This window comes from Alistipes senegalensis JC50, from assembly GCF_025145645.1.
Classification (GTDB): Bacteria; Bacteroidota; Bacteroidia; order Bacteroidales; family Rikenellaceae; genus Alistipes; species Alistipes senegalensis.
The window spans coordinates 1,095,331-1,210,673 of record NZ_CP102252.1; the positions used below are offsets into that span (position 1 = coordinate 1,095,331).

Genomic DNA, 115,343 nt, shown 5'->3' on the forward strand with positions numbered 1-115,343 from the left:
CCCAGAAAACCCCACTCCTCGCCCACGGTGCAGAAGATGAAGTCGGTGTGCCGCTCGGGCACGAATCCGTATTTGATCTGGGTGCCCTCCAGGAAGCCCTTGCCCCAGAAGTTGCCCGAACCGATGGCGATCTTGGCCTGGTTGACGTTGTAGTCGGAGCCCAGCGGATCGCTGATGATGCCCAGGAAACTCAGAATGCGGTCCCGCTGGTGCTGTTTGAGGATCGAATTGAAGATGTAGTCGGTGGTGGGCAGGAAGATCATCGAACCGATGAACAGCCCCAGCGTGATGTAGATGTTGCGCAGGTTCGACCGGTAGGCGTAGACCGCCACGAAGACCAGCGAGAGGAGCGTCACGATCAGCAGCGAGTGGTAGATGTCCAGCCTCCCCGGGGCGACGAGCGCCGCCGTCAGGCAGAGCAGGATCGCCGCCAGCGCCAGCGCCGCCAGAAAGACGATCCGCGAACGCCACATTCCGTTCATCATCGCCTCCGAGAAGGTGCAGACCAGAATCAGCGTGACGAGCAGGGTCATCGGCGAAAGCAGGAACGAGAAGATGAACAGCGCGGCGATCAGCAGGACCGGGATGCAGAGCCACTTGTTCAGCCCCTCGCGGTAGAGCACGAAGAGGAACGACCCCAGCACGATGCCCGAGCCGGTATCGTTTTGCAGGATGATGATGAACAGCGGGATGCAGATCACCATGCCCACGCGGAACAGGTCCCCGGCGCGGTTGATCGAGAAAGAGTATTCGCTCATCACGCGGGCCAGGGCCAGGGCCGTGGCGATCTTGACGAACTCCGCGGGCTGCACGCGGAACGAACCGAACTCGAACCACGCCTTGGCGCCGTTGACCTCGCGGCCGAACAGCAGCGCAGCCAACAGCAACACGATACCCATCAGGTAGGCCGGGTAGGCGAACATGTGGTAGAAGCGTTCGTCGAGCAGCAGCACGACGAGCGCCGTGATCCACGCCATGCCGATCCACAGCAGCTGCTTCATATAGAAGTGCGAAAACGAGAAGAGTTCGGCCGATCCCTCGTCGAACGACGCCGAAGTGATCGAGAGCCACCCCGCCAGCACGATCAGCACGTACAGCAGGACGGTCCAGAGGTCCACTCCGTAGAAGATGCCGCTATGCCGGTTACTTGTCATAGGCCGGGTAATAGATGTTCAGGTTCTTGACATATTCGAGCATGGCCGGCCGACGGATCGTGTCCGTCAGGTAATACTCCTCCAGCAGGCTGGCGATCGGCAGGGCCGCGGAGGCGCCGAAACCACCGTTCTCGACGTAGACCGAGATGGCGATCTTCGGGTTGTCCTTCGGGGCGAACGACAGGAAAGTCGAATGGTCGCGGCCGCGCGGATTCTCGGCCGTGCCGGTCTTGCCGCAGACATCCCATCCGTCGAGCCGCGCGAGCGTCGAGGTGCCCCCGACGTTCACGCCCCGCCACATGCCCTCGACGATCGGTTCGAAGTGCTTCGGATCGACCTTCGTATAGTGGCGCTCGTAGAACCGGGCGTCGAGCGAATCGCGCCCCTCGATCTTCTTCACGATGTGCGGAATGTAGTAGTAACCGCGGTTGGCGACGATGGCCGCGAGGTTGGCCAGCTGCAACGGCGTGCAGCCCAGCGCGTCCTGCCCGATCGAGAGCGACAGCACCGTGAGCGAGTTCCACGAACCCCGGTACTGGCGGTCGTAGAAAGCCCGGTCGGGAACGTAGCCGTTGCGCTCGTCGAGGAAGTCCGAACCCAGCTTGCGGCCGAATCCGAAGCTCTCGACATAGGATTTCCAAACGTCGTACCCCTCCTTCACGCTCTCGTATCTGGGATTGTCGAGGATGTCGCGGAAGACGTAGCAGAAGTAGGCGTTGCACGAGGTGGCCACCGCGAAGCGCAGGTCCAGCGGCGAGGCGTGGGAGTGGCAGGCCATTTTCAGACGCCCGGCCTGATAGCCCATGTGGCAGGAGTGGAGGTCCGAAGGGCGCAGCACCCCTTCCTGCAAACCGATCAGCCCCTGCACCAGCTTGAAGGTCGATCCCGGCGGATAAGCCGCCCGCACCGCCCGGTTGAACAGCGGCTGACGCTTGTTGCGGAGCATCTCCATATAGTTGTTGCCGCGGTCGCGCCCCACCAGTTGGTCGGGATCGTAGGTCGGCGAGGAGACCATCATCAGAATTTCGCCCGTCGAAGGCTCGATGGCCACCGCGGCCCCCACCTTGCCGCGCATCAGCTCCTCGCCCAACAGTTGCAGGCGCGCGTCGATGGTGCTCACGAGGTAGCGGCCCGGATCGGGCAGCGAGTCGTAGCGGCCGTTCATGTAGGAGCCCTTGATGGCCCCGTGGGTGTCGATCTCCTGGATCTTGACGCCCTTGCGGCCCCGAAGCTCCGGCTCGTAGGCCGACTCCACGCCGCCCATGCCCACGTAATCGCCGATCTTGTAATCCGGATGGCGTTTCAGGTAGTCGGCGTTCACCTCGCTGACGTACCCCAGCAAGTTGCCGCCCACCTCGCGGGGATACTGCCGCACGGTGCGGTAGACGGCGTAGAATCCCCGGAAGTTGCACTCGTCGAAGCGCAGTTTGTCTTCCTTGGAGATGTAGCTCATCACGAGGCGCGGTGCCCGCGGCCGCATCCGCGCATTGGCCAGCTCCCGTTCGAGCTTCACCCGCGGGAGGTTCAGCACCTCGCACAGGCGGGCCGTGTCGAAGCCCCGTTTGTCGATCTCGCTGGAAATGACCATCAGGTCGTAGCACTCGCGGCTCTGGACCAGGTATTCGCCGTTGCGGTCGAAGACCTCGCCCCGCGGCGGGTATTGCACCACATGCCGCAGCACGTTGGCCCGGGCGAGGTCGCCGTAGCGCGAGTCGATCAGCTGGATGTAGGCCAGCCGTCCGATGATCAGCGCGAAAACCAACAGCACGACGACCTGCAAGGTCCTCATCCGTCCGAATCCGTCCGAATCTCTCATACGCGCAGCGGAAGTTTGGCCGTGAAGATGCGGGCGATGATCCAGATGAAGCCCACCGACACCGCCGAACTGACGGCGATGCGCAGCAGCGTGTGCGGCAGATGAATCCACGAAAGGGCCTCCAGCGAAAAGAACACGGCGTGGTGGATGAGCGTCAGCGCCACGAGGTAACCGACGAAAATCCGCTCGCCGAAGCGTGCCGAGGAGGGAACGCCTCCCTCGCGGGCGTTCTCGCGGCCGTAGAGCATCCCGATCAGCGTCGGGCGCAGAAAGGCGATCAGCAGCGTGGCGATGGTATTGATCCCGGCGGCGCCCATGACGCAATCCATCGTGACGCCCAGCGCGAGGCCGGCGCCGAGCACCGCCACGGGCAGCGTCTCGAGCGGCAGCAGGGCGATGAAGACGATATAGACCAGCGGATTGAAATAAACGCTGATCGACAGGTTGTCGAACAGGAAAATTTGCAGCAGGACCGCCGCCGCGAAAAGTCCGAAGTATGGAAGTGTGCGATACATTTGTCAGAATCGGGTGTATTGTTCGACTTGCTCGCTCTGCTGGAGGTCGCGGATCTCGAAGAGATCGCGGTTGCCGACCAGCACCACATCGCCCAGACGCGACATTCCGGCTGCGAGCCGCACCCGGGCCGTATAGGCCGTGCGGGTCTCGTTGAGCGACGCGCTCTCGACCCATCCGATCAGCACGTCGGCCGGGAAATACTGCGAGAATCCCGTCGTCACGACCTCCTGCCCGGGCTGCGGGTCGGCGTATTTCGAAAGCTCGCCGAGGACCACGACATCCGGGTCGAGGCCGTCCCAGTAGATCGAACCGTAATACTCGGAGTCCGCGAGTTTGCCGCTGGCGCGGAACGAGGTGTTGAGCACCGACATCGCCACCGAATAACGCTCCGAACAGGCGACGACGTAACCCGCCATCGCGCCGTCGGGCGACAGCACGGCCATCTCCTCCACGATCCCGTCGCGGTGTCCGCGGTTGAGCGTGATGAGGTTCCGGGCCCGGTTGACCGTGTTGGCCACGACCGAGGCGGTGGCGAAGCGGTATTTCGACTCGCCGATATCCTGCATATAGCTGTCCAGCCGCTCGGCGGTCTCGGCCTCTTCGTATTGGGCCAGCCGCTCTTCGAGCTGCGCGACGCGCGCGAGCAGCATCCGGTTTTCACGCCCCAGCGTGAAATAGTGCCCGATGCCCGCGAAGAATCCGTGCACGCCGCCGACCACCTGGTTGGAGCGTGAGAGCAGCCGCGCCTGGGTGTAGTAGGAGGAACGGGCGTAGCAGCTGACGGCCACGGCCTCCAGCACCACGAACAGCACCACGACGTAAACGCTGCGGATGAACTCGAACAGTTTGCGCAAAGTTTCTTCCTTAATTTAAGATTGCGGACCAAGGCCCGCAATCGTTTTATTCAAAATCCATCAACTTTCTACCCGGCAATTGCAGGTTTCGGCTTTAGGGGAGCAGATTTTGCATCGACCGAAATCGGACGGGGGGGGGCAGGAGCATACGGACATATGTGACTGTCCCCGGCCGATGAGAAGATGTGAAATATGCCCCATAAAACGAAAGCTATTTCATCAAGAAGGAGAACCGGTTGATATTCTTCAACGCGATGCCCGTTCCGCGCGCGATGGCCCGCAGCGGGTCTTCGGCGATGTGGAACGGAATGCCGGTCTTTTCGTTCAGACGCCGGTCGAGCCCCTTGATCAGCGCGCCGCCGCCGGCCAGATAAATGCCGTTCTTCACGATGTCGGCGTACAGCTCGGGCGGCATGGACTCCAGCACCTTCATCAGCGCCGCGTCGATCTTCGTGAGCGACTTCTCCAGCGCGTAGGCGATCTCGCTGTACGACAGCGACACGGTCTGCGGCAGGGCCGTCAGCATGTTGGGACCCGTCACCACGAAATCCTCGGGCTCCTGCTCCAGGTCCGAAACGGCGGCGCCGATCGAACACTTGATCGCCTCGGCCGTGCGTTCGCCGATGCGGATGTTATGCTGCTGGCGGACGTAGCTCTGGATGTCGTTGGTGAAGACGTCGCCCGCCGTGTTGATCGACTCCGAGCAGACGATGCCGCCCAGCGAGATGCAGGCGATCTCCGACGTGCCGCCGCCGATGTCGATGACCATGTTGCCTTCGGGCGCCTCGACGTCCAGTCCGGCGCCGAGCGCCGCAGCCATCGGTTCGTAGATCATGTAGACCTCGCGGCCCCCGGCGTGCTCGGCCGAGTCGCGCACGGCGCGGATCTCCACGTTGGTCGAGCCCGAAGGGATGCAGATCACCATCCGCAGCGACGGCGCGAAGAGGCTGCCCGAGGTCTTGACTTTCTTGATCATGCCCCGGAGCATCAGCTCCGTGGCGTTGAAGTCGGCGATCACGCCGTCCTTGAGCGGCCGGATCGTCTTGATGTTCGGATTGGTCTTCTCGTGCATCTGCCGGGCCTGCTGGCCGATGGCGACCAGTTTTCCCGTATGAACGTCCAGCGCGACGATCGAAGGTTCGTCCACGACGACCTTTCCGTTATAAATTATCAGCGTGTTGGCCGTACCGAGGTCGATGGCCAGCTCCTGTGTCAGTGAAAAAATTCCCATAGCGCTACACCCAAAGTCTTCTATTTCGTAAAATACCTAACTATCAGCTAAATAAACATCGCCGCCCCGGTCTGCGGACCGGAGGGCGGCAGATTTGGACAAAGGTAGCAAAAAGCCCCGAGAATTTTTGTATTTTATTCTAATTTTTTTTATTTACATTTGTAGTCGAAAAACTGAGACTCCGCATGGAATACAAAATCGGAACCGACGCCCGCTGCGCGGTCATCGGCTATGGCAGCTGGGCGACGGCCCTCGTCGGACTGCTCGCCGCCAACGGCCAGCGCGTCGGATGGTACGTCCGCAATCCCGAGGTGCTCGAATCGCTGCGCGCCGAAGGCCGCAATCCCCGCTACCTGAGCGATTTGGAGTTCGATCGCGACCGCATAGCCCCTTCGGACGACCTCGACGCCGTCGTGCGCGGCGCCGACATCGTGATACTGGCCGCCCCTTCGGCCTACCTCAAGGATTTCCTCGCCCCGCTGACCGTGTCGCTCCGCGACAAATTCATCGTATCGGCCATCAAGGGCATCGTCCCGGGCGACTACCAGACCGTCGTGGAGTACGTTCACGACCGTTACGGGCTGTCGTACAAGCAGATCGGGCTCTTCACCGGGCCCTCGCACGCCGAAGAGGTGTCGCGCGGGAAGCTCTCCTACCTGACGGTCGTCTGCACCGACCCCGAAAACGCGCAGCGTATCGGCGAGAAATTCTCCGGCGGGAACATCCGCCTCAGCTACTCCACGGATCTCTACGGCATCGAATATGCCGCCATCCTGAAAAACATCTACGCCCTGGCCGTCGGGCTGGCCGTCGGACTGGGCTACGGCGACAACTTCCTGGCGGTGCTGATCGCCAACTCGGCGGGCGAGATGACGCGCTTCCTCGAAGAGAGCTACCCCGACAGGCGCGACACGCAGGTCTCGGCCTATCTGGGCGACCTGCTGGTGACCTGCTACTCGGTCTACAGCCGCAACCGGCGGCTGGGACTGCTGATCGGCCACGGCTGCACGGTGAAGAGCGCCCTGAACGAGATGACGATGGTGGCCGAAGGCTACTTCGCCGCCGACTGCATCCGCCACGTCAACGCCCGCCACCAAATCGACATGCCCATCGCCGGGATGGTTTACCGGGTGCTCTACGAGGGCGCTTCGGCCCGCAGGAGCATGCAGGAACTGACTACCAAATTAATCTGACAAGATATGGAAACTCTGAAATTAGACATCGCCAAAGCGGGTGTCGCCCTCACGGCCGACATCGAGGCCAAGGCACAGGCCGCCAACGCCCTGCTGCACTCGGGCAAAGGCGCCGGAAACGATTTTCTGGGCTGGGTCCGCCTCCCCTCGTCGATCTCCGACGCCGACATCGCCGCCATCGAAAAAGAGGCCGCCAAACTCCGCGCCAAGGCCGACGTGGTGATCTGCATCGGCATCGGCGGTTCGTACCTCGGCGCCAAGGCCGTGCTCGAGGCCATGAGCGACCCGTTCAAGCTCCTGCACAAGGAGCAGAAGCATCCCACCGTCCTCTTCGCCGGGCAGAACATCTCGGAGGATTACACCGCCGAACTGCTCGATGCCGTGAAAGAGCACTCGATCGCCGCCATCGTGATCTCCAAGTCGGGCACGACGACCGAACCGGCCATCGCATTCCGCCTGATCAAGGCCGAGATCGAGAAGCGCTACGGCAAGAAAGAGGCCGCCGAGCGCATCGTGGCCATCACCGACAAGGCCCGCGGAGCGTTGAAGACGCTCGCCACGCAGGAGGGCTATCCGACGTTCGTCATTCCCGACGACGTGGGCGGACGTTTCTCGGTGCTGACCCCCGTGGGACTGCTGCCGCTGGCCGTCGCCGGCGTGGACATCGCGGCGCTCGTGCATGGTGCGCAGGAGATGGAGAAGGCCACGGCCGAAGGCGTGCCTTTCAACGAGAACCCCTCGGCCGTCTACGCCGCCGTGCGCAACCTGCTCTACGAGGGCGGCAAGAAGATCGAGATCCTGGGATCGTACGAGCCCAAGTTGCAGTATGTCAACGAGTGGTGGAAGCAGCTTTACGGCGAGAGCGAAGGCAAGCAGGGCAAGGGCATCTTCCCGGCGAGCGTCACGCTGACGGCCGACCTGCACTCGATGGGACAGTACATTCAGGAGGGCGAGCGCACGCTCTTCGAGACGATCATCTCGGTGGCCAAACCCGCCGCCAAGGTCGTTATAGAAGCCGACAAGGAAAACCTCGACGGACTGAACTTCCTGGCCGGAAAGCGCATTTCGGAGGTCAACCGCATGGCCGAACTGGGCGTGCAGCTGGCGCACATCGACGGCGGCGTGCCGAACATCCGCATCGAGATTCCCGAAATCTCGGCCCGGACGATCGGCGGCCTGCTCTACTTCTTCGAGAAAGCCTGCGGCATCAGCGGTTACATTCTGGGCGTGAACCCCTTCGACCAGCCCGGCGTCGAGGCGTACAAGAAGAACATGTTCGCCCTGCTGGACAAGCCCGGCTACGAGGAGGCTTCGAAAGCCATCAAAGCCCGGTTGTAAAACGCTGCGACGCTACGCAAAAAGCGGATTCTCCGATGGAGAATCCGCTTTTTCATTGTCCCGGCGGCGCGTCAGAGGAACGGCTTCGCCGCTTCCGGAGCATGCGCGCTGCGGCCCACAACGCCGTCCTTCGCATAGGCGGGAATCTCCACGGCGGTATAGAGCGACACGACATCATCCGTCTCCGAACGCAGTTGCAATTCGGTCTCCGTCTGCTTTTCGATCGCATAGCTGCTCTCCCACGGCGTACCGTCGGAATAGTGTCCCGAAAGAATTTGCCCCTCCTTGACATAGGTTCCGGTCAGTTTCCGGTAACCGGGCGTGTCGATGCACTGGTAAAGCGCGAAGGTCATGTCCTCGTTGAGTTGCAGAAAGACCTTGCCGGAAAGCTCCGTACCGCCGTTCCAGCGGGTGAGCATCCAGCCGTCGTAACGGGGCGCCTCCTCCTTCTTCTTATCGCTTCCGCCGCAGCCGGCCATCAGGAGGGCCAGCGCTGCAACGATACCGATTCTAAATCCTCGTTTCATGCGTTTCGTCCGCGCCGCATCTGGTTTGCCGCGGCGGCGGTCCACAAATATAGGGTTTGAAATCCGAAATCCAAAACCTACGGGTGAAAAATCCCCCGGCGGCGGATGAAAACACCCGCCGTTGGCATAAAAAATGCACCTCGCAGTCCGGGCTATTCCCCGATCCTGCAACACGATGAAACTGCGTCTGATCCTGATACTCCTACTGTTCGCGGCATCGGCGGGCATCCTCGTCTGGATGTACTGCGCGGCGGCGCGCACACCCCGGGTGCCGCAAGCCCCGCCGTGGGCCGAAACGCTCGCGGACCTCGACGCCTGCTGCCGCCGCAAGCACGTCAAATCGGTGCAATACGACAACTTCGCCGCGATCGCCGCCGGGGAATCCCGCCCCAATGCCGAACGGCTGTTCCGGGCTATGGCCTTCTCCGAACGGTTGCAGGAACATAACTGTGCACAGGCCATCCTGCGTCTGGGCGGCAGCTACACGCCTCCGGTGCGGATCGTGCTTTTCGGAGGCACGACCGACGACAATCTGGAACGGAGCATCGGCTACGAACGCCGGAACCTCGGCGAACGGCACGGCACGGAGATCGGCCGCGCCCTGCGGAAAGGCAACCGCTATGCGGCGCGGATGCTGATCCGGGCATCCGCCGCGGACCTGCGGAACGCCGTCCTGATGGAGCGTTGCCGGAGTGCCGGGAGCAACGAGCCGGACAGCTGCTGGTTCTTCGTATGCCCGGAATGCGGCAACATCTACGCGGCGGAGCACCTCGATTATTACTGTCCGATCTGCCTGACCGGCCGCGAACGGTTCGTCAGGTTCGAATAGCCGGTCCAAGAGGCGGATTCGAACAGACGGGGTTCGATTCGTGCAGTGCAGATCCCGCGTCGTGAAAAAAGAGGTACCGACGTACGCTCCAGCTTAAAATGTCACAACTCTATCAGAATACGACAGGTAAGAGTCGGAAAACTGTCCACATCTGCATTCCATCCTGTCAGCAACTCCTATTTATTATTTAATGAAAATGTCCCGATTTGTCAAACATATGGTTTATACTATGTTTCTGAATAATCCGGACTTCCATCATCATAGACAATGACTTACGAAATCGCTCGAAATCTGAAAGTAACAAAATAGCCCAGAAAACCCCGAACGACATTGAAATCGTTCGGGATTTGAAACCTCTGACAGCACGGTCGTCGTTTTATTCATATTGTATCTTGTCGATGTCAATTCGACCGTATACGACATTGACTTCGGGCCGACCGCCAACGACCGCAACCGTACCGAATCCCGTTGCCGTCGAGAGAAAGGTAATAAAATCACCTTCGATGCGCGGTGCGATATGGAGTGTCCGATCCACAGCATCGTAACGTACTCCGGTCAATGCCTGCAATAAAGAATAACTCGACAATGCCCGGGCATACCAGCTTCCGCATTCGTATTCATTGAACGGGTTACGCACTCGCCCGTCATAACGGTTACGGCATGTCCGTACGATCTCCAACCCCTTTTCGACTTCTCCCTCAGCGATCAAATGCGCCGCAACCTGATATTCGATACCGCTCCAGACCTCGTTGCTGTACACGAACGGAAGCTGGGGCTTGCCTCCTTTAGGCCAACTGCACAGTAACAACCCGCCGTCACGGCCCAGTGCATAAGTCGTCCGCTGCGGGTTTGCATGATCGTAAAGATCGTGACGCAGATTGTACTTATGAACCGCACAAAGGTGACTGTGCACTTTCTCGGGATCGAGTACTCCGTCCAATCCCGCAGCCCAGGCCATCCAATCCCCTATCACACCGTCCGACAGACAACCGTTGCCGTATTGGTATTTGGGCCCCTCAACGTCAAGAATCTCACGCGCCTCTTCGGAGTAGGTACTATGGAAAGTCATTGCCTGGGTCGGATCGGGGGCATTGAGTTCCCGCCACATCACCTGCTGGGCGAAATATTCGCCGTTGAAAAGCCGCTCTTCAAGATAATGCACACTTTTCGCAAGCAGGGTATCATAGCGCGAAGTGTCGTGACCAAGAGCTTTCCCGATTTTCGAGAGTGCATTAAGCGCTTCGGCATAGATACTCGAACACATTCCGTCAGGTCCCCAAAATTCGATGTCGTAGGTATTATGATGCGGTTCTTCGAGCGCCCCGGTCTCGCGGGGGTCCCAAGTACGGATACAGTATTCGAGGCTTTGCACGAGGAGCGGATACAGTTCGGCGATCCATTTTTGGTCGCCACTGATCCGCCAGTCACGATAGGCCTTCAGAATTCCGCCGAGTTGTCCGTCGGCTGCGGCGTGAAAGTCATGTCGGGTGGGACGTATGGGAAGGTTGTTCCGGAAGACCTGATGCCCTTCGCTGTTTTGTCCCACTCGGAATTCCGTTTCACGCAGTGTGCGCTCCATTGCCGGAAAAAGATGCGGCAACGCTTGGGCATAATTCCATACATGGGTGCATGATCCGTGACAACTGCCCCATGTATCGCCGCAGCCCTCCCAGTTCCACATTCGGCCGTCGTGTTGCCGCCATACGGTAGGTGATTTCAGAATCGTGAGGTTTGCCGCTACGGCTTCGATCACTTCGGGAGGCAAGGTCGAACTATAAAACGCTTCGGTGAAACTTTCGGTTTCGCGTTTCAGACGGCCGTAGTTGTTCAGCCAATAATCGCACACCGCCCGGATGTCGGGGAAGCGATGCCCGTACCACGGTTCATAAAAAGCCGGATAGTTTTCATATTGAGCCGGATTGTACTTCACTCCGCGATCGGCATCCGTCTCGGCATCGGGGCCGTAGTTTATACCGGAATAGGGAACGTACCACACCATGTGGAGGCGGATCGTTCGGGACTCACCGGGTTCAAGCGTGAACGGAATGTAAAGCGATGCCCCCGGAGCTCCCTCTTTGGGAGAATTTTCACGAAGTGTTCCCTGTTCGATATCATTCCACGCCATCGTGACAGGGTCCCACCATTGGCCGCGGAACCAACTATGGTTCACTATGGTCGTCGTATCGTCGGTAAAGATCGCAAATTGACGATGTTCATAACGCGGTTGGTTTCCGGGGCGCTGCGTAAGGATGAATCCGTTCCCGATCGGTTCGATCGACCCCTGTGCCTGGTGGTTGCGATGGGCGAAATTATTACTGTTGTACGAAAATACAGCTTCCACCTCTTTGGCCGAATGGTTGGTAAAGCGGTATTCAAGCGTTCCGGCAGGCAGTCCCGAATCATCTTCATTGGTAGGAATGAAAGGACTCCAGGCTGTGATTTCCGCATCCAGCGGCATATCGTCATCCGTGAGCTCGATGTGCGCAAAAGGGAAACGTGCAGTAAAACGGACGCAGTCAAAGCGCGGAAAGCCCCATGCCGGATTGCTGATGCCGAGGGTTGCTCCTTGTCGGCCATACTTTTTCCACTCAGGGACATTGCCTTCTATTACTTTCGAGCCGTTTTCTTGGCCTTTGACATGCAAGGCTGCGAACATCAGCGGTTCATTGAAAAGTTCCGGTACATGATGGATCGACATGTGGGAGATCGTGCCGTTTCCTTCAATACAGAACATCCCCGCACCCATCCCGCCGATCGGAAAAGCGATTTGCGAAAGGTATTCGCCTTCATAGGGAGCATTGAATGTCCGACCGTCGGGCTTATGGTCACACGCCGGAGACGACAATAGGGCCAAAAGCGGAATGAAGGTCCGAATGACTATTTTCGGGGGCATACGGATTAAGGATAAATGGTTTTATCTCGATTGCATGTTAACTTGCCATTTTCGCAATTCAGTTCAGCCATTTGCAGGAAGCTGATTTTCTGATAGATTTCATCGCCGGCCTCATGAGTTCCCGGATTGTAGCCAAGGAATGGCTGCACGTGGTAGACGATGAATGCCCGGTTGTCTTTGATGAGGACACTCGGATGACGGGCCCGCGTATTGTCGGCAAAACGCTTGCCCGGTTCATACATGATGATTCCCTGATATTCCCAGTTCACCGCGTCCTTCGAGCGATAGACGGCCAACCCTTTGTGCGGATCGGCGATGATCCAGAACCAGCCCTTCCAATAGAAGGCGAAAGCTCCCTCCTGATAAGTATGTCCCGTCACATCGACACGATTGATATCGCCTTTGGCCAAGCCGAGCAGTTCCCAATCGTATAGATTCTTGCTGTGGGCGTGATACAGTCCTCCGGTTTCTTCCGTGGGACGATCTCGATACCACATCTCGTAGCCATCGCCATTGCGGATAACCGTAGCGTCGATCGAGATCGGGGTGGTCACTACGGCACTTTGTCGTTTCCAGCCGGAGATCATGTCGGTGGCCGGAGCAGTATAATGTACGATGTTGCTCGGGCCGCCCCAGACAGGAGTCGAATCGAGTTTTACCGTTACATACATGTGTGCCGTGTCACCCTCGATGATAACACCGGGTGCCCAATAGGTAATTTCGCTGTCAGGCTCACCGCCCGCTCCGTCGAACGAGCAGTAGCCTGCATGTTTCCAATGGATCATATCTTTCGATACGGCCACCCCGACCGGCGTCCCGACGTATGACGATTGATCGAGAAAAGGTCTGCGTCCTGTGTAGAAGATCATATATTCCTTTGTCACGGGATTCCACACCACTTCGGGATCGGCCGGACCATGATAATTGTTGTCCATGTAGATCGGAGCCAGGACAGAGGGTTTACTCTTCGGATTGCCGGCTGACGCCGCAAATATTACAAAAAGCGAGCAGGCGAGCAGAATTGCGTTTTTTTTCATGTTCGTTATTTTAGGAATTTTCAGCGTGTCCGCGACAGACGTACCGCCGCGCAAATGCCGTTTCTGCAATTTCAGAATCGAGGTTTCTGCGATATTTCGAGCGACGGTGTGCCGTCATTGATCACCGGCCAGCCATTGATCCACTCCACACGGTCGAGCATCAGCTTGCGTCCCTGCGGATCGCGGACGTTGACGGCATGGTAAAGAATCCAGTCAGTACCCTCCCGGTCAGTAAGGAATTCGGCATTATGACCCGGGCCCTTGAAATGATCGTTACTCCGTAAGACGAGTTCGTGATGATTATCGAGCATTCGTCGGCCCTGTTTGTCGAGATAGGGCCCGAAAAGCGAGGTCGAACGCCCTACTACCAGCTTATAAGTGCTTTTGACTCCCTCGCAACAAGCGTCCACCGACGCGAACAAATAGTAGTAATCTCCTTTACGGTGGATATAGATCGCCTCATAGGCATTCCCCGCCACCTTGAGTTTCGTGGCATTGCGCTTAACCGAAAGCCCATCATGCGCGAGCTCCACACCGTAGAGGCCGTGAAAACTGCCCCAGAAAAGATATTTGCGCCCCTCGTCTTCGATGTAGAACTGGTCGATGGAATTCGTGACACCGATCTCATCGCTGATGAAAAGCGGCCCGAGATCCCTGAACGGCCCCGTGGGCGAGTCGGCTACGGCCATCCCGATGCCGTTCTTATGTATCTCTCCCCATTTCGAAAGCGAGTAGTAAAGAACCCAATGATTGCCAATGCGGTTAATGTCAGGCGCCCATATACTGCCTCCGCCATCAATAAAGCGGGGACGGCTTTCTTGTGTGAAAGCATTGCCGATGTGCTCCCAAGTGATGAGATCACGAGACCGCATGATCGGCACGAGACCGATGTCTTGGGTGGCATATAGGTAGAAAAATCCATCATTGCCCCGAATAACGCTCGGGTCGGGCAGGCTGACAGAACTTACGGGATTGGTGAATCCTGAGGTGTTCGGCGTACAGTGCAGCTGCGCTTGGATCACTCCGGTCAGCGAGAGAAACGCCATGAGCAAAAAATACTTGATATTCATATTGTCAATAGATTCAAACGATCGTTTCCGAGGGTATGGAATCCGCCGGCTACTTGCGGGTGGCCGGCGGATTTTTTCGGCAAGAATTCCCGGCTGGTTTACTCTTGCGGCAAATATTCCCAGAAGGTCAACTCGGTGAAAGTCAGGAATCGACCTTCAGCCGTGTTCCAGACATCATTTACCTTAAAGCGAATATAACGTACTTCAGGAACCCCTTTAGGGAAAAGGAACGTTTCTCCTTCGGCAACCCGAGTGCGGTCCTCTTCCGAGAGTTGCCCTACGGGCAATCCCGAAGGTTTCACCGACTGGCAATCCATCAGCTTGGTCCAACCTTCCCACGAGCCGTCCTGTGACGGAGCGTCATTGCGGCCCCAAACTTCCCATTGTTTCATATAGCCGTTCGAAAAAGCGCGGCTGTCTGCCGTGTTTCCGTTTAACCGGAACGCCTGGAGTACGGCCGACTTGCCCATATCGAAAGTGAACCATGCCGGTCCGTTCTCCCAGCCGCCCCAACTATGGGCGAAATCGTTGTCGTTAATTACGCCGTTGAACGCATGCGCGAGATTGCCTCCCCATGCGGTCAAAGCCAGGTCGTTGTCCAAAACAACCGGCACAAATCCCTCTTTGGGCACCATCGCAATACGTTCGTATTTGGGGAAGTAAAATATTTCGGACTTCACCATGAATAAGTCAACGGCAGTTTCGTTGGGCCGATAATAGGTTTCGATTACGTAGGCTCCTTCCGACTCCCAATCTTCGAGCGTAACACTCATGTCCGTTACGGCGATGTCGCGCCGTTGCTCGACACCCGCTTTGTCGCGGTATACGATGACGCTTTTGTAGGAATCCTGCAACACGCCGGTCAGCGATACAACGACGTTCTCATCATCTTGTTCTGCCTTGTCAACGCTGCGCGCTCGCAATGTGTTGCGGTAAACATCGCCATAAACCCGCACATCGAGCGTTTGTACCAGCGAAGGGGTGTTTTCATCGTCGAAAGTCGTGACCTCAAAGGTGTAATAGCCGTCTGTAAGCCCCGTGATGCTGTATTCGAACTTCTCCACGGGTTCCTGCCGCTCGATGGGAATGACGACTTCGCCGTCGCCGGGCTGCCAGCGGATGACACACTTCTTGGTGTCGTAACCATACATCAGGAGGCCCGTGATAAGCGCTCGTTCATCGCCTGAAAGGGCTTTGAGCGAATCTATTTTGGAAGCGTAGAGATACTCCCCTTCGTCGAGATATCCCTGCACGGTGTGAAACATGTCGGTGCACGCCCCGCACAAAACCACAGAGACCGCTGCGGCCAGTTTTATGATCTTTTTCATGTTCGTTCTTTTTAATGTGTTTCATCGGTTTCGCCGGTACGGATCTCTTCTGCGGGATTGCCCCAGAAAGTGAACTCCTGGAAGTGGATGAAATCGTCGCCGCCCCAGGTTTCCAGCACCTTGAAGCGAATGTATCGCACTTCGGGCGCCGTAGGCGGAAACTCGAAATCCTCGCCCTGTTGCAGATACTCCCAGTCATCGCCCGAGATCTCGCCTACGGGGAGTCCCGAGGGCTTGAACGACTCACAATCCAACAATTTGGTCCAGCCCTCCCAAGTACCATCGGTCGGCGGTGTGTCGGTGCGGCCCCATACCTCCCAGCGTTTGAGGTTGCCGCGTTGGTAAGCATAATCCTCTCGGAAAAGGTGATAGAACTTGTAACGGCTCAGTTTGGCCGTTTGCCCCATGTCGAAAGTAAAACTCATAGGGAAAGTATCGCCGCCGGGGCTGTGCACGAAAAGCGGCGGTGTAAAGTCGTCGTTCCATGCATAGGACAAACTTCCGCCCCAAGCGTTGCAAGCGATATCGTTGTCCAATTTGAATTCAGCGAATTTCGACTTGTCGAGCAGACTCTCCGGATAGGGCGTATGGCTTTCACTGAGCGTTTGAGAGCGGTTCCCCCAACGGTCCGTAATGTAAATGTCAAATGTACGGGCCTCGGCCTTGAAGCCGCGGACGAAGATACGGCCACGATCCGAACTGGTGTAATGTACGGTGGGTTCATAAGGGTTGTTTTCCTCGTCAAGAGTTTGTACATGGATGGCGATATTGCCTTTGTCGGCATTGATATAGTCGATGTAGATTCCGCCGAAAGTCGTACCGATATTCAAACTGTTGTAGACCGAGGTGATCGGCGGCGTAAGCGGCGTCACGGAGGTCGTCACGGCAGGACCTTCATTTTCCATTTTGTCCACACAGAGAAGCGTAACCTCACGCGGCTGCGTATCACCGAAACCCTGCAATGTTACCGAATGATCGTAACGTGAGGTGCGAACCTCCATCGGGGTGCTTTCACCCACCGTATAAAGGGCCTTTACATAAAGCAGGTCTTTGCTTTCAGGCAGGCGGTAAGTTATCACCGCACCGCCTGGCGTTCCTTCGGTCGTGAGCACTGTCACCGCTCCCAGGTCGCCCACGAGTGTGTTCTCACCCCATGGATGGAGCGCATTGTCTTCCTCACAGGCAGTCGAGACCGCCGCTATGACGCCAATCACGGCTATCAATATATGTTTCGTAGTTTTCATGATTTACCAGCCTGGATTTTGTTCGAGTTTCGGATTAACGATTAAATCGTAGTCTTTCAACGGCCAAAGATTGTCGCGGTAGGAATAGTTGCGGATGTAGTAGGTTCGGAGTTTGTTGTAATCTTCCGTCTTGTCCTGCTCTATGTCCCAGCCGAGCATCGGCTTATTGAGATATTCCACGGCAATGTCCCAGCGCCGCAGGTCCCAAAAGCGCTGCCCTTCGAGTGCCAGCTCGATCATGCGCTCCTGGCGCACTATATCGCGGAAGCCTTCGTAGCTTTCGGGTTTGGTGGGATTGGTTGAATGTTTGAGCCAATCGTTCCGCACGCCATCGGGGAATCCAGCGCGCTTGCGCACCTTGTCCAAATAGTAATAGCAATCTTCGGGCGGAGTTCCCTTGTCTTGCGACGCTTCGTTCAGACACTCGGCACAAAGCAAATAGAGGTCTGCCAAGCGAATGATCGGAAAGGGATACTCCCGGATGACGATGCTTGCCGGAACCATCGCATTGCGGTAATTGACTAATTTCTTGGCAAAATATCCTGTCACAGAATAATTGCGGTTGCTCTTTTTTCCTGACGTTTGCTTGGCTTTGGACTGAATGTACCACATATCGTTGTCGTCCAGTTTGCCGATGCCGTACCAGCTCGAACCGTCGAATCCCAATGTCGCATAGAAACGCGGTTCACGATCGAAATGGAGTTTGGCGGTGGTGTAGTTGGGCTGAATGTAGTATTTTTCGGCTTCGGTAGCTTGGCGTGTCTCATAACGCGCGGAATAATCCCATTCCTTGTCTTCATTGATGGGTACGCCGTTTTTCGTGTAGAATGTCTCGGCGACGGCCAGCGTGGGAGCTACCGTGCCGTTCTTGGCATTTCCGTAACGGTCATCGGCCGAATAGTTGGCTTCGAGCCAGGGCTGACTCAGGACCTGAAGGTCCCGGATGCCGTTTCCGCCTACTGCGAAAAGCAGCTCCTGGGTCCAGCGTTCGGTGATTTTACAACGGTTGGTCAGTTCGAGTTGCATTTCGTCGCTCAAATTATACGACGAGGTGTTATGATATTCGTAGAGTTCATGCCCGGCCTCTTCGGCGCAAGAGATTGCCTCACGGCACGCCTCTGCTGCCAATTCCCATTTGGCGATGTCCTTGGTCTGGGAAAAATAGGGCTCGCCGTCGGCATTCAGAAAACCGGCGTAAGCCGTGTTGCCATTGTAGAACGGACTGGCGGCATAGGCCAACATCTTCGCTTTAATAGCGAGCGCTGCCGGCCGCGTGAGACGGCCCATGTCGGCCGTAGGATTCTCGATGCGCAACGGAAGCGCCTCATAGCATTCGTCGATCAGGCCGACACAATAGTCGAAGATGTCATCAATCTTGTCCCGCGTGACACGCACCTCGTCTTCATCGGCTGTTACGGGAATATTTTCTTTCATCATCGGAATTGGACCATAAAGCCGCATAAGGTAGAAGTGCAGATAGGCCTTGATGACTTTCGCTTCGGCGGCCCACTGGCTTTTTTCCTGCTCGGTCATATTTTTTACCGCCGAGATGTTTTCGAGGAAAATATTGCAATTCCGCAGTCCTTTGAAAAGCGGTTTGCCATAATTCGATCCGTTCCAAAAGTCAAGCAACGGATTGCCCGTATTCTGACGACCCATCGCGATCCAGAAAGTGGTAGTGTTCGTGAAATCTGTCGAACGGTCGCCATAGTACCAGATTTCATCGCCGACATCCATACCGGGGTCCGAACCGATCTTGCCCGTTTCGGGGATATACCAATAGAGTGTGCTCAAGTAGTTGAGCGCCGTGGACCGGTTATTGAAAGCGATCTCGATCGTGGCGATGTTATCAGGCACTACGTCCAGATAGTCACATGATGACACGGCCGACAGAACGCCCATGCTCAGCAAAATCGCATATATTTTTTTCATGTTCGTTCGCAATTAGAATTTAACCTGCAGACCTATATTGAATTTTTTCTGAATCGGATAACCGATTCCCATACCGCCCATTTCGACGTCCCACATTTTGAAATTACTGCCTGCAAAAAGATCTTCTCCACTGACATAAATACGCAGGTCTTCAATACGGATTTTACGTGTTAAGCTGTGCGGCAAGGTATAGCCCAACTCGATCAGTTTCAGACGCAGAAACGATCCGTTGCGCATCCACCAGGTACTTTGTTGATAGTTGTTGCTATTGTCATAGGCATCGGTTGACAGGCGCGGCCAGACGGCGTAGATGTCGGGATTGCTCTCCGACCAATGGCTGTCGGCGAACTCTTTGAAAAGGGCTGTCTTACGCGTATATCCGCCGACCCCGGCGGCCGTAACGGGCGGGTTGTTGAAAGGTGCCATCTGCTGGGCATCGATGAAGAAGGTTTTTCTGCCCAGCCCGTTGAAAAAGAACGAGAAATCGAAACCTTTATATCCCAATGTGGCTCCGAAACCATAGTTTATTTCGGCTTCTGTCGGGTAGCCGATCGGAACCAGGTCCGATTCGTCGATCTTACCGTCGCGGTTGATGTCTTTGTATTTGATATCGCCGGGCATGTAAGGTCCGAAAGTTTGAATCGGCGAATTGGCTATGTCGGTTTCGTCGATGAACAGCCGTTCGGCGATATAGCCCCACTGCTGATTTAAGCTGTAACCTATACGCGACCGCCAAGGCAATCCCGAGGCCGCATAGTCCGGCTCATCGGCCACGAGAAATTCGCTTGTGGCATAGGTGAAATTGGCATTTGCCGATAGCCAGAAATCCTCCGAGAAAGAGTGTTGATAGGTCAGCGCTCCCTCGACTCCGTGTGATTTCGCACGGCCCACATTGGCCTCGACGGAGGCTTCGAGGCCCATCGAACTGGGCAGATTGGTGCGTTCCAGCAGAATGTTCGAACGATTCTCGGTAAAGTAATCCACCTGCAATTCGACCTTGTCGAAAAGCCGCATCTCAAAACCGAGATTGAGCTTGCGTGCTATTTCCCATGTAATGTCGTTATTAGAGTAACGACGCACTGTAATTCCCGGCCGTATCACATTGAAATCGGTACCGTACCAGACATTTTTGCCGGTATCGTTCATGTTGACATCCGAGAGATAGAAAAAGCGATTGCTTGAGATGGCGTCATTGCCTACCAGGCCGTAAGTCGCTTTAAGCCTGAGTTTGTCGATTACCTTCGCTACCCCCCCCCGCCAAAATGGCTCGCTGGAGATATTCCACGTTACACCGGCCGCAGGAAAGAAGCCGTAACGCTCGTGACGGGCGAAACGCTCCGAACCGTTATATCCGAAGTTGAGTTCAACGCCGTAGCGTTTGTCAAACGTATAGGTAAAACGTCCCGAGAGACCTTGGTTGCGGAAAGGCAGTGATTCCAGTACCGAACTGGGATTGCCGATCACTTGCTGCGTGTTCTGATAGACGAGCAGTCCGGTGACCTCATGACGGCCGAAAGTCCGGGCATATTCCACTGCCGCTTCGAGGTAAGTTTTCGAGTTGATGTCCTTGCCGCCGCTGTAATCCAGATATTCGCTACCGCTTTCGGCGTTGAGCGCTGTGAGGTTGTAGACATCGAGTTCGGGATTGTAGTAGCCTATCTTATAGTAAAACGGTTTGTAACTGCGAGCCGAATCGAAGTAAGAATAGCGCGTCGTACTGAGCAGTCCGCGTACGCGAAGACCTTCGGTAATGAATTTCAGGTCCTGATTGATATCCACCTGTGCCAATACCAGTGTACGGCTATAATCCTTGTAGCCGCGCGACATGAGGGCATAGGGGTTGATATGGTTCGCACCGTCGGTATTGCCGTAAAGAGGATGGCTCATGCTGCGGTGCCCTTCATCCGGAGCGAAGATTTTCGGGTAATCGACCGGAGAGGCGTGCACGGCGTAATCGAAAAGGATATTGCCTGCTTCGATCGGACCACGGTAATCGTCGAAGTTGCCTTGGAATTTGAAAGCTACTTCGGTAGTTTTGGTGACGTTGACATTGAAGTTGGTTCGGACGTTGTATTTTTTGAGGTCGATGTTGGTGTTGAAATTGTTCATCCCCTCGTTGCGCATCAGTCCGTTATCTTGATTGAAGGTTGCCGCGAGATAATAGCGCGCCACCTTACCGCCGCCGCTGATGTTGAAGTTCACGCGCTGGTTCATGGCTGCGGGTTTGAACATTTCCTCGATCCAGTCTACTGCCGGATAGACATACGGATTGCGGTTCGGATTCATCGTCGCGGCGATTTTGGCTTCGGAATAGGGCAGGATGCCGAGGGGATTGCGTGTCGAGACGGCTTCGTTGTTGAGTCGCATATAGGTAATGGGATCGGCGATATCAATCATCCGAGTCGGCATAGACCATGTGTTCTCAATACGTACGGAGACTCTTGCCGGGCCTTCGCGGCCCTCTTTCGTCGTGATCAGAATCACGCCATTGGCACCGCGCGCGCCGTAGAGCGACGTGGCGATAGCGTCTTTCATGATCGAAAAGCTCTCGATATCATCGGTCTGAAGCCGGGCCAAATCGTCCGCACTGATCTCCATGCCATCGACCAGCATCAGCGGACTTTTCCGATAGCCGAACGTCGTTACACCGCGGATGAAGAATTCAGCGTTGTCGCGTCCGGGTTCACCGCTGCTCCGATAGGACATCATGCCCGGAACACGTCCGGCGAATGCGGTAGTGAGATTGCTGCTCGCCACTTTCAATTCGGAAGGTTTGACCGTTGTGATCGAACCCACAACGCTTTCCTTCTTTTGTCGGGAAAAGGCGACGATCGTCACATTTTCGAGTGTCGAGGACTTCTGTTGCATTACGATGGTGATTTCGAGTTGCGCTCCGACGGTCACCGAGGCATTCTCCATACCGAGAAACGAGGCTACCAGCACATCTTCCGGCGCCGCTTCGATCTCGAAAACACCGTTGGAACTCGCAATGACACCGCCAGCCTTGCCTTGCACTTGGATGACGGCTCCGACGAGAGGCATCCCCTCCGCGTCGATGACCCGTCCTTTGATGGTTGAGGTTTTGGTTTGCGCAGATGTTTGTGAGCTGCCGTTTGCGGCCGCATATCCCCAAAGGGGTATGCAGACTGTTCCGGTCGATAATAGGATTATGATTCCTATGACCGAAAAAGGATTTTTTAACATATGCTTTCGTTTTAGGTTAGTTCGGCTGATACACTATTTTCCTCTTCTTTGATTCAGTTTTTGCAATCCGACAGCTTCACCCAGAGCATTAAGCATACCGTATCCGAAGCGGTTGTCGGGAAGCAGGTAGTGTCCTTCGCTCCATTCGTTGAAGCATGCGATGGTTACGAAGCGCGGCACGTCGGGATGCCGGTTCAGATAAGCGAACGACGCTTGTACGAACGCTTTGAAAGCCGCGGGACTTTCGTTGACGAATATCGTGCATCCGGGCCATTTCGTGCGGTCGGGTGTCGCGGGACGGTTGGCGGGTGCGATGTAGCGGGGCGTGGAGTCCCATCCGGCTCCGACTGCCGGGACGTAGGGAACCTGATGCGTCTCGTAACCTTCATCCCAGACTTTGAACGCCACATCGGCCGCCGCAACGCCGTAGTCGGGCAATTCGATCTCTTTGGATTGATAGCGGCCTGCGATCCAGTCCAGCGGATTGTATGATCCGGAGGTGTCGTATCCGGCCTCTTTGTTGTGTCCGGAGGTGAATCCCGTGATATGGAAATGGATGCCCGCATGTCCCAGTTTTACGGCCAGTCCGCGCAACTCGGTGAAGAGTTTCTGAACCCCTTCCAGTCCGAGTTTCTGCTCCAGCCGCCGGGCATCCCAGATGCAGATGACGGGTTTTCCGTCGATTTTCCAGTAGTTCGGTTGGTTGAAATAACGGGTGACGATGTAGGAAAGGCTTCGGAAAGCCTCCTCATAGGAAAAGTCCGGGGCATCGAAACTGGGCGGATAGGCGTTGCTTCCGTCAGTCTGCTTCGTGGGATAGAGGATATACCAGGGATGGTTTGTCCACATGCAGGCGAATTTCACATCGTTGGTGTTCTTCGCTTCGAGGAACCCTTCTTCGAGCGCCTCGTGGAGGCAGGGCTTGCCGTCGTACCAATACCAGTCCCAGATCAGTACGTCGATGCCGCTGTTTTTGCAGAGTTTGTTGTAGACCTCCCAGGTCGAAGGCAGGCTTTCGTCCAGTTCTCCCAGCAACGGCGTCCGGGGCTGTTGATGGCCTTCGAACCAGGGACGTGCACTTCGGATGAGGTTATATTCGGTCCATCCGGGGGAATAGAGCTTGTTGTGGAGGGCCGAGGCGTGATAGTTCGGGAATACATAGGCGGCCACTTCGAGTCCTTCGGGCTTTCGGAGCAATGACGGGTCTCCGACCAGCGTCTGCAAGTCGTCGGGAAGACGGTAGACCGGGGACTGTTTCTGATCTTTTTTTGCTTCAGCTCCGGTGATGCCGATGAATAGTGTCAGAAACATCACGTAACTGAATTTGAACAGTGCTTTTTTCATGGTGGGTTAAAATTGATGATGTTATTGAATCGTTTGGCTACCGATTGGTTTGACGACCGATGCGGTTCTGGTTACCCTCCTTTCCCAAGGCTTCGGCCAGAGCTTCGAGCATTCCGTATCCGAACCGATTGTCGGGAAGCAGGTAGTGTCCTTCGCTCCATTCATTGAAGCATGCGATGGTGATGATGCGCGGCACGTCGGGACGCTGATTGAGATAGGCGAACGACGCTTGTACGAGAGCCTTGAAAGCCGCCGGATTTTCGTTTTCGAGAATGACGCATGACGGCCATTTACGACGTTCGGGGCTGGCCGAACGTCCGTTGGACGGCTCTATGTAGCGAGGTGTCGAATCCCAACCGGGAGAGAGCGACGGAAGATAGGGGATTTCGAAACGGCCATAGTGTTCGGGCCAGAGTTTCGTGGCTACGTCGGCGGCGACTACACCGTAATCGGGAAGTTCGACCTCCTGCGGCTGGTAATGATCGGCCACCCAGGTGAACGGATTGTACGACCCTGCCGTACTGTAACCCACCTCCTTGGAATTCGGAGTGTAGAAACCGGACGAGTGATAATGCAATCCCTTGTGTCCCAATGTGCGGGCATAGGCTTCGAGTTCCTGGAAGAGCCGTTTGGTTTCAGAGAGTCCGAGCCGTTGTTCGAGCCGGTTGGGGTCCCAGATACAGATGACGGGTTTTCCGTCGATACGCCAATAGTTTTCCAAATGGCAATAGCGTGAAACGATGTATGCCAGACTTCGGAAAGCCTCCTCATAGGAAAAATCCGGGGCATCGAAACTGGGCGGATAGGCGTTGCTTCCGTCGGTCTGCTTCGTGGGATAGAGGATATACCAGGGATGATTGGTCCACATGCAGGCGAATTTCACGTCGTTGGTGTTCTTCGCTTCGAGGAATCCTTCTTCGAGCGCCTCGTGGAGGCAGGGCTTGCCGTCGTACCAATACCAGTCCCAGATCAGTACGTCGATGCCGCTGTTTTTACAGAGTTTGTTGTAGACCTCCCAGGTCGAAGGCAGGCTTTCATCCAATTCTCCCAGCAGAGGTGTCCGGGGCTGTTGATGGCCTTCGAACCAGGGACGTGCACTTCGGATGAGGTTGTATTCGGTCCATCCGGGGGAATAGAGCTTGTTGTGGAGGGCCGAAGCATGATAATTAGGAAATGTGTAGCAGGCTACGGTCAAACCTTCGGGTTTCCGGAGCAATGACGGGTCTCCGACAATGGCTTCGAGGTCCCGGGGCAGCGATTGCTGATGCTCCTGCGGTTGAGCCGACAGAGCGGTCGCGGCGTAGAGCGACAGGCTGGCTGCACAGAACAGTCTTGCACAGAATTGTTTCAATGTATTCATTTTTTAAGTTTTAAGGTAAAGTTACGTTATTCTACGACAAAGATCGGGATTCCGAACAGGAAGGCCGTTTTCTTCAACGGCCCGAGCAGATGTCCGACCCCGATGGCGCAATGATGAGAAGGACCTGCTTTGCACCAGGCATCCATGAATTTCCGGGCTCCGCATCCGAAGCGATAACGGCTGTTGGTATTGCCGATCTGTAAGGTCGGACCCTCGACCGCTTCGCCTTCGGCAGCCAACAGGTAAACACCCTTTCCGTCCTCGCAGACCGAAAGCAACGTCACCGGCCCTTGTTTCACCGACATCTGAATCGAAAGACCCTTTCCGGGCTTGCCGTGATAGACCGGCAACGGCACAAGGCCGACGCGGCCTTCGGAAATCTCGAAATGGGCCGGTCCGTCATGTCCCAACATCACGATATCATCGTTGAAATCCATTGCATAGAACTCCGAGAACGATCCTCCAGCACCCAACAACGACAGAATCTTCATCGCCTGGGCATTTTTCACCTCGCACTCGCCGGCAACGGGGATGCCGCGCCCCGTAAGCAACGTATTCCCGGCGATTACGGAAGTCGCAATATCTTCATACGCACCTTCGCCCTCGTAATAATAAGCCATTGCCCCGAGCCGGTGGTTTTCGACCATCCGGTCCAATGCCGCCGATGTCGCCGCCGCTCGCCGAAGTTCCGAATCTTCGCATTCCGGACTCACCTCGAAGTTCGAGCGGAATTCCCCGAGCTTGGCATTCACATCATCCTCGGTCAACTGCTCCCGGAAACGTTTCAACTCACACATCTCCAACATCTCCAAATGCGTCCCGAAGACAGCGGACTGGCGCGTGATGTCGGTATAAACGTCGAGCATGCCCCCGTAATAATGGCCCAGAATACCCAGCCGGTTCTCACGCATGCCCCGGTAAACTTTCGCCGCGGCCACCCACTCCCCGATCTGTTCCCAGGCCGAAGCGTCTTTCAGGTAACCGGTGACGATGTCATAACGCAACCCGGCCCGGTTGAACACGTTGGCGATCTCCGGAACGGAGCAAGCCTGACAGTTCTCCAACCACATTCCGGTCATCCGTCCCCGGTCGCCGAGTGCATTGATCTTCCGGTAGTCGATGGCGGCCGAAGGCTGCAAGTTCAACACGATGACGGGGCATCCGATGCGCTGGGCCACGGGCAGAATCGTCGAGGAGAGACAATAAGTGGCGACATACAAAAATACGAGATCCACCTCCCGCCGGGCCAGCAGAGACGCTGCCGCGAGCGCCTTTTCGGGCGAATCCACCATGCCCCCATCGACGACCTCGACGTTGCCCGTTCTTTCGATCCCGGCAACGATCTCCGCCCTGTAAGCGTTCAGATGGTCGCGAAGACCTTCGAACTGGTTCCAATACGTATCGAGTCCCGTAGCAAAGAGCCCGATACGGGCCCGTGTCGTTGTGTGTTCCATAAAATCATCAAATGCAAGTAACGAATTTTCAGCAAAGCTATGGAATTCATCGCAAGCACTATTTCTCGCATTGATTTGATGATTTCATTTTCTGACATGAAATTTTGTCAAAATATAAAGCCCCATATAAACATTTATTCCTATAATTGCACTGGAGATTTCAAAATTTGCCGATATCATTTTCTCACAATGGAAGAAAGCCACGTAAAATACCTGATGTCGAACGACCAGGATATGCTTTGGGGAATGGTCGTAACCACGGCCGGGCACCAGAACATCCCGCCGCAAGCCGAATACCCGTCGCGCAACCACCCCACCCGCTATCTCTTTTCAACCGAAAAGGGGCGAGTCCTCAACGAATACCAACTGGTATACATCACCCGGGGCAGAGGACAGTTCGTGTCCACCCGGCAAAAGGAGTGTGAAATCCGGGAGGGGGACATGTTCCTGCTCTTTCCGGGAGAATGGCACAACTACCGTCCCGATCCGCACACCGGATGGCACGAATCCTGGGTCGGATTCACGGGGCCGGACATCGAAAAACGGGTGGCAGCGCGGTTTTTCGTCCGGGAGAAGGCCGTGTTCAGCATCGGCATCCACGAGGAGATATACCACCTCTACCGCTGGGCCGCAACGGTAGCACAACAACAGGGGTCGGGCCATCAACAGATTCTGGCCGGAATCGTCAACCTCCTGCTCGGGTTCGCGTACAGCGAGGACAGACAGATGGCTTTCCGTGACAAGAACATCGACGGGCAGATCGCCAAAGCGAAAATCCTGATGCAGGAGAACATCGAACAAAATCTGCCGGGAGAAGCGATCGCCAGGCAGATCGGGATGGGATACTCCTGGTTCCGGCGCATATTCAAGGAGTACACGGGGTTCGCCCCAAACCAATACATGCAGGAGCTGAAGATATCAAAATCCAAGGAACTGCTAACCAACTCCGAAATGAACTGTCAGCAGATCGCATATGCCGTGGGGTTCGAAACGCCCTCATACTTCAACATCGTATTCAAAAAGAAAACAGGAATGACCCCTTCCAAATACAGGGAATTCACACAAGGAAGCCTCCTGAAACCACAGAACGAACTGAACCTACAATCCTAAATACTATGACGAAATACATTGCATGCGCATTGGCCTGCATGATACTGCCATACTACATAAAGGCAACGCCGAACCTCCCGGTTGGGCTTTGTTAACGATCGTGAGATTTGCCGCGTCCGCATATTTCACCGGCGTGTTCTCCGCCACGGCCATCGCCGGGATCAGCAGACCGAGGATCGCGTATATCCTTTTTTTCATGCTTCTGTCTTTTGTTTTTTGTTCATCAGCGGCAGCAGAAACGATATTATTGACGCTGTAATCCAGAATACAGCCACAGGTCCGAAGTCGTAGTGTTTGGCGCCATCTGCCGTTACGGTAATGTTCGCATCTATGAGCCATCCCGACGCGACATCCTGAATTCCCGCAGCACAGTAGGAGGCTATCCCCACCACTCCCAGCGCGGCCCCCGTCGCCTTTCTCGGCACGATGTCCACGGCCATGAGTCCTCCGAGGAAACAGATCAGCACTCCGATTGCTATTCCGAACAGGACCATCGAGAGGACATTCACCCACATGGCATTCCCTCCGTAGAGGAACAGTGCCAGGGCCAGGGAGTTCAGTATGCCGAACAGCAGGGCGGGAATCTTTCGGTCTCCCTTGAAGAGTTTGTCCGAGAACCATCCCGAGAACACGGTTCCGAGTATTCCCAGCAGGGCGTTTATCGAGACCACGGATATTGCCTCCACATCCGAGTATCCCTTGGCCTCTTGCAGGAACAGTACTCCCCATCCGTTTATGGCATAGCGGGATATGTACATGAACGCGCTCGCCGCCGCCAGCACCCATACCGCCGGGGTGCGGAGCACTTGTTTTTGAATCTCCCGTACGGATTTGTCCGCTCCCGGCGCTGGTTTCTCGTGGGCCAGGGCTTCTACGGGCGGCAGTCCTTTGGATTCCGGGGTGTCATGGAGCCAGCAGAGGACGATCACCACACCGATTGCTCCCGCCACGGCCGATCCGAAGAATCCTGCCTGCCATCCTGCGAATGTCACGATGGAGCCCACGAATAGGAATGAGAAGAATTCTCCGAGATTGTGGCTCGCCGAGAAGAATCCGTAGTAGGTTCCCCGTTCCCGGAGGGGATACCATCGCGAGAGGGATATGATGGCCGGGGGCGCTCCCATGGATTGTGCCCAGCCGTTGATCCCCCACATCACGGCGAACGTCACGAATATCACTGCCGTGGGAATTACGGAATGCGCCAGCCCCAGCAGTCCCATCAGGGCGTTCACCGCCGCCGAGAGGATGAGTCCCGTGGCCATGAAGCGTTTGATGTTGCAGTAGTCGGCAATGAATCCGTTTACGAATTTCCCGACGGCATAGGCGAACAGGAGTGCCGATCCGATCACTCCCAGTTGGGATGCATCGAGCGCTCCGCTGTCGAGAATGGGTTTCTTCATGACATTGAGACTCGTGCGGCAGACATAGTAGAGACTGTATCCGAGCGTCGCCGCCGCGAATGCCTGCAAACGCAGGCGGCGGTAGTATTTCGAGCGCGCGTCGGCGTCCATCTCGCGGGCCGGGGCCGGGGGACTGATGCGGTAGAATTCCGTGAAGCGGTTCATGGCGTCAGTCATGGAGCCCCCGCGAGCGGAGATAGGAGATCAGCAGTTCGGGACGGTCGGTCTGGATCATGGTGGCTCCCATATCGACGAGTTTTCCGTAGACGGCGGCGGGATCGCCTTCGAAAGCGGCATCGTCGCAGAGACCTCCGCAGAGCGACGGCCACAGGGCGTTGACCCAGAGTTTCGAGCCTCCGGCGACGACTTTCCGCATGCAGGCTTCGACTTCGGGGGTGTATTCCGACCAGCAGACTTCGCAGGCCAGCGGCACGGTGTTCGTATCGAGGTATTCGGCAAAGAGGGCCTGTCCTTTGGGTTTGAGGATGTCGATGATGGGCATGTACATCATGTTGTGTTCGTAGCGGGAGAACTTCGCGGCGACATCCGCGACGGGGCTTTTGCCTTTGATCAGGAGTTGTCCGGTGACTCCGAGTTCTTCCGAGAGCCTCTGCACCAGATCGTAGTATTGGTAGCCTTTGTCGATATTGACCACGATGCGGTCCTTGCAGAGTTCCAGCGCTTCGCGCAGCGTCGGCATGCGGTGCGACGTGGCTACGCCGTGGCCCGATTTGAGGAAACACCGTTGGACGGAGTCATAGGGGATTTCGGCGATGAGACCTTTGCCCGTCGTCGTGCGGTTCAGCGTCCGGTCGTGGCAGACCACCAGCACGCTGTCGGAGGTCAGCGCAAGGTCGATCTCCACGATGTCGGCGCCCAGGCCGATCACCGACTCGATGGCCGCCAGGGAGTTTTCGGGATAGTTGCGCCAGTCGCCGCGGTGGCAGGCGACGAGGACCTTCCGCGAGGAGGGGTTGTGGATTTCGGCCACGATGCCCTCGGCCCGGCTGGCAGGAGCGGAAGCGGGACTCGCACAAGCACCGAAGAGGAAAAGGGACGCAAGGAAAATCAATAATCTTATCATCATATTCGGGTTATTTGTTTTTTACTGTTTCGTATTGTTCGTAATCGGTCGGAAGCACCCAGTTCGACTGTTCCCACGGAACGATCTCCCCACTGACGGTCCGTTCGTAAATCCTGTCCTTTCCCGGCTTGTCATAAGGATAGCGGTCGAACAGGTCGCCGTCGCCCGTCATCCGCGGGTCCCCCTGCTCGCGCAGGGTCCGGAAAAGTTCGGCCCGCAGGGAGTCTGCCAGAATCCGGCATGAAATCTCCCCGATGCGGTTTGCGAGGCACTCCCGGTCCGTTTCGATATGATACAGCTCTTCTGCCGGGCGCTGCCCCATCGACAATTCGTAGTAACGATTGTCCTGCCCGCTGCGTTTCAGTTGCAGAATCGCGGTTTTAGTCGGGGAACTGTCGATGTCACGGTAGCCCGTTTCCGGATTGCCGCCGGGCAGCAGCCACGGTTTGAGGTTGCACAGATAGAGCCAACCGCCCCGTACAATCCCCCGGATCGGATAGCCTTGGTCACCGGGGCGTCCGTTATCGTGCCGCTCGCGGCCCAGCAACGCCCGTTCGCGCAACGCTGCACAAGGGTCCGGCTCATTCCGCAACAGCGGTACGAGGCTCCCGCCCGGAAGCGGCGCCATCCCGGCCGCCGAGGGGTCCGTTCCGGCAATCTCCAGAATGGTCGGTGCGATGTCCACGAACGAGACGTAAACCGTCTCCCGGCGCCCGGGACTATTCACTCCTTGCGGCCACATCATGGCCAAAGGCATGTGATGAGCATACTCGTACTGTGTCCCTTTGGCACGCGGGAACGGCATTCCGTTATCCGACGTGACGATGACAAGCGTGTTGTCCAACTCCCCGAGTTCTTCCAGCCGGGCCAGCATCAGCCCCAACTGCCGGTCGTAGTGTTCGAGCTCAAACCCATAATCCAGCATGTCGTTGCGCACCGTTTCGTTGTCGGGCCAGAAGGCCGGAACACGATCTATTTCCGCAGTTGTCCGGCCGCCTTTGGCCGCTCCGCTTCCGTATTCATAACGACGGTGCGGCTCGCGGCAGCCGAACCAGAAGAACCACGGCCGCGACGCATCCTCACGCGAGGAGAGGAAATCGGAGAAGTTCGCCGCATAATCCGTAGCGAGTATCTCGGGGGTCGGAGGCGTCAGTTTCCGGCTCTGCCACGCTTCGCCCGTCAACTGCCGCTTCCGGCCGTCTTTCATTCCGGGATTACCCGGGGCCCACCCTTTACCCGTAAAGGCTACGTCGTAACCTGCCTCTTCGAGCGCTTCGGTAAAGACCTTGATATCCTCGGGAAAATGACAGATGTGGTTGCCCGCCTCGCCCAACTGCCACGAGTAACGCCCCGTAAGCAGCGACGCACGCGAAGGGGCCGACTTGGCATTCGGAGTATAACAGTTCTCGAACAATATGCCCCGGGCGGCAACGCTGTCGAAAACCGAAGTCGAGACCCATCGGCAGCCGTAGGCCCCGAAATGAAGCCATGCTGCATCGTCGGCGATGCAGAACAGAATATTCGGACGTTGCATGGTCTTATCCTGACCATGAACAGGGACCAATCCGCCCAATACGGCAGTTCCCAAAAATAAGAAATCACGTTTCATAGATCACATGTTGTCCCTTGCGAACCCTTCGGCATCTCGGGAACCGAAAGAAATGACACGTCCATTACCAGCTTATATCGGCCGTATAATGGTTGCCGAACCGGTCGGTCGTTTCGATCGTCGCCGAAGTCGCTCCCTCCGACGGTTCGATGCTGAACATATGCGGCGTGGACGACTTTTCCAAAACCGTATACTGATCCTTGTACAGGAAGTAGAGGTAATTGGCATAACCGTCGTAGGTCGTTCCCTTCGTCATTGCAACCTTCGTCTTGCCGTTGTCCGTATAATAGACGGGGCCCCAGTGAGCGTCATGGTTCCATACATTGGCATATACTTTCCGATCGCTGTAATAGACCCCGCTGCCGGGATCGAGCTCCCCGGGATAATAGGCCCGGATCTGATACTCTTTGGTCAGATTCAGCATTTTGCCCTCTTCATAGTTGCAAGGTTTGTAATACCACGAAATGTTTTCACCTTCGACTTCGATCACCATGTAGCCGCGCGGCGTGCCGCAGCTGTTGACACTTGCGTTCAACCCCAGCATGCCGGTCGAACGGCCCAGAATATGCGACTCGACGTTGGCGAACCTCGATCCTGTCTCTTCGGCAGCATAAGCGTAATTGAAGTGGTAGTGCTGATGTCCCGCCCAGGAGTGGACATATTTGTAGCCGGAAAACAGGTTCGTATAGGCCGTGGCATTGAGGTCCGTCGATGAGGGATTGTAGTCGATCTTCTTGTAGAGCGACGAATGGGCGCAGACCATCAGCGTTTTGCTCTTGTCGATATGCGCCAGATGACCGCGGAGCCATTCGAGCGTTTCGTCAGAAAGCCCATTCTGATAAGCTCCCGTCGCGCTGCTGGAAAGCGCCGAATTATCCTTCATGTTGATGTCGTCGAGGAAGATGTAGTGCAGCTGCCCCAGGTCAACGGCATAGTTTGTCGGCCCGAGGTATTTTTCATATTCCGCTACGGCCAGGTCGTCGCTCGCGGCATTCTGGATGTGGTCGTGGTTGCCGATCACATGAAACACCGGAAACGAAAAATCCTTGATCCCGTTGCAATAGTCTTCCCACAGACTCATGTTGTTGTGCACCATATCGCCCAGGCAGATACTGTACACCGGACGGTCGGTGATCGTCGCGGCGAGTTCCTTCATGTCGGTACACATGTCTTCGTAAATGTCGATCGAATGGAACAGATACTGGTCCGTTCCGGCATTCCGGGCGCGGATCTGCGGATCGGCCGTCATCAGAATCGTATACCGGTCGTCTGAACCGGTGCGTTTCATCAGCATGAAATCAGCCTTGAATTGCTTTTCGTCTGCGGAAATCCGCTGCCAGAACTGGGGAATTCCGTTCTTCGACGGGACTTCATAACCGGCCGGAATCGTAATGAATACGAATCGGCGAAGTGTCAGGTCGCTGAATAGCTGCCAATTACCTTCCGCGTCAGTTTCAGTGGTCTGAATGCCGTCGCTGACAAGTACGCCTGCCACCGGTTTGCCATAGTTGTCCTGAACCGTGCCATAGAGTGCGGCTTCGCTGTTAAAATCTTCCCCGGACGAATTCCCGTCCAAATTGATCCTGGTAGCGAAGTCATCCGCACAACTGCACAGGCAAAACGCTCCGATAATGAATAGAAAAACGAAAATATGCTTGTTCATTGCTTTCAATTTTTAAGTGGATGAAAAACAGCCCTGAAAGATCGCCCTTCAGGGCCGTTTCATAAACATGGGTAAAATATCAGTCTGCCAGAACCGGATAAGTGCCCGAACTCTTCCAACGACGGAGTATCACGCCCTCGGGTTTCTGGTCGAACGTTGCACTGTTGAAAATGTCCACACCGGCATTCAACGCCTCGACGAAACTTTCTTTCTGCAAACCGGATGAGGGAACGGTCACTGCACCCGACATCATCTGATCGAGTGTCAGCGATCCCGTGGTCGGAGTCGGCCAAACGGAAGGTGCATTGGTTCCGGTATTCTTCGAACTTCCTATGACCTGTGCGAGGGCCGCGTTGCCATAGATATTCTGCAAATTGCTCTTCTTGATATATCCGACGGTTCCGATACTGGAATTGCCTCCGGAAACGACAGCTGTCGTCGAATAGCAGTTGATGGCGAACGAATCGCTGCCGCCGTAGCCGATAAGGCCGCCGCTATTGCCGCCGCCTTCCAGTATAACCGAATCGGCCCAGCCATAACAGTTGATGACGAATGCGTTTTTATTGGTATTGCCTCCGACCAGACCGCCGCAGTTCTCTACGCTTCCATCCCCGTTCAGATCGGAACCCCGGATAATGCCTCCCAAAGTGGCGCAGTTTACGATAATCTTGTTGTTCTCGCCAGCAATACCTCCGACCCGTTTGTCTCCCGAAAGATTACCCTTGAAACAAGCGCCGTCGATGGTTCCGTTATTCTTGCCGACAATACCGCCGAGCCGGTGACCGGTCGAGGTGAAATTCGCTTCGACAGTGATATTTTTCACCGTACCATCATTGACACAGATTATTCCGAATGCACCTGCCTCTTTATCGATGTCTGCGGAAGCCACCGTATTGGTCGCCGTAATACCCATCAGCCGACGGCCGTTGCCGTCGAGCCGGCCCGAGAAATTGCGCCATGCGACAAACTCTTTGCCGGAAAAATCGATGTCGCTTGCCAGCATATAATAAGCATCGGGCGCAAACTCGCCGGAGCCGTTGATCGACGCCGCGATCTCGTTCCAACGGTCGGCCGTAGCGATCACCCACGGATCGTCTGCCGTTCCGGAGCCCGAGCTTTCGCCGCCGGCGACATAGACCGTCTTCGAGACCTCGCTGCTTGCACCCCGGTCATCGGTCACCCGAAGTGTCACACTGAACGTGCCGCCCTTCGTGAAAGTATATTTGACCGAAGCATCGGTAGAGGTCGTATTATCGGGAAGGGTCCATCGGCGGGCAACGATCTCGCCATCGGAATCGACCGAGGTATCGGTAAAGGTCACTTCGGTATCCACAACCACCGTTTCCGGAGTGTAAGAGAAAGAGGCCGAAGGTGCAAGGTTGGCGGCTTTGACGACAATCGTTCGTTTTGTCGAGCGGCTGTTGCCATCGGCGCCATACACCGTCAGTGTAACGGTGTATTCGCCAGCATCTTTATACATAACGGGATTCGGGACGGCGTCTTCCGACCAGTTGCCCAATCCGGCGAATCCGAAATGCCAGAAATAACCGCTGATCTCCGTGCCTTCGGCCTTGGAATTGTCAATGAACTGCACGGCATCGACGCCGGCAATGATCTCTTCGCTGTCATCGAACGTGAAATCCGGCGTGAGCACCGAATCGAAAGCCTGATCCACCTCTTTGTCGTCGGAACATGCGACGGCGAAAGCCAGGCATGCGACACATAACAATGATATGATTTTTTTCATAAATTCAGTCTGTTGAGATTTTTCGAATATCTAACGGTTTGCCTCTCTACGACGGACACCCGTGCAACCGAGCGGGAGCACGTGAAGAAGCAATGAGAATCTTTTCATATTCCGCCCCGTTTAGTTGTCTCCGTATCCCGGATTCTGGTAAAGTCCTTCGGGATTGAGAATCCGCTCGTTGTAGGGGATCGGCAGCAGCAGGTCCTTCAATGAAAAATTGGAGTTGATCGCGCTGAAGTGTTCCAGCATCTCCGTACGGTCGTACATCCGCAGCAAATCCTGCCAGCGAAGTCCCTCCTGCATGAATTCGTGCAGGCGTTCGTCGTAGATTCCCTGACGCAGGTCGCTTCCGGACCAGTCGCCCAGCCCGGCACGCTCGCGCACCTTGTTCAGCCAGGTCTTCGCCAACGTTTCCTCCTCCGACCAATAGTAGGCTTCGGCCAACATCAGCGCCACATCGGCATAACGCAGCACGATCCAGTTATTACCGCCATAACCATTGGCCCCACACTCCAGATCGGCGTACTTCATGGTGTGATAGTAAGTTTGTCCCGCCATATTCGTCGCCCGCAGGAAAGAGCGGCGGACATCCCCTGTCTCGAACGAATCGTAGACGGCCTGTGTCGTGACGTTCTGCATCTCACCCTTCTTCTGTGAAGTGACACCCGTTCCTTCGGGTCCGTACAGGTAATTCCACACCGATCCCAGATCGGCGTTTCCCTGAATGTAGTTGATCTGGAAAATGTTCTCGGCACACGACTTCTGCGTCGAAAGGTCCCAGATTGCAGAATAGGGAACCGAGGCAAGTTCGCCGAACTTACGCAAATTCCAGGCTGCCGTCAGCTTTTCAATCGCCTGTCCGAGCAATTCGGATTTCGAACCGACGAAATCTTCATCGCAAGCCTGCTGCAACAAGGCTTTGCCCCAAAGGGCCCATGCAGCCGATTTACTGACCTTGCCGCATGCCGAAGCGGGCTGCACATCGGCCAGAGGACTTTCGGTCACATATTTCAGGTCGTCGAAGATTGCCTGGTAAACCTCGGCCTTTGGCCGGCGGTAGTTGTTGGCCCTAACCTCCTCGGCACTCTCCAAAGCCTTAAGCACCAATGGCACATCGCCCCACTCGGTCACCAACCAGTAATAAGCCAACGCCCGCAGGAACCGCGCTTCGGCCTCATACGTATCGCGGGCCGAAGGAGCAGCATAACTGACATCACCCAAATGGGCGAAGAGCGTATTGGCCCGCGAGATGATCTTGTACAACTGCGAATAACGGTTGTAAACATAGACATTCTCCTCGGTAAGCGTATAATTGTAGAACTGGTAGGGAATGCCGCTGTTGGCGCCGCTGCTCGTCACGACGGTCGTATTGGCGCGCACATCGGTGAAATAGTGGTGGTTGTTGGCGACATAACCTTGTGTCAGTGAAGTATAGACGCCATTAAGCGACGCGACGATATCCTCTTCGGAAGTGTAATAGTTGCCAACCGTCACCGAGTTGGGATTATATTCGTCGAGAAAGTCACACGCCGCCAGTATCGCCGACGCAGTGAGAATGGCAAATATAGAACTGATTTTCATGACAGAACGGATTAAAACGTTAAATTTAAGCCTACGGAATAGATGCGTGAAAGCGGATAGCAGCCCCAGTCGAATCCGGGCATCAGATTGCTGCTTTTGTACGAAACCTCGGGATTATAACCGCGGTAGTCAGTTATAGTGAAAAGATTGTCGCCGCTGACATATACCCGGCACGATTCAATACCGATTTTCCGGAGCAAACGTTTAGGGAGCGTGTAGCCCAATGTAATGTTTGAACAGCGAAAATAAGAGGCATCCTCCACATAGTACGAAGAAAGTTTGAGCGACTGGTTGGTTACCGAAATCCGCGTGGCAACGGGGACATTGTTACGACCCGGATTCATATCCGACACATAACGGTCGGCCGCGATCGCATACTGATTCGAAGAACCTTCCATATTGAACAAGTAATAATCCTGGAAATTTATCACTTCGCCGCCATACGAGTAGGTGAAGCTCGCTCCCAGATCGAACCCGTTCCATGAGAGGCTGGTCGAAAAACCGCCTGTGAAATCAGGATAAGCATTGCCCAAAATCGTTTTGTCATTCGTGTCGATGACCCCATCTCCGTTCACGTCCTTCCAGACCGTATTGCCGTAGGAGAGATCATCGAGTGCATAGCTGGGTACGGCAGGGCCTCGCAATGTGTAGCCGGAGGGGAATTTGCTGCCGTTGGCCAGATAAACCTCCCGGTCCTTCAGCGCGTTCTTGTAATCGAGTTCCGACATGATGCCGACGGCCTTGTAGCCGTAGAACGACCCGATAGGATAGCCCTCCTTGGTAATGTGGGACTGGACGGAACGCTCCGATGTGGAAAGGATGTCGTCGAGTCCGCCCAGATTGACCACCTTATTTCGGTTGATCGAAATATTCGTACTCACATTCCATTTCACCTTGCCAGTCAACAGCCGGGCGTCGATCTGCAAGTCGAAACCCCGGTTACGGATCTTCGCGTCGGTCATATTGGTCGTCGAGGAAGTGAATCCGGAAATCGCGGAGATCGGTGCGTTATAGAGAATGTCGGTCGAAATGGAGTTGTAATAGTTGGCGATCACGTTCAGGCGACTGTTGAAGAAGCCCAGATCCAGACCGATGTTGGTCTGCGTCGTCGTTTCCCATCCGAGTTCCGAATCGGCAAACCCGCCGAGACGGGAAGTGGATACGGCCGTCGTGCCGAAAGCATAGCTCCCGGTGGAGATGCCTGCGATGCTGGAGTAGTTGCCGATGTCGTTGTTGCCGCTCTTACCCCAACTGGCACGGATACGGATCGTAGCAATGTTTTCGAGCGCATCTTTCAGAAACGGTTCGTTCGAGATCGTCCAACCTGCCGATACCGACGGGAAATATCCCCAGCGGTTATTGACACCGAAACGCGACGAACCGTCGGCGCGGAACGTTCCGGTCACGGTGTAACGGTCGTCGAACGAATAATTCAGACGCGCCAAATAAGACATCATCGACCAAGCCGCCTTGCGGGTTTCGTAAAGCGATATGTCCGAATCCTTCGGCCCATGAGCCGTCACCTCGTGGATGCGGTCGTCGGCGAATCCCGTAGCCTCGACTCCGAGCCGGTCGTAGGTCTTGCGCTGGAGCGTATAGCCGACGAGGGCGTCGAAACGGTGGCATCCGAGCTGTTTTTTGTAGCTTGCCGTAAACTCCCCGAGCCGGTCAATGTCGTAGGTCGAACTCGAACGGGCGATGTTATAGGCGGCCAGTTCGGAACTGTATGCCGGCGAGGAGTTGCGGCCGATGCTCATCGGCCGATAGTAGAAATAGCGGTAGTTGTACCACTGCTGTCCCAGCCGTGCCGAGATCTTCAGATCGGGCAGCGGCTCATAGACCAGATTGAAATTCAGGTTGTGACGCGAAGCCTTCTCCGAAATATCCAGTTCGTTGGCGATGACGAGCGGATTTTCCGGGAAATTGATGCCCCAGTCGGTCTTCATGCGAATCATGGCACTGCGTGCGTAATCGCCGTTCTCCTCGTAAGCCGGCAGGTTGGGCAGGTACATCAGCGTGCTCTGGATGACACCGTCATTGATCATGCGGCCCTCAGCCTGAACCACTTTGTTCTTGACATCGAACATCGAATAACTCAAACTGGCCGAAAAGTGTTTGGTGATCTGCGCATCGAGGTTCAGGCGGGCATTGATGCGGTTGTGATTCGAGGGAGCAATGATGCCGTCCTGATCCATGTAGCCGATGCTGGCCATGTAGCGAATCGCTTTGGAGCCGCCGGTCACCGAGATGTTGTGCCGCATCATCCCGGCATTGCCGAACACCTCATCCTGCCAATCGGTATTATATTGCTGTTCGACGGGCGTCCGGGTCGTAAAGTCGTAGAACATGGGGTGGATACCGACATCGGCGAGCGAAAATCCCTTGGCCGAACGGATCGAATTGTCATCGTTGGGACTCCATGCAATGCCGGCGGCCGTCGCTTTCCGACGGTAGGAATCGTTGCGCGAAGCGATGTACAGGTCGCGGAACTGGTTCGCATCCAGCAGATCGACCTTACGTTCGAGCTGTTGAATGCCATAAGAGAAATCGTAGCTGATCTTGGCACGCTCGCCCTCCTTACCGCGTTTGGTCGTAATCAGCACGACGCCCGAAGCGCCGCGCGAACCGTAGATCGCGGCCGAGGCGGCATCTTTCAGGATGTCGATGCTCTCGATGTCGCCGGGATTGATGTAAACATCCTCCGAGGCCGGATAACCATCGACAACATACAGCGGATCGCTGCCGGCCGAAAGCGAGTTCACGCCCCGCACACGAATCTGTACGCCTTCGCCCGGAGCTCCGCTGGCCTGACGGACTTCGACGCCGGCAACCTTACCTGCAAGCGCCTGCGCCATGGTGGGCGTCGTCGTCGTGAGTTCGCTGGACTTGACGCTGGCCACCGAACCCGTGAAGTCGCTCTTGCGCATCGGTGTATAGCCGACGACAAGCACATCTGAAATCTGCTGGCTGTCCTCCTTGAGCGTGATGTCGAAGTGCGTGACGCTACCGACCCGAACGTCCGTCGGTTCATAACCCAGGTAGTTGATTTCCAGAACGGCCTGCGAAGCGGGGGGGGGTACCTGAAGTGCAAATCGGCCCTCTATATCGGTGCTGACGCCGATCGTCGTACCTTTCACGACCACAGCAGCTCCGACAACCGGGTTGCCGGCTACATCGCGGACGATGCCCGAAACCGTGACAGGTCTGTTCGCGTCAGCTTCCGAGCGTCTGTTCTTCAATACGATATTTGAGCCCTGAACCATATAGGATATATTCGTTCCCCGGAGCATGGCGTCAAGCGCCTCCCGCAGCGGACGGTCCACGACCTGGACCGTAACGATGCGATTCACATCCACGTTATCAGCGCTTCCGAAAAGATATTTCGTCTGACGCTCAATCTCATTCATAACCTGCTCCATACGGACCTTATCCATACGGATGGTCACACGAACATCTTGCGCATGAACGTCATTTACGGGATATGCGACAGGCAGAACGAATAAAAGAATTAACAAACTAATTCGCTGAATAATCTTTTTATTCATACATTTGTTGAATTAAAGTTCAATTTTGAGAAAAGGTTGATCATTTTCCGATTGGACTCCGGCCTGCAGGTGTTTGCCCGCCTGCAGGTTTTTTTCATGTCCGACCGGAAGAGCAATGGTGGATCGTTCGGTCATTTCTTCATAAGCAGTATTTGTTTTGGGTTGGCATTAAACTTTATGAAACCATCACCGAATGATGATTCTGTTTCGATCGTGATCGTATTCGTAAGTGAAGTCAGAGGCGAGTTGCAATATTCGTAAGGCATGTTCGATTCCCTCCGAGATACGGATTTTGAGGCGTCCGTAGGTTACCTTCGGAAGTGCAGCGCACCGGATTTCGATCTCGACATTGTAATATTTCCGCAATTTTTCGACAATATCGTCGAACGAATCGTTTCGGAACGACAGAATACCCTCCGTCCACAAATACTCATCGCGGCTTTCGAGTTTGTCCACATACAGATATCCGTTTTCGAGCCGAACGACTGTATTGGGTTCCATGACGATCCGTTCGCTGTTCCGGTGGTTGTGAATAGATACCCGGCCTTCGAACAATGCTGTCGAGAACTGACCTTTCGCCTCGTCGGCAATTACATTGAAATCGGTTCCCAACACTTGGACATCGTAAGCGAATGTTTCCACGACGAAAGGCTGTTTTTCGTTGTGGCTGACATCGAACCGGGCCTCTCCGACAAGTTTGACCCGACGCTCTTTGCTACTGAAAATCGCAGGGTAGATAAGCCGGCTTCCGGAATTCAGATCGACCTCCGAACCGTCGTTGAGTGAAATCCGAACGTGCTGGCCCGCCGGAGCTTCGATGACGGTCTGCTGTTCGGCCCAACCGTTCAGCCGGTGGGCAAAGAATGCATAGTTACCCGCAAATCCGACCAGCAGAGCGGCTGCAATGCCTGCCGCATACCGACGGAAAGAGGTGAGCCTTGCAGAACGTCGGGCCGGCTGCGTCGCTTCAGATTCGCACAAAATGCTCACGAGATACATCGAATGCACGTCGTTCAGTCGTCGCTGATGCTCCTCGGGGTTCTCATCCAGCCATGCGGCAATTCGGTCGTTCTCATTGGCCGTAGTCTCTCCGGCACAGAACCGGAACAACCGGGCGTTTGTAATCTCTTCTTTCATTTTCATGGGCTCTATCTGATAATAAAGATGCACGACCGGCCCCGTTTCCCCCACAAAAAGAAGCGAATCGTGTAAATAATTTTTTTTAATATATTTAATCCGTTGAAACGGCATCAATTAGACACATACCCCCAACTTCCCTGCCCTGCATTTTCCGGGACCACTTTGCATGCTGCCTGTACAAGCGTAATTTTATTTTCATAATTTCTTCCGGGAAAATATTATATCTTTGTGTATAGAATCTTCTCTATGGACACAGCTTCGTCGTTCTCACAACAACTTTTCGAGCAGTTATTCCGCCAATACAAGCGGAAATACCTGCTCATAGCCAACAGCTATGTGCGTGATTCCAAAACGGCCGAAGACATCGTGCACGACAGTTTCATGGCCGTATGGGAACACCGCAACGACATCACCGGAACGAACATCGAAGCCTATCTGTATAAAGTCATCCGGAACAACTGCCTGATGTATCGCCGAAACCGGCAAATCGGGCAGGCCGTCTACGAACAAATCAAACTCAAAGAGCGCAGCACGATGGATTACTATACCCGGGCCATCGAGAGCTGCGACCCGGACACCCTGCTCCAAGACGAAATTCTCGAAATATGCCGGGCACAGCTCGAGCAAATGCCGGAACTTACACAACAGATATTCAAGGCCCGGCGGCTGGAGGGAAAGAGTTACAAGGAGATTGCCGAGCAGTTCGGCATTCCGCAGAAAAAGGTCGATAAACAACTCCAACAGGCAGTTATCAAGTTGCGTCGCGCGTTGAAAGACTTCTTTTCGATTATCTTCACCATGTAACAGGAAGAATCCGCCTCCGAAGTGAAATCAGGGTCGCAGATAAACCGGCAATGCTTTCCTATCCGAATACGGATATTGTCCGGATGGCGGTTGAGACGGTCGGCTTCGAGGCTTTTACCTTTGGCTCTCCCGCCCTTCACTTCCCACAGAGGGGCGGGGGGGGGATGCTGAATTTGGCGCTGAACCGGGCGATCGTACTGTTGCCCCCATGCCAGGAATAACCGGCCAAGGAATTGCAAATAAATCTCTTATGCAAGACATAGCAAAACAGACGAGGTAATGATCCGAAAACCGTAACCTCGTCTGAAATTACCTTATCATGTTTGGAATTTCCCGAAAAAGAAACCCGATGCAAATATCAATTCGCTGAAAATTTAACATTTGCACCCACCCTCCTCTCTCGGAAAACGGACGGACGGAATTTTCGGTCCGGTCCGTCCGGAGATTCGGGCGACGGTGCGGCGGATGCGCCGCAATCATTGAAAACTACTCTTCGTCGGCCTCCTTCATGGTGTGGTAAACGTTCACCACGTCGTCGTCCTCTTCGAGCTTCTCGACCAGCTTCTCGACCGATTCGCGGCCCTCGGCGTCGAGCTCCTTCACGTCGGCCGGAATCCGCACCGACTCTCCGGAAACGATCTCGAAACCCTTGTCGTCGAGCCACTTCTGAATGACGCCGAAAGATTCATAGGGAGCGTAGACCGTGATGCCGTCCTCCTCGGGATAAAACTCATCGACACCCAGGTCGATCATCTCCAGCTCCAGTTCTTCGGGATCGACGCCCTCGGCGGCGCGGAACTTGAAGACGCACTTGTGGTCGAACAGGAATCCGACCGAACCGCTGTTGCCCAGCGTGCCGCCGCACTTGTTGAAATACATGCGCACATTGGCCACCGTACGGTTGGTGTTGTCCGTGGCGGTCTCGACCAGGAACGCGATGCCGTGGGGGCCGTATCCTTCGTAGATCACCTCCTTGTAATCGGCGGCGTCCTTCTCGGTGGCACGCTTGATGGCGCGCTCGATATTCTCCTTGGGCATGTTCTCGGCCTTGGCGTTCTGAATCAGAATGCGCAGGCGGGTATTGCCCGACGGATCGGAGCCTCCGGCCTTGACGGCGATCTCGATCTCCTTGCCCAGCTTGGTGAAGGTGCGGGCCATATGGCCCCAGCGTTTCAATTTTCGCGCTTTGCGATACTCAAAGGCTCTTCCCATACGATTATCGTTTTTTCAGTTATTTTCTTTCGTGGTGCAAAGGTATAAAATTCGCAGAAAAAAACGGTAATCTCGTTCAAAAATATTCGCCCCGGAGCCGCTAATAGACGTAACTGATCTCCGCAGACCAGGAGTCGGTGCGGAAAGGCTCGGCCGGAAGTCCCGCACCGTTTTCGAGGTTGGTCATCGGATAGAGCAGGAAAGCATAGCGTACGGCCACGCCGGAAGCTGCGGTAGAAGTTGTTACCACGTCGGGGCAGGTGAGCCACACCTCCGAACCGTGGATCTCGGCCGACGCCGGCCAGAACTTATGCTCCGAACCGGCCATCGAGGCCACGTAGAAATGCTTCGGAGCCTGCCCGTCGTTGGTTTTCAGCCCTTCGGCATTGTCGAAGAGGAGCTTCACCACGCCGTTCTCGACTTTCAGACTGTTGTAGCGCGGCCCGAGGCACGCCACCTCGCTGCGGCCGTAGGTCCCGTTGAGCGCCAGACGCGCCAGGCGTTCGCCCACGGGGCACTTGTTCGTGGGATGGATGTCGTCGGGATCGCCCACGTCCATCGTCACAGCCATCCCCGAGTGAGAAACCTGCTCGCGGGTCAGCGCCTGCGCCTCGCGCATGTAGGCGTAACCGATAGCCTCGCCCTGGGTGTAGAACCACTCTTTCGAGGAGGTGTCCTGACCGAAACCCCACGGGGCGATCTGCACGTAATAGAACGGCATCTCGCTGTGGGCGAAGTTACGCCGCCAACCGTTGATGAGCGTCTTCATCAGCAGGGGATAGATCGGATAGTCGCCCCAGTTGCCTTCGCCCTGATACCACACCACACCGCGGGCCGACAGCGGCAGCAACGGGTGAACCATGCTGTTGTAGAGTTCGGCGGGCCGCACCAGCACGTTCATATCAGGATTGGCCTTGTAAGGATCGACGAAATTCGCTTTCAGCCGGCTGTCGCCTTCGAGAGCCTCGATCGGCGTATAAGCCTGCGCCGTGGCGCCGCCGTAAGAAGTATTGACCAATCCGACGGGCACGCCCAGCTCCTTGTGGAGCATCCGCCCGAAGTAGTAGCCCACAGCGCTCTGGGAGCCGGCCGTCGCAGGGCTCGTGGAATACCATCTGCCATAGGGCGCGGGCATCTCCTCGCGCCAGTCGAAGATCGGGGCGGCCGTATTCGAGGGTTGCACGGTGAAAAAGCGGATGTTCGGATAGTTCGCGGCGTTGATCTCGGCCGGGGCGTCGAGTACCTGTCCCAAGGCGAAAGCCATGTTCGACTGCCCGCCCAGCACCCACACCTCGCCGATCAGCAGGTCGCGCAGAACCGCTTTCCGGAGCGGCGTCGAAACCACGATCGACTGCGGAGCATTGTCGGAAGGCGCCGCAGGCACCGGAATTTCCAGCACCCACGCCCCGTTCGCATCAGCCTTGCAGGTGTATTCCTGCCGGGCCCAGCTCGCTTTCGCGGTGATCTTCACGTTGGCAGCGGAAGCCTTGCCCCACAGGCGAAATGGCCGGTTCTGCTGGATCACCATGCCGTCCTGCAAAAAACTGTGCAGTTCGAAAGTCCCCTCGACCCCGTCTTCACGCGGGTCATCCTCCCCGGAGGAGCAGCCCGCGAGGAGCGCAAACACGGCGACAAACGCAAAAAAGAGTTTTTTCATATAGCTTAATCGTTTAAGTATTGATTAAGACAAAAGTAAGTAAAAAAACGCATCATCCAAACCGGCAGGCAAAAGAAATATCGGCGGGAGGAGAGATATTTCACCATATTTATGTAATTTTGCGCCGTACAATACATACATAGGGATATGGAAATCAAAAGCCGTTTTGACCATTTCAATATCAATGTCACGGACCTCGCACGCAGCCTCGACTTCTACGACAAGGCGCTCGGGCTGAAAGAGGTCGGCCGCAAGGAGGCATCCGACGGATCGTTCGTGCTGGTGTATCTCGGCGACGGGCAGACCCCGTTCCGCCTCGAACTGACGTGGCTCCGCGACCACGCCGCAACGCCCTACGAACTGGGCGAGAACGAAAGCCACCTCTGCATGCGCGTCGCAGGCGACTACGACGCCATCCGCGAATATCATCGCGGAATGGGGTGCGTCTGTTATGAAAACCTCGATATGGGGCTCTATTTCATCAACGACCCGGACGACTACTGGATCGAAATCCTGCCCGTCAAATAGCCATGCAGAAAGAGACCGACTTGCAGAAGGAGGTTGACGAAGCCGTGCGCGCGATGCGCGCGGGCGGAATCATCCTCTACCCCACCGACACGGTCTGGGGACTGGGCTGCGACGCTACGAACGCCGCCGCCGTGGAACGTATCTACAAACTCAAGCGCAGCGAGAACAAGAAGTCGATGCTCGTGCTGTGCGCCTCGGCCGACATGGTCGTGCGCTACGTCAACAAGGCTCCCGGCATCGCCTTCGAGGTGATGGAGCTGGCGACGAGCCCCCTGACGGCTATTCTGCCGGGTGCCGCGGGAGTTGCCGAGAACCTCATCCCCGAGGAGGGGACGCTCGGCGTGCGCATCCCCGACCACGAATTCTGCCGCCGGATGCTCCGCGCCCTCGGACGGCCGGTCGTCTCGACCTCGGCCAACATCTCGGGCGAAGCGACGCCCGCGGGATTGCAGGAGGTGGCGCAGGAGATCATCGACGGCGTGGACTTCGTCGTCAATCCCCGTTTCGAAGGCAAACCCACCCGCAAGGCTTCGTCGATCATCGCCTTCGGCGAAGGCGGCGAGGTGAAGATCATCCGCGAATAAGATGGCCCGCGTACTCGAAACCCCCATCCAGAAACGGTTCTCGGACATCGACCCGTTCCAGCACGTGAACAACGTCTCGCAGCAAATGTATTTCGATGTCGGCAAGACGGAGTATTACGAAAAGATACTGGGCGCGGAGGTGCTGTCGGGCGACCTGCGCATCCTCACCGTCTCGACCGCGACCTCCTACGCGGGGCAGGTGCGGATGCACGACCCGGTGCGCGTGACGACCACCTGCGAACGGATCGGCACGAAGAGCCTGACGCTCTTCCAGCAACTGCTGGTAGGCGAAGAGGTTCGCAGCGAAAGCCGCTCGGTGATGGTGGTCTTCGACTTCGCCCGCCAGCGAAGCGAGCCCGTGCCCGAGGAGTGGCGCCGGCGGCTTCTTGCGGATTAGTGCGGCAGCAGCCCGTCGGACCGCAGCTGCACCTCTCCGTGGCGGACGTAGTATTTATAGCCGACGACGACCAGCACGACCCCCGCGAAGATAAAGGCCAGCGCCGTCATGTTCGCCGCGTTGAAGCGCGCCTGACCGCGCGTGACGGCCAGGATGCCGGCGATAAGAGGCTGGATATAACGGTAAAGGGCCGTATGCACGGAGGTCAGTTTTTCCGTGCCGCGGTAGAGCAGGTACATCGGCAGGACGGTGCCCAGGATCAGGATATAAGCCAGTTCGGCCTGCGCATAGAGCGGCAGGTGCAGGAACGGCACATGGGCGATGTATTTCCAGAAGAAGGGCGCCGTGACGGCCAGCCCGATGATGTAATACCATCCCATCACGACCAGCGTGCCCAGTTTTTCGAGCTGCGGCTTGATGATCACCGTATTGATGGCGATGGCCACCACGGCGACGAGCACGAACAGGTTGCCCTGCGCCCGGCTGCCGTGGGTGAGTGTGAATCCGTCGCTGAAAAGCAGGATGGCGGCCCCGACCAACGCGCAGACGACACCCACGACGCGGGCCCGGATGTATTTGTGCGGGTGCATCAGGTGGTCCATGATGAGCGTGAAGGCCGGGCCCAGCGTGGCGATGATCGAGGCGTCGATAGGCGTGGTGTAGGACGAGCCCCAGAGCAGCATATACATCCACCCGTAGACGATCAGCAGCGTGACGATCAGGATGTTGCCGGCATCGCGCCACGTGATGCGGAACGACTGCTTCGAGAAGAGTGCGAAGGGGATGAAGAAGATCGCCGCCGAGAGCACCTGAAGCATGAAGATCTGCTGGAAGTCGAGGTAATTGCGCGTGAGCGAAACGTAAAACGAGAAATTCGCCCCGAAAAAGACGTTAGCGAAGACCAAATCGAGATTATAGCGCGTTTTACTCACGAAAGGACGATACTGCAATTATCGCACCACCCGCCTAAGAGGCGGGTTTTAGGGGCGGCGGCAGGAATTACGGGTCGGAACACAATCTGCGCTACAACCCATTATAAAACCCACCTTTTAGGTGGGCCCGACTGAGAGCCGGGATTTAGGGACGGCAGCAGGAATTACGGGTCGGAGCCTGACACGCGCTTCGACCTAATTAAAAAACGGCTCTTAGCCGGACGGGCAAGAAAAAGATGGACAAAGGAAAACTGAAAGGTCATGCGGCCTTGTGGGCCGCGAACATCGTCTGGGGCCTCAACGCCCCGATCGGCAAAAGCGTGCTTCAGTCCGAGGCGAATCCCGGGGGAATCAGCCCCTTCGCGCTGAGCGTCTACCGCATGGTGGGCGCCGCGCTGCTGTTCTGGGCCGTATCGCTCTTCTTTCCCCGCGAACGGGTCGCACCGCGCGACATCGTGCTGCTGCTCTTCGCCTCGGTGTTCGGCATCCAGCTCAACCAGATGCTCTTCCTCTGGGGGCTGTCGCTCACGTCGCCCATCGACACCTCGATCATCGCCACCATCGTCCCCGTGCTGACCATGATACTGGCGACGCTCTTCCTGCGCGAGCCGATCACGTGGCTCAAGGCCGGAGGCGTGTTCCTCGGATGCGCCGGGGCGCTGATCCTCATTCTCGTGAGCCAGCACGGAACGGGCCACACATCGAGCGTCAAAGGCGACGTGCTCTGCATCGTCAGCGCCGTCAGCTACGCCACCTACCTCACGGCCTTCCGCAACGTGATCGTCCGCTACTCGCCCGTGACGACGATGAAATGGATGTTCCTCTTCGCGGCCGTCGCGGCTCTGGCGATCTACTGGCGCCCGCTGACGGAGGTGGACTACGCCGCCGTGTCGCCGCGCATCTGGGGCGGCGTGGCCTACGTGGTCGTCGGCGCGACATTCTTCTCCTATCTGATGGTTCCCGTGGCGCAGCACCACCTGCGGCCGACGGTCGTATCGATGTACAACTACGTGCAGCCCATCGTGGCGGTGCTCTTCACCGTGGCCCTCGGGCTCGACACCTTCGGCTTCACCAAAGCCGGGGCCGCGCTGTGCGTCTTCGTCGGGGTGTGGCTGGTGACCAAATCGAAATCCCGGGCGCAACTGGACGCAGCCCGGCTGCAAGATAAAAAAGGTTGAGCATTGTGCGCTCAACCTTTTTTACCATATCAATTAAAACGTGATATACTTAGACTCCCAAGGGCTAACAGCGATTTGTCCGACATTTTCAGAGCCGATACGCCGATAAATCAGGCTTTTTTCGCCAGCATGGTATTCCTTGTAACTCAAAATCGGCAGCTTCAGAAGATAATTTATTACAGACTGTGATTTTTGCAGTACCCGACCTTTATCATCCAACGCGCTCCATTTACCACCATTCTTTACCAGATAATAATGGTAGTGTCCCGTTACTTCGATAATTCCATCATAAATGCACGGGGCAATTTCCGAACGGTCGTTTTCATGCAGAGCTCCCCACTTACCATTCTTTTTGTAGATCAACGAATAATAACCTCCAAACAGATATTCAGCCGGACCGAATTCAAATAATTTTACAGCCCCGCGGGGCAAATAAAAAAATAGGAATCCATTGGAAACTTTAGCTTCATTAAATAAAGGACCATAAATTGAAGTACAATTCTCCGGCCTTTGATAAATACTGGTCAGGGAAGAGAAGCCAGCACCGTCGAATAACGTTTCCCCCCAACTCGTTATGGCGTAATATTTACCATCCTTGAGACCTATGAACAATTGCTTTATTCGATAGGGAGCTGTTTCAGCCGAAAAAATGCTATCGTATTCAAACTCGGTATAAAGCCGTTCACAGCCCTGCGTTTTTTCGGCAAGAGCCCATTTGCGCTTACCGTCAATTTTTTTGATAATAAACTGGCAGTTATTATCTGTCGGACGATGTTCCGGCGCGCAGGAACTCAAGGCCAATACCGCCATACCCGCAACAGCGAGCATCAAAAGATTCGTTTTCATATTCAGTTTGCATTAGTAGTGGTCGCAACTTATTCCGCAGCCTTCGTAAGCCCGCGTTCCGCCGCCAGCCGCTCCATCAGGGCGTAGGCCGCGTCGTATTCGTTGGGAATCTCGCCGTCGAGAATGGCGTTCTTGATAACCTCCTTGATGTCGCCGATCACGCGGCACGGGCCGATGCCGTAAGTCTCCATGATCAGCTCGCCCGTGACCGGAGGCTGGAAATTGCGGATGCGGTCCCGCTCTTCGAGGTCCTTCATCTTGCGGCGCACCAGCTCGAAATTCGCCAGAAAGCGTTTCACCTTGGCGTCGATGCCCGAAGTGATGTCCGCCTCGCACAGGATCATCAGCGACTCCACGTCGTCCCCCGCCTCGAACAGCAGACGCCGCACGGCGGAGTCCGTCACCATGTCTTCGGAGAGGATGATGGGCCGCAGGTGGAGGAAGACGAGTTTCTGCACGAACTTCATGTGCTCGTTCAGAGGCAGTTTCAGCTGCCGGAAAATCCCGGGCACCATCTTCGAACCCACGACCTCGTGGCCGTGGAACGTCCAGCCTGCCTTCGGGTCGTAGGCTTTGGTCTGCGGCTTGCCGATGTCGTGCAGAATGGCGGCCCAGCGCAGCCACAGGTCGTCCGAACGGCGCGAGACATTGTCCAGCACCTTGAGCGTATGGATGAAATTATCCTTATGGGCGTGCTTGCCCCGCTTCTCCACCCCCTTGAGGTTGTGGAATTCGGGGAAGATCAGCTCCAGCAGCCCCGTGAATTCCAGCAGTTCGAAGCCCATCGAGGGAACGGGCGAAAGGACGATCTTGTTAAGTTCGGTGACGATGCGTTCGCGCGAAACGATCCGGATGCGCTCCGCGTTGCGGCGGATGGCCTCGAAGGTCTCCTCCTCGATCGTGAAGCCCAGCTGCGCGGCGAACCGCACGGCGCGCATCATGCGCAGCGGGTCGTCCGAAAAGGTGATGTCGGGATCGCACGGCGTGCGGATGATGCAGTCTTCGAGGTCGGACATCCCGTCGAAGGGATCGACCAGTTCGCCGAACGTGGCCTCGTTCAGCGACCACGCCATGGCGTTGATCGTGAAGTCGCGCCGCCGCTGGTCGTCTTCGAGCGTCCCGGGCTCGACCTCGGGTTTGCGCGAATCGCGGGTGTAGGACTCCTTGCGGGCCCCCACGAACTCCACTTCGACGCCCCCGGCACGGACCATCGCCGTGCCGAAGGTCTTGAAGACCGAAACTTTGGCTTTCAGCTCGCGCCCCAGCGCCTCGGCCAGCGCGATGCCGCTGCCCACGACCACCACGTCGATGTCGGTCGAGGGACGCCGCAGATAGTGGTCGCGCACGTAGCCCCCGACGACGAAAGCCCTCACGCCCTGCTCGTCGGCAAGGCGCGAAATCCGCCGGAATATCGGATTCGTCAGCTTCACCCGGCTATTTCACATGAGGTTTGATGACATCTCGCCACACCAGATAGCCTTCGCCTTTGAGATGCAGTCCGTCGAGCGTGTAACGCTTGTCCAGATTGCCGTTTTCGTCGGCCAGAGCTCCCCAGACATCGAGGTAGGTGACGCCCTTCTCGTCGCACAGCGCTTCGAGCCGCTTGTTCGTCGGCACGATCAGCGGCGCACAGGCTTTGCGGCGCTCGTACCCCGGCAGATCGCCGTTGACGGGCAGGATGCTCTGCACGTAAATCTTGGTCCAGCGCGATTCGGCCTGGAAACGGTCGATCAGCCGCCCGATGTTGGCCAGCACCTCGTCGGGCGAAGCGCCGGAGATCAGGTCGTTGATGCCGATCATCAGGAAGAGCTTTTTGGGATGCCCCTCGATGATCGGGTCGAGACGTTCGAGCAGCCACCCCGAGCGGTCGCCGCTGATGCCGCGGTTCTTGATGTGGCGGTTATTGAACAGCTCGGCCCACTCGCAGCCGTCGGTGATCGAATTGCCCAGAAAGACGATGTCGCTCGAAAGCACCGGAAGCACCTCGAACAGCGTCCGTCTGCGGAGGTTGTACTCGCTCTGGGCGAACACCGAGCCCGCGGCGAGGAGGGCGGTGAAAAGGATCAGGATACGTTTCATGGTCATCATAATTTAAGTTCGCGCCGGTAGAGCTGCACGGTGTTTTCCAGTCCGTAGTAGAGTGCGTCGCAAATCAGCGCATGGCCGATCGACACCTCGTCGGTCCAGGGAATGCGGCTGACGAAATAACGCAGATTCTCCAGCGACAGGTCGTGTCCGGCGTTCAGCCCCAGCCCCTGCCGGCGGGCCTCCTCGGCGGCGGCCACATAGGGAGCCGCGGCCCGCTCCGGCCCGTCGGGATACTCCCGCGCATAAGCCTCGGTGTAGAGCTCCACGCGGTCGGCGCCGCACGCCTTCGCCCCGGCCACCATCTCCGGAGAGGGGTCCACGAAGATCGAGACCCGGATGCCCTTTTCGTGGAAACGCTGCGTCACGCCGGTCAGGAACTCGCGGTTGGCCACGGTGTCCCATCCGGCGTTCGACGTGATGGCGTCGTGGGCGTCGGGCACGAGGGTCACCTGCGCCGGAACCACCTCCGACACCAGGTCGATGAAGCTCGGAATGGGATTGCCCTCGATGTTGAGCTCCGTCGTGAGCACCCGCTTCAGGTCGCGCACGTCGTCGTAACGGATATGGCGCGCATCGGGACGCGGATGCACCGTGATGCCGTCGGCTCCGAAACGCTCGATGTCCAGGGCCGCGCGAACCACGTCGGGCAGGTTGCCGCCGCGCGAATTGCGCACCACGGCGATCTTATTGATGTTAACACTCAGCTTTGTCATAAAATCCACTCCATTAAAGAAATACAGGCTCCGGTCCGGACAAGTTCAAATAAATTTGGCTCGTCGCTCACCTTTCACTATATTTGTAGCGATATGCCGCGCCTCCGCGCCGGCCCGCAGACGCCTGCGTCCCGGATTCGGATCGGCGTGGTAAAGTTACTTATTTTTTCGAAACTCCGCCGATGAAAATCATACTTTTTTCCCGCGCGCAGATCGCCCACACCCCCGAGGAGATCCGCCAGTTGTTCGAGGCGATCGACGCATCCGGATTCGATTACGCAGTCAACGAGGAGTTTGCCCCCGTCGTGCGGCAAACCGCCGGAATAGCGCTCCCGCCCGAGAAGGTCTACGGCCGTCACATCGGCGAACAGCCTGCCGGAACCATCATGGTCTGCTACGGAGGCGACGGAACGCTGCTCGAAGGGGTGCACCGCCTCTGCGGAGCCCCGATCCCCGTGATGGGGATCAACGCCGGGCACCTGGGATTCCTGACCAGCGCCCCGAGCGCCGGGCTGGACCTGATATTCAACGACATCGCGGCCGGAAAGATCACCACCGAGCCCCGCTCGCTGCTCTCCATCGAGGGCGATTTCGGCGAACAGCCCGACTCGACGCTGGCGCTCAACGAATTCACCGTGCAGCGCCACGGCGCGGGAATGATCTCGGTCGAAACCTACGTTGACGGGCAGATGGTGGCCACCTATCACGGCGACGGGGTGATCGTCTCGACCCCCACGGGATCGACCGCCTATTCGCTCAGCGCCGGAGGCCCCGTCGTGGCTCCGACGTGCCGGTGTCTCGTCATCTCGCCCCTCGCCCCCCACAACCTCACGATGCGCCCGGTGGTGATCCCCGATTCGGGCGTCATCTCGCTGCGCGTCAACGCCCGCCGCTCGGCCGCGTTCGTCACGCTGGACGACCGCACCTACCGGATTTCGCACGGCGCGGCCTTCACCGTCAGGCGGGCCGAACAGAAGATTTTTTTGGCCGTGCCGCACAATATATCATTTTACGACACGTTACGGAATAAGATGATGTGGGGAATCGACATCCGCAGTTAATCTTTACTCGTTTTTTCCTTAATTAATAGAATTTTCCCTATATTTGTGCCCTATTATGAGCGAGCAGAAACGCATACCGCAACACGTCGCCATCATCATGGACGGCAACGGCCGCTGGGCCGGGTTGCACGGCAAGGAGCGTTACGAGGGTCATGCCGCAGGCGTGGAGCCCGTGCGGGCGTCGCTGCGCGCTGCCGCCCGCTGGGGCGTGAAATACCTGACGCTCTATGCGTTCTCGACCGAAAACTGGGGACGCCCCTCCGCAGAGGTCGATGCGCTGATGGAGCTTTTCTGCCAGAGCGTCGTGAACGAGACGCCCGAACTGATCCGCCAGGGGGTCGAGGTGCGCATGATCGGCGACCGGAGCCGCTTCTCGGAGAAGGTGCAGAAGTATCTGGCCCAGGCCGAGGAACGGACTGCCGGAGGAAAGACGCTGACGCTGATCCTGGCGCTCAACTACTCGTCGCGCGACGAAATAACGCGCGCCGTGCGGCAGATCGCCCGCCGTGCGGAGGCCGGGGAGATCGCCCCCGGGGAGATCTCCGAAGCCACGATCGGCGCCGCACTCGACACGGCCCCCTATCCGGACCCCGACCTGATCGTCCGCACCAGCGGCGAACAGCGGCTGAGCAATTTCCTGCTGTGGCAGGCGTCCTACGCCGAATTCTGGTTCCCCGAGGTGCTGTGGCCCGATTTCACGGAGCGGGATTTCGACGCGGCCGTGGAGGAGTACGCACGGCGCGACCGCCGCTTCGGGCTGGTTAAATGATTGAAATTTAGACTATATTTGCAATAGATGAACTATTCCGGTAAGATATTCACGGCAGCAGCGGCCCTCGTGCTTTGCTGCTCGAATATATTCGCCCAGGAGCAGAATCCGCAGGACACGACGGCGGCTCCGAAGCCTGCGGTCTCCGAAAATGCCCCGATGTACAGGAACGACGGCGCACCCAGGCTCTACCACATTCGCAACGTCAATGTCCACGGCGTGCAGTACCTCAATCCCGACATTCTCAAATCGTCCGCCGGACTGATCGAGGGCGATTCGATCTACCTGCCGAGCAACTTCATCTCCAACGCCATCTCGCGGCTCTGGAGCCAGCGGTTTTTCTCGGACGTGAAGATCGGCGCCGAGATCGAGGGCGACAGCCTCGACCTGGAGGTGTTCCTCAAAGAGCGCCCCCGCGTCTACAACTGGGAGTTCGAAGGCATCTCGAAGGGCAAGAAGAAAGACCTTCTGGAGAAGCTCAAACTCAAACGAGGCAGCGAACTCTCGGATTACGTCATCGACAAGAACCAGAAGCTCATCAAACAGTACTGGGCCGAAAAGGGTTTCCGCAACACGGAGGTCGGCGTGCGCATCGACAACGACACGCTGCGTCCCGGACAGGCCGTGACCGTCACGTTCCTCATCGACCGCAAGTCGAAGGTCAAGATCGGCAAGATCAACTTCACGGGCAACGAACAGTTCCCGGACAAGCGTCTGCGCCGCACGTTCAAGAAAACCCACCAGAAATCGATCAACTTCTTCAAGGGCGCCAAGCTCAACGAAAGCGACTACGAGAACGACAAGGAACTGCTGATCGACTTCTACAACTCGAAAGGCTACCGCAACGCGACGATCGTGAGCGACTCGATCTACCCGATCAACGAAAAACGCCTGGGCATCGACATCGACGTTTCGGAGGGCAACAAATACTACATCCGCAACGTGTCGTGGGTCGGCAACTCGGTCTACGAGACCGACGACCTGCAACGCATGTTCGGCGTCAAGAAGGGTGACACCTACGACAAAAAGTCGATGCACAAGCGGCTGGGAATCGGCAAGGAGGAGAACCCCGAGGACATGTCGGTCAAGTCGCTCTATCAGAACGAAGGCTACCTGATGTCGCAGATCGAACCCGCCGAGGTCATCATCGCCCCCGACTCGATCGACATCGAAGTCAAGGTGTTCGAAGGCAAGCAGTTCACCATCAACGAAGTCGGCATCACGGGCAACCAGCGCGTCGATGACGAGGTGATCCGCCGCGAGCTGTACACCCGTCCGGGCGAACTTTACAACCGCTCGCTGCTGATGCAGACCATCCGCACGCTGGGTTCGATGGGACACTTCAACCCCGAGGCCGTCATGCCCGACATCAAACCCGTCACGAACGACCTGGTGAACGTCAACTGGCCCCTCGAAGAGCAGGCTTCCGACCAGTTCAATATCGCCGGCGGCTGGGGATCGGGCACGTTCGTGGGCTCGGTGGGCATCACGCTGAACAACCTTTCGATCAAGAACACCTTCAAGAAAGGCGCATGGCGCCCCTACCCGATGGGCCAGAACCAGCGGCTGTCGCTCTCGGCGCAGACCAACGGCACCTATTACAAGGCTTTCGCGTTCAGTTTCACCGACCCCTGGATGGGCGGCAAGAAACCCAACTCGTTCACCCTCTCGGCACACTTCTCCGAGCAGAACAACGCCTACTACGTATGGCAGTCGGCGACACAGTATTTCCGCACCTACGGCGTGGCCGCCGGTCTGGGCAAGCGGCTGAACTGGCCCGACCCTTACTTCACGTTCTACGCCGAGGCCAACTACGAGCGCTACAACCTGAAAAACTGGACGGGATTCGTCGTGGAGAACGGCAACTCGAACCTGCTGTCGCTCAAACTGGTGCTGGCCCGCAACTCGGTGGACCAGCCGATCTACCCGCGCCGCGGCTCGGAGTTCAGCGCCTCGGTGCAGGCCACGCTTCCCTACTCGCTCTGGGACGGTAAGGATTACAGCGACCAGTCGATGTCCGATCAGGACCGCTACCGCTGGATCGAGTTCCACAAATGGCAGTTCAAGGCGCAGTGGTTCCAGGGATTCCTGCGCAACTCGAACCTCGTGCTGATGCTCAAAGCCGAGATGGGATACCTCGGAAGCTACAACAAGAACAAGGTTTCGCCCTTCCAGCGCTTCGAGGTCGGCGGCGACGGCATGTCGGGATACAACATATACGGTATCGACATCATCGCCATGCGCGGTTACGAGGACGGTGCGCTCGACCCGTCGAGCTACTACTCCCGCGGCTACAACAAATACACCGCCGAGCTGCGCTACCCGATCATCCTGAAACCTTCGTCGCAGATCTACGTGCTCGGATTCCTCGAGGGCGGTAACGCATTCGACTCGTGGAAGAAGTTCTCGCCCTTCCGGATCAAGCGTTCGGCCGGCTTCGGCGTCCGCCTCTATCTGCCCGTGGTGGGTATGCTCGGCATCGACTGGGGCTACGGATTCGATCCCCCCGCGAACTCCACGACCAAGAGCGGCAGCCAGTTCCACTTCGTCCTCGGTCAGCAGTTCTAAAAAAGGCCTTGTGGCAATAAATTTGAAAGAAAAGAGTTATATTTACAGCACGAACCCGGGAAACCGGCTGAATATTAACTTAAAATAACAGGATTATGAAACGGCTGATTTTAATCGCGGCATTCATTCTGACGGCAGGAACCCTCGCGGCCCAAAACTACATAATCGTCAACAGCGAAAAAGTCTTCAAGTCGATCGACGCCTACAACACGGCCATATCCGATCTGGACAAACTCGCCAAACAGTACCAGACGCAGGTGGATACCAAGTTCAACGAGGTCGAGACGCTCTACAACAACTATCAGGTTCAGAAAACATCGCTTTCGGCCGCAGCGCGTCAGGTGCGTGAAAACGCCATCCTCCAAAAAGAAAAGGAGGCCCAGGAGTATCAGGAGAGCCTGTTCGGACAGGAAGGCACGCTGATGAAAAAACGGGTCGAGATGATCTCTCCGATCCAGAAGCAGGTCTTCGCGGCCATCGAAGCCTACGCCAAGCAGGTCGGGGCCGACCTGGTGTTCGATTCGGCGAACAATCCCACGCTGCTCTACAACAACCCCGCGGTCGAGCGGACGCAGCAGGTGATCGACGCCCTGAAAAAGAAATGACATCAAAACATTAACTGATAAATTCGTATGAAAAAAGCAATCAAACTGACCCTCGCTGTTGCGCTGGTTATGGGCTCCACGTCGCTTTTCGCTCAGAAATTCGGCCGCATCAACACCCAGGAGATCATCATGGCGATGCCCGAAACCAAGACCATGCAGGAAAACATGGAGACCTACGCCAAGGAGCTGCAAGACAACATCGAAACGATGAACGTCGAGTTCAACACCAAATTGCAGGATTTCCAAAAGAACTACAACACCTTCAGCGATGCCATCAAGGAGATGAAGGAGAAGGAGTTGCAGGACATGCAGAACCGCACCCGCGAATTCCAGGAGCGCGCACAGCAGGACTATCAGAAAAAACAGAACGAACTGCTCGGCCCGATCATCGAGAAGGCTAAGGCGGCTATCGACAAGGTTTCGGCCGCAAATGCCTATACGGTCGTATTCGACACCTCGACCGGCTCGCTGGCCTATTTCGACGAGGCGACGCTGACCGACATCGCCCCCCAGGTGAAGAAAGAGCTCGGCATCACCGACGCTCCCGCAGCAGCCCCCGCAGCCAAATAAAAACGCCCTACGGAGCGATTCCGCAGAATCCGAACAATTTTACCTGCCTTAGGAGTGCCGGCCGACAGCGACCGGCGCTCCTTTTTCATGCGCCATCGTTCAAAAACACGCCCGAGGTGATCGAAAAGACGGATAATCGAACCATATGAACCATGCGGAATGATTTTATTACTATATTTGTCGGAAATCGAGTGAAACTATGAACAGCAAAGACGCAGAAACTCCGATCACCAGCTTCACCCTCAGCAAGCTGATCGCCATGTCCGGCGGCGAGAAACGCCCCGGCCCGCTGGGGGAATGCATCGCCACCAGCAGCGCCGCGCAAATGGAGGTATTCCGGTTTCCGGGACGCCTCGACGCTTTCGTCATCGGCGTGGGAACCGAAGGCGAAACGACCTTCACCTCCAACCTGAAAGAATACCGGCTGAAAAAGGACTCGCTCTTCATCGTCGGACCGAAGCATATCCTGCAAATACAGTCCAACAACAGCTTCAAGGCGCATGTCCTCGTCATCTCGCCGGACTTCCTGCGCCGCATCAACATCGACACCAAACACCTGATGCCGCTCTTCCTGCAATTCGGATCGCGTCACTGCATGGAGCTCACCCACGCCGAATGCCAGTCGCTGCGCAGCTTCATCTCGATGGTCGAACAGGAACTCGAAGGTCCCGAAACCGATTTTGCGATCGAGATCGTCAGCGGACTGATCGCGGCGACGATTTATAAGGTCGGCGACATCCTGACTCACTACATGGAGAAGCATCCCGAGATGGACAATCCCGTGCACAACCGGGCCGAGGAGTATTTCAAGCAGTTCACCGAGCTGCTCGGCGAACACTACACGCGCGAACGCAGCGTGGGTTACTACGCCCGGCAGCTCTGCATCACGCCCAAATACCTCACGACGCTCATCAAACGCATCAGCGGCAAATCGGTGTCGGAATGGATCGACAGCTACGTCATCCTCGAAGCCAAAACGCTGCTCAAATACTCGAACATGAGTGTCCAGGAGATCGCCTATTACCTCAATTTCCCCAACCAGTCGTTCTTCGGCAGCTATTTCAAGCGCAATACGGGCATGTCGCCGTCGCAGTACAAGGCCAAGCAATAGCGAAAGGCCCGGTTTCAGAAGAGGCCGAAACCGGGCTTTCGATCAGTGCGGTGCGGCTGTCGTGCATCGCTCGAATCCCCGGACGGGACGTACTTCGGTACTGCCGTCCGGGGATTCGAGCGATGCACGGCAGGAGCGCCGCAATCATCGAAAACATCAGAACGGATAGCCGACGCCGAAGTTCAGCGCCGTATTCTTCCAGCGGAAATTGTGAATCCACCGCTCGCCGGCGGGATTGTTGGGATTATGGAGCTGGATGCCCCAGTCGAGGCGCAGCACGGCGAATTTGATGTCGAAGCGCAGGCCCAGTCCCGTGTTGAATCCCAACTGTTTGTAGAACCGATCGAAGCGGAAGACCGCATCGTCCGAATACTCCTTCGGATTCTCCCGGATGTACCAGATATTGCCCAAATCGAAGAAGGTCGCCCCGTGGATGATCCCCCAGACCGGGAAGCGCAGTTCGAGGTTGGCCTCCAGCTTCACGTCGCCGGTCTGCACCGGATAGTCGTTGCGGGGGTCGGGCACCGATCCCTGTCCGAGGGTGCGGGGCGTCCAGCCGCGCATGCCGTTGCTGCCGCCGCAGTAGAACTGGCGGTCGAACGGCACGGAGGAGGAGTTGCCGTAGGCCATCGCCACGCCTCCGTAGAGGCGCCCGACGAGCGCCGTCACGTCGCCCAGCATGATTTTCCGGCTGACGCTCAGGTCCGAACGGAAATACTGCGAATAACGGATGCCGAAGATCGAATAGTAGTCCTTGTCCCGGGCCGGGGAGAAGAACATGTGTTCGACGGCGTCGATCAGGTTGCCGGCGGTCTCGGCGTTGAAACGGATATTCGTGGCGTTGCCTCCGAGATTCTTGCGCTGGTTGTTGTAACTGTAACCGAACGAAAGGCCGCCGATGAACTGCGTCGTGAAACTTTCGAGCAGGTAGCGGTTCTGGGTGAGCTGCGGCTCGCCGTCGGGACCGGAGTTGTTGACCATCAGGAACGAGGCGTCGAGGTCGTTCACATCGACCACGTTGATGTCGATCGGCCGCAGCGAGAACGACGAATAACGGTCGTTGGTCCACATGTAGGTGATGCCGGCGCTGGAAAGCGTGCGGCGGTAATAGGGACGGTCCTGGAAATTGACCGACAGTTCGATCTTGGTCCGGGGCTGGTTCACCGAGCGGAAACGCCCCGGCAGCAGGAAGCGCGGGAACGTGAGGCCCGTGGTGACGCCGAACTCCGTGGCCCGCTTCTTCTTGGCATCGGGGGCCTTCATAAACTCGTAGCCCGCCGTGAAGGAGATGTCGAACGACTCAGCCCCGCGGAAGATGTTGCGGTTCTGATAGCCGAGGGTGGCTTTCAGCCCGTAGAAACTCGACGTGGTGCTCCCCTCGAGATCGACCTTGACGCTCTGTTTGAGCGTCGGCGTGCAGAGGATGTTGCACGTGAGGTACCCCTCGCGGGTGTAGAGTGTCCGGGTCGAATCGGCCGTCGCACCGATGAAGGAGACATAGTTGTCGGCATCGTCCGCCTGCCGGGCCTGCTCCTCGAAGGCGATCCGGGCGCTTTTGAAATACCCGAGGGCCATCAGGTCGGAGTAGGCGCGGTTGACCTGCGCCGAGTTGTAGACATAGTTGGGATAGAGCGGCACGGCCTGCCGGAGCACCGACGGGCGCAGATTGGGACGCTTCTCGTAGATGATGTTCAGACCCCGGTAATAGAGCGTATCGAGGCGCGAGACCAGCGTGGTGTCGGTCCGCGCGACGGTCGGATCGTAGTCCGGAAAGATGTTGATCCGGTCGATGCGGTAGACCATGTTGTTGTCCATGACGGCCTGCCCGCGTGCGTTGTAACCGGTGAGATACTGCTTGACGACCACGCGCAGATCGACCTCGCGGTTGCCGCCCAGCGTGTCGGCCCAGAACATGATGTTATTGACCGAAAAATTGTAGTACCCCCGTTCCTTGAGGTAGGAGGTGATGCGCTCCCGCTCGGCGTCGAGCACCGTGACATCGTAGATGTCCCCCCGGCGGAGCAGCGTGCGCGCCGTATCGGGCAGCACGATCTGTTCGAGGAACTCGTCCTGGAATTCGTAGGAGATCGAGTCGATGCGGTAGGGTTCGCCCTGATACGTGCGGTAGGTGATCCGGGCGCGCTTGCGGCGCGACGTGGTATCGACCTCGAACGAAGCCCGCGAGTCGAAAAACCCCTTCGAGTCCATATAGACTTTCAGGTTCTCGGCGCTCTTCTCCGTCAGCCCCGTTTCCAGCAGCACGGGCGCCTGCCCGATCTTGCGCTTCCAGTTATTCCAGCGGTTGTCTTTCGCCGGATCGGCCTGTTCGTACAGCCAGACATAAAAATTGGTTCCGAGGAAGCGCTTGTTGGGAGTCTGACGCACGTATTTCTCCAAATCGGAGGCCGTGATACGGTCCCTGCGGGGCGTCGATTCGTCGTCCTCGATCTTCACCCGCTGCACGAGGTACTGCCCTTCGGGAATGTGCCGCGTGACGCTGCAAGCCGGACCGAGAAGGCCCAGCGCCGCGGCGGCGAATATGCGGCACACCCTGCGCACAACGTCAGTTGTTGAAGAATCCCTTCTCTTTCAGCAGGGCGAAATAGGATTTCGAAATGGCGAGGTTGTCCTTGCGCACGTAGCGGCGCTCGGTGAAGATCTTCGCCAGATTCGGCAATCCGTTCTCCTCCAACAGGCGCTTCGTGAGATCCGACTCCTCGCGTTCGGCCCACAGCTCGTCGATCTCGGCAGCGGTATAGTCGGTGTACTTTTCGTAGTGGACCACGGCTTCCAGCGGCAGGCGGTCGGTCAGTGCGGGCGATTCGTCGGGATAGCCCATGACGACGGTCGTGACGGGAATAACCCCCTTCGGAAGCTCCAGAATCCGCGAAATGTCGCCCGCGGTGTAGATCGTCGTGCCGAGGTAGCAGATGCCCAGTCCGTGCATCTCGGCCTCGACGCAGAGGTTCTGCGCCGCCAGCAGGGCGTCGGTCGAAGCGTTCAGGAACCAGGCGAAATTGTCGTAGGCGGGATCGGCGTCGCGCTGCTCGCACCACATCGTGAAGCGGTGCACGTCGGCGCAGACGGTCACCACGCACGGAGCCTCGCAGACCATCGGCTGATTGAAATGGCACGGAGCGAGCCGCTCGCGCAGCGCCCGGTCGCGGGTCACCACCAGCGAATAGAGCTGCATGTTGCCGCAGGTCGAGGCACGCGAGGCAGCTTCGAGACACTCTTGCAAAAGCTCCTCGGGAATGGGCGTCGGCAGGAACTTGCGTATCGAACGATGCTTGAAAAGCACACTTTTCATAACGAAAATAATTTGAACCGGTGTGAAAATGACATAACCCGCGTGCCGGCGGGCAGCTCCGCGGATATTTTTCACAAAATTAGCAAAACTTTTAGAAGTTTTACTATTTTTGCGAATACATAACTCCCCGAAATGAGGACGGAATTCACGAAATACGAGGGTGCGGGCAACGACTTCATCCTGATCGACAACCGCGACGGCGTCTTCACGCCCGAGGCGGAGGCGATCGCCCGCCTGTGCGACCGCCATTTCGGCATCGGCGCCGACGGAGTGATGACCCTCGCGCGCAGCGCCGAGATCGACTGCTCGATGCGTTACTACAACGCCGACGGGTCGGAAGGCGAGATGTGCGGCAACGGCGCCCGCTGCTTCGCGCTGTTCGCCGAGCACCTCGGCATCGGCGGCGAAACCAAATATTTCGACGCCGCGGACGGACTCCATACCGCCCGAATCCGCCGCTCGAAAGGCCCCGCAGGCGAAATCGAGCTGGGAATGACCGCCGTCCGGGAGATCCGCACGGGCGACGGCTGGTGGTTTCTCAACACGGGAGTGCCCCACTACGTAGAGTTCGTCGATGACCTCGCCGCGACAGATGTCATCGGCCGCGGCCGCATCATCCGCCGCGACACGGCCCGCTTCCCGCAGGGCACGAACGTCAATTTCGTGCAGGTCACGGGCGACGGCACGATCCGCGTGCGCACCTACGAACGCGGCGTGGAAAACGAGACGCTCGCCTGCGGAACGGGAGCCACGGCAGCCGCCATCGTCGCCAATTTCGCCCTCCAGCCCCGGACCGTCCGCTATGCGGTTTCGGTCCCCGGAGGAGAACTTGCGGTACGGTTTTCGCATGAACCGGGAACACAGACCTACACGGACATCCGACTGACCGGACCGGCACGCCGAGTCTTCGGAGGGGTGTTCGACAGCGAAAATTTCTAAACAAACCAAGTTTTTCCCCATGAAAACAGTAAAGGGAATCCGCGAACACGAGGCGGACGAACTTCGGAAAGCCAAACGCCTCGAACCGATGCGCAAGAGCGGCAAGGAGCGCCACTCGCTTTACAGCACGCTCGACGAGGACGACGACGAAGCCTACACACCCTACGTCAAACGCGAATCGGCGCTCGACTACTTCGACGAAGAGGAGGAATAAACGCGAATCCCATGATCGACAAATTCATTATGGCAGGCCCCACGGCCCTGCACGTCTGCGATTCCCAGCAGGGAGACCGATGCGTCGTATTGCTGCACGGCTATCTCGAATCCATGCTCGTATGGGAAGATTTCATCCCATTCCTCTACAAGGAAGTGCGGGTGGTTACGTTGGACCTGCCCGGTCACGGCATCTCGGTCGTCGCGGGCGAGGAGCATCCGATGGAGTTTCTGGCCGACACCGTGGCCGACGGGCTTCGGGAGCTGGGGATCGAACGCTGCACGCTCGTGGGACACTCGATGGGCGGCTACGTCGCGCTGGCTTTCTGCGAACGTCATCCCGAGATGCTCGACGGCCTGGTGCTGCTCAGCTCGACGCCCAATGCCGACACTCCGGAGAAGGCCGAAAACCGCCGCCGCGAAATCGCGCTCGTGAAGGCCGGCAAAAAGGAGCTGCTGGCCCGTGTGGCTCCCGAAGCGGGCTTTGCCGAAGAGAACCGCCCCCGGATGAAAGACTATATCGAAGATCTCACCGAACAGGTTTTCGTCACCGAAGACGAAGGGATCGTCGCCCTGCTGAACGGGATGATCGCCCGCAAAGACCGCAACGCAATGCTGCGCGAAACGAAAGTCCCCGTGCTGTTCATCCTCGGCCGCAAGGACGGCTACATCCCGGTCGAAGCCGCCGAGAAAATGGTTGCCGAACATCCCGAAGCGCAAGTCGTATGGCTCGAAAATTCGGGCCACATGGGCTTCCTCGAAGAGCCCAAGGCCGCAGCGCAAGCGATCCTCGGATTCGTCCGGGCGGAAAAACGGTCTTGAGAAAGCCGATTTATACGTCCCCAACGCAGCCGGAAACAGCATAGAATATGACACCCGAAAAGATGATTTTCTGCCAAAGCTGCGGCATGCCTATGACAACCCCGGAACATTTCGGCGCCGAAACCGACGGAAGTCCCAGCTCCGAAACGATCAAAAGAAAGGGCAAGGCGCTCGAAATCGGCTCGGAGCATAATTCCATGCAGCGTTCCGAGATCATCAATCCGTGTTCACGCCGGACGACACGCACCGCTGCGGGGAGATTCTGACTTGTCCACATCAGCAGTCCATCCAAGCTGTCAGGGCCGGAAAACCTCTCTTCCGAAGTTCAAATTCACGACACAACGCTGCAATGATCGCCACGGCGGGATATTACCGCTATAAGCCCGAAGAAAATTTATTCCCCGCCAAGTGCGAAAGTCGCCAACACGCCCTTATGATCCGTAGGCCAGACGCCGAGCGGTTCGATGAACGCATCTTCGCCCATCTCGCGAACCCGCTCGCTCCGCACGATCGACGACGACGGCCCCACGACCTCGACTCGCTTCGGCACGAAAACCCCGCCCGGCAGGTAATAGATGAAGTCGATGCGGTCCCGCTCGTCGGCATCGGGAGCCCATGTCAGTTTTTCGACCGCCGTCGCCGGATTGTCAGCGGGATAGGTGAAGCCCGGATGCGTCGCCGGATCGGGATGAAGCACCCGGTACACGTCGCGGAATCCGGCGTCATAGAGCCGCACGGAGCAGTCCCAGGGAACGACGCAACCGTTGTGATCCCACATTCCGCACGTCGCATCGGTCCAGTCCAGGTGCGACGGCTCGTTGAAATCCCCGGCGAGCAGGATCAGGTCGGCCCGCTCGCGGGCAACCTCTTCGAGAAACGCCGCGACGGCTTCGTCGCGTGTAGACGCACGGTTCATCCGCAAAACAGCCTCCGGATTGCCGTCCGGAGCCGACAATTTCTTCCACGTAACGCCGTCATAACCGCGCGGCAGGTAGCAGGCGTAATGCGTATAGTCCAAATGGGCCGGATAGAGCAGTACGTCGCGGCCCCCGACATCTATGCGCACCTTCATATCGACACCGCCCGGAACCGTGGATAGCCCCGTTACGACCTCTTTGATCGGATATTTCGACAACACACAGACATCGGTTCCCTGTACCCCGGTACAACGTCCCGAAGCTCCGTACCACGTCTGTCCCCGCCGTTTCAACGCTTCGACCAACCGTTCGGAAGTAACCCCATGATGGTTGTTGACTTCACACAAAGCGACAATATGCGCATCGAGGCGGACGATCTCATCAGTCAGGGCATCGAAAGCCCCCGGCACGACCGTAGCGTCGCCCCAGATGTTGAGTTGAAACACCCGCAGTTCGCAAGATTTTCCGCTGACGCAGCCGATACAGCCTAACAGCAGGAAAAGAATCAGATTGCGCATCATAACCAAATTCATCTTTTTGTAAATCCTCTCCGGACATGCCGGAGTCTTCGTCCGTCTCCCCCCCCCTTCCCGATAAGAAAACAAGAAAGCCGGCCCCTTTATCAGGGACCGGCTTGAAGAGGCGGCTACCTACTCTCCCACGGGAAAACCGCAGTACCATCGGCGTTAGTGAGCTTAACTTCTCTGTTCGGAATGGGAAGAGGTGGGACCTCACTGCTATAACCACCTAAAAGAACCTGTGCTTCAATGTATCGAAGCCGTGCGAATACCTTTCGATATAACCCGTCGCACCCGGTAAGAGTTGACATATCACGGAAATGAGATAAAGAATTGCTGTAAGAAAGCCGTTCGGGTAATTAGTACTGCTCGGCTTTGACATTACTGTCTTTACACCTGCAGCCTATCAACGTAGTCGTCTCCTACGCCCCTCAAGGGAAGACTTATCTTGGGGATGGCTTCGCGCTTAGATGCTTTCAGCGCTTATCCAAACCGAACGCGGCTACTCGGCGGTACACTTGGCAGCATAACCGATACACCGGAGGTTCGTCCAACTCGGTCCTCTCGTACTAAAGTCAGGACCCCTCAATCTTCCTACGCCCGCAACAGATAGAGACCGAACTGTCTCACGACGTTCTGAACCCAGCTCGCGTGCCACTTTAATCGGCGAACAGCCGAACCCTTGGGACCTTCTCCAGCCCCAGGATGTGACGAGCCGACATCGAGGTGCCAAACCGCCGCGTCGATATGAGCTCTTGGCGGCGATCAGCCTGTTATCCCCGGAGTACCTTTTATCCTTTGAGCGATGGCCAGTCCACACAGAACCACCGGATCACTATACCCTGCTTTCGCACCTGGTCGACTTGTTGGTCTCACAGTCAAGCACCCTTATGCTATTGCACTCTGCGCACGGTTACCATTCGTGCTGAGGGTACCTTGGGAAGCCTCCGTTACGCTTTTGGAGGCGACCACCCCAGTCAAACTACCCACCAAACGGTGTCCCCTTCGCAGGGTTAGAATCCAAGTACACAAAGGGCCGTATTTCAACGTTGACTCCACGAACACTGGCGTGCCCGATTCACAGTCTCCGGCCTATCCTACACATTGTGTACCCAAATTCAGCGTTAAGCTATAGTAAAGGTTCACGGGGTCTTTTCGTCCCGTTGCGGGTACCCGGCATCATCACCGGGACTACAATTTCACCGAGCTCACGGTTGAGACAGTGTCCAGATCGTTACACCATTCGTGCAGGTCGGAACTTACCCGACAAGGAATTTCGCTACCTTAGGACCGTTATAGTTACGGCCGCCGTTTACTGGGGCTTCGATTCAATGCTTCTCTTGCGATGACATCCCCTCTTAACCTTCCAGCACCGGGCAGGTGTCAGGCCCTATACGTCTTCTTTCGAATTTGCAGAGCCCTGTGTTTTTGATAAACAGTCGCCTGGACCTCTTCGCTGCGCCCTACTCGCGTAGGGACCCCTTTTCCCGAAGTTACGGGGTTAATTTGCCTAGTTCCTTAACCGTGATTCACTCGAGCACCTTAGGATACTCTCCTCGACCACCTGTGTCGGTTTACGGTACGGGTGACATATGCTTAAACTTAGAAGATTTTCTCGGAAGTCGACTTGGGTGAACTATCGGATTGGCCGTAGCCGCTCCGTACTGTCAGGTTTCAGCAAGGACTAACTCTTAATCTGTCCCTATACCTACGCCCTTTAACCGCCTATTCCGTCAGGCGGCGTCACTTACGTTCCTTCGTCTCTCCATCGAGGCATATGTCAGTATCGGAATATTAACCGATTGTCCATCGAGATCACCGTTCGGCTTACCCTTAGGACCCGACTAACCCTGATCCGATTAGCGTTGATCAGGAAACCTTGGTCTTGCGGTGTGCGGGTTACTCTCCCGCATTATCGTTACTCATGCCTACATTTGCTTTTCCATAAACTCCACCTATCCTCACGGAAGGGCTTCGACGTCAATGGAATGCTCCCCTACCGCACTCTCGTGCCCAGAACTTCGGTGGTATACTTGATGCCCGTTTATTATCCACGCTTTGCCGCTCGACTAGTGAGCTGTTACGCACTCTTTGAATGAATAGCTGCTTCCAAGCTAACATCCTAGCTGTCTCTGCAGCAAAACATCGTTAGATCAACTTAGTATACTCTTCGGGACCTTAGTTGCTGGTCTGTGTTGTTCCACTCTCGTAACCGGACATTAGCACCCGGTCGCTCACTGCTGTAAATCATACTACTGGCATTCGGAGTTTGTCAGGATTTGGTAGGCGGTGAAGCCCCCGCATCCAATCAGTAGCTCTACCTCCAGTAGACTCTCAATTACAACGCTGCCCCTAAAGGCATTTCGGGGAGTACGAGCTATTTCCCAGCTTGATTAGCCTTTCACCCCTACCCTCAAGTCATCGAGAAGCTTTTCAACGCTTATTCGTTCGGTCCTCCAGTTGGTTTTACCCAACCTTCAACCTGCTCAAGGGTAGATCGCAAGGTTTCGCGTCTACAACCACTGACTGGCCGCCCTGTTCAGACTCGCTTTCGCTTCGGCTCCGTGCATTCATGCACTTAACCTCGCCAGTGATTAGTAACTCGTAGGCTCATTATTCAATAGGCACGCCGTCACGGCACGAAGCCGCTCCGACCGGTTGTAAGCGTATGGTTTCAGGTTCTATTTCACTCCCCTGTTCGGGGTTCTTTTCACCTTTCCCTCACGGTACTGGTTCACTATCGGTCTCTTGGGAGTATTTAGCCTTACCGGGTGGTCCCGGCGGATTCAGACAGGATTCCTCGTGTCCCGCCCTACTCAGGATACTGCTATCGCATGACATACTTACCTGTACGGGTCTTTCACCCTCTATGGACGAACTTTCCAGAACGTTCCAGTTCATTGTCAATTGAATATTGCAGTCCTACAACCCCGGCTTTGCCGTAACAAAACCGGTTTAGGCTGCTTCCCGTTCGCTCGCCGCTACTTAGGAAATCGATGTTTCTTTCTTTTCCTCCTCCTACTAAGATGTTTCAGTTCAGAGGGTTGGCCTCCGTTGCCGGATGCCGGGTCTTCTACCCGGCGGGTTGTCCCATTCAGAAATCTCCGGATCAAATCTTGTTTGCAAATCCCCGGAGCTTTTCGCAGCTTACCACGTCTTTCTTCGCCTCCAAGAGCCTAGGCATTCCCCATACGCCCTTATTTACTTTCTTACAACTTCCAACACGGCCTATTGATTCCGTGTCGGAACTCTATCTCATCTCCTCAAATATGTCAATGTACGTCGAATCTTTCGATTCATGAGTGGAGGATAAGGGAGTCGAACCCTTGACCCCCTGCTTGCAAAGCAGGTGCTCTAGCCAACTGAGCTAATCCCCCGAGTGTTGCATCGGTGTAGTCCCGTGCGGACTTGAACCGCAGACCCCTACATTATCAGTGTAGTGCTCTAACCAACTGAGCTACGGGACTGTATCCGCGGGAAAACCCCACTCGAGTATAACATTAAAAATTACTGATTATTTCGAGAGAAAATCGCAGATCAATCTGTCTACGAAATAGTCGCACTCTCCAGAAAGGAGGTGTTCCAGCCGCACCTTCCGGTACGGCTACCTTGTTACGACTTAGCCCCAGTCACCGGTTTTGCCCTAGGTCGCTCCTTGCGGTCACGAACTTCAGGCACCCCCAGCTTCCATGGCTTGACGGGCGGTGTGTACAAGGCCCGGGAACGTATTCACCGCGCCATGGCTGATGCGCGATTACTAGCGAATCCAACTTCATGGAGGCGGGTTTCAGCCTCCAATCCGAACTGAGATAGGCTTTCGAGATTCGCATCCCATCACTGGGTAGCTGCCCTCTGTACCTACCATTGTAACACGTGTGTAGCCCCGGACGTAAGGGCCGTGCTGATTTGACGTCATCCCCACCTTCCTCTCGGCTTACACCGGCAGTCCCGCCAGAGTGCCCAGCTTGACCTGATGGCAACTAACGGTAGGGGTTGCGCTCGTTATGGGACTTAACCCGACACCTCACGGCACGAGCTGACGACAACCATGCAGCACCTAGTTTCCTGCCCCGAAGGGAAATCCTGTTTCCAGAATCGTCAGTAACTTTCAAGCCCGGGTAAGGTTCCTCGCGTATCATCGAATTAAACCACATGTTCCTCCGCTTGTGCGGGCCCCCGTCAATTCCTTTGAGTTTCATTCTTGCGAACGTACTCCCCAGGTGGATAACTTATCGCTTTCGCTTAGCCACCGACTGTGTATCGCCGACAGCGAGTTATCATCGTTTACTGCGTGGACTACCAGGGTATCTAATCCTGTTTGCTCCCCACGCTTTCGTGCCTCAACGTCAGATATAGTTTGGTAAGCTGCCTTCGCAATCGGTGTTCTGTATGATCTCTAAGCATTTCACCGCTACACCATACATTCCGCCTACCGCAACTACTCTCTAGCTCAACAGTATTAGAGGCAGTTCCGGTGTTAAGCACCGGTATTTCACCTCTAACTTATCAAACCGCCTACGCACCCTTTAAACCCAATAAATCCGGATAACGCTTGAATCCTCCGTATTACCGCGGCTGCTGGCACGGAGTTAGCCGATCCTTATTCGTACGATACTTTCAGCCGGATACACGTATCCGGGTTTACCCTCGTACAAAAGCAGTTTACAACTCATAGAGCCGTCATCCTGCACGCGGCATGGCTGGTTCAGACTTGCGTCCATTGACCAATATTCCTCACTGCTGCCTCCCGTAGGAGTTTGGTCCGTGTCTCAGTACCAATGTGGGGGGTTAACCTCTCAGTCCCCCTATGTATCGTCGCCTTGGTGAGCCGTTACCTCACCAACCAGCTAATACAACGCATGCCCATCCATAACCACCGGAGTTTTCAACCATAAGGGATGCCCCTCATGATGTTATGGGATATTAGTACCGATTTCTCAGTGTTATCCCCCTGTTATGGGTAGGTTGCATACGCGTTACGCACCCGTGCGCCGGTCGCCGGCAATTGAAGCAAGCTTCAATCCCGCTGCCCCTCGACTTGCATGTGTTAGGCCTGCCGCTAGCGTTCATCCTGAGCCAGGATCAAACTCTCCATTGTATAAAAATTAATGTATTGTTAGAGTCCTGACTATTCGTTTATCCTTAAAAGGAAATTGACAGATAAATACTACAATTTTTCTCTCAAAATAAAATCAGTAATTCAAAGAACCTTTTGGAAAAAGTCTCGCATTTTATAGTGCGAAAGGACTGCAAAGATAAGTCATCTTTTTTAATCCTGCAAATCTTTTTTCAAGAACTTTTGCATCTTTTGAAATTTCCTGATTCTACGCGGCTTTCAGCTCCTTTATTGTAAACTTTCAACCTTTGTAAGAACCGTTATTTCTCAAACGCGGATGCAAAGGTAGCGACTTTTTTCGAACCTGCAAATAAATCCGCATATTTTTTTTGAAAAATCGTTCATTTTATCCGAAAATGCCCTCTATACCTATATATTAATAAACAAAAACGGCAGGTCCCGAAAGACCCGCCGCAAGTATGCCGCACGTGCGCCCCTTCTCAGAGCCAACCGCCGTTCCCGGCCAGGCTGGGCCGCGAAACGATGGCGAACTCCCGCTCGATCGTCGTATCGCCGGCTTTGGCGGTGATCGTAAGCAGCGAAGTTCCCGTCTTGGAGCACTCGAACGTGATCTTCGTTCCGTTGAAAACAGCCGACGAGGAGCCGATTCCCAGGTTGGAGGGCGATGCAAATTTCGCCGACTCCAGCGCCACGACACTCTTGTCGCCGCCGAAATAGCGGGCAAAATCGACCGTAGCAGCCTCGCCCGTCTTCACATAAATGGCCGGCGTGCCTTTGATCGCAAGCAGCAGCTTCAGAGCGTCGATACAGCCGCCGCCCATCTTGTTTTTATAAACGGAGAGATCGGGAACAATCACACCGTCCCCCCTTTTTGAACCCGTAAAATAGTCGTCGATACCGTAAACGGAACTCAGCAGCAGCGCTTTGAACTCGGAAGGCGTATATTTCTTACCGTTCTGGGCCGCATAGGCAAGCCCCAGCGCCGCCACGCCCGAGACATGCGGGCAGGCCATCGAGGTGCCCTGCATAAAGCCGTATCCATACCAATAATCGTCGTCTTTACGGCCGTCCTGATAATCCATCGTATCGTCGCAAAGAATGGTGCTCATCACCATCCCGTTCGTATAATATTTCTTGTCGATAACGCTTTGGGCTGTATAGGCATCCCCGCCGGGAGCCGTGATATCGACCCACGAACCGTAATCGGTATAGTAAGCGGGCCGGAAGCCCCAATCCATCGAACCGACGGCAATGACCGGACCGTAAGCCGCCGGATAGACCGCAGCGTCCCCGTAAACATCGCCGTCGTTGCCGGCCGCAAAGATCACCAGTCCGCCCTGCAACGGGGAATCCGGATTCTTGGCCGCCGCACCCCGGATAAACGTGTCGATCGCATCGCGCATCGACCCGAAGCCCTGATTCCACTCCTTTTCGAATTGCTCCGGAGGTATCGGATTGCCGTCGCTGTCTTCCAGCAGATACCCCCAGCTGTTCTGGGCGATAACCGCACCGTTGGTCCAGGCATATTCGAACGCCTTGACGTTCTTGTTGGAGGTTTTGGCCCCCTCGCTGTTCCCCATGATCTGACAGGACATGATCTTCACGCCGCCCTGATTGCTCCGGCCGCCGGCAATGCCGCAGACGCCCCGTCCGTTGTTGTTCACGGCGGCGATCACACCGGCCACATGCGTCCCGTGATCGGCATAGCTCTCCGTGCCGTCCTCCTCCTTGGCGGGCGTCTTCCAGTCGAGCACCGAGGAGTTGTCCCAGAAATTGAAGCCGTGTTCCTGCGAATTTTTCGGATTGCTCCAGATGTTGGCCTTCAAGTCGGGATGGTCGGTCTGCACGGGCTCGTCGATCACCGCCACGATAATATCCTCACTGCCGGTGCAGAGCTGCCAGGCATCGAGCAGATTGATGTCGGCACCCGCCTTCGGCTGATCGAAATGCCGATTCGGGCCCGGATTGTCGTAATGCCACTGATACTCCAGCAAAGGATCGTTCATCGCCGCCGCGGCACGTGTTCCGCCCATTTTGCAGAGATTGTCCCCGGAAGCCGGAATGGCCGGGCCGACGCTCATCGGGCGGATGTATCTCGGATTGATCTGGTACTCCACGACAGCGACGCCAGGCAGCGCGGCAAAACGGCTGCCGATTTGTCCGAGATCGACACTTTCGTCGAACGAAACGCTGTACCAACGGTTCATGCCGGTTTCGTCGTAAATCTCCTCCCAATCGGGATTGTAGGCGACGATGCGCTCGAAACGCCCAGCGCCGATCTCATTCAGCAGCTCGTCGATCGTGCCGACGCCCGATCGCGTCACGGCTCCGCTGCGGGTGGCGGGCAGCTGCGCCTGCGCAACCGCGACAGCCTGCGCCATTTCGGGCGTGAGCTTTATGGAGATCTCCCCTTTCAGGGCGAGTTCGGAGGTAGGGGTCCCGACGATCCGGGGAGGGTTCGGGCCGGAGCCGCCGGAGAGTTCCGCCGGTTCTTTCGTACATGCAAACGCCGCAAACAGACATCCGATGAGTAGCAATCTCTTCATGATCCATCAAAATATTTAGATTTCAAAGGTATAATTTTTCTGCCAAAAGCGAGTCCCGCGGATGATAAAATCGAGCCGGAGCCGTTAAAAATAAGATTTTTTACTACTTTTGTCCACGACAAACCCCGGCTCCGGAAGGCGGTTCCCGGCAAAACCCGGTCAGCGTTCGGTCACGGAGGCGGCATAAACGATCCATACGGCGCGGAATACCACGTAATTATGAATTTCAAGAAAATATCGCTGTTCATCCTGTTGCTGCTCGTCGCAGACCAGGCTCTCAAAATCTGGGTCAAGACCCACATGCACCTCGACGAATCGATCATGGTCGTGCCCGACTGGTTCCAGCTGCGGTTCATCGAAAACAACGGCGCGGCCTTCGGCATGCACATCGCCTCGCGCGGCGGCTTCGATTGGGGCAAGCTGCTGCTGGGCATCTTCCGGATCGTGATGGTCGGGTTCATCGGCTGGCTGATGTACCACCTCGCCTGCAAGCGCAAGGATACGCCCAAGGGGGTGATCGCGGGTCTCGCGCTGATCTTCGCCGGAGCCATGGGCAACATCCTCGACAGCGCCTTCTACGGAGTGATCTTCTCCGAATCGACGCCCTACACCGTGGCGCAGTTCGGGGGCCATTACGCCGGATTCATGATGGGCAAGGTGGTTGACATGTTCTATTTTCCGCTGTTCCAGTGGAATGGCGTGCCGCGCCTGCTGCGCTTCCTGGTAGACAGCAACAACTACTTTTTCGGCGCCATCTTCAATCTGGCCGACGCCTACATTTCCGTAGCCGTAGTCTATCTACTTCTGTTTCAGTACAAATTTTTCAGCAAGTAGATTTTTTTCGAAAAAAGAGTTGTCGATTCAGAAAAAAGTATTACTTTTGCACACCGCAATTCCAGAAATGCCCAGGTGGCGGAATAGGTAGACGCGCACGTTTCAGGTGCGTGTGCCGCAAGGCGTGCAGGTTCGATTCCTGTCCTGGGCACCAGAAACCGCGTCAGACGAAAGTCCGACGCGGTTTTTCGTTTTCCGTGTCCGCATCGTGTCCGCATTTTCAAAATTCGAACAATCAGCTAACCAATAGAAAGAGAATTTTACCAATCCTTCAGAGGCAAATATCATACTCTGCGAAAAAGGATCATCATATAGAGGTAAATGAAATAGGGAAAATATACTGTTTCAGCAAACAGCACCCTTCATTTTGTCGTTAGAATCAACATCATTCGACAAAGAGTTAATAAACTTCCACCCAACCTATACCAACAAAAAGCCCGGATGATAGAATCACCCGGACTTCGCAAGTTCGGCAAATCAGCACACCGATTAGCCAACCGACAATCCTTATTCGATGGTCAGCGATGTTTTCAACGATTCCTCCCTGGCATTTGCCCCGACAATCACCTCAAACACACCGGGCGATACCCGGAATTCCCCACTCGCCACATCATAATGGCTGAAGGCATCCTTTCCCAAATGGACAGAGACGCGAGTTTTTTCGTCTGCCGACAACGTAACCTTCGCAAACCCTTTCAAGAGTTTGGCAGGTCGCGGTTCTCGAGGATTACACTCCGATACATAGACCTGAGGCACATCCGCAGCCCGACACTTGCCGACATTCCGGACCCAAAACGAGACATCGTAACCATCAGCTGCAGGCTGTATGGAGAGATCGGAGTAGGCAAACAGCGAATAGGTCAGACCGAATCCAAACGGAAACAGCGGAGCAAATCCGGCCGACCCGGCCGCCCGGTATCCCGAAAAAAGACCTTCGTAATAGACCGTATGGCAAAACGGATCCCGTTTCTGCGGAACGATTTCGTTTTTCCGCATCCCGTAATAGACTGCTGCGGGATTCCCTTCCAAAGTACCCCAGAACGTAACAGGCAGACGTCCCGACGGCGACTCCATACCGGACAATATCGACGCCAAAGCCCGGCCGCCCTCCTGCCCGGGATACCAAGCCATGACAACAGCCTCCACCTCGTCCAGCCAGGGCATTGCCACCTCTCCTCCCGAGTTAACCACAACCACCACGCGATCATTCAATCCCGCCACCCGACGAATCAGCTCATCCTGTCCTTCCGGAAGGGAGAACGTCCGGTCGAAGCCTTCGCCTTCCGTCTCCTTCGTAAAGCCGACACTCACCACAACTGCCGAAGCCCGCGACACGGCCTTTTCATCGAACGAACCGTCCGCTCCGAACCGGATCGTATCCACATGCTCTCGCCCCGCGACAGCACACAACCCGGAAAACAGTGTAGTGCTGCAACCTTCTATCGGCGTCACCTCGCCGCTTCCGCCGCCGAAGGGAATCCGATCGGCATTGGGACCGATAACCGCCACCCGTTTCAGAGCGGCCCGATCCAAAGGCAGGGCTCCCGCATTCTTCAACAGCACAGGTCCCTCCAGCGCCGTAGCATAAGCGATCCGACGGCACTCCTCGTTATCCAGCGGGAGCGCGGAATCAACAGCCGGACGATCGAGCAATCCGAACCGGATCAAGGTCGACAGGATATGGACGCACTTCTCATCCAACTGCCTTTCATGTACAATTCCCCGATCCAGGAGTTCGCGTATCATTTTGTAGTTCAGCCAATATCCCTTCGGCATCTCCAGATCGAGTCCGCTCTCCATGCATCCCAACGTCGTATAGGTCGACGTCCAGTCCGACATGACGATACCGTCAAAGCCCCACTCCTTCCTCAACACATCCGTAATCAGCCAGCGGTTTTCAGCCGAATGAATCCCGTTCAACGGGTTGTAACTGGTCATCACGGCTCCCACACCGGCTTTTTGCACGGCATCCTTGAACACCGGAAAATACAATTCGCGCAACGTGCGCTCGTCGACCACCGAATTGGTAGCATGACGGCGGTACTCCTGATTGTTGGCGGCAAAGTGCTTGATGGTAGCGATGACTCCGTTCTGCTGCATTCCCTCGATATAGCCGCAGGCTATCGCCGAAGCCAGCACCGGATCCTCGCCGTAATACTCAAAGTTACGCCCGCAGAGCGCCGAACGGTAGATATTGACCCCCGGACCCAGCATGATGCCGATGCCCCGGGCCCGGGCATCCAGGGCCAGTCCACGCCCCATTTCCCGAGCCAGATCGGGATTCCAGGTCGACGCCAACGAGATTCCGCACGGATAAAAGGTACTCCTCGTCTTGTTCCGCACGCCCTGCGGCCCATCGGCCATCCGAATCGACGGAATACCCAATCGCGGGATCGCAGCCGTATGGAAACCATCGACCTGCCCCGATACGAGCGAAGCCTTCTCCTCCAGCGTCATCTTCGAAACGAGCGATTCGGCGCGTTCCCGACAGGTCTGGGCAGAAACCGGAGCCAAGGCCATCTGCAAGCCCCCCAGAAGCATCAAAAGCAGTCTCTTTTTCATGGATCTATCTACCATTTGTCAATTTTACTCCACCGTCACAGCAAGCCAGCTTTGCGGATCCTCCGGGTTCTCTCCCTGCAACTCCTCCCAGTATCGCGGATGTTTCTCCGCCGAACGGGCCTTGTACCAGAAAGCCGGATGAATTCGCAACACTTCGCCACGCGCCGGTTTCCGGTCCATCCAGGACCAGGGAATGCGGACCCGAGCTGCAAATCCCAAATCCTCGTCGGCATCGGCATTGATCGACCCCGCGACCGCGATCTCGTCCGTCGTTCCGAAACGGAGACCTTGCCACGAATTCCGATCCAGCCGGTAAAACGCATAATCCCCGGACGGATTCACCGCCAACTTATAGACGTCATCCCCTTTGGACAACAAAATTACGGAAGCATCCGAATTTTCGACACTGTATGCGGTCAATTTATCCGTAAACACCCACGTATCGAACACGAAAGCCTCATCCGTACAGCCGAAATCATAAAAGACCTTCATCGGAACCGTCCGGCCCAGATACCAGCAGTCGTTGTTCTCGACATCAAACATCTCCGGCCCTACCAGCGAATCACCCACCCGGGTGAGGCTCCGAGCCCGGTTGACGCGGCCGGTCATGAGATGGCTCTTGCCCCGAACGACGGAATCTTCGGTATATTTTTCCGTTCCGGTGATCAGGACCCGATCGTTGTCCAGACAGTCCACGGAACCCCAATATCCGTCAAAGCCCGTCGTGGCAAACCCGAAATTGTCGGCCCGGACATCCCCGACAAACAGCCAACTCGACTGTCGGCCCTGGTATAAACCATTGGAAAGCAACAAGGTCTCTCCGGACGGAAGACGGCTCAGATAGGGGCCATACCCGATCAGGTCCTTATTGGCCTGTTTCTTCTGCGGATAAGCCGGGCCGCCATGCCGCAACAGACGGGCCGTATCCAAATGCCAGTTCTCTTCGGCCGACGTACGGACAATCATCGGCGTCTGATCCACAACATACTTTCCGCTCCAGACCTCGATGCTCATGGCGATGCTCCCATCCTGCAGCAACACGGCCGTCGGCATGCCATCGTAGCCGAAGCGGTCATCCTTCGTATACGAAATGATCTCATTATCCCCGATGCCGCACTCGGATTTTCCCTGCCAGGTCTCCCCGCCATCGAACGATCGGATGACGACAGTTCGCGGACAGGAGAGTCCGTTGACCACATTCTGGCTGGAGGTGATGTACATCTGAATCTCACCGCTCGGAAGTTGAAGCATCGCCGGCTCCCAGCAACGGCCCCGGTAGACCGACCGGGCCTTCGACCAGCTCCGACCTCCGTCGGAGCTGGTCATGATCCCCACGCCGCAATTCTCATTCGTATGGGCAAGATCGTTGTATCCCTTTTTGTATCGCCACTGATAGGCCAATAGGATGCGTCCGTCGTTCAGTTCGATGAAGTCCGGATTAGCATAGACCATTAGGTCCTCCCCCACGGTGGAGGTTGTCGAATACTTTTCCAGCAGAAGCTGTGCGTCACTCCAACTCAGCCCGCCGTCTTCGCTCCGCGAGACATAAATGTCCCAACCGAAGTGGTCGTTCATGAAGCAGAGCAGCAGCGACCCGTCACTCAGTTGCTTGACACGGGGATAATAGAGGTTGGGCTCCGTAGCGTCGCGGCCCTGCACGCGCATCTCGGTAAGCTGACGATGCGTACTGTACTCAAGGCTGATTCTGGCGGCCACCTCCCCGTTCCTCTCCCGGGTGCATCCGGACAAAAACGACAGGCAAACAACCAGCCCGGCCATCCATGCTTTTCTTCCATTCATAAAGCGTTCTGTTTTCGGGTTCGGAGGGCTATTTTTCAAACTGCTTCATGAACTCGTTTGCCCAGAGGTGATCCGGCTTCAGGCGCTGCACTTCGGCAAAGAGACGTTTCGCCTTCCCCCTATGTCCGAGTCCCAGATGACCGAGTGCCTGGGTATAATAGGCCGCCGAGTTGATAATATCGACCGTCACGCCCGTAGTTCCTTCAGCTCCGTAGAAATTAACGTGCTGTGTGACAACGGCAGCCTCGCCATCGGCAACCAGCGCCGAGAAGATGGCCTCCGCCTCCGCTTTCCGGCCCAGACGCTCCAGCGCAAGGCCCGTCCAGTAGCGGAAATCCTTGCTTCCCTTCAGTTCATAATCCTGTTCGGCGGCTAGTTTCCAATACTTTTCCGCCTCGGCATCCTGGCCAAGCGCGGCGTAAGCCTCTCCGAGACAATAGTTGATCTGCGCATCGTGCGTGGCCCGCTCGTCCACGAGGAACACCTGATGATTCTCCGGATAGGTAAACGCCTTCTTGTAAAGCGTCACGGCCTGTTCGACCTTACCTTCCGCTATCTTCTCCTCGCCGGCCAGGATCAACGCATCCACAAAGTTGTCATGGAAGTTGGCCACCCCTTCCCGCGTCGGGAAATAGCACCGGTCCAGAAGATCCAGCACATAGTCGTAATCCCCGACATAGGTACCCGTTATGACCTCCTGCGCCAAAGGATAATAGCGTTTCTCGGCTGTTGCATGGTGGCTCTTGAGCAGATCATAGCGTTCCTGAACGGGAGTCCCCAGGGCTTCCAGCACCTGATCGCACTCCTCCAGGTAAAGCGCCGCATCGGGATTCAACTCGATGGCTTTCCGATAACAGTCGGCCGACTTGGCGTAATCTTTCGTATGCAGCCAATGGGCCCAGCCGAGGTTCCGCCAGGCGAGATCGTTGTCCGGCTGTATCGCCACACACTTTTCCCACTCCCGGATGGCATTGTCGGGCTGAATGTTGTAATACAGATTGCCGAGGTAATAATAGGGCAGCGAAGAGTCCGAGCAAACCGACTTAGCCTTCTCCAGAACGGGGACCGTCTCAAGCCGGAACGGCGCGCAGTAACCGACCGGCAGCGACAAGGCCTCGCCAAAATAGCGATCCTCACCGGTCAGATAGCCCAGATACATCTTCACGGTCGGATACGGCACGCGGGCATCGATCTCCTTCAACAGATTGACGGCCGTATCTGTGAATCCATTGTGCCAATACTGAATGGCCAGTTCGAGGTAGGATTCCGGCTGTTCGCGCATAAAGCGCCGGAAGTCGTCGTGCGAAGCGGTTTCATGCAGCGCATAGGCATTGATCGGATCGTCGGCAAGCACGCGGTCGAAACATTGCCGCGCCTCCGCATCCCGGCCCAGGCTCTTCAGGACCGAACCTTTCAGATTCAGCGCCGTATAGTTACGGCCATTGTAGGCGATTGCCTCATCGAGCCGCTCCAGAGCCATGCCCCAGCGCTTCTCCTCCGAATACATCCGGGCCAGTTGCGTATTGGCCGCCGAATTATACGTATAATTCCAAGTCGCCCGATACAATGTATCGTAGGCAGCCTCGCGCTTGCCCTGTATCTGAAGAATCAGTCCCAGATTATACAGCGCCTCGACATCCTTCGGGCGGGTATAATCCTTCGTCAGACGCCGAATCGCCGTCCGAAGATACTTCGCAGCCTTGTCGTATTCGCCCCTCATCCGATAGTAGGAGCCCAGCACGGTATTGGTCCGGCTGTCCGAGGGATCCCGGCGGAGCACCTCCTCAAAATAATCAACCGGATTGACGAACGGGTTGTGGAACTGCAGGTTCCGAAGCCCCACGAGAAAACACTCCTCCGTGTTTTCGATCTGATGAGGCAGCAACGGCGGCTCAACGATCTCGGGCAGCGGAGAGTTCGCATCCTTGCGGACCGGCGTATAGGAGAGCATCCAGTTTCCATTCTCGTCCTTCAGGACCAATGTCAGTTCGTGATCTGCCACCCCGCTTGCCACGGCAACCGTATCAACCATCGGTTCGGCAGGAGACATTGCACCGCTGCGGGTGTAAAGAACTTCATCCCCATGGCGCAGTTCAAGGGTCAGTTTCGCATATTTTTCCGTAGCATTGGCCCCCACCAGAACCCGGTCCGACGACAGGCGGTCCAGGTTCAACGCAGCGTGGCGGCTACCGGCCTTCACGCCACCCATGTCCCGGATACCATACCAGTAATGGGTGAATTCCTTGCTCTCGTAGGGGAAACTCCAATTGTAATCAGGCTGGTTGTCGGAGTAGGCCCCCACCATCAACTCGCAATAATGGCCCGACGTATCAGTAAGAATCCGGGTGTCCCACTCGGAATTGGGGCCCCACAGCCAGAACTTGCCACCCTTGATGATGTTGTGATTGCCGACTAGCATCGTGCCAGCATGACGGCCGTGGTCATATCCGGCCACAAAATCCTCCTTCTGGTCATGGATGAACATCGAGTTGCTCATGTAATGGTTTTTCCACCAGCTTGCATCCACACCATTCTTGTAGAAGTCCATATCGTTGAAGGGTTCATGCGTAACGGGCCAGTGTGCAAACCAGTTTTTACAATGGAACGTCACGAACTCCGTGCTCTGCGGAAAACAAATCTGGTAATTCTCGTCGACCAGCGTCGATACATTCGACCAATAAAGCATCGAATTGTTATTCTGAGTGGAATTGATCAAACGTCCACTGATCTCCATATAGGATTTCCCCGGACGGAGCGTGATTCCGATCGCCCACTGCATCCGATGGCGATACTCAGTCTCGCCAAGCCAGATCGTCTTCGAGCCGTCGCGATTATCGACAATCCGCCAGTCACACGGAATATGGCTGGTCTGGCGGTGATGGTGGAAGGCATTCCACTCTACGCCACCACTGATCCACGCTCCGGTCATTCCCACATTGGCCGGCTTGACCACGCTGTTCCGGTAAAAGATGTCGTAACCGTTGGTCTTGTCGACGGCATACAACAACCGGCCTCCGATCTCCGGGAGTACGCACAACTTCACATACTCGTTCTCCATATAGAGACAATCGTAGGTCACATCCTTCTTCTTACGGGTCATATTGTCATTGAGCGGATAGGGATAGACACTTCTTTTGGCGCGCTGGTAGGACCAGTCCCGTTCAAAGATCGGGGCCTTTTCCGCCGGATCCAGGAGATAGGTCGGAAGCGTAATCGCACCCTCATAGGCTCGGACATCCTGAGCCGCACCCACACGAACCAAGGCTACGGTTACGGCCAGAGTCAATAAGAATCGTTTCATTGTTTTGTCTGTTATGGTTTATTGGTTTTCCTTTCTCTGATTAATTTTCCCACTCCCAGACCTGATCCTGCACCTGCAGGTCTTCGGTCATTCCCGACTCCGGGCCATCCGGTCCCGGAGCGACACTCCACAGGAACGCATTCACTCCGGAGCCTTCACAATAGAAGTAGAAGGGAGACTGATAAATCTTGCCGTCGTTGTAGGGGAGTTCCCTCTTGACGACCCTATTGCTTTGGGTATCGGCCTGCAGGCTGCCATCCGCACAGATCAACCGGACCTTCAGCAACCCGCGATGAATCGGATGCTCAAGCGCGAACGAATAGGAGACAACACAACCATACGGGCGTATTGCAAAGGAGGCCTCGCAGCGGGTTCCGTCCCAAGCCTCGATCTCCGAAACCTTTCGTTTCCATTCGCCGCCATCAAACCACTCCACGGTCCAGAAGACCGGTTGCTGACGCCCATAGAACGGAGCTTCGAAGGAGACCACACTCCCGGCATCGAGCGCTCCGACGGGGAATACGAACTCGAAATAATCCCCGGTCCAGATTCCCTTCACGCCGATCGAGCCAATGTCGCCCGTATTGATCAGTTCACGTCTCTGATAGAGCGTTGCACTGGGTGCCGAAACCTGATTCCACGTCGCATAGACCTGTTTCTGGGCAAAGCAATGCCAGATTCCCTGATTGTTCCACTCCGGCTGGTCGTCGCTGTAATTATAATAGCCGATACGGGCGGACGGATTCCGGCCCAGGGGGAAGCTAACCGGGAATTCACAGGGTAGGAACGGATCGGCTGACGGAACATAAGCCGACAGCGTCTCTCCCGCCCTCACGGAGAGTCCGGCATCAGCCGTCCCGGAGAGGATCGTGGAGGAGAGCGACTCACCCTCCGTCGTGCGGAAGCCGACCGGGATGCCGCCCGACGGGACGGTGAAGGGTTCGACGGCAACAGGCACAATCTGCGCCTGGTCGAGCGTCAGTCCTTCGCCGAAATCCATCATTACGCCGAGGAGCGACAATTCGGCCAACGTGACGCTCTTTTCAGCCACCAGATCGGCCGGAATCTCCAGTGCGAGAATCGAACACAGCGGGCGTTCCGAGACGGGAATCATCACCGTTTCGATCACCTGCTCCATGAACGTCTCCCCATAGACGGCCCGAACCGGGTTCTGGCCGTAGGTTTGGTTCTGCGAGACGCGAATCTCCTCGAATCCCGTTTCGGAATAGGGGCTGAACACCGTATAATGCAACCCGGCGTCGCCGTAACTGGCACAGATGCGGTCGGCATCGCTCTTCGGCACCAGCGACACCCCGTCGGCCGAGACCTTTGCGACGTACTTCGCCACACGGCCTTCGGTCAGCGAGACCGTACCTCCGTTGCGTCGGCACGTTGCCGTCACACCCATCTCCATGCCCTCCGTGACGGCACCCGCCGCATCGGACAGCACGAAACCGATCTGTTGCGGGAGATAGATCTCCCGGACCTCCCCCTCCTTGGAACATGATGCCAATGCCAGCACCATGAACAGACTTGCAAATATCCTTTTCATATCAATACAAACTCATATCGGTAAGTGTCAGCGGATGATCCGCGGCCGCATGGGCTGCATGGCGGCAGATCTCGACATTTTCGTCCGTCACCGGGATGGAATGCGCCGTGGAATGCTCCAGCTTCACATCGTATCGGTAGGTATTGCCCGAGAGATCGAGTCTAAGGCACGGCTCGAAGAGCGTATAGAAGATGGTGCAGGCTGCCGCATAACGGCTGACCCCGTAGTCGAGGTGGAAACCATCCCGGGAGAGATCCTGAACCGGATCATCGTTCAGACTCGATGTCCGCAGATTCTGGATGCAGGTTCCCGTGGCGATCACATCGTCGATGCAGGTACCATCCAGCACCTGCTGCGCAAAGTCCGTGATAGTCTCATACATCTTCATCTGATCCGAATCGAAATAGGTAGCCACTAAATCAGACTGTGCCGCAAAGGTCTGCGTCAACATGAACAATACGGTGGGACGCTTCTCCGGATGCGCTGCAAAGACCCGATCGATCAACGAATTGATATGTCCCTTCTCCTCCTCGGTCCAAGACCAGCAGCAACTGTTGCCCGTGTACTCCATGAAGGTCACGACATCCCAATCCTCGGCTTCGACGGCATATTTTAGGTTCGTGTCATACTCCTCGTCGCCGTCCCAGTCCTTTTCGCCCGGGCGCCAAGTCCGATACGAGCAGAAACGATCAGCCTCGTAGTTATCATCGTATTGCGGCAGCGTACAGCCTCCGTGATAGACCCGCCCTATGAGGACGCGCTGCGTTCCGTCGGCCGTGAGGATTCCCGGCAGGTGCGCTGTGGCATCCACATTGAAACTGTTGCCGACGAAGAGCACCTTGAGCAATCCCCGGTCCTTGGGCAGCGGCGGGTTGAACCGTTCGCGGATCTCGCTCGCCACCGGAACAACGCTGCTCCCCGCATAGTAATAAACATATTTGCCGCAATCCATGACGCATCGTCCGGTCGACACGATGTCGGTCTCACGACCGGCCACAATCAAGAAGCCGTCGGCGGAAACGGCAAGCGTCGGAGCCTCATACCAGGTATCGCGTACGTTCAGTTCGATATCGAGCTCCTCTGCCGCAGCGGTTCCCGCGGCGTAATGCACCAGCCGGCCCTCTGGAGACAAGGCCAGATAAGGGGTTCCGGCAGGCAAGGTGATCGAGGCGTTGCTTTGCAGAACAACCTCCAGACCCGCATCCGTACAGGTGAGTGCACGACAATAATCCATCTCCTCCGAAGCCTTTTCGAAGAAAGTCAGGTATTTTGCCGATTCCCCGGCAGAGACATTCTCCGTTGCCGCCCAGTCGGTTATTTCGACCAAGGTATCCTCTTTGCTGCAGCCCGGCGACAGAAGGATCACCAGTTGCGCCAGCAGGCTCAGCACCATCCAGTTACAGCATCTATTCTTCATACCACACAATATTTGAAGTGGTCGGTTGTACATTCGAAGCGGGATCGGCCAGGAATCCCGAGAAATTGTCGGCCCCGACACCCGCCGACACTCCATCTTCAGAGATCTCGCCCGCCACCTGCGTATCGGATGCGGTTGCAGCGGTCACGACATTGCCGAACAGAAGCCCGGTCAGAAGGGATTTGCCCGAAGGAGTCCAGGCCTCGATCCGGCTCTGAATGAGGCAGTCGCCGGCAAGTGTTACATCCCGGCGGGCAAAGCCCACGGCACCACCCGCAGCCCCGATGTAGTAAGTTGCATCTACGGAACGGACATCGCCGGAAGAGGTAGAGCCCGTGATCTCGGTTCCGGTTGCCAGACCAACAAGACCGCCCAGCGCCGTCGTATTCACGGCCGTAATCCATCCGCCAACAACGGCACCCTTGTTGTGACAGGAGACGATGCGCTGGAGCTGGTCGCCAACTCCGATGGCTGCACCCACGATACCTCCGGCAGCATCGAGCCGGGCCCCCGAAGAGTTCGGCATGATGCCTCCGCTGTGTCGGCACGAAACCTGAACGGTGCCTTCGTTCACACAATTCTCATAGCGCGTATCAAAACCGTTGACCTCGACATCGAGTGCCCTGCTGTCACCCGCCGCCGTGGTAAACCACGCCGCACTGCGGCCGAGAATACCACCCACCGTCGCCGAGCCATTGTTGGAGGCCGCTTTGTCCGCGTCGTCGGTCCGGATGACGTCCCCGTAGTTCTCGCAGCCCGTGAAGCGGACTCCGTTCATGTAGACGATGCCGCAGATTCCGCCGAATCCCGACCGGATCGGTGCGGCTCCGGCACACTGGATCGTCAAGTTGCCATGATTCTCGCAATCGACAAAGTTGCCCGCACGACACGTCTCATCGACATCGAGCTGCGTTGCCGTTGCGGTTCCGAGCACCGTATGGCCGATCGCCGCCAGGCCCCCGCCATAGAATCCGCTGGAGGCCGAAGCCGTCTGCGTGACGGTCACATTGCCATAGTTGATACACCGCTCCAGAGTCCCGCCATTCTGAGCGACAAGCGTCCCGAAGATCAGAGAGCCGGATACGGTCACCTCCGTATCGGCGGAGTTGGTGCAATCCCGGATCACGCCCAGGTTGACTTTGGCGATAACGGCGTTGCCTGCCGAGGCCGGATTGGCCATAGTGGTGAACGCCCCGTCGAAATTCAGATTCCGGACGACCCCCTTTTCACCAACCGTCGCAAAGAGAGGCCACACGTTCGCCCCGGCCGTCATCGTCTTGCCATTTCCCTCAAACGTCCCTTCGAACGTTCCGTTGGCATAGGCGAAATACTCCGGAACAGTAAGATCCGCCATCAGATTGACGGTCTGACCTTCAAAAGTTTCTCCCGCAGCGATCTTCTCGGCAAAGAGCTCCCAATCCGAGACACTGAAGATATCGTTCGATGAGGTGCCACCCTCCGGCTCGAAGGCGAAGCTCATGTCATAAATCCGACCGGCCGTTGCCGTAAAGGCGTTGACGCTCTTGCGGACCTGATAGTCCCCCGATACGTCTTTGACCTGCACCGTCAGACCGGCGGCATATTCCCCTGCCGGGATAGCGATCACCATCCGGGATCCCAGCGGAGCGCCCTGTGTCCCGCAGCGCAACTCGACCTGAGACGCGGCACTCTCCTGCGGCGTCAACGTCCAGAGATCAGAGCCATACGTTGCCTGAAAGGCTCCGCACAGGGCCGACCCGTCGTTGGCAGACAGTACCACCGCAGCGATAGGTTCCGGATCCGAGGCTTCGGAGAGCGTCACCCGCAAATAGGCCATGGCGTGCCGGAACCGGAGCGAAGCCCCGTCGGCAGCCTGGGCGAGCATGACGGCAGCCGCAGGATCGAACTGATCGGATTCGCTCCAGGTCTGAACGTTCGGCAGAAGGAGCGTCAATGCGCCGGATTCGTACTTCGAAACAACCGACGCAGGATATGCCGCATACAAGGCCGACTCAAACCCCTTCAGGAAGGTAAATTCCGCCGAGCGGCGGTCCTCCTGGATGGAGATTGACTCGGAAGCAATTCCATTGACAGAGATGCAGTCCGTCTCGTTCCAGAAGACGGCATAACTCGTTTCGTCCTCATTCGGGGACATCGAGGTTCGGGTGTCCGCAGCGCCCTCCTCAAGCGACGCCCGGATAACAAATCCGCGAGTTCCGCCACCGTCGTCCATCGCCTCCTGCTTCTGGCACGAAACGCCCGAAGCAAGCAGGAGAATCACCGACAGAGACTTCATTATCAATCTGTTCATATTCATTTTTTCCATTATTTTTCATTGCGAATCGAGTAGGGTTCGGGCATGGGCCGCCCTGAGGGGGTGCCGATTGGCTTGATCGGCACCCCCTCCGCACGGGATCAGGCTCCTGGTCGGCTCTTTTTTCTATACCTGAACTTCTGTTAAGATTCCGAACGACGGAACATCATTCGGCAACGCCCGTCATACGCCGGATGAAGGCCACCTCCTCCTCGTTCCACGGCGTACCGTCGGCATGGAGGATGTCATGGAACCACACCTCAGGCTCTTCAGCCCAGGGGATCGACCGGCCTTTCTCATCGACCTTGTTCCACGGATAATGGAAGTTGCATTTCCCGGCCGTCAATCCGAAATTGATCGCCCCGACATTGTATTTCTTAAAGATAGGCATCGCCTCCTCGAAGGTCGAGATCGGACGTCGCATGTATTCCGTGCAGACCATCGGTCGGCCATAGGGAAGCAGAGTCTTGATGAACTTTTCGAGAACGGTTCCGCTCGCATAGCAATGGAAGCTGATCACGTCGCTGTTTTCCAGAGCAAAAGTCACCTCTGGAAGGCTCGTTCCAGGAACGCCGACCTCACGCCACAGCGGAGCCGTCAACGGCTGGGAGGGGTTGCAGGAGCGCGCCCACTCGAAGGTAGCCTTCATCAACGGCACGGAATTGGTCACACCCCGGCGATGGTTTTCGGGCTCATTGTACAGACACCACAAGAGGATTCGCTCATCGTCGGCATAGCTGCCGATCAGATCCTTGACCATGGCTTCGAGTTCTCCCCAACGGGTCGGATCATTCACATAGTCGGCGCCGGGGGTCATCACCCATTGCGAGTTGTGGTTCCCGCGTACGGCATCGGGTTGTTTGCCCAGATGCGGATCGATACATTTTCCCCCGTTCGTCCAGAAGGTCGGCAGCGCCCGGATCTCGTGCTTGTCGCACAGCTCCAGGAACTGAGAGAAACGCTCCTTGAATCCCGCAGGATCCGCCGTGTAGACGAGATTGGAGAAGAAGATCCGCACCGTATTGAATCCCAACCCCTCCGCAAACCCCAGTTCACGGTCGATCGTCTCGGGATCAAAGGTCTCGGCCTGCCACATTTCGATCTGGTTGATGGCCGTCGAGGGCACATAATCACACCCCACGATCCAGCCCTTGTCCGCCATCCATTGATTGGCCCGTTCGGCCGACCAGCGTTCGGCCACTACCGGGGCTTTGCAGCACGAAGCCGCCAGAAAAAGAATCGAAGTCGCTAAAAATAAGATTTTTTTATTCATAATCCGTCGTTTTTTAATTCAATCGCAATCTGAGGCTCAATCTACCTGAATGGAAAGCCATTTGGACGTATTGCTGGCATCGCAAAGGACATCCTCGACATTGGCCGCCGCATCAAAATATCCGAAGTTGACCAACACCCGTCCATTGACCAGTTCAATCGAACTGCGGGGTACGGCGATCTCGGCCCGAAAACCGTTATCCTGATCCGTCTTGTCCGTCGGAGTACCGTCGAAGGCCCCGGCATACGATATCCCGAAATCGGCCTCGCGCCACCCTCCGGCATATTGGTCCGTACTCTTGATCCGGTCATATCCGAAACGGATTCGGCGAGATTTGGCCGAAAGGTTTTCGGTATCATTGTCCGGAGAGAGCAGGATGTAGGCAAAATCCGTGGAGGAGAGACTCTCGTCGAAGACCTCCACCAGGAAATAGAGGTTCTCCGCATCCGCCGAGCAGCGCAGGGTGGCCTGAGCCTGGCAACGGGAGCCGACAAAAAGAGCCTCATCGCTCTCCGCCCACTCGGAATCGTCACCATCGAGCGCCACCTGACGGGATGTCGCCCGAATCGAATGATTCAGATGGAATCGGGCCAATGCGATGGTTGCATTGTCTGCCCCGTCCCGCGAATCGCGCATACAGGAGAGCACCGTATGCGAGTCCGTCAAATCCAGTCCTCCCCAGGAACCCACATCGGGCAAGGCCGGCAGGTCGGTTGCCCCGAACTCCGTAGCCGTAGCATTCCCGATCCGGAAATGCTGCCGCGAATCCGTACCGCCATAGGACAACAACGTCTCGCCCGAAGGGAACTGCACCAGATAGGGTGCCGCGCCACGCATAACGACACTGTCGATACGACGCTCTTTCGGGGTAATCTCATCCCCTTCCAGATAATCCCAGGAGCCGTCTTCGTGGGAAAAGACCATGGCGATCGAGAACTGGTCGCTGTAACCGCCCGAAGCGTTCACCACCCGCTGATTGCAGCTCTCCATGGCAAAGGCGAAGCGGTTCGATTCGTTCAGGATGATACCCACCGGCATCTGATAGGTATAGCACCACATGTTCTTCTGGGCATTCCACCAGAGTTTGCGCATTACGCGATAGGCTGATTCTCCCAAGGCCGGCTCCCAGGTCTCCCCGCCGTCAATCGACCGCAGCATGTCCGTTCCCGAGTGGCTGCCGCTGGTCCACGGACGACTCTCCGAGAAAAAGCACTGGATCTCACCCGAGGGCAGCTCGATCAGATGCGGCTCCCAGCAGGGTCCGTGATAGATCTCCTTTTCGCCGAACCAGGTATAACCCCCATCCTGGCTCCGTTTGACGACAATCCCCTGTTCCGCCGTATAATTCGGATTGCTGTAGGTATTCACCGTACTGAAACTGGCCACAGCCAGCAGTTCGCCATTCGCCAACTGAAGGGTATTGGCATTGGTAAATCGGCGTACGTCCGGTTTTCCCAACCCGTTGTAGACGTTCTGCCCCTGCCACAGATATCCCATGTAGACCCAGTTCTTCAAATCGCGGCTCAGTGCATAATACGTATTCTCGCCGTTTCCATTCACTCCCACGGCATCCTGCCAGGTCAGAATATAGCTTCCGTCGCGCAAGGTCCGGATCCGCGCATAGGTCGGCAGATAGACATTGTTGGCCGCCCCCAGTTCGATGTAGGAGCGATAATCCATTTTCACGGTGGAACGGTCCCAGTCATCCGCATGGGAATTGATTTCGGATTCCCCACGGTTCAGGCGGGTGAATTCGGTCAGTTCCAGACTCGTCTGCGTTCCTCCTCCCTGACTACCATGGTCTCCGCCCTGTGTCTCCTTCGTACAGGAAAGGGTCAACGCAAGCACACACAGCACTCCCAACATGCCGCAAGTTCGATTTTTAATTCCAACCTTCATTTTGCTTGATATTCGTATTTTTTTCAACTTCCGATTGCGGGATGGCCCATTTCAGGTAGGCGTCGCCGCCCCAAATATAGGTATAGACGGGAGCACCCCAGACATTCTGCAGGCCGTTCTTGGCAACAAACTTGTCCGTCTTCCAGGTTCCCCATCTCAACTCCTCGAAATAGAGCTGCTCTTCGCAGGCCAGTTCCCACTTCTTTTCATTGCGGATGCGGGCCCTCATCTCCTCAACCCCCGACACCTTGGTATTCGTATTTCCGGGAGCATTGAGCAAGGCGACTCCGGCCCGGTTGCGGACCCGGTTCACATAGGAAACCGCCTCCTGCCAACGCCCCTGTTCGTTAACCGCCTCGGCCTGACTCAGCAACACGTCGGCATAACGGATGATCGGGACATCCACCGGGTTGTAACCGATGTTGGTATACTCGCGTCCCTTGGTCACGAACTTGCGGATCGGGTAAAGCATATAGGCATTGTTCCCGTAGCGCAGGTCCAGGCTTGGTGCCTGCCAGTCCCGATAGGGGTAGCGGCTCGTATAGGTCACGACCGTACCCGAGGCTCCACCGTCATAGGTCGAATACGGCGTGATCGCAATGGCGGCAAGACGCGGGTCTCGATTCTCATACGCCGCACGCAAGCGCACCTCATTACCCAAAGCATCGTATTTCGACATGTCGGCCCCATAGGTGCTCATCGCCGTCTTCTCCGTATCGGTCAATCCGTTGCGCAGGAAGTAGACACTGCGGGCCTCGGGCGTCATCGAGCTGTATCCCGGGAAGTAATCGTCCCAACTGAAGGGTTTTCCGTCGACCTCCTCAAAGGAGTCGATGAAATTCACATTCAGATAGTGCTGATACTTGCCGTAGCCCACCGTGCAATAATTGCCGTAGTTGTTCGAGAAGGCGTTGCCCTGCCCCTCCTCTTCCACCATCTGCACCGAAAAAACCATCTCCTCGCACTTTTCATTGGTTTCGGTGAAGAGGCTTTCATAGGAACCGGTGTAAAGGTCGTATCCGCACTCCCCCACCTTGCCGAAATCCGCCTCGGCCAGATCGTACTGCTTGAGCCACATGTAAGCCTTGCCGCGCAGAGCATAGGCAGCACCCCTGGTCACACGTCCGTAATCGGCGTTCCCGGACACATACCGGTCGGGGATCTCGGAGCAATCGATGCAATCCGTACAGTCCTTCACGACAAGTCTCCAGATCTCCTCCTCCGACGAGCGGCCCAAGCGATACTCGTCCGGAGCCAGGTTCCGGTCGTAATAGGGAACCCCGCGCCACAGCGCATTCAGGCGATAATAGTGATAGGCCCGCAGGAACTTGCACTCGGCAATGCGCTTCGCCTTCGTCGCATCGGACATGTCCGGCACCCGGCCGATGTTCTCGATCACATCATTGGCCCGGTTGATCCCCTCGTAGAAACGTTTCCAATAGGTCTGGAACATCGAATTGTTCGGCTGCAGCGTCCCAAAAAGGTAGTTGTAATCGAGGTTGACGATTCCCTCCTGCGGGTCCATGACCGAAGAGAACGAATCCCAGTTCAGGACGGAACGGTCCGTCGAATTGTAATCGTAGAGCAGATTGGAATAGCCCCCCGTCACCACACTTTCGGCCAACGTCGCCGAGGAAAACATGGTCGAGGAGCTGTTCTCACTATAGGGATAACGGTCCAGAAATTCGTTGCACGAAATCAACGACAGAAGTCCCGCACCAAGAATCGATATTTTGAGAGCTTTCATACCCGTATGCATTAGAATTTGATGTTCAGACCAATCGTATATTGCCGCAGATTAGCGTAATAGTTCATGTTGTCCGTGAATTCCGGATCGATCCCGGGATAATCCGTAATCGTGAAGAGATTGTCACCCGTCAGGAAGATCCGCAGCGATCCGATTCCGACCTTCCGCGTTAGACGCTCGGGAAGCGTATAGCCGATGGTGAGGTTCTTCAGTTTCAGATAGTCCGTCTTGTAGAGGAACAGGGTCGAATAGATATTGGCACCGTTCTGTTCCGAGCCGTAGTTCATGGTCAAACGTCCGTGCTTCGAAGTAAGATTGGTCCGGGGATCATCCGGATTCTCCGGGTCGAAGAAGTAGTGGTCGTAGGCTATTTCGTAAGGCAGCGTAAACTTGGGATTCGTCGAATAGGCGTTGTAACCCACGTATCTCCAGTAACGAGCTCCGCCGCCGGCTCCGGCAAAGCGGGCCGAGAAATCAATCCCTTTCCAGCCGAGTTCGATGTTGAAGCCGTAGTAATACTTGGGCGTCTGGCTGACATTCTGGAACGTGTAGTCGTTCGAGTCACCGTAAACGCCGTTACCGTTGGCATCCTCGTAAATGTAGTCACCATACCAGATTCCGTCCTTGGCGATATGCTGGTTCGGAAGGAACGAGTTGCCCGCAGCCACCATGGCCTCCAACCAGGTCATATCATCCGGCGTGCGAATCATTCCGTCCCGCGGACCTCCCGCCGGATTCACGGACCCGTCCGCAAAGAAGTAGGAGCCGTCACCCGAATAGGTGTTGACCAGGATATACTCGTTGATGAGCCGGCCTTCGATCGTACGGCGTGCCGCATCGACCACCGTGGAGACATCGCCGATGTTGGTGACATAACTCCGCACACCGTTGGCGTCGGTCACCCAGCCGACCTTGAGCCGACCGTTGTATTTGGTCACCTTGTTCCAGTTCCGGGTAAAGTTGGCCGAAATGCCGTAGCGGAAATTCTTCACCTGATCACGCCATCCGATCGTAAATTCGAAGCCGCGGTTCGAAACCCCGCAAAGGTTCTGATAAGGAGCGCTCTTGTTGCCGATGGTCGCATAAACCGGAGCCTTGTAGAGAATGCCGTCGGTCTGCTTGTCATAATAGTCGGCCTCGAACGTCAGTCGGTTTTTCAGCGTGGCGAACTCCAGGCCCACGTCGAAAGAGGTCGTCGTTTCCCACTCCAGCAGATCATTCGACAGGGTCGACACGGTTCCCGAGGCCAGTTTCCCGCCAAACGGATAGGAGTAGCCCGAGGCATAGGTCGACAAATAGTCATAGTTCCCGATCGAGTTGTTGCCCAACTTACCCCAGGAGAGTCTCAGCTTCAGATTGTCCACCCAGGTACCCTTCAGGAAATCCTCCTGCGAGATGCGCCATCCGGCCGAGAACGAGGGGAAGAGTCCCCACCGGGATTGGCGGGCAAAACGCGACGAACCGTCATAACGGAGATTGACCTCGGCCAGATATTTGTCCGCATAGGAGTACGTGACCCGGCCGAAAACCGAGGCTGCGGCATAATCCGTCTGGGATCCGGAGATCGAGGTTGCTTCCAGGACGTTGTCCATTTCCTCCAGGACATTGTTTTCGAAGCCGGTCTTGGTCGATGCGAAACTCTGGTCGTTGAGGTAGTAAGCCTCGAAACCGGCCATGGCCGAGATATCGTGTTTCCCGTATGTTCCGGCCCAGTCGAGCGTCGTCTGGAACTCCCATCTTCCAGTGTGGGTCTGCGTGTAGGTCAGATATAACTTGCTCAGGTCGTTATAGCTGTAGGCCACCTCGTCGCGGCTGAACGAATAGGCATCACCCAAGGTCGGATGCTGCTTCTGCAGGGCATCCCTCCAGGAGTAATTGAACGACGCATGGTAACGAATGTTCCACGGCAGTTTGACATTGACAAAGGCGGTCGTATTGTTGTAATGCGTGATATTCGAACCTTTGTAACGGTTGAAAAAATAGAGGTTGTTGCGTGACTCGGAACTCTGCTCGGGGTTCTCCATCCAGCCGTATTTCCCGTCGTAGTAGGGATAGATGCAGGGGACGCCCCGCGAAAGCAGGGTCATCGACCCGGAGATGTCCGCCAGCTCCGTATCCGAACGGTACCCATAGATCCGTGCCCCGACTTCGAGCCATTCGGTCACGTCCGACGAGAGATTGAACCGGTAGGAGGTCCGCGTCACTGTCGAATTGTCGATTACGCCCGGATTGTCCATATACGACACCGACATGAGATATTTGATACGCTCCGTCGAGCCGCTGGCCGAGATCGAATGCTTCTGATAGACCGAAGGGGTAAAGATCGCCTCCATCCAGTCCACGTTGGGATAGGCCACATAGTTCGGATAGCCCGAATCGGCAATGCCGTTGGGAGTCTTCTCCTTTTCGCGCCACAGGTCGATCATCGTCTGGCTGAACACATTGGCCTTGCCGACATTCCAGGCCGACTCGTTCATGATTTCCATGTAGTCGGCATAGTTCGAAATGACATCGAAATAGTGTTCCGGCTCTTGATAGGCCACCATGCCGGTATACTCGATATTAAAGCGACCCTCCTTGGCCGTTTTGGTCGTAATCAGGATCACGCCGTTGGCTCCGCGGTTTCCATAGATGGCGCAGGAGGCGGCGTCCTTCAAGACCGAAATCGAGGCGATATCCTGCGGATTCACATTATTGATGGTTCCCTCGAAACCGTCCACAATGACCAGCGGCGCGGCATCATTGAGCGTTCCCACGCCGCGAATCCGCATCGAAACCCCTTCGCTGCCCGGTTTTCCGGAGGTCTGCGAGACATACAGACCCGCGCTCACACCCTGCAACAGTCCCGACGTCGTGGTAGCGGGACGGGACTGCGACAACTCCTCATAATCCACCGTCGAGACCGAACCGGTCACATTCACCTTCTTCTGCACGCCGTAACCGACGACGACCAGTTCATCGAGTATCTGGGATTCCGGCACCATCTCGGCATTCAGGACGGTGGAGGCCCCCACCTTGAATTTCTGGCTCCGATAGCCCAGGAAATTAAAGATCAGCGCCTCTTCGGGCGCAGCTTCGATCCGGTATTTTCCATACGAATCGGTCGTCACGCCCCGGTTTGTGCCTTCGACAATCACCGAAGCGCCGGTCAACGGAAGCCCCGACTCATCATAAACCACACCGGTAATGACGTTGCGCTGAGCCATGGCCGGCAGCGATACCGCCAAGAGGACCAATACATACAATATCTTGCTGAATATGCTTTTCATAACGGGTTCCTTCATTAAACTGTTTACCATTCAATCTTGACGGAGTTCACGTTGCCGGATTTGTTCACGAACGCAAACAATGTAGCACCGATATCGAACGTCTTCCGTTCTTCGGCCGTCAGCTCGCGGCACGCCGTCGAATAGGCGCCCGCAGGGTTGGTAATGTATCCACCATGCGCCACCTGGAAACGGATCTTCAGGTGTCCGCTCTGGATGGCATTCTCGAAGCGCATCTTGACTTCGTACTTGATACCCTCGAAACTGCCGTCCCGATTACCGTGTTCGATCATCAGCGTCGACGTCATCGTGAACTGTCCGTCGGGCGAAGTATGCGACGAGCGGTCGCATTTCCACTCCTCACCGTCGAGGTAGTAGACATCCCAGAACAACGGGGCGCCGCGTCCGTAGGTCGGCAGGGTCAGCGTCACCTCCGTGCCGGCCTTGAAGTTCCGAACCGGAACGTCAAACTCGAAATAGTCGCCCGTCCACGAGCCCTTGACACATCCCGAGCTGTAGTTGTACTGAACGAAGTTGTTCACCTCGATCTTGACAGGTGCGGGGTTGTCCTCCGACACCTCGTAGGTCATGGTCGCCTGAGGCTGGCTGGCCGTCCAGATATGGTCGGTCATCCAGAGCGGCTGGGTCGTCGTATTGAATACGCCGACACCGTCCCGATAGCCGATCGGCCACTCGACGGGAGACGTACAAGGTATGATGCCGTCGCTGGACGAACTCAGGGTCTGTGAAATGACCTCACCGGCCGCATACGACGTACCGGCCTGGTTGGCCAGCAGCGGAACGGAGTTCGTCGCACCGTCGACATCGGTAAATTCCACACGCAACCCCTCCTCCGGCACGGTAAAGGGGGCGATCAGCACCGTCACCGGCGTATATCCCGACGGGAGTTCATAGCCGTTCGCGCCGAAATCCATCATAATCTCCCGGGCTCCGGAGCCGTTAACCACCGTTGTTTTTCCCGTATAAATATCATAGGTCGCTTCATAGGCGATATCCGAGGTCAACGGATGATCCTCGGAAGCCTTGACGACCATTTTTTTCAGCACGGTGTTCGACATGGCAACGATGTCGTCCGGAATCTCCAGGGTGAGCAGGCAGGAGGGCATTTGGAAATCCATCGCCACGGGTGCCACAACACCGGTCACAGAGGCTTCGGCTACATACAGGCTCTGCAACGGCTCTCCGAATACCACTTCGTCCGGGATGCTCGCCGGAAGTTTGGAGAGATCCTTGATCGAAGCGTCGTAAGGCGTATAGGCGTAGAAACGATAATTGTGGTCTCCGGACCGGGCAATGATGTTGTCACCATCGCTCTTCTTCACCAGATAGGCCTGTTGCGACGCAGCAACCGGAGTGAAACAGGCCGGATCATTCGCACTCATCAGGACATTCTCCGTTCCGTTCCGCGTGCAGGTCGCCCGAACACCGACAACGTCGTCTTCGGACCACTCACTTCCGGCCTTCGTGGCAGAGAAATTAACATCCAGGGAGTCGTACTTCAACCCATGGTTGTTCTCCTCAGCCTCGCCGCACGCGACCAGAGTCAGTGCGGCAACAGCCAAAACCAGATGTAAAGTTCTTTTCATTTGATTGGTGGTTTTAAGTTGGTTTGCATCGATGAACAAATATATCCACAGCAGGCAAAACCGATCAAAAGATATGATGCAAAAGATGCAAAATTCCAATCAATGCCCGCCAGAAGGCCTTCCAAGCCACAATCTACTGCTCGGAGGCCTGATCCCGTACAATTTCAGTAGGGGTTTTACCGTACTTCTCCTTGAAGCATTTGGTAAAGTAGGAGAGATTCGAGAAACCGACCGAATAACAGATTTCGGAGATATTGTTTCCGTGAGAATTCTTCAACATCTCCGCAGCGGCCGCAATCCGCATCGAACGGACATAGTTGTTCGGCGACGTATTCAACAATTTGCGGATCTTACGCACCAGGGTCGACTGGCTCATATTCATCTGTTCGGCCAGGAATTCGTTCGAGAGTTCGGCATTCCCGAGATTCTCGCGGATGATGGAGCTGAACTTCTCCAGGAACTCCTCATCCTTTCTGGGGAGTCCGAACATGTCGACGGCCATTCCCGAGACTCCCTGCTCCAGCGCATTGCGCAGGAGTACCCGGCGGTCGAGGATGTTCTCGATACTCGAAACGAGGTACTGCAGGTCGAAAGGCTTCTCGATATAGAGGTCCGCTCCGGCCTGCATCGCCTGGATTTTCGACTGTACGGAACCGCGGGCCGAGATGATGAGGACCGGGATGTGCGAAATTTCAATATCCTCGCGGACCTTCGCACACAATTCGAGGCCGGACATTCCGGGCATGGAGATATCCGTCAACAACATGTCCACATCGCTCTCCTTGAGGATTTTCAAGGCTTCGACACCCGTCGGAGCCATGAGGATCGCATAGTTCTCGGCGAGTTTCGAGGCCAGATACTCGCGGAATTCGCGGTTGTCGTCCACGATCAGAATACAGGGAAGTTCCGGTCCCGTCTTCTTCTCCTCCTCGAAAAGCTCCTCACCCCCCATCTCGGGCGTCTTCTCTTCGGAATCGACCATCGGCAGGGTCAACACGAAGTCCGTCACGTCCGTACGCCCGGATAAGATCAGATCGCCGGAATGCATCCGAGCCAGATTCTTGGCCAGCGGCAAACCGATTCCCACACCGCCTGAAACCGGAGTCGAATCGTTTTGATACTGGACGAAAGGCTTGAAAATCTCGTCCCGATACTCCTTCGGGATCCCGGGGCCGTCGTTGATGAAATCAGCCACAACCCGTCCTTCGTCCGTACGGACGCAGATGGTCAAACTCGTCTCCGCATACTTGATCGCATTGAGCAGCAGGTTGTTCAGGATCTTATCCAAAGCGGCCGAATCGGCATATACGACCGCCTGTTCCAGATCAGCCTGCACCTCGATGGTCAGATTGCGGTCCCGGGCGACATCCGCAAAACTGAACAGCAACGAATGGAGCCGCTCCAGGAAATCGACGGGTTCGCACTTGAGCGCATAGCCCATCCGCTCGATGCGGACGTAGTCCAGCAGTTCGTTCACCAGCTTGGAGAGGTACTCCGCACTACGGTACATAACGTTCAGGTCGTGCTGGTTCTCCTCATCTGCACACCGGCTCATCACATTGCTCAAGGGCGTCTTGATCAACGTCAGCGGCGTCTTGATCTCATGGATGACATGCGAAAAGAAATTCATCTTTTCATGGAACATCTCCTCGTCCTTGGCCTTCTGATAAGCCTCCTGTTCGCGCTCCTTACGCAGCCGGAGGCGATGCTGAATGACCAGCACGCAGAGCAAAAACACGACCAATACGATCAGAACAACCAACATCGCCCCCGGAACCGAGGCCCAGAAGCCCGGATGTACGGCAATCACAAGCGGCGGCCGTACCTCCATCCACTTCTCATCGGACTGAGCCCGTACCCGAAGCCGGTACTGCCCGGGAGGTACATTATAATAAAAGACCGATTTCGTAGCGGCAATGTCCCGCCAGGAGCTCTCATACCCCTCCAGCAGACACTGAACCTTGTTCGAGAAGGGAGCCGAAAGCCCGAGCAGCGAAAAATTGAACCCGAACGAATTGTTTTCGCGATCGAGCGAAATCTTCGACATGAGATCGAGGTTCTCCGCAAACCGGGCTTCATGGTCGCCGATCTGCATGGAGGACAACACCACGGAGGGAATGTTCGAAGTTCTCGGCAGCGCTTCGGGATTGAATCGGATGAAGCCATTGTCGGATCCGAAGTACATGTCTCCGGAGGCGCTCCGGAAGGCGCTGTTCGTAAACTTCGAATCCAGCAGACCATCGATACGGGTATAGACATATCCGCCGCCGATCTCGGGATTGAACTCCACAAGGCCCTCGTCGGAGGCAAGCCACAGGTTCCCGGCCTTATCCTCCAACGCCTTGAAAAAGACATCGGACGTCAGTGCCTGGACGTTGCGGCGGTCATACACCGTGAAGCGTCCGCTTTCACGGTCGAACATTGCAACCCCAATACTGAAGCCCACAGCCCAGATCCGTGCCTTGTGGTCGATGAAAATCGAGCAGATCTTGTCATTGGTCAGTCCGCAACCCGACGAAGCGTCGTAATTGACCAGTTTGTCCGAGATGGAGTCCCAACAATAGACCCCGTTCGCATAGCTAGAGAACCAGACAACCCCTGGATGCAGCGGGTCCTCGACCGCCGAGGTGGTGAAAATACCGTCGAACGCCGGAATTTCAAGAAACGAGTCTGACGACCGTTCATATCGGAAAAGCCCCAACGTCGTACCCACAAAGATCTCTCCGTCCGAAGTTTTGTAAATCATGTAGACATTTGGATCGTTCACGCCCTGCACCCGCTTCAGAACGCCATAGACCTTGAGCCGGTTCGCGGCAATATCCAGACGGAACAGTCCGACCCGCGTTCCGAACCACAAATATCCGTCGTCATAGCAAATCGAGCAGATTCTTGACGGAATCCCCTCAAGCCGGTATTTCGAGGTCCGGTGTGCCTGCGGATCGTAGACCAGCAGCCCCTTCTCCTCCGTGGCTACCCAGATCCGCCCCGCTTCATCCTCGGCAAAGCCGCTGACCAGGACATTCTCCAACGACTCGCCGTCGGCAAGATACTGTTTCTCGAAATTGTTCTGGCTCGGGCCCGAATAATTGACCCCGGCATCCTTCGTCCCAACCCACAAGCCGCCGTCCTTGTCCACGAACGTGCAGGTGGTATAATCGTTGGACAGCGAGAACATGTCCATCTCGTCGTTCCGCAGGCACAGGGACTCTCCCGTAAGCAGATCGTAACGCCAGACACCCTTCGACGTCGACAGCCAGACATTGCGGTCGTTCTCCAGAAAGGCATGTTGCAATAGCGAGTTCTCGGGCAACGCCAACAGCACCTCGACACGTTTCGCAACCAGATCGACTTCGGAGAGCCCCCGTTTCATACTGGCAACGAGGAGGCTGCCGTCGGGAGCATAGAAGAGCCCCTCGATCTCGTCATCCTCGAAAAAATCCGACTGATCCCCCAACACCACCGGATGTACCTCCCGAAACGAACTGTCCGCGTGGTAAAGATTGGAGTGATAGCGGGAGATCCACACATCGCCGTCGACGCACCGGAGCATCTTCCGGAATCCCGAAAATCCGATCTTCCGATAGGGCCATTCGTGAAGTTCCCCACGGTGAATGTCATAGGCGAAACAGCCTTGATCGTTCACAAGCATCCAGACCCTGCCGTCGGGTTCAACGGTGATGAACGTCACCTTATTGGTGATGACGGAGCCCTCGGAGCTGACCGTACGCAGAGGAACGAAGCGATCCTGCCGGTAACTGTACATGCAGACCCCTTTATCGGTCCCGATCCAGAGATTGCCCTCCGAATCTTCAACAATCGAATAAACGAAATCGGAGTCAAGGCCCATTTCCAACATTCCGTACACCTTGAACGTATTTCCGTCATAGCGGTTCAGGCCCTTGTAGGTTCCGATCCAGATGAAGCCCCGGGAGTCCTGCATGATGGCGCTGATTCCGTCATAGGAGAGGCCGTTGTTGTCCTTGGTCAGGTGGGTGAATTCGTAACCCCAAACCCGGACGGAGAGCAGCAGTCCGAACAGCGTCAACGACACAAAAAAAGGGCGGATCATGCTACTTGACATAAAAATGCCACTCGGTTATCGAAGAGTAGGTTTCCCCGGGCCGGAGCACAGTTGACGGGAATTCGGGCTGATTCGGCGAATCGGCAACATGAAATGTTTCCAGCAGCATTCCGCAATACTTTTCCATCGGACCGCATTTCCCGATCTGACTGCCATCGAACGTCCGACCCGTAAAGGTCAGAAAGGCCGGTTCGGTACTCAGGGTCACGACTCCGCGGCCGCTCTCCGGAGCGTAGAGGTCCACGACCTTCCGCAACGACCCGTCCCAATCCCGGATGATCCAACACCCGGACATACCATTGGCGATGCGCAACTGCTCATCGGCATAGTTATCCAACCGATAATCGACCCGGCGCATCTGCCGGAAGTCAAACGGCGAACCCTCCACCGGAAGGAGCCGGTCGGGACAAAGCTGCCGGTTGGCCAGGACATACGTATCGGACTCCACCTGCATCAGATGATTCATGACATAACGGTCCCCGGGACCTTTCAGGTTGAATACCGTATGGTTCGAGAGGTTGACGACAGTCGGGCGGTCGGTGGTCGCCTCATATTCGATGCGGCAGACATTCTCTTCGGTCCACCAATAGGTCACCGAGCAATTCAGATTTCCGGGATAACCCTGTTCACCATCGGGGCTGACACGCTGGAATCGCACGCCGACCCGATCCTTCTCCTGCAGGGGCGTACTCTCCCAAACAAAGCGGTCAAAGCCCTCGGGACCGCCATGACACTGGACGGGGACTTCGTCCCGCAGTTCATTGGGCACCAGTTCGTATTTCTGACCATCGATGGAAAACGAGGCATGGTTGATCCGGTTTCCATAGCGGCCGATGACACAACCCATAAACCGCTCCGCGCCCTTTTCAAACGATGCAATGTCCCCGTACCCCACGACAACATCTCCCAGCACACCGTCCCGGTCCGGAACCTGAATGCTGACGATCCGCGCACCATAATCGCACACGGTCATCCTTGCGCCCGAACGGTTCGTCAAGGTATAAAGCGTCGTTTGCTCTCCGGTCGAAAGTGTCCCGAAATCCGACGAAACCACAGAGAGGCGGCCGCCGTCGCACGAACATAACCCAGCCGCTGACAACAGCAGCAACAAATACCAATGTCTCACGATCGCCATACGATTTTTATGATTATGATTTTGGTAGATGACATTTTTTGAAAATGTATTGCCAAGCATTTAATTATCAACGGTTTATGTTTACAGAAGCCCCTAAGATTCAGTAACTTTAAAGAAAAGTTCGCTGCTTTCTCTATGAAGGTTACTGATTCCAAGGATTTGGTTAAAGTTAGCCAAATCCGCCCGATTATGCAAGAGTATTTTGGAATTTCGATGGATCTTGCCCGCATAAAGCTTATGGCTTATATGCTCCATGCACTTTGTGGGGTGCAGACTGTGAGCCTTCACAAACTGGTTTCGGCGATGCCTGCGTCGGTTGAGCGCGATTCCAATCTGCGCTGCATTCAGCGGTTCATCGCCAACTATGCCTTGAACCTCAACCTGGCAGCAAGGATGATCTTCTCTTTGCTTCCTGTTAAGGACGGTTGGGTTCTGAGTATGGACCGAGCCAACTGGAAGTTCGGAGAGTTCAACATCAATATACTCACCCTCGGCGTCACCTACAAGGACATTGCCGTTCCATTGCTGTTCAGCCTGTTGGGCAAGCGCGGAGATTCCAATTGGGAGGAACGCAAGGCTATAATGGAGCGATTCATCCGACTTTTTGGACATGGCTGCATCGACTGTCTTGTGGCCGACCGCGAGTTTATCGGCAAGGAGTGGATTGGATGGCTCAACGACAACAGAATTCGATACTACATCCGTATCCGGCAGGACATTTGGATTGTCAAGCCCTCCACAGGAGAAAGAATCAGGGCATGGTGGCTCTTTAATTCCCTCAAAGTCGGACAGGAGAAGTTCTACTACAAAACCGTTCTGCATAAAGGGCAGTATGTTTATCCTGCCGGAAGTCGAATCAAGAGGGTGCCCGAGCTTCAGATTCTGATCCGTTTCAACCGGTCTGAAGATGGAGTCGCGAGCTACAAAAAGCGTTGGGAGATTGAAACGGCCTTCCGCGCCATAAAATCTTCGGGCTTCAACATAGAGGACACATACCCGCGAGACAGAGAGCGCATCGCACGTCTGCCTGCGATGGTCCGCATCGCTCTCGTATGGACGCATCTCGTTGTTTAACATAAAGATACACACGTTAAACCTATTAAAATTCTGAAGCATGGAAGAAGAGATAAGCGTTGGTCAAGTATGGTCTTAAGGAAATCTCAAACGTGATTTTACGACCGACATACACACCTAAATTCGATGTCTTCAAATTTTTGTCATGTACTTAATATTTATTCTTAAAAAATTTGCAAAAAAATCATAGAAATATGCATAACCCGTTGTGCGTTTATGCTAAATACACAACGGGTTATGTTAAAGCATGAGTATGTCATTTAATGACATACTTACCTAAAATGGGGAATTCCGCGATACGTAAGGTTGTACATCCATAAGGAATCAGCACGATATCTTCTTCTGACGTTTTAATTTCTCGGCCAGCTGGAATACTGTATGGCAACGGACCTGCAGAGCCGTTATATATATTCCAATCCGGAATTTTCTTGCCCTTCGTCCGAATTTCAAGCGGAGCTCCGGAAATATTCCAGGGATAGGATGTTACGTCGGTGCGTACCGCTACCCGGTAATGTTCTTCCATTTTGGCCGGGTCTCGTGCAATCAACGCGTAATTCCAAGGAGAGGTTGTATGAACCTCCCAAAAACCTTTGCCCAGACGTCCATTTGCGGGAACATTGTCGTTCCACTGCCATTTTTCCTCAAGACGCAATGCATAGACCAAAGGGCCTCGCTCCACACTTTGGGAGCGTTCGTACCATTCCGTCAGTCGAATCTTCATCGGAAGTTTCAATACCACCAGATCATCATTTCGCCAAGTCCTCTTTATAACAGCTATACCGTTCTTTATTTTATCCAATTTTATGCTTTTGCCATTCACGTGCAATTCAGGAGCCGTACACCATTCAGGGATGCGCAGGTGAAAGGGAAAACAGACAGGATTGTCGGTGTAGATTTGGAAGCGAACCGTTTCTTCGAAAGGATATACGGTTTTTTCCTTGATCAGAATTTGTTGTCCGTTGATCTCTGTTTTGACTTGTGACGGAGAGTAAAGCAGGGCTGCAATTCCCCCGTCGTTTGTTTTATAAAAAAGATTTTGTACGAACTTCGGCCATCCCTGGTGCATGTTGGATGTACAACAAGGATAACCACTTAACAATCCGAAACAGGTGGTCGTTCCATGATGGTTTGTATCAAAATTTCGGTCGCACATCGAAATTTCGACTTGGTTGATTTGCTGAAAATATTGACGGGTCATGAAATTATCCGAGATCTGTGTCGGAAGTGCATTGAATGCAATGCGTTCGATTTGAGATGCATAGTCTGGATCTCCGGCGATTTGCAACATATTCTCCAAAGAGAACATCATCTCGACAGCCGTACATAATTCGGAACCTTGGGTCGGGTTATTGCCGTGCAGCGCCTCGTCTCCAATGATAACTCCGTGTGGCCCGCTGATGAAGGTATTGATATCTTTTAACCCCTGTTTTGCGGCATCTACATATTTTTGCTCCGGGTGGCGCTGGTAATAGATTAACGGGGTCTTCATGCCGTGTGCGAGATTGACACAATGCATGCTTCCCGTATGCCACCAGTTGTGTGAGGTGAATATTTGAGTAAACGGGAAGGTTTGCGAATAAATGATCTCCCCCAGATCCAGCAGAAAATCATCCCCCGTAATATTATACAGCCAATATACGGACATCAAATTGTCGCCGCCGCGATAACGCGCCCAGAAAGTCCAGTGATCCAAAGGATACACAGGTAGTGTCTTCAGTTGATACTGGAAATATTTGGTCATAAAATCGATGACCCGTTTGTCACCGGTAGCCGAATAATATTGCTGCATTACTTTCAACATGACCATTTTGGGCCACCAATCTCCGCAGTTGTTACGCTGGATTCCGACAATGGTATTTTCATAGTCGGTATCGGGACCGAAATACCCGTTTTCCTTTTGGCTTGCCAAAGTCCATTCGATCCAAGGCTTAACTTTGGCAATCAGTTCTGCATCGTCAAGGATGTATGCCAACGGTAACAGACCGTCGATCCAATATGGTCCTCGCTCCCATTGATCTCCGTCTCCTCCTAGCCAGCCATTTGTCGGCCCCATTACGAGAGGATATAACCGGTCTAAGTTGCCAGACAGTCCCTCTTTTTGGCGAACGAGCATTTCTTCGAGCCATCCGGCCGGTTTGATTGCACCTAACGAAAACTCTTGATAGGGATTTTCCTGCAGTCCGGGTTTATCGGCTACTGGCTGGCCATATGCTATCGGCATACCGAGCGATAAAAGTAACGGGCAGACTGCAATTAATCTTATTACACCTTGTAATTTCATAATCATCCAAATATTTTTTAGCAGATGACATTTTTTGAGAATGTATTTATAAGCATCTAATTTACTAACGGATTGGCTTGTATAATACTCTGAAATTCAGCAACTTTAAAGAAAAGATCACTGCTTTCTCTATGAAGGTTACTGATTCCAAGGATTTGTTATGTAAAATTATACAAAACATTCGGTTTCGGGCACCAATCTTCAATCAATCTTTACAAGAATCCGAGCACAAAAAGGCGTGTATACTGTCTCACAACGTGTTCAGTCATCAGTCAGTCTCTTCATCCAAGAGAGCATCGACAGGTGCATCCGGCGGCGGAAAGATTTTTTCCCAAGCGTTTGCATGTATTTTCGGGCCCAAGGAGCTCCTTATTATAAAAGAGCCCGGCAATACGACAACGGGAACACATAATTCAAAAAATTAGCAAATGAACCGAAAACTACTGGTTTTGTAGCTCTTACTTACGACATTTCAAACAGGCAAATACTGTGCTTATTTTCTTTTTAGTCTACAAAAGGTCGATACCCAGTTCAAGTCAATTCGAGGTAAAGCATAGGATAAAATTCCTTATCCATAGCGGTAGGGCTAAACCATGACAAGTTATTTTTCGGGATTGTTTCGGTTCCTCCAATGTTCCCAAACGACTTCTGCCTAAATTATTAACATCATCAAAAATCTCCAAATAAAAGAGGTTGTCAGAAGATGATTCTAAACTGTAAGGGTTTTTCTCACGCTTGCAGACAACCTGAAGATAAATATCCAGTCGCACTCACGGGGAGTGTTATGATCACTTCTTCCATTGAAGTCTGTACCGACTGCTCATATGGCCATTACGGCAGTTTGCTGAACTCGCGTTCGCTCCCTTCCAGATGGCTGTCTATTTCCCCACCAGGACACATCTCCAATAGTGGCGCTAATACACTATCCTCACCGGATAAACATACCATCAATATTCTATTTTTCAATAGTTTACATCTTGAAATCCACCGATTCGAATGAATTATTCATAAATAAAGAGTATCTGTAAAATTAGTAAATTCTTTACTTAACTCACTTTAGTTTACATCCCTCAGTTTTGATTTTTCATGCCCGACTTTTACTCTTTCTATCCCTCCCTTTTCATTGGGCAACAATCTTCCGAAGCCGCCGGAGGAACTTTGCGCAAGGTTTGCCGGTGGCAACTCGTCCTGACCTTGCGTTGTCCGTCCGGCGGCTTATCTTTGCGGCAGAAAGGGAAGGGCTACTTGTTTTTTAACTTTGCTGCGTCGCGTTTGAGCTGTTCGGCCTCTTGAGCTTTCAGCCGCGCCTGCTCGTCGAGAGCCGCCCTTCTGCGTACCAAGCGTTCGTACTTCTCGACATCCTGCCGCATTGAGTCGATACGTCGTTGGTCCCGCTCGACCTCGAACAACTCCTCCAACTCCGACAGCCGTTTCGGTGATGCCTCACCCTTCATCAGCACATAGCGATACTTCAGATCGTTGTCATACCGACTTCGGTCGGGCCGCCAGTCTAAATAGAGTCCGACAGACTGCACCGCAATCACGACAAACATCGACATAAAGAGCCAAAAGTTGCGGGTTGCGTCAAGAGAGAGCGAGAAACGGTGCTGCACCATCCGCGGCGGCAACTCCTCGGGAATCTCCATCCCGACCACTTTCTCTTCCATCTCCGAAATCTGCGCTCCGAGGTCTTTCCTAATCTGCTCCTGCCGATCGGAGATCGCTTGAAGCAGTTGCTTGATCGCGTCCGTATCAACGGGCGCTGCCGACTGTGATCGGGCTTCGGCCAACTCCGTGCGGAGCGTCTTGATAAGGGTCTCCTTCAACTCCTCGTACATCTCAAAGGAGAGTTCCAGGGTGTTCTCTTTCATCTTTCTCGTATTTTAGGTTTGTTATCCGATTTTGCGGGAGCGTGCCTCCATGCGGCGCTTGCGTTCCATCAAGGCTACGGCCATCGCCTCGGCCGCCTTGTTGATCAGCGCCGTAATACGGGCTATATGCTCCTCGGGGCTCTCACCCTCGCGTCGCTGCATCATTTCGAGTGAAAGAGCAAATGGAGAGTCGAATGGCGGCAGCGGAATCGACCCGGCGCTGCCGAGCGACACCGATCCTGCGCCATGGCTTCCGCCTCCTCCACCGCCTCCCGCTGCGGAGAAGGAGCGCCGCCTCCGAACAGACCTGCAAAAGCAGCCCGGAAGCTCCCGGCTGCCGCCTTGAGTCCTGACATCAGGGTCGTATGCCGCTGCTGTGCCTGTCCGAAGTGGCGATCCAACTTCGAGAAACTGAAGGCCCGGTCAACCTTCGAGCCGGAGAACTCCAGCCCGTTTTTCGAGAACAGAACGCCCTGCTTTTGGCTGGTAGAACCGCAATACTTGTAGCGGACATTGATGCCCTGTTCCTTTAATCTCTCTTCCAGTTCGTTCCAGTTCCTGCATTTTGGCAGGCTGTCCTTGAACGCACCGTAGATCTCGTACCGGGTTCAGTCGGGCTCGCGTAGCCGCTCCCGCCAGACGGCCTCCTTGCCCGGTGCCAGATGCAACCCGAAGCGTTCGGTCAGCTCGCGGCACACCTTCGCATTGCGGAGCTTGATGTTGCGGTCGGAAATGGTCTGCCCGTGATCACCTACGCGATTGTAGACCAGATGGCAATGGGGATGGGGCTGGTCGAGGTGCCGCACCAAAAGGTATTGCGTATCGGTGATGCCCATCTTCTGCATGTACTCCCGGGCAATTTGTGTCATCCGCTCGTCGGTGAGCTTCGGGGCATCCTCCGGCGAAAACGAGAGGGAGATATGTCCGACGTTCTGCTGCAGACGGGGATTGAGGCGCGCCTGATCCTCGAAATCCTCGACCATCTCCCGCACACCGGGCGGCTCGACACCCCGAGCCTCCAGCACGCGCGACTGCTCCTTCATCACATAGCCGACCGTGCCGCCGAACGATCCTCCCGAAATGACCTTACCGATCACGGCGCAGGGCTTCGATCATCCGCACCAGCTCGGCCTGAAGCGTCGCATGTCGCACGGCAACGGCTGCAAATCCCTGGGCGTGGGCCAGCCGGGTCAGCTGGTTCAGATTGCGGGCAAGCCTCTTGAGTTGGGCGAGCCATTCGAGATGCTCACTCCGCAGCCGCTCGCGGACCGAGCCGTTGAGAATCAGTTGCCGCAGCACCTCGGTGCGCGGAATACCTGCCGCACGGGCCAGGGCGCGGAGCTTGAAGTTGCCGGCAGTGTTGCACCGCAGGGTGATGCGGTACTCCTGTTTTCGGGCACGTCCCAAAGGCGGACGGCCTCCTTTCTTCGGTGTATTCATGGATTGAAATTTTCGAGTTGAGACCATCGGGATAGGGCCTTGCGGCCGGTTTTTGGCTGACAAAAACACAAACTTGCATCCCTTAAACCTTCATTCCTCCCTTGGGTCGTAATTGCGGTTTTCGGGATTCGGTCTTTGTCTCTTCCGAATCATTCCGAAGCCGTTTGCGGGCGATCCAAAAGTCGTTGAGATCCTTGTAATCACGATAGAGATGCGCATGGTCGATCACCTGGCTGCGAGGACACCGACGGGTCAGTTCGGCGAGGGTACGACGACCCGCCTCGTCGTTGTCCAGAAAGGCATGGATCGTCGGATGCCGTTCGAGGAAAGGAAGCGCCTTCGGCAGGTTGACCACCGAGTTCAGAACTGTGGCGTCGATCCCGAACGGTGCGGGGTGCTTCATCGAGAGGCAGGCGAGGAAGTCCATGAATCCCTCAAAGACAATCACCTTGTCGGACTGGTGATCGACGGTCGTTATCTGTTTGGGCGAAGAGCTTCCCTTGAAGCGTTCGGACCGCAGCTCCCAGCCTCCGCAGTCATTCCGGAAGCCGATGGCGAAAAAGCAGTGGTTGCGGACCTGATAGCGTACCTCCCGACAATATGCCGCCGCAATTCCGGGTACAATGCCGCGTGAGGCAAGATATCCGAATAGGGCCGGATGGCGCAGCGGTGCATCCGAAAGGATACGGAGCGCCGGTTGGGAATTCGGGCTCTCGGTCGGCCGAGCATATCGCTTGCAGATGCGGGCGGCCAGGAGGCTGACGACACCTTCGGCCGCGTGTTGCAGGTGTTCGAAGGCTTCGCTGCGGCTGCATTGTTCCAGTCGCATGATGAGTGCGAGGAGCGTGCCGCCCTCACCAATCCCGAAGTCATACCAGAGATCCTTCTGGTAGTTCACTTTGAAGCTCGGCGTGCGCTCCTCGCGCAGGGGCGAGAGATACATGCTGTAGCCGTTTCGTTCGTACCGGGGCAGAATGCCGCGGCGGGCAAGATATTCCCGGATGGGGACCCGGGGAGCATATGGGGTGGTATTCATTTTTCTGTAAGTTTGTTGAGAAAACCGCGTAAAACGCAGTGAAAGAAAAGGTTGTCGTCTTACAACGTTCTTACACGGCAGTCGGTGCCGTAAGCCCGTAAGCGTTGTAAGATTTTGTAAGAGGATTTGTAAGAAATGTAAGAAGCAGAGAATAAGCCGAATATCCTTTGCTTCCAACAATCTTACAGACCGGAGACATCGTTCAGCAGTTCGTCAAGCAGTTTCCGCGTGACGGTATAGATCCGTGCCGTCTTGCTCTCCTGGCGTTGGGTCAACCCATTGTAGGTGATCGTATAGCGCTGGTAGTAGGTCGGCGGTGCCGGCCGCAGCTGCCAGCTCTCGGTCAGTGTCCGCCGCACGGTGGGATGATCGACCCGAATGCCGCGGATCTCCAGCATGTTCACCATGTCGCTCACGTCGAACTGATACTCCTCCAGCTTCTCGCCATCCAAGATGTCGCGGATGATCGACAGCATCTCGGCTTCGGGCTTGCTGCGGTTGTAGTGGATGATCCGCCGCAGGGCCTCCGTCGCCAAGAGTCGCGGGGAGAACCACAGGCGGCTCTCCTCGCGGGTCGAGAGCGTGCGTCGTTGCAGAAAGAACAGCAGCCCCGGGATTTCAGTCTGCATCCGGGCAAGCAGCTGCTGGTCGTCGTGCGTCAGCGGCGGGATACGCCGCACCCAGTAGCGAGTCTCCGCCGCCTCGATCAGCACGGGATTGCGCTCGTTGTTGGAGCACAGCACGAACTTCCCGAAGAACTCCACCTCCCGGCGGTCGCGCCCCTTTGCCTCGGCCTTGTAGCTGCGGGCCGTCGAGAGGTTCTTGATCCGTTCGGAGTCTTCGCGGCGGTTGAGCAGCACCTCATCCACGCAGATCAGCAGCTTGCCTGCCCAGTCGTCGTTGAACTGCGAACGGAAGTCCTCGTTGGTGTTGAAGGTGACATTCCCGCCGAAGATCAGTTTCAGCAGATTCAGAAAGGTGGTCTTGCCTGTATTGCGCTCGCTGGAGACCAGCAGCAGAACGGGCAGCCTCTGCAAGGGCCGCAGGTAGAGCAGCTGCAGATAGTCATACCCCATCTCGACCTGCTCGCCGAAGATGTGCGACAGAAAGCCGCGGATGTGCGGGAAATCCCCTTCGGCCGGCTGGAAGGGGATCGGTTCGTAACGATTCAGAAAGCCGTGGATCTCCCGCCGGTAGTTCGTGTGGTCGGGAACCGTGCAGAATCCGTCGTACTTCGGAATGCGGGCCAGGTAATCCTTCCCGAAATCCTGGCGCAGGGTCTCGACATTCCACGCCAGGAGGATCTCGATGCTCCGGCCGCTGCTCAACGGCTGCTGAACCCGCTTGTAGATGGTTGTTCCCACGCGAAGATAGGCCGCGCCGGTCTCCTTCCGTTTAGCGGTCATGACGGCCTCCTTTCAGGATTTGTTGCACATCCGCCACACGATAACGACGCTGCCCGCCATACTCCACAGGAACAAGATAGCCGCTCTTTGCCCAGCGCCAAAGCGTAGAGGAGTCAATACCCAACAAGGCAATGGTCTGCTTGCGCGTGTACAATTCGCCCGTTTGCGGCAAGGCTGGCGAGACCAAAGGCGACGGGACGGCCGCTGTCAACTCCCGATGCCATTGCCGGAGATCCTCCAAACGGACGGTGACATGCACGTCACCGCCCATTTCATACAATTGTTTCAGGTCCATAACTCGATCTTTTATCGAACCCAACAGCAGGTTCGGCAGCGAATATAGCTGGTGCTTCCCCTGCACCTGTTTTTGCAATCAAATCACCGCCGTTGCCCCGGAAAACAATTTCAGAAACAGCTATTTTACAAGCTGTTGCAATCGCACACAATCCAAACAAAAAATCCCTACACCTCATCGGTGCAGGGAATATCGACAGAAAGATTCCGCTCCTATTGTTGGATATACTCCTTCAGGTTATCCACCAAACGGATGCCGTAACCGCCATCCGTCGCCCGGAGTTTGGCCCGCAAGGTCTTTGTATTGTACTTGCCCAACGATTCGAATCCCGACTTCAACCACTCGGCCAATTCGCTCTGGTCATAAAACTGGTTGCGGGCGCCCTTGAAGGCATTCCACACATTCCATCCATAGTGGCACAAATCCCCGTAACCGATCCGATCGCCCCGGAGCCGGACCTGAGGGACCGACTCCGGAATCGCTACCATGCAGGCCAGATAAAGCAGCCGACGCCGTAAAATCAACCGATTCGATTCATCAAGGGCTTCACCCAGGATTTGATCCGTATAGGTGTAGACCGTCGAAAGTGCATTTTCGAGAATTTGTGTCTCCGGGTCCGGATCGCCGGGAATCACTTCGGATATCGCGACGGTCGGATCCAAGCTCTTCTCATCCGTCGCATCGACTGCGACTCTTTCCAATTCCTCTTCCACGGTAGAAATCTCCTCCGGTTTGGGCTGCTCTCGACGGAAACGACGGAAGAAACGCTCCGAGAGATCCGCCGAAGTACCCATACTGAAATAGTAAAGCCCTGCCACGCAAAGCCCCGCGGGAACAAGCAACACAAGGGCCCTCCAGAACGGGAAGCCCCGCGAAACCATGATGCAGAACAACACGATGAGGAAAAAGACAAGGACACTCGCCACAATCAAACGAAGCCCTCGATGGAAATATTGATCGGAATTCATAGTTACGATTCGCTGAAAAAATCATCCTCCATTACAACTTTCCGAAACCGATCCCGCAACTCCGCCATCCGTGCGATCAGTCGATCGTACGGCAGCGAATCTCCATAGATGAAATACTCCTGCATCCGCTCATAATCCCTGCGCCATACCTCCGCCAATTTTTCGGGCGGAATAAAATCGATCCGGCTTGGATGGTGCGTTCGATAATCGACTCCGCGAATCGTATTGAATATGCTGCGATGCTTGACAATCTCGGCATACATTCTCGGATCGGCCAAGGCTGCCTTTCCGAAATCCGTATCCATCAGCCGCTCCAAATCGTACAGATGGCGTGTCATTCGCTCGACGCGCGGATTCTCTTTCTGAAACTCTTCATGCAGCAAAAACGCTTTCTCCAAAAACGTCCGTGACGGCACGACCGCATAAATCGGGAACACCAATTCTCCGAATACATCGGGATATGCCTCGGCAATCAGCGGACGAATCTCGATCCGCTCACGCGGTTCTTTCATCGACCGGCAGCTGAATTCGATCCGGATTTGCGATTCCACATACTCGATATTCGCATAAATGCTTCGATACGGCAGCAGCACCAGCGTCGGATCAGCATCGGAGTCCTGCGCCGGAACGGCACGCAACTCAAAATCGGAAGCCCCATATCCTTCCAGCAATGCCTGCATTTCCGCAACGAGCCGCTGCTCGATATAGGCCCGCGAAAGTTTCCGAATCCGATCGCGCTGCGACTTGTTGTCCCCGGCAATTCTCCAAAAGGACTTGTCGATTGCAATATCGATGTCCTCCGAGAAGCGTTCTATGACATGCCAACCCTTGCTCAACGACGTACCGCCCTTGAAGGTGATGAAGTCCCGGCACGACGATTCGAACAGGGCTTTCAACGTCATCGTCACCCACCAGTCCTTCTCGACAGCCTGCGGAGGAAGCCCGACACGCTCGCTCGTCTGTGCAACGAACATACTTTTCTGCTCGTCGGAAAACGTCCAAAAATTATTTTTCATAGAACGACATAATGATTTTACGAATCCATGCCGGCACCAACCGCAGATCGGGCAGGATGCTCGACTTCGGAATCCGGGCGAATATCGTCTTCAGTTGGGCGATGTGCTCCTCCGTCACCTGCGGCCGACCGATCTCCTTCAAAGCGAACACGGCAAGCATCAGCGTTTTATTCTGATAGGCCAGATTTTTAAGCGCCACACGCTTGAATCGCAATTTACGACCGTTGAACAGATTGACAGTCCGGGAATTGCCGTCGGTATAAAACACATAGTTCATCGGTACCTGGGCAGACAATCCCAATACATTCAATGCGTGCATACCCGTCGGAACAACCCGGGCTTCGCTCTGCCGGGCTACCTTTTCAGCGATTTCATTGATGGTCGGGTATTGTATGCCCAGTCCAAACTTTCTGTCGATTTTGGGATAGCAATAGAGGCCCCTCGCAATACGGACTAAACCGCCTTTTCGGGTAAGCCGTTCCAATGCCTTCGCAACCGATACGGCCGATCCATACACAGCGAAATCGGATGCGGAATACAACTTACCCCTCCCGCACTTTTTTGCCTTATTAAGCATCTTATCCTCTATTGCTTGCATATATTTATCCACATATATATGTCGCAAATATATACAAATTTATCGACAAAACAAATCTTACTCCAACACGCTTACTGCATCACGCTTGATATCCATGTCAATATCACGATAACGGGCGAACGCCCGGCTGCCGTCCTTATGACCGGACATCGCTCCCACGATCGCAGGGTCTTTCACGCTTTTATAAACATTCCCGATGAATGTCCGGCGCGCCATGTGCGACGAAGCAAGGTCGCAGATCGGCACCTGAACATTCTGCCGCGTCCGCTGGTCGATCGTCGTCACCATGCGCGTAAGTCCCGCTTTACGGAACGCCGCTTTGATATAGACATTATACTTTTGCTCCGAAATAAACGGAAACAGCGTTCCCCGGTTCTCATCGAGGTATTTGCGAATCAACTCCTTCGCAGCACCGATCAGCGGCACCGAGACCGTCACCACCCGGTCGTCTCGCGTCTTACGGGGAACATATTCGATGCAATCGCCGATGATATTGGCATAGGTCATCTTGTAAAGGTCGCTCACCCGGCAACCGATCATACATTGAAAAACAAAAATATCTCGTTGCGTTTCCAGCTGCTTGTCATCCCCCATATCCGCTTCGGCCAACTGTTTGCGTTCGTCTGTCGTAATATAGATGGGCGTACCGTAAACAATCTCCGCAATCTTATACTGCTTGAACGGATTATTGGAGGTATGTCCGTTATCGTTTAACCATACATAGAACGACCGCAGACGAATCAACATATCCGAAACGTAATTCATTCCCCGCTCTTTCGGACGGCCGGGAATTACCGTTTCTCCCGCAGCATTGAGATAGGGGCCACGCTTCACAGGCAGATTCTTCCTCACCTTCGGCCGAGCATACGGCACCTCGTCGTACAACTCCGGATGTTCGTCGAAAATATCCGGTTCTTTCATCAGAAATACCCCGAAATCATCAAGTGTCGTCGGAGATACGGTGTGTACATCCAGCACGAACCGTCGGTTCGACAGTTTCCGATACAGCTCATATCGCTTCAGCGTCCGCACCAAGACATTGAAATGTTTGACACGCGACTCGGACAATTTGTGTGTAGTGAGATATTCATTTGTCAACGAGAAAAAATCTATTTTCTTATCCTCGACGGAAGTCGCCGTCTTCGGCCGCAAAGTGCGCCGGATCAACTTTTCGAGCCACTCGCGCGTAACGGTCGATTTGTCGTCTGCCGCCTCGACCGAGGTCTCTATCACATCGACCAACTCTTTCAATTTCGTCCGCTTTGCCAACAGCGCATCGCGTTCTTCTCCCGGAATATTCGGAATATTGATATCGTTTTTCTTTCCCCAGCGTTTCCGATCGACCCAAATTCCGGATGGCACTCGTACACGCGATTCACGGGAAACATAGACGCGGAAATTAACCTGCGATTCTCCCGCGCTG

81 protein-coding genes, 3 tRNA genes, 3 rRNA genes and 1 pseudogene (2 of these 88 only partly in view) are annotated in these 115,343 nt (G+C 55.7%); 22 read left to right on the top strand and 66 right to left on the bottom strand.

The window, feature by feature from the left end; translation table 11 throughout:
• From rodA to NQ519_RS04285, 5 genes are all read right to left on the bottom strand, one after another.
• A protein-coding gene (rodA, locus tag NQ519_RS04265) for a rod shape-determining protein RodA (RefSeq protein WP_019149310.1) crosses the window boundary here: on the bottom strand, positions 1-1,154 show its 5' portion. The gene continues 289 nt to the left of window position 1, outside the view; 1,154 of the gene's 1,443 nt are visible here — the first part of the coding sequence; its start codon is at positions 1,152-1,154; its stop codon lies off the left edge, out of view.
• Positions 1,144-2,970: a peptidoglycan D,D-transpeptidase FtsI family protein gene (locus tag NQ519_RS04270; protein WP_019149309.1), complete on the bottom strand. Its 1,827-nt coding sequence runs from the start codon at positions 2,968-2,970 to the stop codon at positions 1,144-1,146. Before NQ519_RS04270 ends, rodA begins: the two co-directional genes overlap by 11 nt.
• Positions 2,967-3,485 (bottom strand): hypothetical protein, encoded by a 519-nt coding sequence (locus tag NQ519_RS04275; RefSeq protein WP_019149308.1) that lies wholly within the window; start codon positions 3,483-3,485, stop codon positions 2,967-2,969. Before NQ519_RS04275 ends, NQ519_RS04270 begins: the two co-directional genes overlap by 4 nt.
• A 3-nt stretch (positions 3,486-3,488) precedes the next feature.
• Positions 3,489-4,340, bottom strand: a complete 852-nt coding sequence (mreC, locus tag NQ519_RS04280; protein WP_019149307.1) for a rod shape-determining protein MreC — start codon at positions 4,338-4,340, stop codon at positions 3,489-3,491.
• Positions 4,341-4,551: 211 nt separating this feature from the next.
• Positions 4,552-5,571 (bottom strand): rod shape-determining protein, encoded by a 1,020-nt coding sequence (locus NQ519_RS04285; protein WP_010266755.1) that lies wholly within the window; start codon positions 5,569-5,571, stop codon positions 4,552-4,554.
• Between the two features lie 185 nt (positions 5,572-5,756).
• Here NQ519_RS04285 and NQ519_RS04290 point away from each other — a divergent pair, with 185 nt between their 5' ends.
• Together NQ519_RS04290 and NQ519_RS04295 are read left to right on the top strand one after the other, a co-directional pair.
• Positions 5,757-6,764, top strand: coding sequence for an NAD(P)H-dependent glycerol-3-phosphate dehydrogenase (locus NQ519_RS04290; protein ID WP_019149306.1), 1,008 nt, complete (start codon positions 5,757-5,759; stop codon positions 6,762-6,764).
• 6 nt (positions 6,765-6,770) lie between these two features.
• Positions 6,771-8,102 carry a glucose-6-phosphate isomerase gene (locus tag NQ519_RS04295; RefSeq protein WP_019149305.1) on the top strand — a complete coding sequence of 444 codons (1,332 nt, stop codon included), beginning with the start codon at positions 6,771-6,773 and terminating at the stop codon, positions 8,100-8,102.
• Positions 8,103-8,173: 71 nt separating this feature from the next.
• On the opposite strand, the gene NQ519_RS04300 is transcribed toward NQ519_RS04295, so the two are convergent.
• Complete coding sequence (locus tag NQ519_RS04300; protein WP_026076249.1) at positions 8,174-8,629, bottom strand: lipocalin-like domain-containing protein; 456 nt, start codon at positions 8,627-8,629, stop codon at positions 8,174-8,176.
• A gap of 175 nt (positions 8,630-8,804) precedes the next feature.
• Between NQ519_RS04300 and NQ519_RS04305 the strand changes: the two genes are divergently transcribed.
• Complete coding sequence (locus NQ519_RS04305; protein WP_019149303.1) at positions 8,805-9,458, top strand: rubrerythrin family protein; 654 nt, start codon at positions 8,805-8,807, stop codon at positions 9,456-9,458.
• A gap of 376 nt (positions 9,459-9,834) precedes the next feature.
• Here the strand turns inward: NQ519_RS04305 and NQ519_RS04310 are convergent, their stop codons facing one another.
• The 10 genes from NQ519_RS04310 to NQ519_RS04355 all read right to left on the bottom strand — a co-directional run bounded on the left by NQ519_RS04310 (position 9,835) and on the right by NQ519_RS04355 (position 26,324).
• Positions 9,835-12,351, bottom strand: coding sequence for a GH116 family glycosyl hydrolase (locus NQ519_RS04310; protein WP_019149302.1), 2,517 nt, complete (start codon positions 12,349-12,351; stop codon positions 9,835-9,837).
• 5 nt (positions 12,352-12,356) lie between these two features.
• Complete coding sequence (locus tag NQ519_RS04315) at positions 12,357-13,388, bottom strand: glycoside hydrolase family protein (protein WP_026076248.1); 1,032 nt, start codon at positions 13,386-13,388, stop codon at positions 12,357-12,359.
• A 71-nt stretch (positions 13,389-13,459) separates the two neighbouring features.
• On the bottom strand, positions 13,460-14,458 hold the full coding sequence (locus NQ519_RS04320) for a family 43 glycosylhydrolase (protein WP_019149300.1): 999 nt from the start codon (positions 14,456-14,458) through the stop codon (positions 13,460-13,462).
• Between the two features lie 98 nt (positions 14,459-14,556).
• Positions 14,557-15,786 (bottom strand): DUF4998 domain-containing protein, encoded by a 1,230-nt coding sequence (locus NQ519_RS04325; RefSeq protein ID WP_026076247.1) that lies wholly within the window; start codon positions 15,784-15,786, stop codon positions 14,557-14,559.
• A gap of 11 nt (positions 15,787-15,797) precedes the next feature.
• Entirely contained in the window at positions 15,798-17,030 is a 1,233-nt protein-coding gene (locus tag NQ519_RS04330) for a DUF5000 domain-containing lipoprotein (RefSeq protein ID WP_044118556.1), read from the bottom strand.
• A gap of 3 nt (positions 17,031-17,033) precedes the next feature.
• Positions 17,034-18,962 carry a RagB/SusD family nutrient uptake outer membrane protein gene (locus tag NQ519_RS04335; protein WP_019149297.1) on the bottom strand — a complete coding sequence of 643 codons (1,929 nt, stop codon included), beginning with the start codon at positions 18,960-18,962 and terminating at the stop codon, positions 17,034-17,036.
• Positions 18,963-18,974: 12 nt separating this feature from the next.
• Positions 18,975-22,166 carry a SusC/RagA family TonB-linked outer membrane protein gene (locus tag NQ519_RS04340; protein WP_083870872.1) on the bottom strand — a complete coding sequence of 1,064 codons (3,192 nt, stop codon included), beginning with the start codon at positions 22,164-22,166 and terminating at the stop codon, positions 18,975-18,977.
• A gap of 33 nt (positions 22,167-22,199) precedes the next feature.
• A complete protein-coding gene (locus NQ519_RS04345) occupies positions 22,200-23,510 on the bottom strand; it encodes a glycoside hydrolase family 99-like domain-containing protein (protein WP_129650704.1) in 1,311 nt (436 codons plus the stop codon).
• A gap of 37 nt (positions 23,511-23,547) precedes the next feature.
• Positions 23,548-24,870 carry a glycoside hydrolase family 99-like domain-containing protein gene (locus NQ519_RS04350; protein WP_026076246.1) on the bottom strand — a complete coding sequence of 441 codons (1,323 nt, stop codon included), beginning with the start codon at positions 24,868-24,870 and terminating at the stop codon, positions 23,548-23,550.
• 26 nt (positions 24,871-24,896) lie between these two features.
• On the bottom strand, positions 24,897-26,324 hold the full coding sequence (locus NQ519_RS04355) for an L-fucose/L-arabinose isomerase family protein (RefSeq protein WP_019149293.1): 1,428 nt from the start codon (positions 26,322-26,324) through the stop codon (positions 24,897-24,899).
• 189 nt (positions 26,325-26,513) lie between these two features.
• On the opposite strand from NQ519_RS04355, the gene NQ519_RS04360 reads away from it, so the two are divergent.
• A complete protein-coding gene (locus tag NQ519_RS04360; protein ID WP_019149294.1) occupies positions 26,514-27,434 on the top strand; it encodes a helix-turn-helix domain-containing protein in 921 nt (306 codons plus the stop codon).
• A 3-nt stretch (positions 27,435-27,437) separates the two neighbouring features.
• Here NQ519_RS04360 and NQ519_RS04365 read toward each other — a convergent pair whose 3' ends face one another.
• The 9 genes from NQ519_RS04365 to NQ519_RS04405 form a co-directional block, all read right to left on the bottom strand.
• Complete coding sequence (locus NQ519_RS04365) at positions 27,438-27,632, bottom strand: hypothetical protein (protein ID WP_227901024.1); 195 nt, start codon at positions 27,630-27,632, stop codon at positions 27,438-27,440.
• On the bottom strand, positions 27,629-28,999 hold the full coding sequence (locus NQ519_RS04370; RefSeq protein ID WP_227901171.1) for an MFS transporter: 1,371 nt from the start codon (positions 28,997-28,999) through the stop codon (positions 27,629-27,631). Before NQ519_RS04370 ends, NQ519_RS04365 begins: the two co-directional genes overlap by 4 nt.
• 4 nt (positions 29,000-29,003) lie before the next feature.
• A complete protein-coding gene (locus tag NQ519_RS04375) occupies positions 29,004-29,918 on the bottom strand; it encodes a glycerophosphodiester phosphodiesterase family protein (RefSeq protein ID WP_227901170.1) in 915 nt (304 codons plus the stop codon).
• A gap of 10 nt (positions 29,919-29,928) precedes the next feature.
• Entirely contained in the window at positions 29,929-31,452 is a 1,524-nt protein-coding gene (locus tag NQ519_RS04380; protein ID WP_019152344.1) for a sulfatase family protein, read from the bottom strand.
• A gap of 139 nt (positions 31,453-31,591) precedes the next feature.
• Positions 31,592-33,103 carry a calcineurin-like phosphoesterase C-terminal domain-containing protein gene (locus tag NQ519_RS04385; protein WP_019152345.1) on the bottom strand — a complete coding sequence of 504 codons (1,512 nt, stop codon included), beginning with the start codon at positions 33,101-33,103 and terminating at the stop codon, positions 31,592-31,594.
• A gap of 166 nt (positions 33,104-33,269) precedes the next feature.
• Positions 33,270-34,937: a PKD domain-containing protein gene (locus NQ519_RS04390; protein ID WP_019152346.1), complete on the bottom strand. Its 1,668-nt coding sequence runs from the start codon at positions 34,935-34,937 to the stop codon at positions 33,270-33,272.
• 120 nt (positions 34,938-35,057) lie between these two features.
• Positions 35,058-36,518 (bottom strand): RagB/SusD family nutrient uptake outer membrane protein, encoded by a 1,461-nt coding sequence (locus NQ519_RS04395; RefSeq protein WP_019152347.1) that lies wholly within the window; start codon positions 36,516-36,518, stop codon positions 35,058-35,060.
• A gap of 11 nt (positions 36,519-36,529) precedes the next feature.
• Complete coding sequence (locus NQ519_RS04400) at positions 36,530-39,925, bottom strand: TonB-dependent receptor (protein WP_227901023.1); 3,396 nt, start codon at positions 39,923-39,925, stop codon at positions 36,530-36,532.
• Between the two features lie 324 nt (positions 39,926-40,249).
• Positions 40,250-41,206 (bottom strand): FecR family protein, encoded by a 957-nt coding sequence (locus NQ519_RS04405; protein WP_227901022.1) that lies wholly within the window; start codon positions 41,204-41,206, stop codon positions 40,250-40,252.
• Positions 41,207-41,431: 225 nt separating this feature from the next.
• Here NQ519_RS04405 and NQ519_RS04410 point away from each other — a divergent pair, with 225 nt between their 5' ends.
• On the top strand, positions 41,432-42,007 hold the full coding sequence (locus NQ519_RS04410; RefSeq protein WP_242493114.1) for an RNA polymerase sigma-70 factor: 576 nt from the start codon (positions 41,432-41,434) through the stop codon (positions 42,005-42,007).
• A 486-nt stretch (positions 42,008-42,493) separates the two neighbouring features.
• On the opposite strand, the gene NQ519_RS04415 is transcribed toward NQ519_RS04410, so the two are convergent.
• A complete protein-coding gene (locus NQ519_RS04415; RefSeq protein WP_026076834.1) occupies positions 42,494-43,219 on the bottom strand; it encodes a YebC/PmpR family DNA-binding transcriptional regulator in 726 nt (241 codons plus the stop codon).
• Positions 43,220-43,319: 100 nt separating this feature from the next.
• Complete coding sequence (locus NQ519_RS04420; protein WP_019152352.1) at positions 43,320-44,876, bottom strand: sialate O-acetylesterase; 1,557 nt, start codon at positions 44,874-44,876, stop codon at positions 43,320-43,322.
• 147 nt (positions 44,877-45,023) lie between these two features.
• Here NQ519_RS04420 and NQ519_RS04425 point away from each other — a divergent pair, with 147 nt between their 5' ends.
• The 3 genes from NQ519_RS04425 to NQ519_RS04435 are packed head-to-tail and all read left to right on the top strand — an operon-like array spanning position 45,024 to position 46,385.
• The gene (locus NQ519_RS04425) at positions 45,024-45,404 is read left to right on the top strand and encodes a VOC family protein (protein WP_019152353.1); all 381 of its coding nucleotides are present in this window, start codon (positions 45,024-45,026) and stop codon (positions 45,402-45,404) included.
• A 2-nt stretch (positions 45,405-45,406) separates the two neighbouring features.
• Complete coding sequence (locus tag NQ519_RS04430) at positions 45,407-45,988, top strand: L-threonylcarbamoyladenylate synthase (RefSeq protein WP_019152354.1); 582 nt, start codon at positions 45,407-45,409, stop codon at positions 45,986-45,988.
• A 1-nt stretch (position 45,989) separates the two neighbouring features.
• A complete protein-coding gene (locus NQ519_RS04435; protein ID WP_019152355.1) occupies positions 45,990-46,385 on the top strand; it encodes an acyl-CoA thioesterase in 396 nt (131 codons plus the stop codon).
• Here the strand turns inward: NQ519_RS04435 and NQ519_RS04440 are convergent.
• Positions 46,382-47,290, bottom strand: coding sequence for a DMT family transporter (locus tag NQ519_RS04440; protein ID WP_019152356.1), 909 nt, complete (start codon positions 47,288-47,290; stop codon positions 46,382-46,384). The two genes, NQ519_RS04435 and NQ519_RS04440, sit on opposite strands and share 4 nt — an antisense overlap.
• A gap of 263 nt (positions 47,291-47,553) precedes the next feature.
• On the opposite strand from NQ519_RS04440, the gene NQ519_RS04445 reads away from it, so the two are divergent.
• Positions 47,554-48,495: a DMT family transporter gene (locus NQ519_RS04445; RefSeq protein ID WP_019152357.1), complete on the top strand. Its 942-nt coding sequence runs from the start codon at positions 47,554-47,556 to the stop codon at positions 48,493-48,495.
• 33 nt (positions 48,496-48,528) lie between these two features.
• Here NQ519_RS04445 and NQ519_RS04450 read toward each other — a convergent pair whose 3' ends face one another.
• From NQ519_RS04450 to NQ519_RS04465, 4 genes are read right to left on the bottom strand one after another with little or no spacing between them, the layout of a single operon-like run.
• Positions 48,529-49,341 carry a hypothetical protein gene (locus NQ519_RS04450; RefSeq protein ID WP_019152358.1) on the bottom strand — a complete coding sequence of 271 codons (813 nt, stop codon included), beginning with the start codon at positions 49,339-49,341 and terminating at the stop codon, positions 48,529-48,531.
• Between the two features lie 29 nt (positions 49,342-49,370).
• Positions 49,371-50,771, bottom strand: a complete 1,401-nt coding sequence (locus NQ519_RS04455; RefSeq protein ID WP_019152359.1) for a CCA tRNA nucleotidyltransferase — start codon at positions 50,769-50,771, stop codon at positions 49,371-49,373.
• A gap of 4 nt (positions 50,772-50,775) precedes the next feature.
• Positions 50,776-51,420, bottom strand: a complete 645-nt coding sequence (locus NQ519_RS04460; protein WP_026076837.1) for a GDSL-type esterase/lipase family protein — start codon at positions 51,418-51,420, stop codon at positions 50,776-50,778.
• Between the two features lie 5 nt (positions 51,421-51,425).
• On the bottom strand, positions 51,426-52,142 hold the full coding sequence (locus NQ519_RS04465; RefSeq protein WP_019152361.1) for a pyridoxine 5'-phosphate synthase: 717 nt from the start codon (positions 52,140-52,142) through the stop codon (positions 51,426-51,428).
• A gap of 182 nt (positions 52,143-52,324) precedes the next feature.
• On the opposite strand from NQ519_RS04465, the gene NQ519_RS04470 reads away from it, so the two are divergent.
• The 6 genes from NQ519_RS04470 (at position 52,325) to NQ519_RS04495 (ending at position 58,826) form a co-directional block, all read left to right on the top strand.
• Entirely contained in the window at positions 52,325-53,203 is an 879-nt protein-coding gene (locus NQ519_RS04470; protein ID WP_019152362.1) for an NAD(+)/NADH kinase, read from the top strand.
• Positions 53,204-53,258: 55 nt separating this feature from the next.
• Positions 53,259-53,972: a polyprenyl diphosphate synthase gene (gene uppS, locus NQ519_RS04475; protein WP_019152363.1), complete on the top strand. Its 714-nt coding sequence runs from the start codon at positions 53,259-53,261 to the stop codon at positions 53,970-53,972.
• Positions 53,973-53,999: 27 nt separating this feature from the next.
• On the top strand, positions 54,000-56,540 hold the full coding sequence (gene bamA / locus NQ519_RS04480) for an outer membrane protein assembly factor BamA (RefSeq protein ID WP_019152364.1): 2,541 nt from the start codon (positions 54,000-54,002) through the stop codon (positions 56,538-56,540).
• A gap of 95 nt (positions 56,541-56,635) precedes the next feature.
• Positions 56,636-57,145 carry an OmpH/Skp family outer membrane protein gene (locus NQ519_RS04485; RefSeq protein WP_019152365.1) on the top strand — a complete coding sequence of 170 codons (510 nt, stop codon included), beginning with the start codon at positions 56,636-56,638 and terminating at the stop codon, positions 57,143-57,145.
• A 27-nt stretch (positions 57,146-57,172) separates the two neighbouring features.
• Positions 57,173-57,715, top strand: a complete 543-nt coding sequence (locus NQ519_RS04490; protein WP_019152366.1) for an OmpH/Skp family outer membrane protein — start codon at positions 57,173-57,175, stop codon at positions 57,713-57,715.
• A gap of 199 nt (positions 57,716-57,914) precedes the next feature.
• Positions 57,915-58,826 (top strand): helix-turn-helix domain-containing protein, encoded by a 912-nt coding sequence (locus NQ519_RS04495; protein ID WP_019152367.1) that lies wholly within the window; start codon positions 57,915-57,917, stop codon positions 58,824-58,826.
• Between the two features lie 156 nt (positions 58,827-58,982).
• Here the strand turns inward: NQ519_RS04495 and tamL are convergent, their stop codons facing one another.
• The gene (gene tamL / locus NQ519_RS04500) at positions 58,983-61,385 is read right to left on the bottom strand and encodes a translocation and assembly module lipoprotein TamL (RefSeq protein ID WP_026076838.1); all 2,403 of its coding nucleotides are present in this window, start codon (positions 61,383-61,385) and stop codon (positions 58,983-58,985) included.
• A 4-nt stretch (positions 61,386-61,389) separates the two neighbouring features.
• Positions 61,390-62,136: a nitroreductase family protein gene (locus tag NQ519_RS04505; RefSeq protein WP_019152369.1), complete on the bottom strand. Its 747-nt coding sequence runs from the start codon at positions 62,134-62,136 to the stop codon at positions 61,390-61,392.
• A gap of 132 nt (positions 62,137-62,268) precedes the next feature.
• Between NQ519_RS04505 and dapF the strand changes: the two genes are divergently transcribed.
• The 4 genes from dapF (at position 62,269) to NQ519_RS04525 (ending at position 64,376) form a co-directional block, all read left to right on the top strand.
• Positions 62,269-63,075, top strand: a complete 807-nt coding sequence (gene dapF, locus NQ519_RS04510; protein WP_019152370.1) for a diaminopimelate epimerase — start codon at positions 62,269-62,271, stop codon at positions 63,073-63,075.
• Positions 63,076-63,094: 19 nt separating this feature from the next.
• Positions 63,095-63,289, top strand: a complete 195-nt coding sequence (locus tag NQ519_RS04515; protein ID WP_019152371.1) for a hypothetical protein — start codon at positions 63,095-63,097, stop codon at positions 63,287-63,289.
• Between the two features lie 11 nt (positions 63,290-63,300).
• A complete protein-coding gene (locus tag NQ519_RS04520; RefSeq protein WP_019152372.1) occupies positions 63,301-64,110 on the top strand; it encodes an alpha/beta fold hydrolase in 810 nt (269 codons plus the stop codon).
• 62 nt (positions 64,111-64,172) lie between these two features.
• A complete protein-coding gene (locus tag NQ519_RS04525; RefSeq protein WP_227901169.1) occupies positions 64,173-64,376 on the top strand; it encodes a zinc ribbon domain-containing protein in 204 nt (67 codons plus the stop codon).
• 128 nt (positions 64,377-64,504) lie between these two features.
• On the opposite strand, the gene NQ519_RS04530 is transcribed toward NQ519_RS04525, so the two are convergent.
• The 7 genes from NQ519_RS04530 to NQ519_RS04560 all read right to left on the bottom strand — a co-directional run bounded on the left by NQ519_RS04530 (position 64,505) and on the right by NQ519_RS04560 (position 73,168).
• On the bottom strand, positions 64,505-65,548 hold the full coding sequence (locus NQ519_RS04530) for an endonuclease/exonuclease/phosphatase family protein (protein ID WP_019152374.1): 1,044 nt from the start codon (positions 65,546-65,548) through the stop codon (positions 64,505-64,507).
• A gap of 116 nt (positions 65,549-65,664) precedes the next feature.
• Positions 65,665-65,778 (bottom strand): 5S ribosomal RNA (gene rrf, locus NQ519_RS04535).
• 105 nt (positions 65,779-65,883) lie between these two features.
• Positions 65,884-68,756 (bottom strand): 23S ribosomal RNA (locus tag NQ519_RS04540).
• A 92-nt stretch (positions 68,757-68,848) separates the two neighbouring features.
• A tRNA-Ala gene (locus NQ519_RS04545) sits at positions 68,849-68,922 on the bottom strand.
• A gap of 16 nt (positions 68,923-68,938) precedes the next feature.
• Positions 68,939-69,012 (bottom strand) — tRNA-Ile (locus NQ519_RS04550).
• A gap of 103 nt (positions 69,013-69,115) precedes the next feature.
• Positions 69,116-70,643, bottom strand: a 16S ribosomal RNA gene (locus tag NQ519_RS04555).
• The 16S, 23S and 5S rRNA genes sit together here with 2 tRNA genes alongside, the layout of an rRNA operon.
• Positions 70,644-71,101: 458 nt before the next feature.
• A complete protein-coding gene (locus NQ519_RS04560; protein ID WP_019152343.1) occupies positions 71,102-73,168 on the bottom strand; it encodes a S8 family serine peptidase in 2,067 nt (688 codons plus the stop codon).
• A gap of 219 nt (positions 73,169-73,387) precedes the next feature.
• On the opposite strand from NQ519_RS04560, the gene NQ519_RS04565 reads away from it, so the two are divergent.
• Together NQ519_RS04565 and NQ519_RS04570 are read left to right on the top strand one after the other, a co-directional pair.
• Entirely contained in the window at positions 73,388-74,002 is a 615-nt protein-coding gene (locus tag NQ519_RS04565; protein WP_019152342.1) for a lipoprotein signal peptidase, read from the top strand.
• A gap of 69 nt (positions 74,003-74,071) precedes the next feature.
• A tRNA-Leu gene (locus NQ519_RS04570) sits at positions 74,072-74,156 on the top strand.
• Positions 74,157-74,509: 353 nt separating this feature from the next.
• Here NQ519_RS04570 and NQ519_RS04575 read toward each other — a convergent pair.
• From NQ519_RS04575 to NQ519_RS04635, 13 genes are all read right to left on the bottom strand, one after another.
• Positions 74,510-76,564: a beta-glucosidase family protein gene (locus NQ519_RS04575; protein ID WP_161603996.1), complete on the bottom strand. Its 2,055-nt coding sequence runs from the start codon at positions 76,562-76,564 to the stop codon at positions 74,510-74,512.
• Positions 76,565-76,588: 24 nt separating this feature from the next.
• The gene (locus tag NQ519_RS04580) at positions 76,589-78,364 is read right to left on the bottom strand and encodes a sialidase family protein (protein ID WP_147513254.1); all 1,776 of its coding nucleotides are present in this window, start codon (positions 78,362-78,364) and stop codon (positions 76,589-76,591) included.
• A 28-nt stretch (positions 78,365-78,392) separates the two neighbouring features.
• Positions 78,393-81,665 (bottom strand): DUF5107 domain-containing protein, encoded by a 3,273-nt coding sequence (locus tag NQ519_RS04585; protein WP_026076832.1) that lies wholly within the window; start codon positions 81,663-81,665, stop codon positions 78,393-78,395.
• Between the two features lie 40 nt (positions 81,666-81,705).
• On the bottom strand, positions 81,706-83,217 hold the full coding sequence (locus NQ519_RS04590) for a hypothetical protein (protein WP_147513253.1): 1,512 nt from the start codon (positions 83,215-83,217) through the stop codon (positions 81,706-81,708).
• Between the two features lies 1 nt (position 83,218).
• Positions 83,219-84,634: a DUF4886 domain-containing protein gene (locus NQ519_RS04595; RefSeq protein ID WP_161603995.1), complete on the bottom strand. Its 1,416-nt coding sequence runs from the start codon at positions 84,632-84,634 to the stop codon at positions 83,219-83,221.
• Positions 84,624-86,939: a GLUG motif-containing protein gene (locus tag NQ519_RS04600; protein WP_019152336.1), complete on the bottom strand. Its 2,316-nt coding sequence runs from the start codon at positions 86,937-86,939 to the stop codon at positions 84,624-84,626. Before NQ519_RS04600 ends, NQ519_RS04595 begins: the two co-directional genes overlap by 11 nt.
• A 154-nt stretch (positions 86,940-87,093) precedes the next feature.
• Entirely contained in the window at positions 87,094-88,200 is a 1,107-nt protein-coding gene (locus NQ519_RS04605; protein ID WP_026076831.1) for a hypothetical protein, read from the bottom strand.
• A 36-nt stretch (positions 88,201-88,236) separates the two neighbouring features.
• Positions 88,237-90,063, bottom strand: a complete 1,827-nt coding sequence (locus NQ519_RS04610) for a sialidase family protein (protein WP_147513252.1) — start codon at positions 90,061-90,063, stop codon at positions 88,237-88,239.
• A gap of 19 nt (positions 90,064-90,082) precedes the next feature.
• Complete coding sequence (locus NQ519_RS04615; protein ID WP_026076830.1) at positions 90,083-91,846, bottom strand: RagB/SusD family nutrient uptake outer membrane protein; 1,764 nt, start codon at positions 91,844-91,846, stop codon at positions 90,083-90,085.
• Positions 91,847-91,857: 11 nt separating this feature from the next.
• A complete protein-coding gene (locus NQ519_RS04620; RefSeq protein WP_227901021.1) occupies positions 91,858-95,115 on the bottom strand; it encodes a SusC/RagA family TonB-linked outer membrane protein in 3,258 nt (1,085 codons plus the stop codon).
• Between the two features lie 23 nt (positions 95,116-95,138).
• On the bottom strand, positions 95,139-96,719 hold the full coding sequence (locus tag NQ519_RS04625; protein ID WP_147513251.1) for a fimbrillin family protein: 1,581 nt from the start codon (positions 96,717-96,719) through the stop codon (positions 95,139-95,141).
• Positions 96,720-96,852: 133 nt separating this feature from the next.
• A complete protein-coding gene (locus tag NQ519_RS04630) occupies positions 96,853-100,800 on the bottom strand; it encodes a hybrid sensor histidine kinase/response regulator transcription factor (RefSeq protein ID WP_083871187.1) in 3,948 nt (1,315 codons plus the stop codon).
• Positions 100,790-101,935, bottom strand: coding sequence for an aldose epimerase family protein (locus NQ519_RS04635; RefSeq protein WP_044118873.1), 1,146 nt, complete (start codon positions 101,933-101,935; stop codon positions 100,790-100,792). Before NQ519_RS04635 ends, NQ519_RS04630 begins: the two co-directional genes overlap by 11 nt.
• A gap of 135 nt (positions 101,936-102,070) precedes the next feature.
• On the opposite strand from NQ519_RS04635, the pseudogene NQ519_RS04640 reads away from it, so the two are divergent.
• Positions 102,071-103,164, top strand: a pseudogene (locus tag NQ519_RS04640) (IS4 family transposase).
• 101 nt (positions 103,165-103,265) lie between these two features.
• Here the strand turns inward: NQ519_RS04640 and NQ519_RS04645 are convergent.
• The 12 genes from NQ519_RS04645 to NQ519_RS04700 all read right to left on the bottom strand — a co-directional run.
• The gene (locus NQ519_RS04645) at positions 103,266-105,290 is read right to left on the bottom strand and encodes a beta-L-arabinofuranosidase domain-containing protein (RefSeq protein WP_147513250.1); all 2,025 of its coding nucleotides are present in this window, start codon (positions 105,288-105,290) and stop codon (positions 103,266-103,268) included.
• A 1,241-nt stretch (positions 105,291-106,531) separates the two neighbouring features.
• Positions 106,532-107,161, bottom strand: coding sequence for a hypothetical protein (locus NQ519_RS04650; RefSeq protein WP_019152326.1), 630 nt, complete (start codon positions 107,159-107,161; stop codon positions 106,532-106,534).
• 21 nt (positions 107,162-107,182) lie between these two features.
• On the bottom strand, positions 107,183-107,323 hold the full coding sequence (locus NQ519_RS04655) for a hypothetical protein (protein ID WP_229108299.1): 141 nt from the start codon (positions 107,321-107,323) through the stop codon (positions 107,183-107,185).
• A 446-nt stretch (positions 107,324-107,769) separates the two neighbouring features.
• On the bottom strand, positions 107,770-108,258 hold the full coding sequence (locus tag NQ519_RS04660; protein ID WP_227901018.1) for a relaxase/mobilization nuclease domain-containing protein: 489 nt from the start codon (positions 108,256-108,258) through the stop codon (positions 107,770-107,772).
• Positions 108,248-108,601 carry a plasmid mobilization protein gene (locus tag NQ519_RS04665; protein WP_019152325.1) on the bottom strand — a complete coding sequence of 118 codons (354 nt, stop codon included), beginning with the start codon at positions 108,599-108,601 and terminating at the stop codon, positions 108,248-108,250. Before NQ519_RS04665 ends, NQ519_RS04660 begins: the two co-directional genes overlap by 11 nt.
• Positions 108,602-108,683: 82 nt before the next feature.
• Entirely contained in the window at positions 108,684-109,637 is a 954-nt protein-coding gene (locus NQ519_RS04670) for a toprim domain-containing protein (RefSeq protein ID WP_019152324.1), read from the bottom strand.
• A gap of 182 nt (positions 109,638-109,819) precedes the next feature.
• Positions 109,820-111,043, bottom strand: a complete 1,224-nt coding sequence (locus NQ519_RS04675; protein WP_019152323.1) for a primase-helicase family protein — start codon at positions 111,041-111,043, stop codon at positions 109,820-109,822.
• The gene (locus tag NQ519_RS04680; protein WP_026076827.1) at positions 111,033-111,338 is read right to left on the bottom strand and encodes a helix-turn-helix domain-containing protein; all 306 of its coding nucleotides are present in this window, start codon (positions 111,336-111,338) and stop codon (positions 111,033-111,035) included. The genes NQ519_RS04675 and NQ519_RS04680 overlap by 11 nt, the downstream gene beginning before the upstream one ends.
• Positions 111,339-111,550: 212 nt before the next feature.
• Positions 111,551-112,306 carry a hypothetical protein gene (locus NQ519_RS04685; protein WP_019152321.1) on the bottom strand — a complete coding sequence of 252 codons (756 nt, stop codon included), beginning with the start codon at positions 112,304-112,306 and terminating at the stop codon, positions 111,551-111,553.
• Positions 112,307-112,308: 2 nt separating this feature from the next.
• Positions 112,309-113,322, bottom strand: a complete 1,014-nt coding sequence (locus tag NQ519_RS04690; RefSeq protein ID WP_019152320.1) for a nucleotidyl transferase AbiEii/AbiGii toxin family protein — start codon at positions 113,320-113,322, stop codon at positions 112,309-112,311.
• The gene (locus tag NQ519_RS04695; RefSeq protein WP_019152319.1) at positions 113,312-113,920 is read right to left on the bottom strand and encodes a DUF6088 family protein; all 609 of its coding nucleotides are present in this window, start codon (positions 113,918-113,920) and stop codon (positions 113,312-113,314) included. The genes NQ519_RS04690 and NQ519_RS04695 overlap by 11 nt, the downstream gene beginning before the upstream one ends.
• A 57-nt stretch (positions 113,921-113,977) precedes the next feature.
• On the bottom strand, positions 113,978-115,343 hold the 3' portion of the coding sequence (locus NQ519_RS04700) for a site-specific integrase (RefSeq protein ID WP_019152318.1). The gene runs 38 nt beyond the window's last position; 1,366 of the gene's 1,404 nt are visible here — the last part of the coding sequence; the start codon falls outside the window, past its right edge; the stop codon is at positions 113,978-113,980.

Coding starts and splice junctions, on each gene's coding strand:
- NQ519_RS04270 (WP_019149309.1), bottom strand. CDS start 2,970: ATGAGAGATTCGGACGGATTCGGACGGATGAGGACCTTGCAGGTCGTC.
- NQ519_RS04275 (WP_019149308.1), bottom strand. CDS start 3,485: ATGTATCGCACACTTCCATACTTCGGACTTTTCGCGGCGGCGGTCCTG.
- NQ519_RS04285 (WP_010266755.1), bottom strand. CDS start 5,571: ATGGGAATTTTTTCACTGACACAGGAGCTGGCCATCGACCTCGGTACG.
- NQ519_RS04290 (WP_019149306.1), top strand. CDS start 5,757: ATGGAATACAAAATCGGAACCGACGCCCGCTGCGCGGTCATCGGCTAT.
- NQ519_RS04295 (WP_019149305.1), top strand. CDS start 6,771: ATGGAAACTCTGAAATTAGACATCGCCAAAGCGGGTGTCGCCCTCACG.
- NQ519_RS04300 (WP_026076249.1), bottom strand. CDS start 8,629: ATGAAACGAGGATTTAGAATCGGTATCGTTGCAGCGCTGGCCCTCCTG.
- NQ519_RS04305 (WP_019149303.1), top strand. CDS start 8,805: ATGAAACTGCGTCTGATCCTGATACTCCTACTGTTCGCGGCATCGGCG.
- NQ519_RS04310 (WP_019149302.1), bottom strand. CDS start 12,351: ATGCCCCCGAAAATAGTCATTCGGACCTTCATTCCGCTTTTGGCCCTA.
- NQ519_RS04315 (WP_026076248.1), bottom strand. CDS start 13,388: ATGAAAAAAAACGCAATTCTGCTCGCCTGCTCGCTTTTTGTAATATTT.
- NQ519_RS04320 (WP_019149300.1), bottom strand. CDS start 14,458: ATGAATATCAAGTATTTTTTGCTCATGGCGTTTCTCTCGCTGACCGGA.
- NQ519_RS04325 (WP_026076247.1), bottom strand. CDS start 15,786: ATGAAAAAGATCATAAAACTGGCCGCAGCGGTCTCTGTGGTTTTGTGC.
- NQ519_RS04330 (WP_044118556.1), bottom strand. CDS start 17,030: ATGAAAACTACGAAACATATATTGATAGCCGTGATTGGCGTCATAGCG.
- NQ519_RS04335 (WP_019149297.1), bottom strand. CDS start 18,962: ATGAAAAAAATATATGCGATTTTGCTGAGCATGGGCGTTCTGTCGGCC.
- NQ519_RS04340 (WP_083870872.1), bottom strand. CDS start 22,166: ATGTTAAAAAATCCTTTTTCGGTCATAGGAATCATAATCCTATTATCG.
- NQ519_RS04345 (WP_129650704.1), bottom strand. CDS start 23,510: ATGAAAAAAGCACTGTTCAAATTCAGTTACGTGATGTTTCTGACACTA.
- NQ519_RS04350 (WP_026076246.1), bottom strand. CDS start 24,870: ATGAATACATTGAAACAATTCTGTGCAAGACTGTTCTGTGCAGCCAGC.
- NQ519_RS04355 (WP_019149293.1), bottom strand. CDS start 26,324: ATGGAACACACAACGACACGGGCCCGTATCGGGCTCTTTGCTACGGGA.
- NQ519_RS04360 (WP_019149294.1), top strand. CDS start 26,514: ATGGAAGAAAGCCACGTAAAATACCTGATGTCGAACGACCAGGATATG.
- NQ519_RS04365 (WP_227901024.1), bottom strand. CDS start 27,632: ATGAAAAAAAGGATATACGCGATCCTCGGTCTGCTGATCCCGGCGATG.
- NQ519_RS04370 (WP_227901171.1), bottom strand. CDS start 28,999: ATGAACCGCTTCACGGAATTCTACCGCATCAGTCCCCCGGCCCCGGCC.
- NQ519_RS04375 (WP_227901170.1), bottom strand. CDS start 29,918: ATGATAAGATTATTGATTTTCCTTGCGTCCCTTTTCCTCTTCGGTGCT.
- NQ519_RS04380 (WP_019152344.1), bottom strand. CDS start 31,452: ATGCAACGTCCGAATATTCTGTTCTGCATCGCCGACGATGCAGCATGG.
- NQ519_RS04390 (WP_019152346.1), bottom strand. CDS start 34,937: ATGAAAAAAATCATATCATTGTTATGTGTCGCATGCCTGGCTTTCGCC.
- NQ519_RS04395 (WP_019152347.1), bottom strand. CDS start 36,518: ATGAAAATCAGTTCTATATTTGCCATTCTCACTGCGTCGGCGATACTG.
- NQ519_RS04400 (WP_227901023.1), bottom strand. CDS start 39,925: ATGAATGAGATTGAGCGTCAGACGAAATATCTTTTCGGAAGCGCTGAT.
- NQ519_RS04405 (WP_227901022.1), bottom strand. CDS start 41,206: ATGAAAATGAAAGAAGAGATTACAAACGCCCGGTTGTTCCGGTTCTGT.
- NQ519_RS04415 (WP_026076834.1), bottom strand. CDS start 43,219: ATGGGAAGAGCCTTTGAGTATCGCAAAGCGCGAAAATTGAAACGCTGG.
- NQ519_RS04420 (WP_019152352.1), bottom strand. CDS start 44,876: ATGAAAAAACTCTTTTTTGCGTTTGTCGCCGTGTTTGCGCTCCTCGCG.
- NQ519_RS04425 (WP_019152353.1), top strand. CDS start 45,024: ATGGAAATCAAAAGCCGTTTTGACCATTTCAATATCAATGTCACGGAC.
- NQ519_RS04430 (WP_019152354.1), top strand. CDS start 45,407: ATGCAGAAAGAGACCGACTTGCAGAAGGAGGTTGACGAAGCCGTGCGC.
- NQ519_RS04435 (WP_019152355.1), top strand. CDS start 45,990: ATGGCCCGCGTACTCGAAACCCCCATCCAGAAACGGTTCTCGGACATC.
- NQ519_RS04445 (WP_019152357.1), top strand. CDS start 47,554: ATGGACAAAGGAAAACTGAAAGGTCATGCGGCCTTGTGGGCCGCGAAC.
- NQ519_RS04450 (WP_019152358.1), bottom strand. CDS start 49,341: ATGAAAACGAATCTTTTGATGCTCGCTGTTGCGGGTATGGCGGTATTG.
- NQ519_RS04460 (WP_026076837.1), bottom strand. CDS start 51,420: ATGAAACGTATCCTGATCCTTTTCACCGCCCTCCTCGCCGCGGGCTCG.
- NQ519_RS04465 (WP_019152361.1), bottom strand. CDS start 52,142: ATGACAAAGCTGAGTGTTAACATCAATAAGATCGCCGTGGTGCGCAAT.
- NQ519_RS04470 (WP_019152362.1), top strand. CDS start 52,325: ATGAAAATCATACTTTTTTCCCGCGCGCAGATCGCCCACACCCCCGAG.
- uppS (WP_019152363.1), top strand. CDS start 53,259: ATGAGCGAGCAGAAACGCATACCGCAACACGTCGCCATCATCATGGAC.
- bamA (WP_019152364.1), top strand. CDS start 54,000: ATGAACTATTCCGGTAAGATATTCACGGCAGCAGCGGCCCTCGTGCTT.
- NQ519_RS04485 (WP_019152365.1), top strand. CDS start 56,636: ATGAAACGGCTGATTTTAATCGCGGCATTCATTCTGACGGCAGGAACC.
- NQ519_RS04490 (WP_019152366.1), top strand. CDS start 57,173: ATGAAAAAAGCAATCAAACTGACCCTCGCTGTTGCGCTGGTTATGGGC.
- NQ519_RS04495 (WP_019152367.1), top strand. CDS start 57,915: ATGAACAGCAAAGACGCAGAAACTCCGATCACCAGCTTCACCCTCAGC.
- NQ519_RS04505 (WP_019152369.1), bottom strand. CDS start 62,136: ATGAAAAGTGTGCTTTTCAAGCATCGTTCGATACGCAAGTTCCTGCCG.
- dapF (WP_019152370.1), top strand. CDS start 62,269: ATGAGGACGGAATTCACGAAATACGAGGGTGCGGGCAACGACTTCATC.
- NQ519_RS04515 (WP_019152371.1), top strand. CDS start 63,095: ATGAAAACAGTAAAGGGAATCCGCGAACACGAGGCGGACGAACTTCGG.
- NQ519_RS04520 (WP_019152372.1), top strand. CDS start 63,301: ATGATCGACAAATTCATTATGGCAGGCCCCACGGCCCTGCACGTCTGC.
- NQ519_RS04525 (WP_227901169.1), top strand. CDS start 64,173: ATGATTTTCTGCCAAAGCTGCGGCATGCCTATGACAACCCCGGAACAT.
- NQ519_RS04530 (WP_019152374.1), bottom strand. CDS start 65,548: ATGATGCGCAATCTGATTCTTTTCCTGCTGTTAGGCTGTATCGGCTGC.
- NQ519_RS04560 (WP_019152343.1), bottom strand. CDS start 73,168: ATGAAGAGATTGCTACTCATCGGATGTCTGTTTGCGGCGTTTGCATGT.
- NQ519_RS04565 (WP_019152342.1), top strand. CDS start 73,388: ATGAATTTCAAGAAAATATCGCTGTTCATCCTGTTGCTGCTCGTCGCA.
- NQ519_RS04575 (WP_161603996.1), bottom strand. CDS start 76,564: ATGAAAAAGAGACTGCTTTTGATGCTTCTGGGGGGCTTGCAGATGGCC.
- NQ519_RS04580 (WP_147513254.1), bottom strand. CDS start 78,364: ATGAATGGAAGAAAAGCATGGATGGCCGGGCTGGTTGTTTGCCTGTCG.
- NQ519_RS04585 (WP_026076832.1), bottom strand. CDS start 81,665: ATGAAACGATTCTTATTGACTCTGGCCGTAACCGTAGCCTTGGTTCGT.
- NQ519_RS04590 (WP_147513253.1), bottom strand. CDS start 83,217: ATGAAAAGGATATTTGCAAGTCTGTTCATGGTGCTGGCATTGGCATCA.
- NQ519_RS04595 (WP_161603995.1), bottom strand. CDS start 84,634: ATGAAGAATAGATGCTGTAACTGGATGGTGCTGAGCCTGCTGGCGCAA.
- NQ519_RS04600 (WP_019152336.1), bottom strand. CDS start 86,939: ATGGAAAAAATGAATATGAACAGATTGATAATGAAGTCTCTGTCGGTG.
- NQ519_RS04605 (WP_026076831.1), bottom strand. CDS start 88,200: ATGAATAAAAAAATCTTATTTTTAGCGACTTCGATTCTTTTTCTGGCG.
- NQ519_RS04615 (WP_026076830.1), bottom strand. CDS start 91,846: ATGAAAGCTCTCAAAATATCGATTCTTGGTGCGGGACTTCTGTCGTTG.
- NQ519_RS04620 (WP_227901021.1), bottom strand. CDS start 95,115: ATGAAAAGCATATTCAGCAAGATATTGTATGTATTGGTCCTCTTGGCG.
- NQ519_RS04625 (WP_147513251.1), bottom strand. CDS start 96,719: ATGAAAAGAACTTTACATCTGGTTTTGGCTGTTGCCGCACTGACTCTG.
- NQ519_RS04630 (WP_083871187.1), bottom strand. CDS start 100,800: ATGTCAAGTAGCATGATCCGCCCTTTTTTTGTGTCGTTGACGCTGTTC.
- NQ519_RS04635 (WP_044118873.1), bottom strand. CDS start 101,935: ATGGCGATCGTGAGACATTGGTATTTGTTGCTGCTGTTGTCAGCGGCT.
- NQ519_RS04645 (WP_147513250.1), bottom strand. CDS start 105,290: ATGAAATTACAAGGTGTAATAAGATTAATTGCAGTCTGCCCGTTACTT.
- NQ519_RS04650 (WP_019152326.1), bottom strand. CDS start 107,161: ATGAAAGAGAACACCCTGGAACTCTCCTTTGAGATGTACGAGGAGTTG.
- NQ519_RS04655 (WP_229108299.1), bottom strand. CDS start 107,323: ATGCAGCGACGCGAGGGTGAGAGCCCCGAGGAGCATATAGCCCGTATT.
- NQ519_RS04665 (WP_019152325.1), bottom strand. CDS start 108,601: ATGAATACACCGAAGAAAGGAGGCCGTCCGCCTTTGGGACGTGCCCGA.
- NQ519_RS04670 (WP_019152324.1), bottom strand. CDS start 109,637: ATGAATACCACCCCATATGCTCCCCGGGTCCCCATCCGGGAATATCTT.
- NQ519_RS04675 (WP_019152323.1), bottom strand. CDS start 111,043: ATGACCGCTAAACGGAAGGAGACCGGCGCGGCCTATCTTCGCGTGGGA.
- NQ519_RS04680 (WP_026076827.1), bottom strand. CDS start 111,338: ATGGACCTGAAACAATTGTATGAAATGGGCGGTGACGTGCATGTCACC.
- NQ519_RS04685 (WP_019152321.1), bottom strand. CDS start 112,306: ATGAATTCCGATCAATATTTCCATCGAGGGCTTCGTTTGATTGTGGCG.
- NQ519_RS04690 (WP_019152320.1), bottom strand. CDS start 113,322: ATGAAAAATAATTTTTGGACGTTTTCCGACGAGCAGAAAAGTATGTTC.
- NQ519_RS04695 (WP_019152319.1), bottom strand. CDS start 113,920: ATGCAAGCAATAGAGGATAAGATGCTTAATAAGGCAAAAAAGTGCGGG.